Genomic DNA, 115,343 nt, shown 5'->3' on the forward strand with positions numbered 1-115,343 from the left:
GCTCCTCGCGGCGCTGCGCCGGGCCGGCGACATCCAGGGCGACCGGTACCGCACGATCCTCGACGAGGAGGGCCCAGGCCCGATCGAGAAGCTGCGGAACATCACCGCCAGCATCCTGCCGCTCGACGAACGCCGACTGGCGATGACCCGCGTGTTCCTGTTCTTCTACGCGGAGGGTGCGGCCGAGGAAACGGCGCGCGGTGAGATCGCGGCCTTCCTCGCCCGCTGGCGGGGCGTCGTGCGCGAGTCGGTCGTCGCCGCACAGCGGGAGGGCACCGTCTCCACCGACCTCGACGCGGACGCCGTCACCGTCGCGCTGGTGGCACTGACCGACGGTCTTGCATTGCAGGCCATCCTGGATCCCGTTGTCATGGACGCGATCAGCGCGGAGGACGCCGCCGCCCGCTGCGTGGACGCCGCCGTACGACGGACCACCGAAGAAGCGGGAGCAGTAGGCAGATGACCGACCGCGTCGTCGTCCTCGACGACTTCATTCCGGCCGAAGAATTGTCCGATTCGCTTGCCGCCGCAGGTATTTCCGCGGACGTCGTGCACCAGTCCGAGTTCCCGTCCGGCCCTGGCGTCATCGCCCTGCTCGTGGGTCCGGAGAACACCGGACTCGAGCCCCGTCACCTGTCGGATCTCCCGGACCTGCGACTGCTGTCGGCCACGTCCGCCGGGTACGACCACCTGCCGGTGTCGGCGGCCCACGAACGCGGCCTCTGGGTCACGCGCGCGGTGGACTACTGCACCGAGGAGGTCGCAGACCACGCGCTCGCGCTCACCCTCGGACTGCTCCGATCCACCCACGCCCTCGACCGCTCCGTGCGTGCGGGCGGGTGGGACGTCACCGCCGCGCCGCCGCGGCGAATCGCGGGAACCGTGCTGGGCCTCTACGGTTTCGGCCGGATCGCCGCCGCTTTCGCACTGCGCGCCCGAGCCCTCGGGATGACCGTCCTCGTCAGCGGCCGCGGGCTGGGCGACCGCGCCGGGGAACTGGCGGCCGAGGGCATCGAGGTGGTCGGGTTCGAGGAACTGCTGCGCCGCTCCGACGTGCTGAGCCTGCACGTCCCCCTGACTTCCGAGACGCGGGGTCTGATCGACGAGCGGGCGCTGGCCGCGATGAAGCGCGGTGGGTATCTGGTGAACGTCTCCCGCGGCGGACTCGTCGACCACGACGCACTTGGCGCAGCACTACGCAGTGGACGCCTCGCGGGTGCGGCCGTCGATGTCCTTCCGAACGAACCTCCCGCACAGGACGATCCGATCCTGCAGATCCCGAACCTCGTGATCACCCCGCACGCCGCGTGGTACTCACCGCAGGTCGCTCGCACCCTGGCGCAGCAGTCGGCCCGCAATGTCGCGGCGGTCCTGACTGGCACATCCCCGGTGGGCGTCGTCGCCGCACCGGGGATGTGACCGCCCTGCCAGTCTCGGCAGGCCGCTGTCAGTCCTTGTAATCGGGGGCGGTCCGGTCCAGCATCCGCAGCAGCGCCGCCCACGCCATCTCGTAGGCCTGATCGTCGGTGTAGTCGTCCGTGGCCTCGCCGGCGAACTGGCGGGCGGTGTGCTCGGCGATCTCGGGCGACGGAACGCGCAGTTCACCCGACGCCTGGGCGGCGATCTGGATGTCACACGCCTTCTCCAGATAGAACATTCGCAGAAACGCCTCGGCGGCGGATTCGCCCACGGTGAGCAGTCCGTGATTGCGCAGGATCATCGCGGGATGGTCGCGGAGGTCCTCGACCAACCGCACGCGTTCGGCCGTGTTGAGGGCGATGCCCTCGTAGTCGTGGTAGCCGACCCGGTTGTAAAACTCCATCGAGATCTGGTTCAGCGGCAGCAGTCCATGCTCCTGCGCGGCCACCGCACACCCGGCCTTCGTGTGGGTGTGCAGCACGCACTGCGCGTCCGGCCGGGCCTCGTGAATCGCGCCGTGGATCACGAATCCCGCAGGGTTGACCTGATATTCGGACGGTTCGACGAGTTCGCCGTCGAGTCCGATCTTCACCAGGTTGGAGGCGGTGATTTCCTCGAAGAGCAGGCCGTACGGGTTGATGAGGAAATGATGTTCGGGCCCGGGAATCCGGACCGAGACGTGCGTGAAGATGAGGTCGGTCATCTTGAAATGCGCGAGCAGGCGGTACACCGCCGCGAGTTCACGACGCAGTTCCGCCTCGGTCTTCGCCGGGCTCGTTCGGCCCTGCGACGTAACGGTGGGTGCACTCATGCGGGATCTCCTTGATCACCGAAGGGATTTCGGCTTAAATATATCAACTGATTTATTTAAGTGCCAGCCCTCGGCTCAGTCGAGCCGCCCGCCCAGCATGCCCCGCAGGGAGCGCAGGCAGAGTTCACGTAGCTCGCCCTCGGCGATCGACGGGTGGTCGAGCCAGTCCATGCAGACGGCACGGACGAAGGCGATCCATCCGCGCACCGCGACGCCGACGAGTTCCCGCTCACTGTCGGGGGGATCGAGCGCGTCGACGATGCGGCGCTGCTGGGCATCGAGTTCCCGCTCGACGATGGCCCGGATGTCGGCGTCGGCCGACAGCGCGCCGTGGTTGATGGCCCGGACTCCGTGCCGGTGGCTCGCAACGTGCTCGAAGTACGCGTCGAGGCCGGCCGCGACCTGTTCCTCGACGGGGAGGGTGGAGTCGGGGGCCGTCACGTCGAGCAGTCGTTCGGATTCGCGTTCGACGATCGCGGCGAAGAAATCCCGTTTCGTCGGGAAGTAGTGGTACATCAATCCGCGCGACACCTCGGCGAGTTCGGCTACCTCCTCGATCCACACATCCTCGTAGGGGCGGTCCGCGAACAGCCGCGCGCCGATGTCGAGCAACTGCGCGCGCCGCTGCTCCGGGGCGAGTCGTCGGCGGGCGCTGGTCATGCCAGTCACCGTACTGCTTGACACCGGTTCAGTAAGGCGTACCTTGCGTACTAGACATCAATTCAGTAACGCAGGCCACATCGACACGGGGGTCGACATGAGCGTCGAATCACTGCACACCACGGCGGAGGCGACCATCCCGCATCCTCGATGGCGGCTTCCCGTCGTCGGCGACGTCTTCGGGATCAGCATCCGCACTCCGGTGCAGAATTCGATGGAGATCGGCAGAAAACTCGGGCCCATCTTCGAGCGCAACGTCCTCGGCAATCGGTTCGTGTTCGCCTCCGGTGCCGACATGGTCGCGGAACTCTCCGACGAATCCCGGTTCGCGAAACACCTGGCACCCGGCGTCGCGTCGCTGCGCGAGGTCGGCGGCGACGGGTTGTTCACCGCCTACAACCATGAGCCGAACTGGAGCAAAGCGCACAACCTCCTCGCCCCGGCGTTCACGAAATCCGCGATGCGGTCGTATCACCGCACGATGCTGGATGTCGCAGGCGAACTGACGGAGCACTGGGACGAGCGGGTGAACGGCTCCCCCGTCGACGTGTCCTCCGACATGACGAAGCTGACGCTCGAGACCATCGGCCGCACCGGTTTCAGCTATTCCTTCGACTCCTTCAGACGGGACCGGCCGCACCCGTTCGTGCAGGCGATGGTCGGTGCGCTGAGCCATTCGCAGCGCACCACGTTCGTGAAGTCCAGCGCGCTCGGACGCCTGCTGACGCGACGGTCGGATCGACGCAACGTCGCCAACCTGGAACACATGGCCGAGGTCGTCGACGAGGTGATTCGTGCCCGCCGCGACAGCACCGAGGACGGCCCCGAGGATCTGCTCGAACTCATGCTGCGGGCCGCCCGGGAGAACGACCCCCATCGGATCGACGAGTTGAACATCCGGCACCAGGTGGTGACGTTCCTGGTCGCGGGACACGAGACCACCTCCGGGGCACTGTCGTTCGCCCTGTACTACCTGTCGCGTCATCCCGACGTCCTCGCAAAGGCGCAGGCGGAGGTCGATGCGGTCTGGGGCGACGAAGAGCCCGCGTTCGAGCAGATCGCGAAGCTCCGCTACGTGCGCCGGGTGCTCGACGAATCGTTGCGGCTGTGGCCGACGGCCCCCGCGTACGGCAGGGAGGCGACCGTCGACACGACCCTCGTCGGCAAGTACCCGATGAAGGTCGGCGACTGGGTGCTCGTCCTCATCCCCGCCCTGCACCGCGACCCCGTGTGGGGTGACGATCCCGAGGCGTTCGACCCCGACCATTTCCTCCCCGAGCGCATCCGGTCCCGGCCCGCGCACGTGTACAAGCCGTTCGGGACCGGCGAGCGCGCCTGCATCGGACGACAGTTCGCCCTCCACGAGGCGGTCCTGGTTCTCGGCACGATCCTGCGGCGCTACGACATCGTGGGCGACTCGGACTATCGACTGAAGGTCGCCGAGCGCCTCACCCTCATGCCCGAGGGCTTCACGCTCCAGCTCCGCAGGCGCTAGACCCGGCGGGCCAGAACTTCCGTCACGACGTGTTCGGCGATGGCGAGGGACGACGTCGCACCCGGTGAGGGCGCGTTCCGGACGTGAACGACGCGTTCCGACCCGGTGATGACGAAGTCGTCCTCGAGGCTGCCGTCGGCGTTCATCGCCTGAGCGCGGATGCCCCGGGGTCCGCGGGTGACGTCGGAGCGGCACACGTCGGGCACGTACTTCTGCGCCTCCTTCACGAACTGGCCCGTGCTGAGGACGGTGCGGGCCTCGCGGACCGCCGCCGCGGTGTTGTGCACGGCGAACCGCCAGAACCCGGGAAACCCGACCGCCGACACCACGTCCGCCGCCGACCACCCCCGACGGTCGTACGCCTCCCGCCCGAAGGAGAGAAAGGCGTTCGGTCCGAGCATGATTCGCCCGTCGATTCGCTTGGTGAGGTGGACCCCGAGGAACGGGTACCGCGGATCCGGAACCGGGTAGATCAGCCCCTTCACGAGCGAGGACCGTTCGGGCTCGAGCAGGAAGTAGTCGCCGAAGAAGGGCACCACGCGAGGCGATCGCGGTTCACCCGACATCAGTGCCACCCGGTCGGACTGCAGTCCCGCGCACGTCACCACCAGGTCGAAGACCTCGCTGCCGTTCCGGGTGGTGACCACCGTTTCCGCGGTCCGGCTGTCCAGGCCCACGACCTCCCGGCCGAGGAGCACGCGTCCGCCCGCGGCGGCGATGTCCGCGGCGAGAGCCTCCGCGACCGCCACGTAGTCGATGATCGCGGTGTGCGGCGAGTGCACGGCGGCGACTCCGCGTGCGTGCGGTTCGATCTCGGGGATCTCCTCCCCCGCAACCTTGCGGATGCCGGGGACCCCGTTGGCGACCGCTCTGTCGAAGATGGCGTCCATCCGCGCAACTTCGGACGAGTCGTGGGCGACCACCACTTTGCCGCATTCCTCGTAGGCCACACCCTTGTCCTCCGCGTACTGCTGCAGGAGGGTGACACCACGGCGGCACAGGCGCGCTTTGAGGCTGCCCGGCGGGTAGTACAGGCCGGCGTGGACGACGCCGCTGTTGTGTCCGGTCTGGTGGGCCGCGACCCGGGTCTCCTTTTCGAACAGCGTCACCTCGACGGCGTCCATGCGGTGCAGAAGTTCCCGGGCGACCGCCAGACCGATGATGCCRCCGCCGATGACGGCGGCACGAACCTTCGCCATGAGCACCCCTCCGTATATACCGTTTTCGAGATACCATCGATGGTATGTCGACCACCCCTCGACGCACGTCTTTTCCCGGACTGGAGCACCTGTCCGATCGGCGTCGAGCGCTGCTGGACGAGCTCGTCACCACTCGCCGCGAGCGCGGCCTGACGCAGACGGAGATCGCCGCCCACATGGGCACGTCGCAATCGGCCGTGGCACGGCTCGAACGCGGCGACGTCGACCCCCGCCTGTCGACGCTCGAACGGTATGCGGAGGCCGTGGGCCGGACGGTCGACTGGACGATCTCAGCGCACCGGGAGTCATCACCATGATCTGGCCACCACCCACCCCACCACCGGTCCCGCCGTTTCACACCCCCTGGCAGCCGGACCCCCGGCAGCCGCCCGCCCCGATGCCCGTCACGTCCGTGCCCGCTCCCGCTCCCGGTCCCGACTGGCTGGCCGAGCGCCTGTTCGACAAACGGATCGTGTCGCTGACCGGCAGGCTCGACGCCGAGGCCACCAACCGCGCGGCGGCGTCGCTGGCACTGCTCGACGCCTCGGACGACGGGGAGGTCCAGCTGTGGCTGCACGGCGTCGACGCCGACATCGACGCGGCCGCGGTCCTCCTCGACACCCTCGATCTGATGGGCGTCCCGCTGCACATCCACTGCCGCGGCGACGTCCGGGGAATGGCGATCGCCCTCCTCGCGCCCGCCGACCGCCGGACGTCGGCGTCGCACGCCACGTTCCATCTCCGGGAACCGCAGACGTCCTGCACCGGTCCGGCGTCGGACGTCGCCGTCGCCGCCGAACACCACGAGCAGCAGCTGAGGAGGCTGCAGCAGCGGATCGCCGACTCCTGCGGGCGTCCCGTCGACACGGTGATCGGCGACATGCGGGACCACCGGATCCTCACCGCCGACGAGGCGCGCGACTACGGGCTGATCGACGCCGTCACCGGCGCACGCTCCGTCGACGGCGAGTAATCCGGCAGCCGCACTCCTTTTCGGCTCCCGCGCACGAATTCAGGCGCAATTTCGAGTGCGTGAACCGAGAAAGGGTGCGTCTGTGCGGCTGCCCGCCGCGAGGCGGGCTCTTGCGCCCCGCACCTCGACGGGGGAATCATCCGAGGATGACGGTCGAACGATCGCGCATCACGGTCCACGGGGTCGTGCAGGGGGTCGGCTTCCGCCCGTTCGTCGCGCGACTGGCCGACGACCTGGGACTGCACGGCCACTGCGGCAACGACGACGTCAGCGTGTTCATCGAGATAGAGGGCAAGTCGGCGTCGGTGTCCGAGTTCGTGCGCCGGCTCCGCACGGACGCGCCGCCGATGGCCGTGATCGTCGACGCGACCACTCAGCCCGTTCCGGTGCGCGGCGACGAGTCGTTCCGGATCATCGACAGCCGGCACGTCCCCGGCGCGCGGACGCTGGTGTCGCCGGACGTGGCGACGTGCGCGGATTGTCTTCGCGAACTGGCCGATCCGCACGATCGGCGGTTTCGCCATCCGTTCGTCAACTGCACCAACTGCGGCCCCCGGTTCACGGTGATCACCGACCTGCCCTACGACCGGCCCAACACCACGATGGCCGAGTTTCCGCTGTGCGCCGCGTGCCTCGCCGAGTACCGCGACCCCGCGGATCGACGGTTCCACGCCCAGCCGGTGTGCTGCCCCGACTGCGGTCCGCACCTGTTCGCCGAGGTCGACGGGCACCGGATCGACGGGGACGACGCCGTCCTCACCGCGGTGCAGGGGGCGTTGCGGGACGGCCGGATCGTGGCGGTCAAGGGCCTCGGCGGATTTCACCTCGTCTGCGATGCCGCCGACCCCACCGCCGTCGAGACTCTGCGGGCGCGCAAGCACCGCCCGGACAAGCCGTTCGCGGTGATGACCGCGGACCTGTCCGCCGCCGCCGAGTTGTGCGAGATCTCCGAGCCCGAGAGCGCCCTGCTGCGACACGCGGCACGGCCGATCCTGTTGCTGCACAAGAAGAACACTGCGCCGGTTGCCGACGGCATCGCGCCCGGGATCGACGACCTCGGCGTGATGCTCCCCTACACTCCGCTGCACCATCTCCTGTTCACCCGAACCCCCGGCAGCGACGTCGACCCTCCGCGGGTGCTGGTCATGACGTCCGGCAACCTGAGCGGAGAGCCCCTCTGTTTCGACAACGACGACGCCCGCACTCGACTGGCGGACATCGCCRACGTGTTCCTGATGCACGACCGCCGCATCGCGGTGCCCTGCGAGGATTCCGTGCTCGCGGTCGAGGCCGGGGCGGTGCTGCCGATCCGCCGCTCGCGCGGATTCGCACCGCTGCCCGTCGTGCTCCCCGCGCACGGCCCGGAGATCCTCGCGGTGGGCGCGGAGATCAAGAACACCTTCTGCCTGACCCGGCAGGACTACGCGTTCTGCTCGGCGCACCTCGGCGACATGGGCAGCCTGGAGAGTCAGCGCGCCTTCGAGACGTCGGTGCGGCAGTTGACGCATCTGCACGGCATCACCCCGGAGGCGGTGGTCGCCGACCGGCACCCCGGCTACTCGACGCACCACTGGGCCCGGCGCTACAGCGACAGGACCGGCGTCCCCCTGCTCACCGTGCAGCACCACCACGCGCACGTCGCGTCGCTGATGGCCGAACACGGACTGGTCGGGACGACGGTGCTCGGTGTCGCGTTCGACGGGACCGGGTACGGCTGCGACACCACCGTGTGGGGCGGCGAACTCCTCCTCGTCGGCCCGAACATCCTCGACACGAGGCGGGTGGGGCACATCCAGCCCTTCTCGTTGCCGGGCGGTGACGCCGCCGTCCGGAATCCGGTGCGGGTGGCGCTGGCTCTGCTGCACGAGTGCGGGATCACCGACGTCGACGGGTTGCCGTGCGTGGAGGCGATCCCCACCGCGGAACGCGCGGCCGTGGAGTCGCAACTGCAGTCGGGTCTCGGTTGTGTCAGGACGACGAGCGCGGGCCGCCTGTTCGACGGCGTCGCGTCGCTGCTCGGGGTCCGGCACCGGGTCACCTACGAGGCGCAGGCCGCCATCGAACTCGAGGCCCTCGCCCGGACCGCCCTCCACCCGGCTCCCCTGGCCATGGACGTGGAGAACGACCAGCTCAGGCTGCCTCCTCTGGTGTCCGGACTGGTCGCCGGACTCCGCGACGGGACCCCGCCCGCTGCGCTCGCACTGGGCTTCCACCATGCCCTCGCCGCCGCCACCGCCCGCCTCGTCGACCGGGCCGCCACCGCGACCGGCGCGTCGACGATCGGACTCACCGGAGGAGTCTTTCAAAACCGTTTATTCCTCGCACTGGTGAGAGCACACTGGGAGAGCAGCGGTTATCGAGTCCTCACCCACCACCGGGTGCCTCCCAACGACGGAGGACTCTCCCTCGGCCAGGCGGTGATCGGTGCCGCGGCAACCATGCGCGGACCGTGACGTCGGCAGCCCCCGACCGGCCGGTCCGGGACGGGAGCTAGTGAATGACCACCACCGCAGAGGCGGGCGGGCACCTTGTCGACACGGACCTGTCTGCGGATCTCGCCGCCGCAGCATTGTCACTCGCCCGCAGATTCCATGACGGCGCGACGCTCTGGGTGATCTCACCCCAGTGGGAACCGCACGCCCATCACGTCGCCGTCGAATTCGTGCATCCCGTGATCATGGGCAAACGGGCGCTGCCGTCGGTGGCACTCGTCGAACCCGATCCGGTGGCGCAGGCCCGGGTGGCGAGCAGGCCCGGCGACATCCTGCTGGCCGTGGCGTCGGCGAACGAACCCGCCGTCGTCGACGCGATGCGCCGCGCACCGGCGTGGGGCGCGATGACGCTGTGGATCGGGGCAGGCCCCCGACCTCCGGCCGGTGCGGCGAACCACATCCTCTGGGTCGACTCGGAGGATCCGATGGTCCCGGCCACCGGGCGGTTCGTCCTCATGTACCACCTGCTGTGGGAACTCACCCACGTCTGCTTCGAGCACTCGGGACTGCTGAAGCCCGACGCCGAGGAGTGCGACGAGACGGTCTGCGTCACGTGCAGCGACGAGGGGCGTCTCGGTGAGGTGGTGATCGAGCCGGCCGAACCGCTCGGACCCGCCCTGGTCCGCACCGCCGCGGGTGAGGAGTGGGTGGACGTCAGCGTCCTCGGCGACGTCCAGCCCAACGACCTCGTCCTGGTGCACGCGGGTGCCGCGATCACGCGACTCGACGACGCCGGTCAGGAGGCGAACCGATGACGACACACGACTCGGAGAGCACCAGCTTCCTCTACCCGTTCATCGACTCGGAGGAAACCGACGCCCAGAGCCTCCTCGACGACCTCGCCGCCTCCGCGCGGGGGAAGGCCGCCGAGAGCGCTCGCCTGCAGAAGGAGTCCCTCGACGAGTACGGCGACGGCCTGATGGCTGCCGGCATCGACATGGCCGACAGGTTCCGTCGCGGCGGCCGGCTCTACACGTTCGGCAACGGTGGCAGCTCTACCGACGCCGCCACGCTGGCATCGCTGTTCAGCCGTCCCGCCCGCGGACGCCCGGTGGCGGCGTGGTCGCTCGCCGCCGATCAGGCGGTGGTGACGGCGCTCGGCAACGACGTCGGCTTCGATCTGATCTTCAAGCGGCAGATCATCGCGCACGCCCGGGACCGCGACGTCGCGATCGCACTGTCGACGTCGGGCAACTCCGACGACCTGATGACCGCGCTCACCGAGGCGAAACAGCGGGGGCTGCTGACCATCGGGTTCGCCGGGCACGAGGGCGGCCGGATGGCGGCGATGGCGTCCGCCGGCGAACTCGACTTCTGCTACACCGTCCACTCGCAGAGCATCCACCGGATCCAGGAGAGCCACGCGATGCTCGGGTACCGGCTGTGGTCGGTGGCCCAGGAACACATGACGCGGCCCGCTCCCAACTCCGTGGAGGCTTCATGAGCACCACCGAACCGGCCACCTCGGCGGAACGCGAAGACCGGGTCCTCGAGCGGATCGACAAGTTCCGGCAACGCCGGCCGCGGCTGCTGGACGAGGTGGTGACCCTCGCTCACGGTGCGGGCGGGAAGTCGTCGGCGGCCCTCGTCGACGCGGTGTTCGTCGAGGCGTTCCGCAACGAGGAACTCGAGCAACTCGGTGACGCGGCCGCGCTCACCATGCCCTCGGGTGAGCGGCTCGCGTTCTCCACCGACTCGTACGTGGTTCAGCCACTGCGTTTTCCCGGCGGTTCCATCGGGCATCTCGCGGTGCACGGGACCGTGAACGATCTCGCCGTGTCCGGTGCGCGCCCGCAGTGGTTGTCCGCGGCGTTCGTCATCGAGGAGGGTTTCCCGATCGCCGAACTACGGGAGATCGTCGCCGACATGAGCGAGGCGGCCGTCCTGTCCGGCGTGCAGATCGTCACCGGCGACACCAAGGTCGTCGGCAAGGGCGCCGCCGACGGCGTCTACATCTCCACCGCCGGTGTCGGTGTCATCCCGGAGGGCAGGCGGCTGTCGGCCGATCTCGTGCGCGCCGGCGACAAGGTTCTGTTGTCGGGAACCATCGGCGCCCACGGCATGGCGGTCATGCTCGCCCGCGGTGACCTCGCCATCGAGGCCGACATCGCCTCCGACACCGCCCCGGTGAACGCGCTGGTGGAGACGCTTCTGAAGGCGGCCCCGTCGACGCGGTGGATGCGGGACGCCACCCGCGGCGGCGTCGGCACCGTGTGCAACGAACTCGCTCACGCCTGCCAGCTCGCCGTGATCGTGGACGAGCAGTCCCTGCCCATCGAGCCGCAGGTGCTGGGCGCCTGCGACATGCTCGGCATCGACCCGCTGTACGTCGCGAACGAGGGGAAGTTCGTCGCCGTCGTCGCGGCGGACGAGGCGGATGCGGCCGTCGCGGCGATGCGAGCCCACCCGAGGGGAGCCGATGCCACCGTGGTCGGCGAGATCCTGGCCGAACCGCCCGGCATCGTCGCACTGCGAACCTCGTTCGGCGGCAGCCGGATCGTCGACATGCTCGTCGGTGACCCGCTCCCCCGAATCTGCTGAAGAACAGCCCGAGAAGGAGAACCACGATGTGTCTGGGGATACCCGGTCAGGTGGTCGACATCGTCGACGCCGAACAGCATCTGGCCAAAGTGGACGTGAACGGCGTCCAGAGAACGATCAGTGTGCGACTGCTCGCCGAAGAAGGTCTCGTCGTCGGTGACTGGGTGCTCGTGCACGTCGGTTTCGCGATGGCGAAGATCGACGAGATCGAGGCGCAGCTGACGCTGGATCAGGTGCAGAAGATGGGCGCCGACTACGTGAACGAGATCGACGCGTTCAACTCGTCCGAAATCGCGTGACTACAGCAAGAACGAGGTAACAGGGATGAAGTTCGTCGACGAATTCCGGGACCCGGCGGCAGCTCGCGCCCTGGTCAAATCCATCACCGAACTGGCCCGTGGCGACGAGTTCAAGTTCATGGAGGTGTGCGGCGGGCACACCCACACCATCTACCGTCACGGCATCGAGCATCTCCTGCCGGAATCGGTCGAACTGGTGCACGGACCGGGATGTCCGGTCTGCGTCATCCCCATGGGCCGTGTCGACGACGCCATGTGGCTGGCCGAACAGCCCGGCGTCATCTTCACCACGTTCGGCGACATGATGCGGGTGCCCGGATCCAAGGGCAATCTCATCGAGGCCAAGGCCCGCGGCGCGGACGTCCGCTTCGTGTACTCGCCGCTGGACGCGCTGAAGGTGGCGCTCGACAATCCCGACCACCAGGTGGTGTTCTTCGCCGTCGGGTTCGAGACGACGGCGCCGTCCACCGCGGTGACGTTGGTGCGCGCGCGGGCGCTGGGCGTGAAGAACTTCAGTGTGTTCTGCAATCACGTCACGATCGTGCCGCCGATCAAGGCGATCCTCGAGTCCCCCGACCTGCGGTTGTCGGGCTTCCTCGGCCCGGGCCACGTGTCCACCGTGGTGGGACTGCGGCCGTACCGGTTCGTGTCCGAGGCGTACGGCAAACCGATGGTGGTCGCGGGCTTCGAGCCACTCGACATCCTCGCGTCGGTGCACATGCTGCTCCAGCAGATCCGGGAGGGCCGCTGCGAGATCGAGAACCAGTACAAGAGGGTGGTGCGCGCGGAGGGCAACGTGCAGGCACTGAAACTGATGGCCGAGACGTTCGAACTGCGGCCGCACTTCGAATGGCGTGGGCTCGGTTTCATTTCGCAGAGCGCGCTCAAGGTCCACCGCAACTACGCCGAGTTCGACGCCGAGGAGAAGTTCTCGATGCCGGGTGTGCGGGTGGCGGATCCGAAGGCGTGCCAGTGCGGTGAGGTCCTCAAGGGCGTCATCAAACCGTGGGAATGCAAGGTGTTCGGGACGGCGTGCACACCGGAGACGCCGATCGGCACGTGCATGGTGTCCCCCGAGGGCGCGTGCGCCGCGTACTACAACTTCGGCCGGCTCCACCGCGAGACGGCGCAATTGCTGGGTCAGCGAGGCTGACCGGTGATGCCGCGCGAACACACGATGCCGTCCGGGCACCGTGTGTTCGCGCACTACGCGCACGCCCCGAATGCCCTGGGCTACTGCGGCCCTCCCGGCTCTGAGCGACTACAGGCGGTCGCGTGCGGTGGGGCGCCGGACACCGACGTGGTGGCGCTGGCGAAGCAGTTCAGCGGTGCCTGGCCGTACCAGGAGGTGATCGCCAAGCTCGCCGGAATCCCGGACCCCTTGGACGAGAGGGTTGTTCGAGCCTACTGGACCTCGGACGAACTCTCGGGCCGCATCGATCGCGCGGAGTTCGGCGCGGCACTGCTCGCCCGCCTCGCGTCGCAGGCCGGCCACTACTGGAAGCACCTCACCGAGGACCTGCTCGGGGAGGCGGCCCCCACCCACAACTTTCACGTGTTCGGCGTGTACCCGTGGTCGCGACTACTGGACACCGGGATGCCGCAGCCGCTGCAGGTTCTCGACTCGTGCCGCATCCGCTGGGGTGAGGTGGTCGGTCTCGATCACGATCGTGCCGTCGTCCGGTCGCGCCGCCTGTCGTGGGACGGCACCCGGCTGTCGCTCGGGGCCGAGCAGGACGACCCGGCCGACTACCGCGTGCCCGAGGGGGCTTTCGTGAACGACCTCACCGTGGGCGACCAGGTGGCGGTGCACTGGGATTTCGTGTGCGACCGTCTCGCCCCCGATCGGGTGGACCGGTTGCGCGAGCAGACGGAATGGCAACTTGCACAGACCAATCAGCGTCTGCTTCGGCAGGCGACCCCGTCCTCGCGGAAACGGACCGACACGAACGTTTCCCAGCTACCATGACTGGAACCCACGGCCTGTGGCCGGATCGGAGCCGACATGAAGAAGATTCTGAACTCGCTGTCCGAAGAAGAGTTCGTCCTGATCCGCGAGACCAAGAAGGCTCAGATGGCCGACTTGGACGAGGACAAGCTGATCAAATTGCACACCCGCGTCCGCCGTGCCCGCAACAAGCACGTGAAGCTGTACCGCCAGGAAGGCGCGGCGACGGTCGCGGACAAGGGCGCGCGCGGAGCCGGTAAGGCGGCCAACAAGCGCAATGCCGACAAGGTGGAAGTCTTCGAGGCAGCGCTGAGCAGGGTGAGCGGCCAGTTGGCGACGGCTGCCCGTGCAAGCGCACGCGACCTGAAGGACGCGCGACTCGCCCGCGCCCGGAGCGACGCCCCGTCCTTCAGCGGGCTCGGCGACAGCGACGGCAAGGTCGGCTCGTCCGGCAAGGCGCGCGTCGACGCCACCCGGAAATCCTCCGGCCGCAAGAAGTTCGAAGCATCCACCATCGCCGCAGGCGCACGGCGGCAAGCGAAGAAGGACAAGCGATAAGTCCCGTCGTCCTGCGTCAGACGCGCACCACCCGCATCCCCGCGGCTTCGAAAGACGCCGTCTCCCCGGTGTCGGCCGAGTCGTCGGTGACGATCGTGGTTCCCGGAGGGATCGGCGCCCACGCGTGGAACGGGCGTTGCCCGAGCTTCGCGGCGTGCGCGAGCACGTACACCTGGTCGGCGCGGGCAATCATGATCTCCTTGAGGCGCGTCTGCTCCAGCTCTGCCTCACAGATCCCCAGATCCGCGGTGACGGCGTCCGCGCCGAGAAACGCGCGATCGAACGTGACGCGTTGGAGCGTGGCCTCGGCCAACGGTCCGACGAACCCCTGACTGAGGTGGCGGAGTGTGCCGCCGATGCACTCGACCCGCACGGAGTCCGCGTCGGCCAGCGATTCGAGGGCGGTCAGACCGGCCGCGATGACGGTGATGCCGTCGATCTCACGGAGAAATTCCCCCATCGCACCCACGGTGGTGCCGGCGTCGAGCAGGATGGTCTCGCCCGGCCGGACCTGGCTCGCGGCCCATTCCGCGATCGCGCGCTTCGCGTCGAAACCCTCGAGAGCGCGCTGACGGAGTGACGATTCCTGATGGGGGTCGAGCGCGATCGCGCCACCGTAGGTCCGGGCGATCAGACCCTGGGACGTCAGTTGGCTCAGGTCCCGCCGGATAGTGGAGGCGGTGACACCGAACTGCGCCGACAGGTCGTCGACACTGGCCAACCCGCTCGACCGGGCCAGTCGCACGATCTCGGATCGGCGTGCTTCCGACTCGCGAACCGCCATGTCTCGTCCCCCTACTTCACAACCGCTGTGCTGGTTGCCAATTCGGCAGCCTGACGAAGAGCTTCGACCATACTACCGGCCTCCGCAATACCCTTGCCCGCGATGTCGAAGGCGGTGCCGTGGTCGACGGAGGTCCGGATGACGGGCAGTCCCACCGTGATGTTGACCCCTGCCTCGATGCCGAGGACCTTCACCGGCCCGTGCCCCTGGTCGTGATACATCGCCACGATGAGGTCGTAGTCGCCGCGTCCCGCGAGGAAGAATGCGGTATCCGCAGGCAAGGGTCCGTGCACGTCGATGCCGTCCGCCTTCAGCACCTCGACCGCCGGAATGATCTTCTGCTCTTCTTCTCCGTAGCCGAACAACCCGTGTTCGCCGGCGTGCGGGTTGATGCCACACACCCCGATCTTGGGCTCCGGGATTCCGGAGCGCACCAGCGCCTCGTGCCCACGCCGGATCGTCCGCTCGACGAGCCCGGGTTCGATCTTCGCGACAGCGTCGAGCAGGCCGATGTGGGTGGTCACGTGGATCACCTTCAGCTTGGGCGTCGACAGCATCATCGACACCTCCTCGGTGCCGGTGAGGTGCGCGAGAAGTTCCGTGTGCCCCGGGAAGATGTGCCCGGCGGCGTGCAGCGCCTCCTTGTTGAGCGGGGCCGTGCAGATGGCCTGCACCTCCCCCCGCACCGCGAGCTCGCTGGCGACCCGGATGTACTCGTATGCCGCGTGACCGGCGACCGGAGACAGTTCGCCCCACGCCAGATCGTCGGGGAGGAGGTCGAGATCGATGACGTTGACGCGCCCGGGTATCGACTGCGCGTCCGCGACCGACTCGACAGTCACGATGTCGACGTCGATGCCGAGCACATTCGCCGCCAGACGCAGCCGCTTCGCGTCGCCGATGACGATCGGCGTGCACCAGGACAGGGTGGCCTCGTCCAGCAAGGCGGGGACGATCACCTCAGGGCCGATTCCGGCGCCGTCGCCCATGGTGACGGCAACGACGGGAAGGTTCGCGGTATCAGTTGACGCTGTCATGTGAGGTCCTCGCTGTGTGGGGGAATGGGTGGGCGGCTGATCGCCGCGCAGGTAGGCCGCGATCGCGGAGAGACTGGTCTCGTCGCCGAAGCTTCCGGGCCTCGTGACGACGCGCCGTCCATCGGATGCCAGGGAGACGACCGCGCCGTGGTGCACTTCATGGACCGGCCGGAGTGACGTGATCTCCAATGCGTCGACGACGGCACGCGCCGTCTCACCGCCTGTGAGCACGAGGTCGGGTCTGCGGTCACGCTGCACGGCTCCGGCCAACCGGCCGAGTGCTGCCGACAACGTGCGGGCGTTCGACGGGTCCACGTCTCCGGTGACAGTGACGACAGCGTGGCCGTCGTCGAGAGCGAGCCGGAGTCGGGTCGTGTCCACCTCGCCGCGGAGAAGTTCTGTCGCCTCGACCGGAACGTGCCGGACTCCATCGGCAACCAGCGACGCAACCTGTTGTACGGCAACGGGTTCTGCAGTCCCGACGACTATCAGGACGGATTCCGCCTGCCCGGCCCCAGTCGTCGGGACGTGCCCGAGTGGCAGCGTCCGCGCCACCGCCGCCGCGAGAGCGGAAGTCCCGACCAGTCGCACTCCGCTGATTGCCCGGCAGGCGCGGACGATCGAGTCGAGATCCTCGTCGGTCTCGACGTCGCAGACCGCGATGGCACCGACTGACGCCGCGCGGGTGAGCGCCTCTTCGACACCGGGACCGCGGTTCACGCACTGCGTGAGGCTGTCCGGAAACAGTTCGGCGATCGACTCCGGCGGCGGCGTGAATTCCGCCGACCACACCCCGGCCCGATGGAGCGGCGTCGCTCCGACGTGGACCACGCCGTGGCGGACGCTCCGGTGAAGCGCCGGCAGGCCTGCGGCCACAACCACCGGGCCGGTTTCAGCGAGGATTCCCACCTCGGGCCCGATGTTTCCGCGGAGAAGTGAATCGATCTTCTTCACCACCAGTGCGTCGGACGGAACTCGAGCGATCGCGTGTCGCACCGTGCGGGCCGCGTCGTCCGGGCTCATCGATCGGGTGTCGAGATCCGCGATGACGACTGCACCCGGTTCGTACGTTTCGGCGGCACCGAGAAGCAGCGACACGGGTGCACTCCGCCCGAGGAACGCACTCGCCACCTCGGCCGCGCCGGACAGGTCGTCGGCGAAGACCGCGACGGTCGGATGGGATCCGATCGATTTCGGTCTCATGATGCCGCCTCCGCCCGAGTTAATGCGCGTTTCGTGCATTTGATGGTAACAGTAATGCGCATTTCGCGCAGACTGTTCACAGCGAGGCTCCCGCGCATTGCACGATCGCCTGACCCGTGATGCTCCCGCCGTGCGGGCCCAGCAGGAATCCGATCAGCCCGGCCACCTCGTCCGGGGTGATGAATCGCCCCAGCGGTGGAACTCGCGGAGGCGTAGACGTGCGTGCCGGATCGTTCAGCATCGGGGTGTCCGTCGGGCCCGGGGCGACCACGTTGACCGTGATCGCCCGGTCCACCAACTCCGCGGCCCAGGACCGCGACATCCCCACGAGCGCCGACTTGGTGGCGACGTACTGACTCTTGCCCGCCGCTCCCGACATCGTGCGACTGCCGACCAGGACCACCCGGCCGCCATCGCGCATCGACGGAGCAAGTGCGTTGACGAGAACCTCGGCGGCTGCGACATGAATCCGCCACATCTTCAGGCCGTCGTTGACCTGCAGCTTCCCGAGAGGCGCGGAGGATTGCAGGCCGGCGGCGTGCACGACGGCATCCACCGAGCCGACGGCGGCCGCCTGCTCCGACAGTGCGTCGAGGTCGCCCAGGTCGACGGCCGTCCAGGAGAATCGGTCGTCGTCGATGCCGGGGTCGCGTCGGCTGAATCCCGTGACCGACCACCCGTCGCGCAGAAGGTGCCGGGCGGTGGCAGCGCCGATGCCGGAGCTGGCCCCGGTCACGACGGCCCTCTTCGAGTCGCCGTCCGTCACGACCGGCTCCCGTCGGCCAGCCAGCCCTGATCGAGCTCGACGTACTCGATCGCCTGCCGGAATCGGGTGAACGCCACGTGCAGGACGCCGTCGTGTCCGGCGGCGATGCTGGGGTACGAGTATTCGCGGTTCAGTCCGTCGCGAGAATTGTTGGACAGGCAGTACCCGTCGCCGATCTCGATGTCGCGGCGGGTCGGCCAGGTTCGGCCACCGTCCTCGGACATCGCCAGCGTCATCGGGGCGCGAGGTGCACCCCAGAACGCGCTGCGGCTGTCGCCGTCGTCGAGCGGCTCCGGCTCCGCGGCTGCCTGTTCGGGCACTCCGTCGGCGAGGCCGTCGTCGTCGATCTCGTCGTACAGGGACGTCCGCCGCGCGGTGGCGTTCGCTGCACTGGATTCGTTGAATACCAGGGCGAGACGGTCGTCCGGGAGCACGACGAACTGTATGGACGAGTTGTTGTTGGGGAGCTCGGTGGCTTCCGGCTCGGTCCAGGTATCGCCGTCGTCCGTCGAGACGCTGCGGTAGATCGAGTCAGCCCAGCGGCTGCGGTAGAGGGCCACGAGGGTGCCGTCGGCGAGGCGGCCGATGTTCATGTGCACGCAGCCGACGCTGCCCGGCACGACCACCTCGCGCCAGGACTCGCCGTGGTCGTCGGAGATCATCACGCTGCTGTAGTCGCGATCGCCGACCCACTTGCGGCCCTCGATACGGACGCAGTGGAACACGGGAAGCAGAAGCCGCCCGGTCGGGAGTGCGACCACGGGCTGTCGTACGAACACACCACCGGCGTCGGTCTCCGGCAGCAGTGTATGCGCCTCGCCCCACGTTCGGCCGCCGTCCGCGGACACGCGTCGCATGACGCGCGCCGTGTCCTGATTGCCGGCGTGCTGGGACGTCCACAGCAACCACACGGTTCCCGTATTCGTCACGTAGAGAACGGGATTCTGTTCCGACCTCGTCGGATCGTCGGACAGCTGCACCGGCTCGGACCATGCGTCCGCATCCGGGGCGAGCCGGGAGAACCAGACACTGATGTCCGGAACGCCCTCCTGGGTGCCCGCGAACCACACGCACCCGAGCGATCCGTCCGGCAGAACGGTGAGATTCGCCGCGTGGTTCTGCACCTGCGGTGCGGGAAGCAGGGCGTCGCGCCGACCCGCCTCGGCGATGTCACGTACGGCGCCGTCGGGGAGTCGGGTATCGGTTGCGGAACTCGGTGTGGTCATCTGCGTCTCCAGTGCGTGAACGGGGGCGGGCGAGTTGTCGGTGGCGGTCACGTCACGTCTAGGCACGCAGCGCCGCAACACCGAGGTCGTAGGAGTTCGTGGGGCGCAACGCGACACCGTCGATGCGTGAGCGGCGCGCGAGAACCGCCTTCGGAACGAACGCCCACAGGCACGGGCACGTGTCCCAGATCCGGCGTTGCGCGTCCGCGAGGAGTTCGGCACGCCGGACGGCGTCTGCCTCCTCCGAGGCCTGGGTGATGGTCCGGGTGATCTCGGGAAAGATGTACCCGTGATAGGTGTCCCGGGTCGCTTCCTTCTCCGCCGTGCCGGCGTACATGCCCTGCATGATGGTCAGGGCCAGACCGGTCGGGCTCGGGAAGCCGTTGCCCAGCACGTCCCAGTCGCCGACCTTGCCCTGCCGCCACTGCGAGATGTCGCCACCGGGTTCGAACTGCTGGAGGGTGGTTCGCACGCCGACCGCGGACAGCATCTGCAGCACCGACTCCATGATGTCGGTGTCGGCCGCGAACTCGCCTGTCTCCCAGATGATCTTCAGCTCGAGATCGCGGACACCGAGGGCGTCGAGTTCGCCACGGGCACGGGCCGGGTCGTAGCTGTACTCGCCGGTCTCGACCGCACCGTCGAGGGTGAGGGGAATAACCCCGCGTGACTGGGTGGCGGAGCCCTGCAGGACCTGGTCGACGAGGGCCCGCCCGTCGATCGCATATGTCAGAGCCCTGCGCACCCGAGCGTCGGCCAGCGGGTGCCCCTGCGGCTTTCGGAAGTTGAAGAAGAGCTGATTCAGTCGGACGCCGTCGATCCGATCGATCGAGACACCCGACAGCCCGGCGAGCTGGTCGGCCGCGTCCGGGGTGATGGAGTCGATCACGTCGACCTCCCCACTCCGCAACGTCACGACGCGGTTCGACTCGTCCGGAACGAAGCGGACGCGCACCGATTCGATCAGCGCGGGTGTCCCCCAGTAATTCTCGCTGCGCACCAGGGTGTAATTTCCGGTGCCGCGGTCGCTCTCCGTCACGACGTATGGTCCGGTCCCCACACCGGACTGCAGTTCCTCCGGCACGTTCGCGGCCGCCGGGGTGATGAGGATGTTCGACATGAGGTAATCGAGGACCGGGACGGGTCGCTGGGTGTTCAGGGTGAAGCTGGTGTCGTCGATCTGCTCGACCGTGGGCCACTCGGGGAAGAATCCGCCGACGAACGAGCCGTCGACCTGGCTGTACATCTGCAGGGCTGTCGCGACGTCCTGCACCTGCACCGGGGTGCCGTCCGAATAGCGGACGCCGGGACGCAGGTGCACGAACCACTGGGTGGGTGCGACGAGTTCGAATCGGTCGGCCAGCACCAGCTGGGGTCGCAGGTCCCGGTCGATCTCGGTAAGGGCCTGCCGCACTCCCCGCTGCACCGTCAGCGCGGCATCGAACTGGTTCAGCTTGTTGTCGAGGCTCACGAGCGAGCGGTTGAGGGCCAGACTCACGGTCTTCGGTCCGGGCGTTCCGGTCGGCGTCGCGCATCCCGCTGCGGATCCGAGTGTGAGGCCGGCTCCGAGCAGGAGACCCGACCTGAGCAGCGTTCTCCTCGAAAAGCGCTGTTCGAATAGAGAATTGGTCATCATCGACCTCTCGGGACTATGGGTATGGGGCGCAGCGATCAGGCACGGCGCGAGGTGGTTGCCCACCAGGCGATGTGATCGCCGGCACAACCGAACTCTACTCAGAGTTGCTTGAGATGCGCAAGATGCCGGCAAAGACTTGCGCACAACGCGCATTAGTGCGATTGTGAGCTGAGTTACAAACGAAGCTGCTGTACCCGACACGCCGCGGTGTCGACACCTCCATCGCCGGCGTTATCGAAAGGTCGACGATGACCCCTCACGCAGACACCGAACGGCCGGTGACCTCATGACGCAGCACGCCGCCGACACGGCATTTGCAGCCCAGCCCACCGGCTCGGCATCACCGGCTCCCCGCCGGACCCCGACCTCCCGTGTCCCGAAAGTGCTGACCGCGGCCATGCCCCGCTACGTCGCAAAACGCCTCGCACAGAGCGCGCTGGCCGTCTTCCTGACACTGACCACCGTGTTCGTCCTCATCCGGATGGCGCCCGGCGACCCCGCCTACTCGATGGCCGGCCCGCTGGCCAGCACCGAGGATCTGGCCAGGATCAGGGCGGACATGGGCCTCGACCAGTCCGTGTTCACCCAGTACCTGCTGTATCTCCGCGGCCTGATCCACCTCGATCTCGGCACCTCGTACTCGTTCCAGGCGCCCGCCTTCGACGTCGTCCTCGCCCGGCTGCCGTACACGATCACCCTGTCCGTCGCGGCGATCGTGCTCACGACGCTGGTGGCCATCCCGCTGGGCGTGTGGATGGCCCGCCGCGCCGACACGAGGCGCGAACTCGGGGCCAACGTCGTCACGATCGCCGGTCAGTCCATGCCCGACTTCTGGACCGGACTGATGCTCATCACCCTGTTCGCGGTCCTGATCCCCATTTTTCCCGCAGCCGGATTCACGACCTGGTCCAGCCTGGTGCTGCCCACCGTGACCGTGGCCGTCCTGCAGATCGCCCTGATCTCCCGCATGGTCCGCCGCGAGATGGTCGGCGCGTTCACCTCGCCGTACATGACCGTGGCCCGCTCGCGGGGAGTCCCGGAGCGGGAACTCATCTGGCGGTACGCCCTGCGGAATTCCGCGATCCCGGTGCTGACCGCTCTCGGCACCCGGTTCGCGTCCATGCTCAACGGCGTCGTCGTGGTCGAGGTCGTCTTCGCGTGGCCCGGCGTGGGATCGCTGGTCGTGCGTGCACTCGAGACGAGGGACTACCCCCTCATCCAGGCCACCGTACTGGTGACCGCGGTGCTCGCCGTCCTCGTCCAGCTTCTCGTCGATCTCTGCTATCCGCTTCTCGACCCGCGCGTCCGACTCGGAAAGGGAACGAGTAAATGACCACCGTCATCGATCCCCCGGCGCAGGAGCGGCCCAGCGCCGTCACCACCCGGGACATCGCACGGGCCGGTGCCACCCGCCGCGCCCGCGACAGCCGCGTGAAGATCTGGGTGGGCACCATCTGCGCGCTCGCCGTCATCGCGCCCGTCGCACTGGCGCAAGTGCTTCCCCTGCCCTCTCCGGACGCGACCGACCTCGCCCAGCGACGCCTGCCACCGCTCACGGACGGGCACCTCTTCGGGACCGACCAGCTCGGCCGCGACCTCCTCTCCCGCGTCCTCTACGGCGGACAGGTGTCGCTGACGATCGGAGTTCTCGCGGTCGTCGTATCCGGCCTGATCGGCCTGTGTCTCGGCGCACTGGCCGGATACCTCGGCGGCTGGACGGACACCGTCGTGAGCAGGCTGATCGAGGCCCAGCTGTCGCTGCCGCTCCTCATGATGCTGCTGCTCGTCGTCGCCCTGTTCGGCCCGTCGATCCCGGTCATCACGTTCGTCATCGCGATCGCCCAGTGGCCGGAGATCGCCCGGTTGACCCGCTCACTCGTGCTCGTCGAACGCGAGAAGCCGTATGTGGCGGCCTCCCGGGTACTCGGACTCGGACGCACCGCCATCCTGTTGCGCCACGTGATCCCCAACATCATCAAGCAGGCGTCCCTCGTCGTCCTGCTGCTGCTCGCGCAGGCCGTGCTCCTCGAGAGCGCACTGAGTTACCTCGGCGCGGGACCGCAACGCCCCTTCGCCACCTGGGGCCGGATCATCTCCGACGGCCAGGACTACATCACCACCTCGTGGTGGCTCGTGACCCTCCCCGGCCTCGTCATCGTGCTGCTCGTGATCGGCGTGAACCTGCTCGGCGACGGGCTTCGCGACCGCCCGGCGAGGTCGCCGGAGAAGCGCCGCGGGCTCCTGCACCGGATCTCGCTGCGGAAGGAAGAGGCCTGACATGGGGAACCTCCTCAGAGTCGACGAACTGCAGATCGAACTCATCACCGCCCGGGGCGTCATCCGCGCAGTCGACGGCGTGTCCTTCTGCATCGACGCCGGCGAAACCGTGACCATCATCGGTGAGTCGGGGTCGGGTAAATCGACCACCGCGATGGGCATCCTCGGTCTGCTGCCCGACGACCTCGCCGTCCTCTCGGGTGCGGTGCGGTTCAAGGACTGCGACATCCTCGGACAGAAGAAGGCGCTCGCGAAGGTCCGGGGACGGCACATCGCCCTGATCCCGCAGGATCCGATGACAGCGCTGAGCCCGGTGCACACCATCGGGTCCCAGCTTCGGGAGGCGGTGCGCCACAGCGGCATCACCGGAAAGTCGAAGGAAACCGCGCGGGCCGTGGAACTCCTCGAGCAGGTGCGGATCCAGAATCCGGCGGGACAACTCGGGAAGTACCCGCACCAGCTGTCCGGCGGAATGCTGCAGCGCGTACTGATTGCCTGCTCGCTCGCGTCGGGTCCCGAACTGATCGTCGCCGACGAACCCACCAGCGCCCTCGACGTGACCGTGCAGGCGAGCATCCTCGACCTGCTGCTCGAACTGCAAGAGCGCACCGGCGTCGGAATGCTCGTCATCACACACGATCTCGGCGTCGCCCGCTTGATGTCCGACCGCATCAACGTCATGAAGGACGGCCGGTTCGTCGAGAACGGCGGAGCCGAAGACCTCGTTCTCCATCCTCGCAGCGCCTACACCAAGAAGCTGCTCGACGCCGTGCCGCGGCTCGGCGACTACACCACGACCGTAGGAGCATCGACATGAGTGCACCGCTACTGTCCGTCGAAGATCTCGTCGTCGAATACCCGGTCCCCGACGGTGTGTTCCGCGCGGTCGACACCGTCAGCTTCTCCGTGGACAAGGGTGCGACGCTCGCCGTCGTCGGTGAGTCGGGGTGCGGAAAGTCGACCATCGCGAAGGCGATCGTCCGGCTACTCACCCCCACGTCCGGCCGCATCCTCGTGGACGATGTCGATATCGCACAACTGTCGGAGAAGGCGCTGCGCCCCTTCCGGTCTCGCGTGCAGATGGTCTTCCAGGACCCGTACGGATCGCTCGACCCGCACCTGACCGCCATCGACATCGTCGGCGAACCGCTCCGCCTCCAGGGCGTCCGGAGCAGGTCCGAGCGGGCCCGCAGGGCCGCGGCGCTGATCGATCAGGTCGGCCTGCCCACCACGGCGCTCCACCGTCGGCCCGCCGAGTTCTCCGGCGGTCAGCGGCAACGCATCGGTATCGCCCGGGCTCTGGCGAGCGGACCGGAACTCCTCGTGTGCGACGAGGCCACCAGCGCGCTCGACGTGTCGGTGCAGGCTCAGGTGCTCGACCTCCTCCGCGAGATCCAGCACGACACCGGTCTGACCTACGTCTTCATCTCCCACAACCTCGGCGTCGTCCGCGAGATCAGCGACACCGTGATCGTCATGTCCCGCGGACAGGTGGTCGAAAGCGGTTCCACCACCGACGTTCTCGAACGACCCGCCGAGCCGTACACCCAGGCCCTCCGCGCCGCCGCACTGGATCCGACCACCATGGTCGGGATCAAACCCCGTCACATCGTCTCGCGCCCACCCGGCGCAACCGAGGTTCCCCGAACCGTATCCCGAGGAGTAGCTTGATGCCCGAACTCGACCTGACCTCACTCGTTCTCGGCACGATGACCTTCGGCGACACCGTCGACTTCGACGGTGCCGCCGCAATGGTCGACGCCGCGCTCGACGCCGGCATCACCCATGTCGACACCGCCAACGGCTACGCCGGCGGAGAGTCCGAACGCATCCTCGCCCGACTGCTGGGCACGCGTCGCGACCGGATAACCCTCGCCACCAAAGCGGGAATGCCGCACCCCGACGCGGGCGACAACTCTCCGCTGTCTCCCGCGGGCCTCCGGGCGAGCGTCGAGGCGAGCCTGAAGAGACTGGACACCGACTACGTCGACCTGTTCTATCTCCATCAGCCCGACCGGGCCACACCCCTCGCCGACACTCTCTCCACCGTCGCCGATCTCGTGTCGGAGGGCAAGATCCGCGCCCTCGGTGTCTCCAACTTCGCGGCCTGGCAGATCGCCGAACTGAACCACACCGCCGACGCCGTCGGCGCACCCCGCCCGATCGTGGCCCAGCAGTTGTACAACCTGCTGGCCCGCCGGATCGAGGAGGAGTACGTCGAATTCGCCGCGGTCACCGGACTGGTCACAATGGTCTACAACCCACTCGGCGGCGGTCTCCTCACCGGGCGTCACTCATTCGACGCCCAGCCTGCCGATGGACGCTTCGGTGATTCACGATTGGCGCAGATGTACAAGGAGCGGTACTGGAACACCGCGATCTTCGATGCGATCACGCAGTTGTCCGTGATCGCCGACAAGGCCGGGATCCCGCTCACCGAACTGGCTCTGCGCTGGCTCGTGTCCAAGCCGGCGGCGGGGCCGATCCTTCTCGGCGGATCCAAGGTCGCGCACCTGCAGTCGAATATCGCCGCTGTCGCGAAGGGCACACTCGACGACGAACTGATCGACGCGTGCGACGAAGTGGGCAGCGCCCTGCGCGGACCCATGCCCAACTACAACCGCTAGGAGATATCGCCCTCATGAGCGCCCAGGAATTCGCCGCCCGCCTCCGCGGCCGGGAACGGATCGTCGGCTATTGGTCCGTGATCGACAGCCCGGTGTCGACGGAATGGCTCGCCCACGTCGGCTGGGACTACATCGCCCTCGACCTCCAGCACGGCCTGATCGGATACTCCGGCATGGTCGCGGGACTCACCGCCATCGATGCCTCAGGCTCAACGGTCGGCATGATCCGGGTCGAGTCGAACGATCCGACGCCGATCGGCCGGGCACTCGACGCCGGCGCGGCAGGAGTGATCGTTCCACTGGTGAATACGGCAGAGGAAGCTGCCCGAGCCGTTGCTGCCGCCACGTACCCCCCTGCCGGCGTTCGCTCGTACGGGCCGATGCGCTCACAACTGCGGATCGGCCCGACCCCGGCGGATGCCAACCGCGACACGGTCGTCGTCGTGATGATCGAGACGCCGCAGGGTCTGGCGAATGTGGAAGAGATCTGCGCCGTCCTCGGACTCGACGGGGTCTACGTCGGGCCGTCCGACCTTCGCCTCGCCGTGGGTGGTGCGCACCCGAACGATCCGACCGTCGACGACGAGTTCGAGGCGGCCGTGGCCCGCGTCCGTGAGGCTGCCGCGGCAGCAGGCATCGCGGCGGGCATCCACACCCCCGACGGTGCGGTAGCGGCTCGGCGACTCGCGGAGGGATACACGTTCGCGACGGTCGCTTCCGACCTCACCCATCTCAAAGCCGCCTCTGCCGCGCACCTCAAAGCCGCGACCGGGGAATGACAGGCGCTCCGCGCCCGTGCGCCTTTTTGGTTGTTCGCGCTACCAAAAAGGCGCACGGGCGGCGAAGCCGCCTGATTCTGGATTCCTTGCCCGAGGAAGAGATGCAACGAAGGATCGAATCATGCCTGACATCATCGAGTTGATTTTCGACGACCACGAGTGGTTCCGACGACAGTTCGCCGCACTGGACGAACTGAAGGCTCGACGCCGGGTGGACATCACTGCCGTCGAGGCGGTGTGGACCCCGTTGGCGAAACGCTTGGATCTGCACGCTGCAGCCGAAGAGGAAATCTTCTATCCCCAGCTTCTCCGCATCGGCGAGGAGGACGCCGAGGAAGAAACCCTCGACGCGATCGGGGACCACAACGACATCCGCGACGGTGTCCGAGCCGCGGCGGGATACCCCATCCTCTCCGAGGAGTGGTGGGCGGAAGTCGGCCGAACGCGCCGGGCCAACGACGAGCACATGGCCGAGGAGGAACGCGAGGGGCTGGCAGATTTCCGGACCGCCCCGGCAGAACTTCGCGAGTCGCTCGGGCGACGCTTCGCCGAATACTTCCTCGTTCACCGTTCCACGAAAGATGTGGACACCTCGGACAAAGATCCGCAGGAGTACGTCCGGGAGGTCGAGGAGGAACTCGACGAGGACAGCAGCGCGGGGTCGCTTCGGATCGGAAGCTTGAAGGGCCGGTAACGACGCACTCCCCACATCACAGACCGCGCGGTCTGTGTTCTATAGTTCGGCGGGTCCGCGGCATCGGGCCGACCGGTTCTGTGGGGAGATGGGGTTGTGGCGCGAGTTTCCCGTCCGGTGCCCGATGCGCTTCCCCCGATGTCGTTCGAGCGGACCGTGCCGCGCAGGTACGTCCATCGCCAGTCCGTGGCCGAGGTCTTCCTCACCGACTGTGTGTCGCTACCGGGACCGGATCGGTTCGTGCTCGCCGCGCAGTGGCCCCGCCTGCACGGCTTCTACCGCGCCCGGGGTGGGCGCTACGACACCATGCTGCTGGCGGAAACGCTCCGGCAGACCGCGATCTACCTGGGACATACCCGCTTCTCCGTTCCGCTGCCGAACCGGTTCGTCATGCAGCACCTCCGGGTGCAGGCGGTGCCCGGCGCGCTCGAGGTGGGCGCCGCGGCAGCCGACGTGATCGTCGAGGTCGCTGTGTCCGAGCACGTGTACCGCGGTGGGGCGCTGTCCGCCTTCCGGGTGGACCTGCGGTTCCGGCTCGGCGGACAGGACGTGGGCACCGCGACGGGTCATGCAGCAGTGTTTCCGCCGGCCGCGTACTCGCGGGCCCGGTGGGGTGAGCACGGACCGCGGTCGATCGGGGCGCCGTGGTGTCCCGTACCCGCCCCGGCGGGGCTGGTCGGTCACGTCGACGACGCGCACGTCGTCCTGGGTCCCCGGTGTTCCGAGAACGAGTGGGAGTTGCGGATCGACGACGCGCACCCCGTGCTGTTCGACCATCCGTGTGATCACATTCCCGGGATGCTGATGCTCGAGGTATTCCGGCAGGCCGCCTGCGCCCGGCTCGACGTGCCGGAAGCGCACCTCGTTTCGCTGGGCGCCACGTTCCACCGTTTCGCCGAACTCGACGAGCGGGCCACGATCCGGCTGGACGTGGTGGACGACGGCGCGCTGTCGATCCGCGGATCGTTGGTACAGGGCGGAGTGGCGGTCGTGCGAGGCACCGCGGCGCTGGCCCCTACCGCGGTGAGCGCATGCGCGCGCTAGTCGGCGTCGTCGGGTGTCCAGCGGGCCCGGCGGATCCGGGCGATGTCCTGATGCCGGGTCGCGGGCATGATCCCGGGGAGCAGGAAACCCCACATGTCGTCGACACGTTGTTCGAGGTCCGTGCGCTGCGTCAACACCTGGGAGACGGTCTGGACGCCGGTGAAGGCGCCGATGACGAACCGGGCCAACCTCGGCGGGTCGATGTCCGCGAGGAGATCTCCCTGCTCGACGGCCCGCGTGGCGAGCATCTCGCAACTGTTGATCCAGTCGAGATAGGGGTCGGCGGGGCCCTGGTCGTCGGCGCTGAGTTCGAGGGTGATCCGGATACCGGCCCGCACGATCGGGTCGTTCACGATCTGCCGGGCCATCTCGTGGCAGAGCATCACGATCTGCTCGATCGCCGACACCTGCTCGCGGCCGATCGCCTCGACCGACGCGATGGAGATCCGGTGCTGCTCACCGATGATGAATCGTGCCAGGTCCTCTTTCGAGCGGARATGGAAGTACAAGGCCCCCTTCGTGATTCCGGCGTTCTCGACGATGTTGCCGAGTCTGGCTCCTTCGAACCCCGACTTCTCGAACATCTCCGCCGCCCCGCGGACGATCTGCTGTCGGGTCGCCGCAGCACGCGCCTGCTGAACCACGTTCACACCTTTCCCTGCCGCACGAGAGAAGAACGATGACGATGAAAGCGCGGACTACGCGCCCATTGCCCGGAGAGACGGTACCAGCGTCGACCGCGACCGCCCGCGGTCGAACACGTTCCACGCCGGTCCGTGTCGCGGTGGTGGGGGCCACGGGCTTCGTCGGATCGGCCACCGTGACGGCACTGGCGTCGGCCGGAATCCAGTGCACCGCGGTGGCGCGCACACCTCCACACACCGACATTCCGGGCGTCGTGTCGGCCCGGGCGGATCTGACCGATCCGGCGAGCCTCGAAACAGCGCTCACCGGCGCCGATGTCGTGATCCATGCCGCCTCCTATACCGGGAACGACCCGGCGCACTGCGTCGCCGTCAACGTCGCGGGCACCGAGAATCTGCTTGCCGCCGCGGCCCGGAACGGCATCAGCCGGGTGATCTACGTCAGCACCATCGGCGTGTACGGGTCCGGACCGCACAGCGGAATCGGCGAGTACGAGGCCACGCCCGCACCCGTCTCGGCGCTGAGCGCGAGCAGGCTGGCCGCCGAACACCGCGTCCTCGAACGGGGTGGTTGCGTCGTCCGGCCCGGCTTCGTCCACGGCCCCGGCGACCGCTGGTTCGTCCCCGGCTTCATCCGGATCGTCGAGACGTTGGGGGCCTGGGTCGACGAGGGACGATCCCGGATCTCGATCATCGCGGTGAACGACCTCGCCCGACTCCTCGCCGCCCTCGCCGCGCAGTACCCCGCACGCAACGGCGAGGTGTTCCACGCCTGCCACCCCGACCCGGTGACCGTCCGCAAACTCGGGCAGGCACTCGCGGACTCGGGCCGCCTCCGTTTGCCCGCCACGAGTCTCACCTTCGACGACGCGGTGACCGCCGGCGCCCGGCACGGTCTCACCGAACGACATCTCGACCTGATCGGCCGCGACCACTGGTACGACCCCACCCGCCTGTGGACCGCCACGGCTGCGACCGTCGGTCACGGTCCTTTGGACCACTTCCCGGCGTGACGTCCGTCGACGAGTCCAGGGACGAACACCCAGTCTTCGTCCGCCGTCCGCGAGCGGGGTGTATACCCGGATAGAGGATGATTTCCCCCACCTGACGGAGTGTCGAGATGGCCCTTCTCGCCGAGATCGTCGTGGACACCGAAGGCGACAGCCGGGTAGTGGTCCTGTTTCCCATGATGTGGTTGTTCTTCGCGGTCCTGGTCACGTTCGTCGTCACCCGGACCATCACCCGCCGTATCCGGTCGCGGTCGGGAGCGGCGCCCACGGACGACGGCGCGGAGTCGGGGGGCGGGCTGATCAACGACATCACCGTCGGCGGAGTGCACCTGCACCACCAGGTCTTCGGGATCCTGTTCATGACGCTGGCCGGGCTGGCACTGATCGCCACCACCCCGGAGGGCACTGCGCTCAACGTGTTCGCCGCCCTCTTCGGAGTGGGCCTCGCACTCACCTTCGACGAGTTCGCGCTGTGGGTGCACCTCGACGACGTGTACTGGAGCACGTCCGGCCGGAAGTCGGTGGACGCGATCTTCTGCGCGCTCATGATCACCGGTCTTATGATCGGCGGCGCCGAACTCGTGACCGGCCGGATCGGCACCCCGGAGTGGTGGTCGTCGATCGGCTATCTGGCCATCTCTCTCGCCATCTCGGTGATCTGCATGCTCAAGGGCAAGTTCGTCACCGGGATCGTGGGGATCGTGTTCCAGCCGGTGGCGATCATCGGCGCCATCCGCCTCGCCAAACCCGACTCCTGGTGGGCGATGCGCCGCTACCCGAACAAACCGCGCCGGATGGCCCGTGCCCGGTCACGATTCGGCGAGCGCTACCACGCCCGCTGGAACCGGGCACGCGACTTCGTCGCCGGACCACCGGACGTCCGTGAGGCCGGGATGCGGTGATCTGCGCCGTCAGTCGTCGTCGGCCGTCCGCGACCGCCCCATCATCTCCAGCCCGGCCATCGCCTTCTCGGCGCCCGCCTCGTCCACCTTCTCCATGGCGAAACCCATGTGGATGACGATCCAGTCGCCCGGTTCCAGGCGGACGTCCTCGGGCAGCATGCCGACGTTCACCTTGCGCTGTTCGCCGACGACGTCGACGAGCGCGAGTTGATTGCCGTAGCCCTCCAACATGCGCACCACCTGACCGGGAATACCGAGACACATGATTCAGCCCTCCGTCCCGTCCGGTTGCAGCGTTGCCGCGGAGTCGGACTCCAGCAGTTGATCCACGATCTCGAACACCATGCCGACGGCCGGTCCTACGGCGGCCTCGACCCGCGGTGAGAGCCCGATTCCCTCGCCGGTGTTCGCCACCTGGCAGCCGAGGACCACGGTCCGCGGCAGGGTTCCGCCGAGCGCGCGTAGGCTCCCGAACACCGCCCCCGGATCCATGCTGTGCGCGTCCAGCGGCGCAACCGGGACGGAATCGGGTCCCACCTCGAACGCCCTCAGCGCACCGGGCTCTCCGCGGCCGGGCACCGCATCCACCAGCAGCAGGGCGCCCCACCCGTCGAGCAACTCGTAGGCCAGATGCGTTCCACGAATGCCGAAGTCGACGGCGCGGACGCCCGGCGGCAGCGACCTCGTCGCGACCCCGCGCAGCACCTCGGGTCCGAAACCGTCGTCGCCGAAGAAGATGTTGCCCACACCGGCAACCAGAACCCGCCTGCCCACCGTCACGTGCGTCTCACATTTTCCGGATACGCAGATATCGCCTGATGTCGGGTATCGCGATGACGGCGATCGCGACACCCGCGACCGCAACCAACGCCAGAGCCGCGGTGGTCATCTCTCCGAGAATCTTCATGGCTGTCCATCCTTTCCGGTGTCTGCCGAGACCGGCTCCACCTCGTCCGGGGCGAAGTACAGGTACCGTCCGTACCACTCGTGCAACTCCGACGCAGGGTCGTCCTCCAGCACGACGCCGACGTGGGTGCCACCGTCGACGTCGGCGTGCACGGTCACCACGCGAGCCAGCTGTCCCGCGAAGAACAGGTCCTGGGCGTCGGCGCGCCGCGACGGGTGGATCCGCACGACAGTGCCCTTCGCCACCCGGACGCCGTTCACGATCACGCCGTCGACGTCGGGGCGAACGGCTGTGTCGGCGTCCGGATCCCACCACGGCGTGTCGTCGGTCAGTTCCGGGACGAGACCCATGTCGGGGAGGCCCGGGTCCGGGAGGTGCGGATCTCGGAGGATGCCGTGCATCTGGGCGAGCGTCGCCGGCGACATCTGGTCGCACCGGTCGATGATCTGGGCGGCGAGCGGGTCGGTGGCGCGGGCCTGTCGCTTCTCCTCCTCGGTGAGGGTCATGACGCGCAGTGTGAGGATCTCGTCGATCTCGGTGGCGTCGAACAGTGCCCCGTCGCTCTGCTCGGCCACCTCGGGGTGGTCGTACAGGATGATCGGCGACACCAGGACGAGGTCCGTCTCCCCCGGCAGCCCGGCCAGCACCGGGTAGCACCGTTCGTGCGCGCACGTGCCCGCGAGTTGCTCCGCCTCCGCGGGAGGTTCGAGGAGTGAGACGAACTCGGTGTTCTCGGCCGCCAGGATCAGATGGGCGCCGATCAGCGACTGCCGGATCGCCGAATCCTTGCCCCAGACTCCCGCGTCCCGCGGTTCGGTGTCCCAGCCGGCGGCGTCTTGCGCGGTGGTCACGTTCTCGACCGACACCCGCACCCGGTTCAGCCCGTCGACGCCGTCGCTGCCCACCGTCACGACGGCGTGTGCGGGCCACCGGGTGCGCACCACCCGGCCGGCGAGGGATCCGTCCTCGCCCCGCAGTTCCTCCACCTCCGTGCCGCCGTCGATGTGGACGTCGAGGTTGCGTTCGCCCGGCCACTCCGCGGGGCGCAGGATGCCGAGATCGAATTCGCGCTCCACCGCCTCGTCCCAGCTGAGCCAGCTCGCGCCCGCGACGGTCAGTTCGTCGACGGGAACGAACTCCGCCGAGTCCGCCACCGCGCGTTCGATGCTGCGCACCTGAAGCTGCAGGAATCGGAGGGTGACGTTCACCCCCGCTCCGGTGCCTGCCCGCATCAGGGTCTGACAGGACATGCGCGGTTCCTCGCCGACCCCCGACTTCGCCGCACCCGACGGTCCGAGGACGCCGAACTGCCACCGCGACTGATTCTTCGACGAACTCGCACGATACGGATACAGCAGGTAGCCCTCGTACAGGACCGCGTCGGCCACGGCACGTACTCGCTGCAGGGACGCCGGGGAGATCATGCGATCACCTCCCCGGCTCCCTGCAGCAGGTCCGAAATGGCGACGTCCAGTCCGATCAGACCGTGCGCCGCCTTGTAGCGCGCCAGCGCGGCGAGCGTGTCGTGGTCGAGGCGCACCCACCCCGTGTTCGGGTAGTGCGCCCGAACCAGTTCGCGCCACACGCCGACCGGCAGGTCGTAGGTCGACTCGCGGTCCCACGGGATCCGTTCCACCCCGAAACCGGCGACGCCGCGGGTGAAGACCGTCCCGCTGAACAGGAACACCAGCGGCACCGTCGACCCGGCCTCGTCCAGGGCGTGCAGATACTTCGAGGCCGTGACCTCGAAGTCGTACGTGCACGGCAGCGGCAACTCCACCACACTCGACCCGGTGAACCCCTGGGCCACGGTGCTGGTCTGCATCCATTGGAAGGGTTTGAGCGTGGCCGTCCACCGCTCGCGGGGCCCGAACAGATCGAGGAGGCCCTCCGCCTCACCGTCCGTGTAGCGGCGGCGTTGCGGGTCGATACGGACCTGGCACCGGACGGCCATCGCGTGCACGGCGGCACCGCTGGACTCCGTCACCTCAACTCGCGCAGTGAGATTCGGCGCAACCGCGAACGGTTCCGGGAACACGTCCTCCACGTGGAACGACAATTCGGTCACGTCGGCTCCTTCGCGACGCGACTGCGCGCACGCACCGTCTCGAAGAACGTGTCGATGACCCGGCGGGCGTCCTGGCCGCCGTCGAATCCCCGCCACACCTGCCGCAATTCGCCCACCAGCTGGTAGCAGGCGTCGATTGGGACGAGGTAGCACTCGGGGTCGCCGCCACCGTGTTCGGGGACCCGCAGCAGCAACGCCTCCGTGTCGGCGGACAGCCCGCCGAGCACCGGGTTGGCCGCGAGGACGCCGTCCCAGGCGTCGAGGGGCAGCTCCGACTCGGTGGCGCCTGCCGGACCGGGATAGAAGGCGACGGTCTTGGCCAGCAAGGAGTTCCGGAACACGAAGGCGAGCCCGACGGGGATCTCCAGTTCATCCCAGCGACCCGGTGCGAGTTCGAAGTCGGGGAACGACAGGTAGCGTTCCGGGACGGCCCGGAAGCGCAGTTCGGCGCTCTCGTCGGTGAACAGCAGGTAGCACCCACGGCACACGCACATCAGTTGCCGGTCCTGAACGTTCACGACGTGCTGATGCGCGTCGGCGATCGGCACGGCGCACATGTCGCACCGTTCCCCGACCACCGGTGCGGGCCGCTCGGACGCGATGCGCTGCAGGATGCGCAGCCCGTTCCCTGACGGGCTCATCACGCCACCTCCGCGGCGGGCACCGCGACGGACACGACCCCGTCACGCACGAGGACCGGCAGCGGCGAAAGCGGTTCGGCATCGGCGTCGCCGTCCAGGCGGAGGCCCGCCCGGCGCGGGTCGAAGTGTGCCCGGCACGACGGACAGCGCAGCACCGCGTCCCCCACCTGCCCGCCCGCCTTCCGTTGCAGCGTGGCCCCGGCCAGCGAGTTGGTGCAGGCGGCGCAGCGGTCGCGGTAGGCGAACAACTGCTCCCCGATCCGGCACACCAGAATCGGGAGCCCGGCCACGGAGAATCCGGCCACCTCACCGGGCGCGAGGTCCTCGAGTTCGGGCACCGACACCCATGTCCCGGTGCCACTCGATCCGTCGGACCCGTCCGGATGAACATGGGAGAACAGTGATTCCGCGGCAATCAGCCCGGACCCGGCCGCGGGGGTGGCACCCACCACCTCGATATCCACGGTCTCCGGTGCGGCGGCCAGCACGGCGTCCTTGACGGCGAGTTCCAACGTCACCGCCGAGGACGGACAGCTCTGACAACTGCCGGTCAGCCGAAGCCGCACCACACCCTCCACCACGCCGAGCAGTTCGACGTCGCCGCCGTGGGAGCCCAGATAGGGGCGCACACTGTCGAGTGCTGTCGCGACCCTCGTCTCGACGTCGTGCGGATGGAGTCCGTTCACCAGCAGCAGACTGGCCACGAGTTCGTCGGCGGCGAGTCGTTCGACGAGGTCGTCGTCGCGTTCACCGATGATCTCGAGGACACGCTGCAGCCCGGCGCCGTAGAGTTCGACCACCTCGCGGACCAGTTGCTCGGCGCGCTCACGTGCCACCGAGCCGCCTGTCGAACTCGCGTCCAACAGGCTGTCGATCCTCTCGCCGGCTGTCCGCCACCGATCGGGGTCGTCTCCTACTTCGTCACTCCCCCACGTCTCCGATCCGCCACTCTCCATGCGTACCTCGTCACTCGCCGGTCACGGACTGGGTGGGCGAATGCAGCTTCTCCAGCGTCTTTCCCTCGCCGAGATACATGTGCACGCCACAGGGCAGGCAGGGATCGAAACTGCGGACGGTCCGCATGATGTCGATGCCCTTGAAGTGCTCCCGATCGTTCTCCTCGAAGATCGGCTGACCCTGCACCGCGTCCTCGTACGGCCCCGGCGTACCGAAGCTGTCGCGGGGATTGGCGTTCCATGGGGTCGGCGGATACGGGTGGTAGTTCGCGATCTTGCCATCGCGAATGACCATGTGGTGCGACAGGACTCCGCGCACCGCCTCCGTGAAGCCGCAGCCGATGCCCTCGTCGGGGACCTCGAACTTCTCCCACGTCTTCGTGTGCCCGGCCCGGATCTCGGCGAGCGCCTTCTCCGCGAAGTGCAGCGCACACGCCGCCGCGTACGCCTGGAAGTAGGTCCGCGCCCGGTCACGCTCGATCGTGTTGCTGCCGTACTGCGGGATCTTCCATTCGAACTCGACCGGGCCCTTCAGCGCGGTCTTCGGCAGGTTGATCTTCACGCTGTGACCGGTCGACTGCACGTACCCGATGTCGACGAGGCCCGCGAGGGCGGTACTCCAGAGTCGGGCCAACGGCCCGCCGCCGGTGTCCAGCGCGAGATGGTCGGTGCCGTCGAACCACCGCGGCGACATCACCCAGCTGTACTTGTCTTCCATGTCGCGTTTCTGCGGGTGCGGGTTGGTGTGCTGGTTCCACGGATGCCTGCGGTCGACCGGGTTCCCGAGCGGATCGTTCTTCACGAACATCTCCTGGTCGGTCCAGTCGTCGTAATACGAACTGCCCAGCAGGATTCGGATACCCAGATTGATGTCGACGAGGGACGTCGTGATCAGTTTGCCGTCCACCACGATGCCGGGCGTGACGAACATGGCCCGTCCCCACTTCTCCATGTCCTTGTAGGAGAAGTTGCACACCGCGGGATCCTGGAAGGACCCCCAGCAGCCGAGGAGCGTCCGGCGCAGGCCGACCTTCTCGTAGCCGGGCATCGCCTCGTAGAAGAAGTCGAACAGGTCGTCGTGCATGGGGACGACCTTCTTCATGAACTCCACGTAGCGCATCAGACGCGTCGTGTAATCGGTCATCAACTGGATCGTCGCGACCGTGCCCACGCCACCCGGATACAGGGTGGACGGATGGACGTGCCGACCTTCCATGAGGCAGAACATCTCTCGCGTCCACCGGCTGACCTGCAACGCCTCCCGATAGAACTCGCCGGTGAACGGGTTGAGCGAACGCATGATGTCGGCGATGGTCTTGTAGCCGTGCTCGCCGGCGTGCGGCGCCTCCGTCTTCTCGGCCTGCGCGAGCACCCCCGGATTGGTCTCGGAGACCATCTTCTCGCAGAAGTCCACACCGACGAGGTTCTCCTGGAAGATGTTGTGGTCGAACATGTATTCCGCGGCCTCGCCGAGGTTGACGATCCACTCGCCGATGTGCGGGGGCTGCACGCCGTAGGCCATGTTCTGGGTGTAACACGAACACGTCGCATGGTTGTCACCACAGATGCCGCAGATGCGGCTGGTGATGAAGTGGGCGTCGCGCGGGTCCTTACCCTTCATGAAGATCGAATAGCCGCGGAAGATCGACGAGGTGCTGTGGCACTCCACGACTTCCTTCTGCTTGAAATCGATTTTCGTGTAGATGCCCAGGCTGCCCACGATGCGCGTGATCGGATCCCACGCCATCTCGACCAGGCCGTCGGATTCCGACTTGTGCGAAGGTTCCGGAATGATCGTTGTCATCGACGTACCTCTCAGTGTTCGAGGCCGGCGGACTACCGCCCGAGACCCCGAGCGGGACTACCAGGTGCGTGTGGCGCCCGTGGTCAGTTTCGTACCGCGACTGCGCCAGTGCGGCTCTTTGTCCAAGGTGGTCTTGGTGATCTTGCGGAGACTCCGAATGGCGGATCCGTACAGTCCGGACGCCGCAGTGGAGATCTTGCCGCCCGGCGGTTCGTCCATGAACGGCATGAACTTGTCCGGGAATCCCGGCATCGTGCACCCGATGCAGATACCGCCCACATTCGGGCACCCACCGACACCGTTGATCCAGCCCCGCTTCGGGACGTTGCACTTGACGACCGGACCCCAGCACCCCAGCTTCACGATGCACTTGGGCGAGCCGTACTCGGTGGCGAAATCACCCTGCTCGTAGTAGCCGGCGCGGTCGCAGCCCTCGTGCACCGTCGCCCCGAACAGCCACTGCGGACGCAGAGCGTCGTCGAGCGGAATCATGGGCGCCTGCTCGGTGGCCATGTAGAGGAGATACGTCAGCGTCTCCGACAGATTGTCCGGTTGGATCGGGCAGCCGGGAACACAGACGATCGGGATGCCCGCCTTCGACTTCCAATCCCAGCCGAGATAGTCGGGAACGCCCATCGCACCGGTCGGGTTACCCGCCATCGCGTGGATACCGCCGTATGTGGCGCACGTCCCGGCCGCAACGATCGCCGTCGCCTTCGGAGCGAGACGATCGAGCCATTCACTCGTCGTCACCGGCTGACCGGTCTCGGGATTGTTGCCGAAACCGCACCAGTAGCCCTCGTCGTGAAGTTGCTCGTTCGGGATGGAACCCTCCACCACCAGGACGAACGGTTCGAGCTCGCCGCGATCCGCCTTCCAGAACCACTCCAGGAAGTCGTCGGCGCCGCCCTCGGGGCCGTTCTCGAAGTCGATCAGCGGCCAGTGAACGGCCACTTTGGGCAGGCCCGGCAGGGCTCCCAGAGCAATCTCCTCGACACTGGGCTGCGTCGCAGCCGTCAAGGCCACCGAATCGCCGTCGCAACTGAGTCCCGCATTGATCCACAGCACGTGAATCAGGGTGTCCTCGGCGTTGATTGCTTCCTGTGTCGGCATATCAGGTCGCTTTCCGGAGTGAACACAACTCCTGTCGCCACCGGAGTCGACCGTCGGCCCACCTGTGTGGCGCTGATATTTATTTAGCTCCGCCGTCGAGCGGATGTCAACGGTCCTCGGCGCGTCGCACCGGGCAGTTCGACCCCGTCGTGTAGGGGCGTCATTGCTTCGCAATCCAGTCGTACCACTGCGCAATGCCCTGACCCGTCGTCGCCGACAACGTGATCACCTGCAGGTCGGGGTTCACCGACCGGGCGTATTTCGTGCAGAGATCGACGTCGAAGTCCACGTACGGCAACAGGTCCGCCTTGTTCACGATCACCAGGTTCGCCGCCGCGAACATGTGCGGATACTTGAGCGGCTTGTCCGTCCCCTCGGTCACCGAGATCACCACCACCCGGCTCTTCTCACCGAGATCGAACAGTGCCGGACAGACGAGGTTCCCCACGTTCTCGACGAACAGCAGCGAGTTCGGCTCGGGGTCGAGGGCGGTCAGAGCGTCCCGCATCATCTCCGCGTCAAGGTGACATCCCGCGCCCGTGTTCACCTGCACCACAGCACATCCCGTCGCCTTGATGCGGTTGGCGTCGAGCATCGTCTCCTGGTCGCCCTCCACCACCGAGACGCGTCGCTGCCCACCGATGTCGGCGATGGTGCGTTCGAGCAGCGTCGTCTTCCCCGATCCCGGCGAGCTCATCACGTTCAGCGCGAGCACCCCACGTCCGGCCAGCCAGCCCCGGTTGCGCTCCGCAGTGAGGTCGTTCTTCGCCAGCACCTTCTGCTCGAGGGTCACCGTCTCGGTCGCCTGCTCGTGGGGGTGTTCGTGAGTATGCGGGTGCTCGTGGTCATGCGGGTGGTCGTGCGGGTGGTCGTGGTCGTGCGGGTGGTCGTGCTCGTGGTCGTGCGGGTGCTCGTGGGGCACCGTGATCCTGGTTCCGGTCTCGTCTCCGCATCCACAGGTGGCACACATTTGCGTCAGCTCACTTCCATAGAGAGGATTCGTAGTTCCCGACCCGACGTGACCTCCACGTCCGCACTTCCGCACGGGCACAGCAACACCAGGTCCGTGAGCGCGAAATCCTCGCCGCACTCACGGCAGTGCGCACCGCCCGGGGTGTGGTCGATGTCGAGACGGGCACCGTGCGCGACGGTCCCTTCGGTGACCAGTTCGAAACAGAACTGCATCGAATCGGCGACCACGGCCGTCAACGCCCCCACCTGTACGCGCACACTGTGGACCGTCCGTCCCGCGGCGGTCTCGCAGACGGCGTCGACGACGCTCTGGGTGATTGCCAACTCGTGCATCACGGCCCCGTTCAGGACTCGTCACCTGTGGATTCGAGCGTAGCGCTTCGCGGCCCGTGAGTACTTATTAACCGCGGGCGGTTAATAAGTACTCCCGGCAGACGTAGTCTGAGGATCCGCCATCCACTTCAGGGAGGGCGCATGGACGCCTGGACCATCCGAGACTTCGAACCGGAGGATCTCGAGGCTGTCGTGCGCATGGACAGCAGTTCCACCACCACGGACCAACTGCCCCTGTTCGCACTCTCGGACGTGGTGGGGAGTCTGTTGAACCGTCACCCCGCGGTCGTCGCGACGAGGGACGGGCACATCATCGGGACGGCGGTCGCTCGCGTCGACGAGGACCGCGCCTGGGTCATGCGGATCTCCCTCGATCCCGAATGGCGTGGGCAAGGGCTCGGCAGCGCCCTGTTGTCGCAGCTCGAGCACCGGCTCCTCGCCAGAGGAGTGCGACGGGTGGCCGCCCTCCTCCCCGAAGGGGAGACCGGTGCCACCGCGCTGAGCAATTCCGGATTCACCGCCCGCAGCGGAGTCACGTACTACGAGAAACTCGGGACGGTGTCGCCCCGCACGGCCGGGGTCCTGGCGACGCTCGGCGGCGCGGTACCGCCCGCCGGACTGTGGAAACAGGTCGCCGGCATGACGCGGGAGAAATCGCTGATCGAACGCAAGATCGTGCTCCCGCTGTCGCGGCCCGCGCTGGCCGCCGACCACGGCGTGGCACCGCCGCGCGCCGTGGTCCTGTTCGGACCACCGGGAACCGGGAAGACGACGTTCGCGCGTGCCATCGCCAGCCGGCTCGGCTGGCCGTTCGTCGAGCTGTTCCCGTCGCGGCTCGCGGCCGGCGAGAACGGTCTCGCCGCCGGTCTCGGGGAGGCGTTCACGTCGATGGGCGAACTCGAGCACGTCGTCGTCTTCATCGACGAGGTGGAGGAGGTGGCGGCGCGGCGCCGGCCCGGATCGCAGTCCGTAGGGGTGGTGAACGAACTGCTGAAGTCGATCGTCCACTTCCGTGAACGCGGCGGACGGTTGCTGGTGTGCGCCACCAATTCCGTTCGTGCACTGGATGATGCGTTCCTACGTCACGGACGTTTCGACTACGTGCTGCCGATCGGCGCGCCCGACGCGGAGGCCCGGCACGCCCTGTGGGAGCGCTACCTCGGCAACGAGCAGGTCGACGTGTCCGCCCTCGTCGCCGCGACCGAGGGCTACACGCCCGCCGACGTCGCGCACGCGGCACGGACCGTTGCGCAGGCGACGTTCGAGTGCAGCGTCGACTCGGGTGGACGCTGCCATGCCGGCACCCAGGACTACCTGGACGTGATCGGCACGGTGCGTCCCACCCTCACCGCCGAGATGATGCAGGCGTTCACGGAGGACATCGCCGGTCACGCCCGCACCTGACCTGTGAGTTCTTGTTAACCGCCCGCGGTTAACAAGTACTCACAGGCGTTCGATGATGGTGGCGTTGGCAGTGCCGCCGCCTTCGCAGATGGTCTGCAGACCGTAGCGGCCTCCGGTGCGCTCGAGTTCGTTGAGGAGGGTGGCCATCAGCTTAGTGCCGGTCGCGCCGAGTGGGTGGCCGAGGGCGATCGCGCCGCCGTTGACGTTGACCTTCGCCGGGTCGGCGCCGATCTCCTTGATCCATGCGAGGACGACCGGCGCGAAGGCCTCGTTGATCTCGATCAGGTCGATGTCGTCGATGCTCAGGCCCGTCTTTTCCAGCGCGTAACGCGTGGCCGGGATCGGGGCGCTGAGCATGAAGATCGGGTCGGCGCCCCGGGCGCTGAGATGGTGGATGCGGGCACGGGGAGTCAGGCCGTACCTCTCGACCGCTTCCGGTGAGGCCAGCAGCACCGCACTCGCACCGTCGGAGATCTGGCTCGCGACTGCGGCCGTGAGACGTCCCCCGTCGGTGAGGGTCTTCAGCGCCGCCATCTTCTCGAGGCTGGTCTCGCGGGGACCCTCGTCCGTCGTCACGTCACCGAACGGGACGATCTCGCGGTCGAAGCGACCTTCGGCGATGGCCGTCCGCGCCCGCTCGTGGCTCTGCAACGCCCAGCGCTCGAGTTCCTCGCGGCTGATGTCCCACTTGTCCGCGATCAGTTCGGCGCCGTTGAACTGCGACACTTCCTGGTCGCCGTAGCGTTCCGTCCAGCCCGTCGATCCGCCGAACGGGGTGTCGAATCCGTACTGCTGACCGACCATCATCGCCGAGGCGATCGGGATCTGGCTCATGTTCTGCACACCGCCTGCGACGATCAGGTCGGCGGTGCCGCTCAGGATCGCCTGCGCACCGAAGTGCACGGCCTGCTGACTCGACCCGCACTGCCGGTCCACCGTGACGCCCGGGACCTCTTCCGGGTAGCCGGCAGCCAGCCACGCGGTGCGGGCGATGTTGCCCGCCTGCCCGCCGATCGCGTCGACGCAACCGAAGACGACGTCATCGACACCGGCCGGGTCGATGCCCGTGCGCTCGACGAGGGCCTTGATGACGTGCGCGCCCAGGTCGGCGGGATGCACGCCGGACAGGCCGCCGTTCTTCTTGCCGATCGGTGTGCGGACGGCGTCGACGATGTAGGCCTCGGTCATGTGAAACTCCTAGTCAGTGGTGGGGACTCGCAAGTCCGTCGAGGACGATCGAAAGGTATTGCTTGGCCACGGTGTCGACCGTGACGGAGCCACCGGGCCGGTACCAGCGGACGGCGACCCAGGCGGTGTCGCGGAGGAATCGAAAGGCGAGCTCGACGTCGATGTCGGACCGGAAGCTGCCGTCCTTCACACCCGCCTCGAGCACACCCATCCACAGCTCGCGGAATTCGGTGTTCAGTTCGGACAGGTACCCGAAACGCTCGTTGGCGACGAGGTGCTTCACCTCGTCCTGGTAGATCGCGACCGCGGAATGCGACGCGTCGATCGCCTCGTACGACGTGGTGACCAGTGCTTCGAGGGTCGCGCGACTGTCGAGTCCGGACGCGACGATCTCGCGGTACTTGCCGAACAGGTCGTCGAGGAAGCCCCGTAGAATCTCGTCGACCATCGACTCCTTCGAGTCGAAGTGGTGGTACAGGCTGCCCGACAGGATGCCCGCGGCGTCGGCGATGTCGCGCACGGTGGTGGCCCGCAGGCCGCGTTCGGCGAACAGGGTGGCCGCGATGTCGAGGAGTTCGGTCCGGCGTCCGGACTTGCCGGACGTGTCGTCGGCGGGGGGTGGCGTCATCGTCACATCCTATCAACCAAGCGCTTGTTAGGGCCTTCGGCCCCGTGCGCCTTTCTGGTTGCTGGAGCTACCAAAAAGGCGCACAGGGCGGCTACGCCCTCTGCGACGAGATCGACACGACCTCGCCGGTGAGGTAGGTCGTGTAGTCGCTGGCGAGCATGGCGATGGTGGCGGCGATTTCCCACACCTCGGCGGCGCGGCCGAACGCCTCGTCGGACGCCAGCTTGTCGAGGAGTTCTTCGCTGGTCACCTTCGCGAGGAAGGCGTGCCGCGCGATGGACGGCGCGACGGCGTTGATCCGGACGCCGTACTCGGCGGCCTCGATCGCGCTGCACCGGGTCAGCGCCATGACGCCGGCCTTCGCGGCCGCGTAGTGCGCCTGCGAGTGCTGCGCCCGCCACCCGAGGACGGACGCGTTGTTGACCAGTACGCCGTTGTGCGGGGCCTCCTTGAAGTAGCGCAGTGCGGCGCGGGTGGCCCGGAACGTTCCGTTCAGCGTGATGTCGAGGACGCGGTCCCACTCCTCGTCCGTCATGTCGACGAGCGGGGTCTCGCCGCCGAGTCCGGCGTTGTTGACGAGCACGTCGATCCTGCCGAGTCGTTCGGCGGCGCCGGCGATCAAGGCGTCCACCTGTTCCGTACTGGACACGTCACACGTCAGCGCCTCGACCGCCTGCCCGGGGAACTCGGCGGCCAGTTTCTCCTTGGTCTCGAGGAGGCGACGCTCGTGCCAGTCGGACACCAGCACGTCGGCGCCCTCGAGCAGGGCGCGTCGCGCGGACGCGAATCCGATGCCGGTGCCCGCCGCGGCGGTGACGACGACCTTCTTGCCTTTCAGCAGGTCGTGGCCCGGAGTCTCGACGGGCGCGGTGGCGAGCGGAGCAGTAGTCATGAACGGGCCTCTCGGGGAAGTCCGAGCACGCGCTCGGAGATGATGTTGCGCTGGATCTCGTTGGATCCGCCGTAGATCGTGTCGGCGCGGGTGAAGAGGAAGAGCCTCTGCCAGTCGCCCAGTTCCAGATGTTCGGGGTCCGTGACGACGGACGACGGATCGGCCGGGGCGAGCAGCGACGCCGCGCCCTGCACTTCCATGGCCAGCTGTCCGAGGTCGCGGTGCCAGTTGGCCCAGAGCAGCTTCGCGACGGACGCCTCCGCGCCGGAGGTCCCGGCGTCGACCGCTTCCAGGGTGCGCAGGGCGTGTGCCCGCATCACCCGCAGCCCGACCCACGCGCGGGCGATCTTCTCGCGGATGCTGGGGTCGGTCGCCGCACCGTTGGCCTTCGCGAGGTCGACGACGCCCTGCAGTTCGCGGGCGAAACCGATCTGCTGCCCGAGCGTGGACACGCCGCGCTCGAAGGTGAGCAGACCCATCGCGACCCGCCAGCCGTCGCCGGGCTCCCCGACCACCAGATCCGCGTCGGTGACGGCGTCGTCGAAGAACACCTCGTTGAACTCGGACGTGCCGGTCAACTGCTGGATGGGCCGGACCGTGACGCCGGGCTGGTCGAGCGGGACGAGCAGGAAGCTCAGGCCCTGGTGCCGCTTGGATCCCGGTTCGGTACGGCAGACGACGAACGCCCACTGGGCGACGTGCGCGAGGGACGTCCACACCTTCTGCCCGTTGATCACCCACTTGTCGCCGTCGAGGCGCGCGGTGGTGGACACGTTCGCGAGGTCGGAACCGGCGCCCGGCTCGGAATAGCCCTGCGCCCACAGTTCGGTCACGGTGTTGATGCCGGGAAGGAAGCGACGCTTCTGTTCCTCGGTGCCGAACGCGATGAGCGTCGGGCCGAGCAGTTCCTCGCCGACGTGGCTGACCCGCGCCGGCGCCCCCGACGTCGCGTACTCCTGATGGAACACCACCTGCTGCGCCAGGGTGGCTCCGCGCCCGCCGTGCTCCTTCGGCCAGCCGAGGCAGGTCCATCCCGCCGCGGCGAGATGACGGTCCCACGCGAGCCGTTCCTCGAAGAACTCGTGCTCGCTGCCGGGGCCACCCTTGCCTTTCAGCCGGGCGAAGTCGCCGGTGAGGTTCTCGTTCAGCCACGTCCTGACGGTCTGCGCAAAGTCGTCGTCGGTGATCAGCCCGTCCGGGCTCTCGCTCTGGTCCACGTCTGTAAGATAACCTACCAAGCACTTGCTAGGTAGGTAGGGAGCCCAGTGACCGAACAACCGACAACCACCCCGTCCGCCCTGAATCGGGCCGCACGCGAATTCGGCGAGCTCACAGCCGTGGCGGACGGCGACGTCCGTCTGACCTTCACACAACTGCACGACCGTGTCCGCGATTTCGCCGCCGCACTCAGCTCACAGGACGTGCGGCCCGGCGATCACGTCGCGGTGTGGTCGCCCAACACGTATCACTGGGTGGTCGCGGCGCTCGGCATCCACTACGCCGGTGCGACTCTCGTCCCGATCAACACCCGGTACACGGCCACCGAGGCCCTCGACATTCTCGAGCGCACCAAGACCACCGCACTGGTGGTCGCGGGCAAATTCCTCGGCACCGACCGGTACGCGTTGCTGCGCGACGAGTCGAGCACCCTCGACCTGCCGACCGTCGTCCGGGTTCCGGTCGACGGCGGCGACGCCGAGGTTCCCGGCGTCTTCGACTTCGACGACTTCCTCGCCCTCGCCGACGAGGACACGCGCGCCGAGGCCGACGCCCGAGCGGCCGCCGTCTCCCCCGACGACGTCTCCGACGTCATGTTCACGTCGGGCACGACGGGCCGCAGCAAGGGCGTGATGAGTGCGCACCGGCAGTCGGTGGGCATCGCGCAGGCGTGGGGCGAGTGCGCCGAGGTGACCTCCGACGACAACTACCTGATCATCAATCCGTTCTTCCACACCTTCGGGTACAAGGCGGGGTTCCTGGTGTGCCTGCTGAACGGGGCGACGGTAGTGCCGATGGCGGTGTTCGACGTGCCGAAGGTGATGGCGACCGTGCACGACGAGCAGATCACCGTGCTCCCCGGCGCCCCCACGATCTTCCAGTCGATCCTCGACCACCCCGACCGCCCGAAGTACGACCTGTCCAGCCTGCGGGTCGCGATCACGGGCGCGGCCGCGGTTCCGGTCGCACTGGTCGAACGGATGCAGTCGGAGCTGAGCTTCGACGCCGTCCTCACCGCCTACGGCCAGACGGAGGCGGTGGTGGTCACGATGTGCCGGACCGACGACGACCCGGTGACCGTGTCGACGACGTCGGGTCGCGCCATCCCCGGGATGGAGGTCCGGATCGGCGACCAGGGCGAGATCCTGGTGCGCGGCGAGAACGTGATGCTCGGTTACCTCGACGACCCCGAATCGACCGCCAAGACCATCGATGCGGACGGCTGGCTGCACACCGGCGACGTCGGCACCCTGGACGACCGCGGTTACGTCGACATCACCGACCGCCTCAAGGACATGTACATCTCCGGCGGTTTCAACGTGTATCCCGCTGAGGTGGAGAACGCTCTTGCCCGACTCGACGCCGTCGCGGAGTCTGCCGTCATCGGTGTACCCGACCAGCGGATGGGCGAGGTCGGGCGGGCCTACGTGGTCGCCAAGCCAGGCTCGACGCTCGCCGAGGACGACGTGGTCGCGTTCTGCAAGGAGCGACTCGCCAACTTCAAGGTGCCCCTGTCGGTGCGCTTCGTCGACTCCCTCCCCCGGAATCCCTCCGGGAAGGTCATGAAAAACGTTCTGCGTGAGGAGAAGAAATGACGGTTCCGGACGAGGGTGACGTCGTCACCTACGAGGTGCGTGACGGTGTCGCAGTCGTGACGCTCAACCGCCCCGACTACCGCAACGCCCAGAACTCGGTGATGACGTACGCCCTCGACGCCGCGTTCGAGCGCGCGGTCGAGGACGACGACGTGAAGGTAATCGTCCTCGCAGGCAACGGGAAGCACTTCAGCGCCGGGCACGACATCGGGACCCCGGGCCGGGACCATCACGTGCACTACGACAACAAGGCCGTCATGTGGTGGGACCACGTCGACAAGCCGGGTGGGGACCAGCGGTTCGCCCGCGAGATGGAGGTCTACCTCGGGATGTGCCGTCGCTGGCGCGAGATCCCGAAGCCGACCATCGCGATGATCCAGGGCGCGTGCATCGCCGGCGGCCTGATGCTGGCGTGGGTGTGCGACCTCATCGTGGCTTCGGACGACGCGTTCTTCTCCGATCCGGTCGTACGTATGGGCATTCCGGGGGTCGAGTACTTCGCGCACCCGTGGATGCTCGGACCGCGGTTCGCGAAGGAAATCCTCTTCACCGGCGACCGGTTCACCGCGCAGCGCGCGTACGAGGTGGGCATGGTCAACCGCGTCGTGCCCCGCGAGGACCTGGAGCAGGAGACCCTCGCCATCGCCGGACGCATCGCCGCCATGCCCCGGTTCGGGCTCGCGCTCACCAAGAAGGCCGTCAACCAGTGCGAGGACCAGATGGGCATGCGGAACGGCATGGACTCCGTCTTCGGCCTCCACCACTTCGCGCACGCGCACAACGCCGAGATCGACACCGATCCGCTCGGCGGCATGGATGCCAAGTCGATGGCGGCCAGTGCGCGCAACTCGAACGAAGGGGCGAAGTAAGTGGATCTCGAGTTCGACGACGCCACCGTCGCCTTCCGCGAGGAGGTGCGAACCTTCCTGCGCGACAACGTTCCCGCCGAACCGCTGCCGTCGATGGACACCGCGGAGGGTTTCGAAGCGCACCGCGAGTGGGAACGCACTCTCGCCGACGCCCGGCTGTCGGTGGTGTCGTGGCCGGAGGAACTGGGCGGACGGGACGCGTCGCTGCTGGAATGGGTGGTGTTCGAGGAGGAGTACTACCGATCGGGTGCGCCCGGACGCGTCAGCCAGAACGGCATCTTCCTGCTCGCCCCGACACTGTTCGAGCACGCGAACGCCGAGCAGTTGGCCCGCATCATGCCGCGGATGGCCCGCGCCGACGACATCTGGGCGCAGGCCTGGTCGGAGCCGGAGTCGGGTAGCGACCTCGCGTCGCTCCGTTCCACCGCCCGGCGCGTCGACGGCGGCTGGGTGCTGAACGGGCAGAAGACGTGGAGTTCGCGGGCGAGCTTCGCGGACTGGGGCTTCGGACTGTTCCGGTCCGACCCGGACGCCCAGCGACACAAGGGCATCACCTACTTCATGTTCGACCTGCGCTCGAAGGGTGTCACCGTGCGCCCGATCGATCAGCTGGACGGTGAACCCGGTTTCGCGGAAATCTTCCTCGAGGACGTCTTCGTCCCGGACGACCCCGCGAACCCCGGCGAGTCCGGAGTGATCGGCGGCGTGAACGAGGGCTGGCGCGTGGCGATGAGCACCGCGTCCAACGAACGCGGACTGTCGCTGCGCAGCCCGGGCCGTTTCCTCGCGACCGTCGACCGGCTGGTCGAACTGTTCCGGGACAGCGGCCGCACCGACGACACGGCCCTGCGGAACAAGGTCGCCGACGCCTGGATCGGTGCCCGCGCCTACCAGCTGAACACGTTCGGCACCGTCACCCGGCTCGCCGATGGCGGGCAGCTGGGCGCCGAATCGTCGATCAACAAGGTGTTCTGGTCGGAATGGGACATCGCCACCCACGAGACCGCACTCGAACTGCAGGGCGCCTCGGCGGAGCTCGCGGACAACTGGATGGACGGTTACCTGTTCTCCCTGTCCGGCCCGATCTATGCCGGCACCAACGAGATTCAGAAGAACGTGATCGCCGAGCGGCTGCTCGGCCTACCGAAGGCGGATCGATGAGATTCACACTCGACTCCTCCCATCAGGACTTCGCGTCCAGCATCGACGCGCTGCTGTCGAAGGCGGACATGCCGGCGGTGATCCGGTCGTGGAACACCGGCGACACGGGTCCGGGCATGAAGGTGTGGCAGCGCCTCGCCGAGACCGGCGTCAACGGACTGCTCATCGCGGATGAGCACGACGGCCTGGGTGCCGACGCCGTCGACCTCGTCGTGGCCGTCGAACAACTCGGACGCCATGCCGTTCCCGGTCCGGTGGCCGAAACCGTCGCGGTCGCACCCGCCCTACTCGCGCAGGTGGCCCCGGACCGGTTGGCCGCGTTGGCTTCCGGTTCGCTCGCCACGGTCGCGGCCGCACCGCACGTCCCGTTCGCCGTCGATGCCGACTCGGCCGACCTCGTCCTGCTCGTCGACGGCGCCACGGTGAGCCTCGGAAACGCCGGGGCGGTGCAGACCTCGGTGGATCAGTCGCGACGGCTGTTCCCACTGACCGCCGGCGACGCCCTCGGCGACGCCGACTTCGCGCCCGCGTTCGATCTCGGCGCCCTGGCCACCGCCGCCCAACTGCAGGGACTCGGACAGACCCTGCTGGACGTGACCACCGACTACGCCAAGCAGCGCAAGCAGTTCGGCAAGGTGATCGGACAGTTCCAGGCCATCAAACATCACCTGGCCGAGGTCGCGGTCGGGCTGGAGATGTCGCGGCCGCTGCTGCACGGTGCGGCCATGTCGGTGCGGGACGGGTCCGTCGACAGTTCCCGGGACGTCTCGGCGGCGAAGGTCGCGTGCGGGGATGCCGCGTACCGGGCGGCGCGGGTGGCGCTGCAGGTGCACGGCGCCATCGGCTACACCCAGGAACACGACCTGTCGCTGTGGCTCACCAAGGTCCGGGCACTGGTCACCGCCTGGGGCACGCCGGCGTTCCACCGCGGCCGCGTCGTCGACTCGCTCGTGGAGGCGTCATGAGTTTCGACAACGAGGAGCGGACGGCGCTCCGGTCGTCGGTCCGGGATCTGCTGGGCAAGCATTCCGACTCGGCCGCCGTCCGCCGGGCGATCACCACCGACCACGGCTACGACGACGCCCTGTGGTCGAAGCTGTGCGAGCAGATCGGCGTCGCCGCGTTGGCCGTTCCGGAGAAATACGACGGAGTGGGGGCCTCGCTGCTGGAAGTGCATGTGGTGCAAGAAGAACTGGGCCGCACGCTGACGCCGTCACCGATGCTGGGCAGCGCCGTGCTGGCCGCGCAGGCGCTGGTGCTGTCGGGGGACGACGACGCGTGCGCCCGACTGCTGCCCGGCATCGCGGCGGGTTCGGTGGCCGCGCTGTGCTGGGCAGGTGCGGGCGGCTGGTCCGGATTCGGGGTCACCGCGTCGGGCGAGACGCTGTCGGGGACGGCGTCGTACGTGCTCGGCGGTGACGTCGCGGACGTGCTGCTGGTTCTCACGTCCGAAGGCCTGTTCGAGGTGGACCCGTCGGCGGACGGCGTGACGCGTCGTCGCGTCCCGGCGATGGACCCGACGCGTCCGCTGTCGGAGGTCGTGTTCGACGGGGTCGCGGCGCGGAGGCTCGTCTCCCCCACCGACCTCGTCGGCCAGGTGCGCACGGTCGCACTGGTCGCGTTGTCGGCGGAACAGGTGGGTGCGGCGTCCGCGGCGCTGGAGCAGACGGTCGAGTACGCGAAGTCGCGAAAGCAGTTCGGCCGGGCAATCGGGTCGTTCCAGGCGCTCAAACACCGCATGGCCGACATGTACGCCCTCGTCGAGACGGCCCGCTCCATGTCGTACGCCGCGGCGCTGTCGGGGACGCACGAGGACGCCGTCATCGCGAAGGTGTACTGCTCGGAGGCACTGCAGCACGTCGCGGCGGAGGCCATCCAGTTGCACGGCGGCATCGCGATCACGTGGGAACACGACGCGCAGCTGTACTTCAAAYGTGCACACGGGAGTGCACAGCTGTTCGGGCAGCCGCGGGAGTACCTGCCCGAGCTCGCCTCGGCGGCCGGACTGTAGGCGGCTTCGCCGCCCGTGCGCCTTTCTGGTAGCTGGAACAACCAAAAAGGCTCACGGGCGCAGCCCCTCCAGGTAGCTGGCGACCCCGTCTTCGTCGTTGCTGGGCAGGACGTGGTCGGCGAGGGCGAGGACTTCCGGCAGCGCGTTGGACGGGCAGAGAGCCGTGCCTGCCCACGTCAGCATCGGGACGTCGTTGATGGCGTCCCCGGCCACGGCGACCTCCTCCGTCGAGATCCCGTCGACCGCGCACAGCTCGGCGAGCGCGCTCGCCTTGGACACGCCGGACGCCGCCATCTCGACGTACGGCGCGCCGGAGTGCGTCAGTTCGACGCCGTCGACGCCGGCCGCCACCGCCGCCCGGTACAGCTCCGCGCTGGGAACCTCGGGGTGCCGGGCGACGATCTTCACCATCGGCTCGTCGATGTCCGGCAGCAGTTCCGACAGCATCATCTCGTGCGGGTGCCGGTGGTGGTCGGCGAACTCGCACAAGGCCGCGTACGCCGGTTCGGCGACGAAGCGCGTCGGGCCGATGTTCGCGAACACGACACCGGGCATCAACGTCCGCACTCGGTCCATCGCCGCCGCAGCCGACGCCATCGCGATGGTCGTCGTCGCCGTGATCACCGGGGTTCCGTCGGCCAGGTCGAGGACCACCGCCCCGTTCGCGCAGATCGCCTTGCCCCGGAATCCGCACGACTGCGCCAGCTCGTGCACCGAGTGCCGGGCGCGGGCCGTTGCCCACACCACCTCGACCCCCGACAGTCGCGCATCTTCCATGGCCTGCGCGGTGCGAGGGGAGATCGTGCGGTCCGACCGCAGCAGGGTGCCGTCGAGGTCCGTCGCCAACAGCCGAATTTGCGTCACCTCCGCATGATGCCAGGCAGCGCATGTACCCTCACGACCCCACCACAGTCGATAGCCTGGACAGCATGAGTCCTCGAGTACCCAGCATCGTGCTGAATTCCGGAACCATCCTCCCGCAGCTCGGCCTGGGAGTCTGGCAGGCGGACAACGACGAGACCGAACACGCCGTCGGGTTCGCCCTGGACGAGGCGGGCTACCGGCACATCGACACCGCCGCCGCATACGGCAATGAGGAAGGGGTGGGCCGTGGCATCGCGAACTCGGGTGTCGCCCGCGAAGACATTTTTCTCACCACCAAGTTGTGGAACGCCGATCAGGGTTACGAGCCGGCGTTGAAGGCGTTCGACGCCAGCCTCGGACGTCTCGGCGTCGACTATGTCGACCTGTACCTGATCCATTGGCCGCTGCAGGACGACGACCGCATCCTCCGCACGTGGGATGCGCTGGAGAAGATCGCCGAGTCGGGTCGCGCGAAGGCGATCGGTGTGTGCAATTTCGAACCGCGTCACCTGCAGTTGCTGATCGACCGGGGCGGCGTCGTTCCGGCGGTCGATCAGGTGGAGTTGCATCCGCATCTGGCGCAGCAGGAGATCCGGACGTTCGCCGTCGACCACGGCATCGCCGTCGAATCGTGGAGCCCGCTCGGCGGCACCAGCAATTCGGGGTGGGGCGACAACTCGAAGCCGAACACGCTGCTCACCGACCCGATCATCACCCGCATCGGCGACCGGCACAGCAAGAGCCCGGCCCAGGTGCTGATCCGCTGGCATCTGCAGAGCGGGCTGATCGTCATCCCCAAGTCGGTCCACGAGTCGCGGATCCGCGAGAACATCGACGTGTTCGATTTCGAGCTCAGCGAGCAGGACCTCAGCGAGATCGAAACGATGGACGACGGCGTCCGCGTCGGAGCCCACCCGGACGAGTTGAACATCGGCGCACCGGAGTAGGCGGCTCCGCCACCCGTGCGCCTTTTTGGTTGCTGGAACAGCCAAAAAGGCGCACGGGCGCGGAGCGCCTAGAGCTTCACCGGCATCTCCTCGAGCCCGGACACGAAGTTGGCGGGACGACGCCGCAGTGGGCCGTCGTCGACGAGCACCATGTCCGGCAGCCGCGACAGCAGTTGCTCGAACATGATCTTCGCTTCGAGCCGGGCGAGTTGGTTACCGAGGCAGAAGTGGGTGCCGAAACCGAATGCGACGTGCGGGTTCGGCGACCGTTCGATGTCGAACACCTCGGGATGCTCGAACACCGCCTCGTCGAAGTTGGCGGATTCGAACAGCAGCATCATCTTCTCGCCCTCGCACAGGTCGGTTCCGAAGAATTCGACGTCGCGGGTAACGGTGCGGCACATGTTCTTGATCGGCGACGACCAGCGCAGCATCTCCTCGACCGCCGCCGGGATGCCGTCCGGGTCGTTCACGAGCCGCTGTTGCTGGTCGGGGTGCCGCAGCAGTTGTTCCATGCCGCCGCTGAGAACGTGCCGGGTGGTCTCGTCGCCGCCGATCAGGATCAGCAGGGTTTCGCCGACGATGTCCGGGTCGCTGAGCCGGTGACCGTCGATCTCGCTGTGCACGAGGATGCTGGTGAGGTCGTCCGTCGGATTCTGCCGCCGCTCCGCGATGGTGCGTAGCGTGAATTCGTTGAATGCCAGGTACGCGTTGGCCTGGGCCTGGAGTTCCTCCGGGGTGGCGTTGCTGCCGAGGGCGTTCATCAGGTCGTCGGACCAGTGCAGGAACGTGTCGCGTTCCTCGGGCCGCACGCCGAGCATGTCACCGACGACGGCCATGGGGAGCGGCGCCGCCAGATCGCGCACGAAGTCCACTTCGTCCTTGTCACACGCGGCGTCGATGAGGTGATCGCAGATCTCCCGGATCCGGTCGGTCTTCGCTTCCACCTGTTTACGGGTGAAGCCGGCGTTGACGAGGCGACGGTGTTGCAGGTGCTGCGGGTCATCCATGTCGATCATCTGCGGCAGCGGGCCCACCCCGGGGCGGATTCCGCCCGCGTTCGAGAACAACTCCGGGTCGCGTTCGGCCGCCAGGACGGCCTCGTACGACGCGGCGCCGAGAATTCCGTCCGCGCGATACACCGGTTCGTGGGCGCGCATCCATGCGTAGGCCTCCCGCGGGTCGCCGAGTTCGCCCGAGTAGAACCGTCCGTCGATCAGATCGAAATCCGGCCTGTTCGTCATCGAGGTACTCCTCCGCATTGAATCCCGCCGATCGTGCCCCGATAATAGAACGTGTTCCTACTATGACGCAGTGGTATAGCGGCAAGTTTCACAGATCCTCGGCTCGATAATTGACACGAGTTCTATTACCTGGAGGTGTACGTGGTTACCAACGACGGCAGCAGCGGGCTCGCGAAGACGTCCGTACTCGTCACCGGCGGCGGCAGTGGCATCGGACTGGGCGTCGCCACCGCCCTCGCGGCCGACGGCGTCCACGTCACGATCTGCGGTCGCAACGAGGAGAAACTGGTACGCGCAGCGGAGCAGATCACCGCCRGTGATCCCGCGGGGACCGTCGACACGGTCACCGCCGACGTCACGAACGAGGACGACATCATCCGCGCGGTCGCCACAGCGGCCGGGCGCACCGGGCAGCTCGACGGCGTCGTCACGTGCGCAGGCGGGAACGAAACGGTGGGACCCGTGACCCAACTCGACGTGGACGCGTGGCGGCGGACCGTGGACCTGAACGTCACCGGCACCATGCTGACGATCAAGCATTCCGCGCGGGCGCTCGTCGCCGGGGGCGGCGGTTCCATCGTCACAATCTCCTCGATCGCGAGCAGCAACACGCACCGCTGGTTCGGCGCATACGGTCCGTCCAAGGCAGGTGTCGACAACCTGACGCAACTCGCCGCCGACGAACTCGGGGCGAGCAACGTCCGCGTCAACTGCATCCGCCCCGGACTGACCCGCACCGACCTCGTCGCGCTCATCACCGACGGCGGACCCGTCCTGGACGACTACCTGGCCAACACCCCGATCGCACGGGTCGGCGAGGTCACCGACATCGCCGCGCTCGCCAAGTTCCTCCTCGGCCCCGACTCCACCTGGATCACGGGGCAGATCATCAACGTCGACGGCGGCCAGATGTTGCGTCGCGGACCCGACTTCACGTCGATGTTCGAGCCCATGTTCGGCGCCGACGGTCTGCGCGGGGTGGTCGCGCCGTGACGTCGCATCAGATTCTCGGTAAGCAGGTCGACATGCCCGTGGAGATCCGGGCCGCGTCGGCGTTCATGGCGATGTATTCGGTGCCGACCGCCGCCGCCCAGTCGCTGATCGACTACACCGGCCTCGAGATCCTGCAGTTCCGGCCGGGACGTGGCATCTGCGTCCTCGTGTTCGTCGACTACGTGGACGGCGATCTCGGCCCGTACAACGAATTCGGGGTGGCGTTCCTCGTCCGCGACCACCGGGCCGACAGCACCTCGGTCCCCCAGGACCTGAAGGCGCTGGCCCGGGGCCGGGCGGGTGCGCTGATTCATCAGCTGCCCGTCGACGGCGACTTCACTCTGGCCGCCGGCCGCGGCATCTGGGGCTTCCCGAAGTTCCTGGCCGATTTCGATGTCGACCACACCGGTTCCGTCAGGCGCGGTTCGGTGAGCGAGGGCGGGCGGCTGATCGCCCAGTTGAGCGTCAAACCGGGTATTGCGGTGCCGGGTTCGGGCGCAGGCACGTCGCTCGCCGCCTATTCGCACCTCGACGGGCTCACCCGGTTCACCACTTGGGACATGAACCCGACCGGGATCCGCTCCCGGCCCGGAGGCGCGGAGCTGAAACTGGGCAGCCACCCGATCGCGGACGAACTGCGGTCGCTGGGACTTCCGAAACGGGCGCTCGTCACGTCCTCGATCCCCGAATTGAAGATGACGTTCGGGGACGCGCAGCCGATCTGACCGCACGTGAGTGGCGAAGTGTGCGCGGGCACACTTCGCCACTCACGTGGGGGTTGCGCCGATTACCGAACTGGGGTCCAATACCGGCGACGCTTCTGGACGCTTGACCAATTCGTGGCGCCCCAGAGGGACGACCGCCGAAAGGACGATCGATAGTGCAGATCAGACGACGCAGCGTGCTCGCGGGGGCGGCCCTGACTCCGGCGCTCGCCGCGCTCGGCTCCGGGACGGCGGCCGCCAATCCCGACCAGAACTCCGAATTCCTCGTCGGCGTCGGCATTTCCGACGCCACCGGGCCGGTCGCCGACGTCGGGATGATGGGGTACTCCAGCTTCGAGCAGCGCGCCGAGGGACTGCATCAGCGGACCCGTGCGCGGGCGTTCGTGTTCGCCGAGTCCGGCCGGCAGCGCGTGGTCTACGTGTGCGTCGACGTGTGCATGATCTTCCAGTCCGTGCACGACGCCGTGCTGGCTCGGCTCGCGGAACTCCACGGCGACCTGTACACCGAGCGGAACGTCATGCTCACGGCGGTGCACTCCCACGCGGCGTGCGGCGGCGCGTCCCACGACTACGCCTACAACCTCGCCGTGCTCGGCCACAACCGTCAGGTGTTCGACGCCGAGGTCGGTGGCATCGCCGAGGCGATCACCGCCGCGCACGATTCCCTCGCCCCCGGTTCGGTGTCGTACGGCCGCAGCGAACTCACCGATGCCAGCGTCAACCGTTCGCGGATCGCCTTCGACCGCAACCCCGCCGAGGACCGGGACTACTACCCCCTGGGCATCGACACCTCGATGCGGGTCCTGCGAATCACGCAGGGCGGCAGAGACGTCGGGGCGATCAACTGGTTCCCGACCCACGGCGCTTCGCTCACCAACACGAACCATCTGATCTCCGGTGACAACAAGGGCGCGGCCGCCTACTTCTGGGAGCACGACCACGAGGGTGTCCGTTACCTCGACGACCAGAAGCCTCATTTCGTCGCCGCGTTCCCGCAGACGAACACCGGCGACATGTCCCCCAACCTCGACCTCCGGCCCGGCCACGGACCCACCGACGACGAGTTCGAGAACACCCGCATCATCGGGCAGCGGCAGGTCGCGGCCGCACGCACGGCGTGGGAGTCGGCGTCGGAGACCCTCACCGGCGGTGTGGACAGCCGAATCATGTACCTCGACATGGCGAATCAGGAGGTCGGCGGCGAATTCACCCCCGACGGCCGCACCTACCGGACGTCCCCCGCGTGTGTCGGGGCCGCCATGAGCGCGGGCAGCACCGAGGACGGTCCGGCCATCCCGATCTTCCCGGAAGGCACCACCAACCCGCTCGTCGACGCACTCGGCGGGATGGACGCGCCGATCCCGCAGTGGCTGCAGGACGCGCAAGCACCGAAACTCGTGCTCGTGGCCGTCGGTCTGCTGCCACCCGACGGGTGGGTTCCGCACGTGCTGAAGATTCAGATCATCCGCATCGGCGACGTGTATGTCGTGGGCGGCCCGGCGGAATTCACGATCGTGTCCGGGCTGCGGATCCGCCGCACCGTCGCCGACAGACTCGGTGTGCCGCTGGAGAACGTGATCTTCCAGGGTTACGCGAACTCGTACGCGAGTTACTGCACCACCCCGCAGGAGTACGACGCGCAGCAGTACGAGGGCGGCTCGACCCTCTTCGGCCGCTACACGCTGCCCGCGTACCAGCAGGGATTCGCGGCGCTCGCCGACGCTGTGCGCACCGGCAACGACATTCCCCGCGGCCCGGCGCCCCGTGACCTGTCGCAGTTCCAGCCGTACGTCGGTCCGGGCGTCGACCGCGACGAACCACCGGCAGGCCGCGTCTTCGGCGACGTACTGACCCAACCTGCCGCGAAAGTGTCTGCGGGCGAACAGATCGCGGTCGAGTTCGTCACCGGCCACCCCCGGAACGACCCGCGCCGGCGTGGCACGTTCCTCGAGATCCAGCGCCGCGGCGGCGGCGACTGGGTGCGTCACGCCGACGACGGCGACTGGTCGACCAAGTTCCGCTGGACGCGCACCGGGGCGAACCGGTCTGTCGCGCAGATCACGTGGGACGTCCCGGCCGGAACTCCCGCCGGGCGCTACCGTGTGCAGCACTTCGGCAACAGCCGCGACGCGGCAGGCACGATCACCGCGTTCACCGGGACGTCGAACGAATTCGAGGTCGGATAGCTCTCGACGTGCCCCCGATCACACGCGGCGACGCGGTGTCTCGCCCACCACATCGGCGTTGCACCCCAACGTATTTCACGACCATCCGTCACACCACCGACCGTGCGATGAAACTGCCCGGCAATACGTCGGGACGACAGTGGGTGCATGAACGATGCCGAGAGAGAACCCGGAGTTCATGTCAACGCGTGCGAGGCGTGCGGTCGGCTTCCGCACCCCCGCCGTCTCCGTCTGGCGCTTGCGAAACTGTGCGCCGTCTTTCCCGTCGAACTAGGGCTTCATGCCTTGGTCATTCATTTCCACGTCTCCTATCTGATGACCGTCACGGTCCTGACCGTCAGCACCACGGTGCTGGTGATCTGGGTGGTGGAGCCGTCGGCGATGAGACTGCTCGGCGGCTGGCTGCACGGTCCGCCCGACGGCAGGCACGGCCATCTCTCGACCGGACAGTCACTCTGGCGTATCCGTGTCCGGGTGAACGACCAACCGGGACAGCTCGAGTCGCTGGCCCGCAACCTCGCGAAGCTGGATGCCAACATCCTGACCGTGCACGTCCATCACCTGGACGGCGGTTCGCTCGACGAGTTGATCGTCGGGGCGGGCCGGGAGACGTCACCGGAGGCGCTGTCGCATGCCGTCCGGGCCGGAGGCGGCCGCAGTGTGGGCATCTGGCCGGCTTCGGCGCTCGCGCTCATCGACGGCCAGACGAAGGCGCTGACGTTGGCGTCGCGGGTGGCGGCCGATCCGTCCGAACTGCCCCTGTCGATCGCGGAGCTGCTCGGCGCCCAGTATGTCGATTCGCTCGTGAGCGACCATCCGACCACGGCGGCGTCGGTCGCGATCCCGTCGGGCGAGGGTGAGCCGCTCGTCTTCGTGCGGCCGGTGGACGAGCCGTTCACGCCGGCCGAGATCGCCCGCGCTCGCCGCCTCAGCGAGCTGGCGCAGCGAACCCGCGAGACCGCGAACTCGGGGGGACTCGCCGACCCTGCCACGTGATCTTGCGGACATCCCCGACTACAGCCTGGGTGCGGGAGACACTACGACGGTGATGTTCGCCCGCACTTCGACTGTCCTGACGATCGGCGTCGCCACGCTCGGCCTCCTGGCCACCACCGCCGGTGCGGCGCCGACGTACGCCGTCATCGCCACCGTTCCCGTCGGGTTGACGCCGATGCAGGTGGCGGTCGCACCCAGCGGCGCCGTCACATACGCCACGAACTCCGGGGCCAACAGCGTGTCCGTCATCGACACCGCAACGAACGCCGTCACCGCCACCGTCCCGGTGGGCGGCGGACCCACCGGGATCGCCGTCACCCCGAACGGTGCGCGGGTGTTCGTCGTGAACACCGCCGACCGGACGGTGTCCGTGATCGACACCGCCACCAATACGGTGGCGGCCACGATCCCGGTCGGCGAATTCGCCTTGGCGGTCGCGGTTTCCGCCGACGGTGCCCACGCCTACGTCACCAACGGCGTCGAGAGCACCGTCTCCGTGATCGACACCGCCACGAACACGGTGACCGCCACGGTTCCGGTCGGCGCCTTCCCCATCCAGCTCGCGGCCAACGGCACGCACGTGTACGTCACCAACTCCTCCGACAACACGGTGACGGTGATCGACACGGCCACGACGAGTGTCGTCGACACGATTCCCGTCGCCTCCCACCCCAGTGCCGTGACGGCCACGAACGACCGGGCCTACGTGCGGAGCGGCGCGGAAATGTCGGTGATCGACGCGACCACCAACACGGTGACCGCCACGTTCGGCGTCGACGGGACGATGGGCGGTGCCGCGGTGACCGGGGACGGACACACGCTGTACGTCGTCGACTCCGAGGGCGGCGCCGTCACGGTGTTCGATCCGGGCACCAACGCCGAGGTGACGTCGCTCGCCGTCGGCGACAGTGCCGGTGGCGTCGCGGTCTCCGCCGACGGCGCGAAGGCCTACGCCACCAGCCAGAACGACAACACGATCGCCACCCTCACGCGCGCACCGGGCGACGCGACGCCGCCGCGCTGACACTAGACCGACACCACCGCCGGATCCTCCTCCACCGACTGATCTTTCGACCGCCGGTCGACTGCGGTGGCGAGGACGAGAACGGCGAGCGCACCGACGGTCAGCGCGGCACCCATCCAGATCGGGGACGTGAAGCCGAGTCCCGCGGCGATGGTGATGCCGCCGAGCCAGGCCCCGAGTGCATTGCCCACGTTGAAGGCGGCGATGTTCGCGCCGGACGCCATCGTCGGCGCCTGTGCCGCGTAGTTCATGATCCGCATCTGCAGCCCGGGGACGGTCGCGAAACCGAAGGCGCCCATGAAGAACAGGGCCACGATCGTCATCGGCTTGCTCCCCGCGGTGAGCGCGAACACGACGAGCACGACGGTGAGCACGGCGAGGATCGTGATCAGCGTGCGGGTGAGCGCCTTGTCGGCGGCACGTCCACCGAGAACGTTGCCGACGAACAGACCGCCGCCGAAGAGCACGAGGAGCCAGGGGACGCTGGTCGACGCGAATCCGCCGACCTCGGTGAGGGTGAACGCGATGTACGTGAACGCACCGAACATGCCGCCGAATCCGAGGATGGTGACGGCGATCGAGAACCACACCTGCGGAGACCGGAACGCCCGCAGTTCGGTACGCAGACCGCCGGATTCCGGTGCGTCCGCCGGACGGGACACGGACGGCACCAGCGTTGCGATGCCGATCAACGCCACGACGCCGATGACGGTGATGGCCCAGAACGTGGAACGCCAGCCGAACTGCTGGCCGAGGAACGTGCCGAACGGGACGCCGAGAACGTTGGCGATGGTCAGTCCAGCGAACATCGTCGCGATCGCGCCTGCCCGCTTGCTCGCGGGCACGAGGTCGGCGGCGAGGACCGAGCCGATGCCGAAGAACGCGCCGTGGCACAGGGCTGCGAGGACGCGTCCGCCCATCATGACCTCGTACGTCGGGGCCAGCGCCGACAGCAGATTGCCGCCGATGAACAGCACCATCAGCGCCTGGAGCACACGTTTGCGGTCGAAGCGGGTGACGGCTGCGGTGATGACGATCGCCCCGATGGCGACGGAGAGGGCGTAGCCGGAGATGAGGTAGCCGGCCACCGACTCGCTTACCTGGAAATCGGCCGACACCTCCGGCAGCAACCCCATGATGACGAATTCGGTGAGACCGATCCCGAAGCCGCCCATTGCGAGGGCGAGCAGACCCAGTGGCATCGCAGCCACTCCTTTCGTACAGACTGGGAGATAAGAGCGCTAGCTCGAATACCGCGTCTGCATTAGTTGCAGGCGCGCCATAAATAGTTGCACACGCCTGATATGTGCGCAAGCTGGTATTCTGGCCTGGCAGTCGTATCCACAGGAGGTGGGCAATGGCAGTCGCCGACGACGCCGTCGAGATCCGGTCGAAGGGATGGCGCACGCTCGCGGCCCTGCACGGGCTGCTCGAGGCGGAGCTCGAGCGTGCCCTGCAGCGCGGGCACGATCTCTCGGTGGTCGAGTACACGGTGCTCGACGCCCTCGGCCGTCAGGACGGCTGGCACATGCGCATGGCGCAACTCGCCCGCGCGGCGGCGCTGAGCAGCAGCGCCACCACCAGGCTGGTGAACCGTCTGGAGAACCGCGGACTGCTCACCCGCATTCTGTGCGACGACGACCGCCGCGGCATCTACACCGAGCTCACACCGGCCGGGCGGGCGGCGCTGGACGAGGCCCGTCCCACCCACGACGCCACACTGGAAGCGGCGCTCGACCGGGCCGCCGACATTCCCGAGCTCGCCCACCTCGCCCGAGCCCTGCACGAGGTCCCCGCATAGGTGAGTGGCAAGGCGTGCCGGAGCACTCCTTGCCACTCACGTCAGGACAGCGGAGTGAAGTCGCGTGACGCGATGTACTCCGGCCGCGGACGCGCCGCGGCGAACGGCTCGACGAGGGTGTTCTCGACGCTGTTGAACACGAGGAACAGGTTCGACCGCGGGTAGGGCGTGATGTTGTTCCCCGACCCGTGCATGAGGTTCGAGTCGAACCACAGCGCGGTTCCTGCGGCACCGGTGAACTGGTCGATCCCGAACTCCGCCGCCATCCGCGTCACGTCCTCCCGACGCGGAACCCCGACCTCTTGCGAGACGAGGGACGACGTGTAGTTGTCGTCGGGGGTGGCGCCGACGCACTGGACGAATCGCTTGTGCGAACCGGGCATCACCATCAACGACCCGTTGAACGGGTAGTTCTCGGTGAGCGTGATCGAGCAGCTGACGGCCCGCGGGACGGGAAGACCGTCCTCGGCGTGCCAGGTCTCGAAGTCCGAGTGCCAGTAGAAACCGGTGCCCTTGAAACCGGGCATCGAGTTGATCCGGCTCTGATGGATGTAGACGTCGGAGCCGAGGAGTTGTCGCGCGCGGTCGAGGATCCTGCCGTCGCGGATCAGCTCGGCAACCACGTCACCGCGCCGGTGCACGTCGAAGACGGAACGAACCTCGTCGGTGCCGCGTTCGCAGATGACGCGCCCACTGTCACGCATCGCGGGGTCCCGGGACAGCCGGTCGAGTTCCTCCCGGCACGACATCACTTCGCTCGCGTTCAGGAAATTGTCGATGATGGTGAAGCCGCGTGACTCGTGTCCGGCGAGGGCCGACGAATCGAACGGCCCGTCGGCGGGTCTGCCCCACACGGCGGGTTCGCTTCGTTGGAGCATCGACGGCTCGGCGGCGATCCGAGTCGGGTAGCGATCGTGGCGGTTGGTGTCTCCCTGAACCTCAGCTACCTGAGTCATTGTCCCTCCTCGGCACTTACCTCTGCTTCTCCGTCGCTACGACGACAGAGTCTTCTGATCGGCGCGGAGCCGCTGGACGGCGTCGTCCAGGTGTTCGGCGAGCAGTTTCTGCACCTCTCCAGCTGTACCCGACCGGATCGCCTCGCGCAGGGTGGCATGTTCCTGCGCCTGCTCGCGGATGTCGTCGTAGGTGGTCTGCAACGCACCCAGGCACATCCGGGTCTCGATCAGCAGCGTCCTCGCCGCCCGAATGAGCCGCGGGCTCTCCGAACTCTCCACCAGGATCTGATGGAACTGCTGGTCGGCGTCCGAGACGGCGGCGGCGTCGCCGCGTTCGGCCGCGGCCTGCATCACGAGCACGGTGGGTTCGAGCGCCAGGTAGGTGGCTTCCCGGCGGCCGTCGTCGAGAATCATCTCGAGCGCCCCGCGCTCGATGACCGAGCGGCTGCGGTACACGTCGACGACGTCGTCGAGGGTCAGTTCCGTCACGAAGATCCCGCGGTGACGGATGCTGTGCAGTATGCCCTCGGACACGAGTCTCTGCATGGCTTCGCGCAGCGGCCCGCGCGAGACCTGGAAGTGCGCGGCCAGTTCCGCCTCGCCCAGCTGTGCACCCGGTTCGAGCGCACCCTTCATGATGGCGACCCGCAGGCGGTCCGCGATGAATTCGGCAGTCGATTGACGACTGACGGGTTCCAGGTCAGTCAGAGCCATGACTGTGGCCTTTCTCGAACAAGGTTCCTAACGACGGGTGCACCGCCGTGTGGCCCGCAAGACGCAGGCCTTCCCAGATGGTCACCTGGTTTGCCGTGAGGACCGCCTTGCCGAGGCGCTGCTCGAGAGTACTCAGCGCACCCAGCGTCCTCATGGCCGTGTCGGGGATGAGCAGGGCTTCGGCGTCCGGGTGGTCGTTCTCCACCGCGAGTTCCACCACGGATTCCGGGCTGAGCAGACCGACCTCGGCCGCGGTGTCGATTCCCGCACTCGACATCGACAGCACCTCGATACCGGCGGCGGCGAGGAACTCGACGAACAGCTTCGCGACGTCCTCCGGGTAGCTCGCGGCCACCGCGACGCGGGTGATCCCCAGCGCGTGCAGGGCGTGGACGAACGCGAAACTGGTGCTGGACGTGGGCACACCGGTGGCCGCGGCGAGCGTCTCGGCCTGCTGCTTCGCCCCGTCGGGACCGTAGACGAAGCTGCCCGAGGTGCACGCCCACACGACGGCGTCCGGCTTCTCCTCGGCGAGGAGTGCGGCCCCGCCTGCGAGCTTCTCGGGGCTCCCGAGGTCGAGCAGTTCGGGCACGGCGTGCAGGTCGGTGCCGTAGATGTGCACGACCGGCAGATCCACTCCGAGCATCTCCGCGGCGAAGGGGTAGTCGTCCTCGGCGGCGTGATCGGGGTAGATGAATCCCACAGTGGGGGTCGGCGTGCTCGTCATACGTTCTCCTCTTTTCCGTGTCGTGAGGGTGATGTCAGAAGACGTTGCGGAGCCACTTGCCGGGGCCTGTCATGGGGAGTTTCATCCGGCCGAGACAGGCCCAGATCGTGAGCTGGTTGGCGGTGAGGACCGGTTTGCCGAGCTCCTGCTCGAGCGGGGCGATGACGTCGTAGGTCGGCAGATTCGTACAGCTGACGAAGATCGCCTCCGACCTGGGGTCGTCCGCGGCGATGATCCGCTCGGCGATCGTGCGGTAGTTGACCTTCCAGATGCCACCGCCGAGCCCGAGATGATCGGAGCGCACCACCTCGGTGCCCGCCTCGTGGAGGAACGCGTGCAGCCGTTCGGTCAGCGGGGCGTCGTACGGCGTGATCACCGACAGCCTGCTCAGCTCGAGGTGTTCGATCGCCTCGACCAGCGCACCGGACGTGGTGATCGCGTGCTGGGCGCCGGCCTCGCAGATCGCGTCGCACAGGGTTCGCTCGTATTCGAGGCCCTTGATGAAACTTCCCGACGTGCACAGATAGGCCACGACCTCGGGCTCGACGTGCAGGACGTCGCGCGTCGCCGCCATGAGGTGTCTTCGCTCGGACACGAGTTCGGCCATCTCCAGGCTGACGGGCACGGGTTCGTACGGCGTGCGCGCCAGATGGAGGCTCACCTCGAGGGGAGCCCATCGCCACAGTTCTCGTTCGAGCGCCAGGTCGAACGGGGCGATGATGCCGATTCCCCGTTGCGCGATAGGCCCCTCGAATTCGGGAATGTTCAGTTCCAACACCAGGCCTCACCTTCGTTTCGGCCGCGCCCGAGCATTATCAGATTGTTGACAATCATACGAGTTACTCATACGGTGTCAACGTGAGTCGGAACCCGATCGTCGCGGTGCTACATGCCCACGTCCTGCCGAGCGACGAACTCATGGCACCCGTCGCGACCCGTGCCGAAGTTCGCTACACCGGCAAGGCGGGGCTGAGCGACGCCCTCGACGGCGCGGACGTGCTGTTCCTCTACGACTTCCTCACCGACGCGGTGCCGGGAGCCTGGCACGCCGCCGGTTCCCTGCAGTGGCTGCACATCGCCGCGGCGGGCGTCGACCCCGTGATGTTCCCCGAGGCCCGCGACAGCGACGTCACGATCACCAACTCACGGGGCGTGTTCGACGGGGCGATCGCCGAGTACGTGCTCGCCCAGATCCTCTCGTTCGCGAAGGATCTGCCGGGCTCGCTGCGCCTGCAGCAGTCCCACACGTGGCAGCACCGCGAATCCGAGCGGATCGCGGGCCGCACCGCCCTGATCGTCGGCACCGGTCCCATCGGCCGCGCGATCGCACGACTTCTCCGCGCAGCGGGCATGAAGGTCAGCGGGTCGGGCCGCACCGCACGCAACGCCGACCCCGACTTCGGAACGGTTTCCGCAACGGAGGATCTCCCGGAGCAGCTCGCCGTCGCCGATTACGTGATCGCGGTGGCACCGCTCACCGAGCAGACCCGCCACCTGTTCCGCGACTCGACGTTCGCCGCGATGAAGCCGGGAGCCCGGTTCGTGAACGTCGGACGCGGTGAGCTCGTCCGCACCGACGACCTCGTCGCCGCGCTCCGGGCGGGGACGATCGCGGGCGCCGCGCTCGACGTGTTCGACACGGAACCGCTCCCCGCAGGCCATCCACTCTGGGACATGCCGAACGTCTCGATCACGCCCCACAATTCGGGCGACTTCGCCGGCTGGCGAGATGACCTCGTAACCGTGTTCACCGACAATTTCGAACGCTGGGTTGCGGGGTCCCCGCTCGAGAACGTAGTTGACAAGCACCTCGGGTACGTACCGAGCCGATGAAGACAGGGCCCGAACGTCCAGGCTGAAGGAGTTCTCATGAATCCCACCGACATGACCGCCGTCGAACTGGTCACGGCCTACTCGTCCGGAGAACTTTCGCCGGTGGAAGCGACGCAGGCGATGCTCGACGCCATCACCGAGCGTGACCGCACCATCAATTCCTACTGCCTCGTCGACGAGGAGCGAGCCCTCGCGCAGGCCCGGAAATCCGAGGAGCGCTGGACCACCGGTTACTCCAAGGGGCTGCTCGACGGCGTGCCGATCTCGATCAAGGACATCTTCCTCACCGACGGCTGGCCGACACTCCGGGGTTCACAGGCCGTCGACGAGGACCAGCCGTGGAACGTCGACAGTCCCGTGGCCGCCCGGCTTCGCGAGGACGGGATGGTGTTCCTCGGCAAGACCACGACCCCCGAGATCGCGTGGAAGGCCGTGACCGACAGTGCCCTGTGCGGGATCACCCGCAACCCGGCGGACCCGACCAAGACGGCCGGCGGATCTTCGGGCGGCAGCGCCGCCGCGGTCGCGGCGGGTCTCGGTCCCTGCTCCGTCGGCACGGACGGCGGCGGCAGTGTGCGCATCCCCGCCTCGTTCTGCGGCGTCGTCGGGTTCAAACCCACCCACGGTCGCATCCCGCTGTTCCCGGCGAGCCCGTTCGGACCGCTGGCGCATGCCGGCCCCCTCACCCGCACGGTCGAGGATGCGGCACTGCTGATGGACATCCTGTCGCTGCCCGACCCGCGCGACCCGACATCGCTCGCCCCGTTCCCGACCACCTTCCGCGGCGAGATCGGCCGCGATGTGGTCGGACTCGGCGTCGCGTACTCCCCCACGCTCGGCTATGTGACCGTCGATCCGGAGGTCCGGGCGATCGTCGACCGAGCCGTGCAGGCCCTCGACGCCGCGGGTCTACCGGTCACCGCCGCCGACCCCGGCTTCAGCGATCCGATCGAGGCCTTCGAACTGCTGTGGGCAGCCGGCGCCGCGGCCATGCTGAAGAACTTCCCGGAGGGTGCGCGCGACAAGGTCGACCCGGGGCTCGGCAAGGTCTGGGAACGGGGCGAGAAGTTCAGCGCCGTCGACTATCTCGATGCTCGCGCGGTCGCCGCGGACATCGGCATCAGGATGGGCAGATTCCACCTGACGCACAACGTCCTGCTCACACCCACCGTCCCGATTCCGGCTTTCGAGGCCGGTTACGACGTGCCGCCGGGCAGCGATCTCTCGAGCTGGCCGCAGTGGACCCCGTTCACCTACCCGTTCAACCTGACGCAGCAGCCGGCGATCAGCATCCCCGTCGGCCGCACCGCAGCGGGTCTGCCGGTGGGTCTGCAGATCATCGGCCCCCGCCACTCGGACGACCTGGTACTCGCGGTCGCGCGATACGCGGAGCACGTCCTCGGCTAGGTCGGCCGAAAAGCACACGGTTCGCTCGTCATCCGAGGATGATCAGCAGTAGGCCCGGTGCTGTGCGAACGTCTGCGCTGCTGCCCGGGTGACAGTTGCCTGACAGGGATTTTCGGGGTCGGGGAGAGCCCGGGAGAGTAGATGACAGCGACGCCGGTGTTCGGGGGCCTGCCGCATTCGCCGCAGGGCCGGGATCCGCTCGCCCCGGGCATGCTCGTCGCCACCCGATACCGGCTCCTGGGACGGTTCGCCGGACCCGACTGGGTGCAGTGGTGGCACGCACACGACACCGAACTGTGCCGGGACGTCTCGCTCAGCCTCGTCGACTCGGCGCACGTCCGCGCCACCGACACGCGTCCGGATCCGGTGGCGCGCTTCTGCCGGAACACCACCGGAACCAGCTTCAGCCACGAGGGCCGGATCGCGCAGGTCTACGACATCGCGGCAGTCGGCGACCGGATCGCCGTGGTCGCGGAATGGACGCCGGGGTGGCGTGTCGCGGATGTCGCGCACACGGTCCCACGGCCGTTGGATGCCGCTCGCACCGTGCGGCACCTGGCCGCCGCGACCGCAGACGCACACCATTTCGGTGCCCGCATCTCACTTGATCATCCCAACCGGGTGCGGATCTCCCACGACGGACTCGCGGTCCTCGCCTTCCCCGCCACCCTTGCCGACGGCAGCGCGGCCGACGACGTCGCAGGACTCGGTGCGCTGCTGTACGCCCTGTTGCTCGGCACGTGGCCGTTGTCCTCGTCCGGCGCGACCCGGGCAGCCGGGCTGCCCCCGGTCGGCAGGCGCGGTGACGGTTCCGTCGTCCCGCCACATCGTGTGCGGCCCGCGATTCCACGACGCCTGTCCGACGTGGCCATGAACGCCCTTGCTCGGCGACCCGGGATGTCCACCGCGCAGGCGGTCGTCGACGCCCTCGACCGCATCCTGGCGGACGCGCGGGCCCGCTCGGCATCCGCATTCGCTCCGACCACGAAGAGGGCCCGCCCGGCACCCGCCAACCGGGTACCCCGGCCGAACGCGCCGCTTCCCGCGTTGAGCGGCGCACTCGCCCTTATCGTCGCGCTCGGCGCCGCCGGGTGGGCGGCGGGCGCCACATTCAGCTCGTCGGACGCTCCCCCGGCCGCCGTCGCAGACAACATGCTCAGCCAGATCGCGCCGGTTCCGGACCCCCGTCAGGCGCCGCTCACCCCGTCGTCCGCGGCCGCCTACTCCCCGCTGCGCTTCCCCGACAACGGTGCCACTGCCTCCCTCGCCGTCGACGCGAACCCCGCGACGTCCTGGGCGACCGACCGTTACCCGCAGCAACTGTCGGCGACGAAGCAGGGAATGGGTCTGATCGTGTCGTTTCCCGGGCCCGTCGATCTGCGGACCGTCTGGATCGACTCCCCGACACCGGGCACCACGGTCGAGATCCGGACCGCGCCCGTCGCGTGGGCGAGCATCGATCGCACCCAGCTGATCGGCAGCGCCACGCTCGGCGACGGGGTCACCCAGATCGTGGCCCGGACGCCCGCACCCACCGACCGGGTCCTCGTCTGGATATCGGGACTGTCCGGCGGCGAGTCCGGGTTCCAGTCGCGCCTGTCGGAGATCGGCTTCCTGGGTCGCGGCGCATGAGCCGCAACATCTTCGGCCCCACGCAGCCGAACGAGGGAAGCACCGCGCGCGACCATCTCGCCAACGAGCGGACCTACCTCGCCTGGCATCGCACCGGCATCAGCGTCGCCGCGCTCGGTGTGGCGGTCGCGAAGTTCGCGCCGCACCGCGGCGGCCACGCCGTGGCTGCCGGATTGATCCTGATCGGCGCGGGACTACTGGTCTCCGCGTACGGCACCCTCCGCTATCGGGTCATCAGCCGGCAGATCGAATCCGGGGAATTCGCGCCGGCGACGTTCACCGCCGTGGTCACCTCCAGCATCGTCACACTGCTCGCGCTCCTCGCCGTGGTGGTCCTACTCTGACCCGGGCAGGGCCGTGACGCAGCGGAATCCGATGTGGCTCATCCCGGTGTCGACCATCTGCGGCCGCCGTGCCGCGGGCCGATACCGCCGGCAGTAACTGTCCGCGCACAGGAACGACCCACCCTTGATCACCCGCCGGGGCACCCGGAACTGGGGCTGCCGGGCGTCGAAGCTCTCCGACATGCCAGGCCCACGCGGATTGCGTGGCGCGCAGCACGACTCCGCCGTGTCGGCGTGCCGATCCGAGTACCAGTCGGCGGTCCATTCCCACACGTTGCCTGCCATGTCGAACAGACCGTAGTCGTTGGGCGGATAGCTACCGACGGCGGTCGTGGTGCCGTACCCGGTGGCCGCGCGCCACGGAAACTCCCCGTGCCAGTAATTCGCCAGCGGAGGGGATTCACTCTCGGCGGTGTCACCCCAGGTGAATTCGGCGTGGTCGAGTCCGCCGCGCGCCGCGGCCTCCCATTGCGCCTCGGTGGGGAGGGACCGCCCTGCCCACTCCGCGTACGCTGCCGCATCCTCGTGGGCGACGTGAACGACGGGATGCCGTTCGCGGCCGGTGATCGTCGATGCCGGCCCCGTGGGGTGCCGCCAGGACGCGCCGACGGTCCAGGTCCACCACTGACTGAGGTGACGGAGATCGACCGGGCCCCGAGTGGGGGTGAACACCATCGATCCCGGTTGCAGATTCTCGGCGGGAGCACCGGGGAAGTCGGCGGGGTCCAGCGGCCGCTCGGCGACGGTCACATAACCGGTGTCCCGGACGAACGCGGCGTACTGCGCGGTGGTGACCTGGTGGGCCTCGATGGCGAAGGCGTCGACGGCGACCCGATGCGCCGGACCTTCTTCCGGGTAGTGCCGATCCGAACCCATCGTGAAGGTCTGAGCGGGGATGTGCCGGACTTCGGAGACGGTCTGGGTATCCACACGCCTTCCCTTCTGCCTGATCAGGTGACGGCCGGCGAGAAGACGCTCGTCCAATCGTTCCTCATGCTTACCACGGTCCAGTTCTTTTCTCGTGCGTGTTCGAGAGCCTGCTCCGCTCCCGCGACGTAGTCGAATTCGCGATCGGCGTCGTCGTGCAGGATCAGCACCCGAAGCGACGGGCGGTCGGGTAGCCCGGAGAACGCGAGCATCGGCAGGTCGCCGTTGGAGTTGCCGACCGACAGGATCGGCCGTCGCCCGATCCGACTCCAGATTCGGACCGGTTTCTCCGGCCCGTCGTCGAAAAAGTCCATCGCGGCCTTGTAGAGCAGGTCGCTCGTGTCCGCCCCTTCACGGTACGAGAGTCCGAGGGCACTGCCGATGACGCGTTCCGGCGGAATCCCGTAGAGCCGTCCGGCGACCGGGCGCATGAAGTCCCGGTCACCGCCGGACGCGATGTAGATCGTGAATTCGTTCGCCTCGAGATAGCGCAGCAACTCGACCATCGGCGCGTATCCGCAGCCGGCGTACGGGCGGCCGAGCGTCGGGTGATCCGCGTCGTCGAAGAAGGCCCGCACCCTTGCGTCGTAATTCTCGACGGTGATCGAATCGAATGCCTCGGTGACTGCGCCCATCAACAGTTTCAGGTCGCCGTCGTCGCCCTGGTAGTGCTTGACCATCGCCGCACCGAGCCACTGAAGGTCGTGCTCGTGGGCCGCCTTCCACGGTTGCGTCTGCTGGAGGCCGGGATCCTTCGCGGCCATCTCGGCGAAGCGCCGGATGGTGAAGTCGAGCTGGATGGGCATCGGCTTCTCACACCAAAGTGTGCCGTCGTTGTCGAATACGGCCACCCGGTCGGCGGGCTCGACGAAGTCCGGTCCCCGTGTCGTCACCCGCCCGACGAAGTCCTCGATCGCGGACCGCGTCGATCCGTCCGCCCAGGAACCACCCAGCCCGGCCCCCACGTCGGTCAGTCCTTCGCCAGGAAGGCGTGCAACTTCGCCACCGCGTGGTCGATCGTGAAGCTCGCCGGCTCCTGCCTCGGGGGGAACTCCTTGAACGTCTCGAGGAATTGGGTCGTGATGAATGTTCCGTAGATGGCGATGTAGTCGTGGTCGAGGAACCAATCCCAATAGGTGTTCGACGTGATGTCTGCCCGCTCGAACGGATCGGTGCGCAGGTTGAACAGTTTCGGCAACCGCAGTTGGGTGAACGGCTCCGCCCACAGGCCGAGGGTGCCCTGCGCCCGCTGCTCCATGAACACGATCTTCCAATTGTCGAAACGGATGCCCAGCACGTCGCAGTCGTCGGAGAAGTAGACCATTCCCCGGCGCGGCGACGTCTCTACCTCACCGGTGAGGTACGGGAGCAGGTTGTAGCCGTCGATGTGCACCTTGAACGTCTTCTCGCCGATCGTGTGCCCGGTCTTCAGTTGCTCCACCACGTCCGGTGCACCCGCGGCGGCGAGGAAGGTGGGCAGCCAGTCGTGGTGCTGCACGATCTCGTTGGACACGCTGCCCGCGGGGATCTTGCCCGGCCAGCGGATCACCTCGGGGACGCGGAATGCACCCTCCCAGTTGGTGTCCTTCTCACTGCGGAACGGGGTGGTGGCGCCGTCCGGCCAGGTGTTCGCGTGGGGACCGTTGTCGGTGCTGTAGATGACGATGGTGTTCTCGGCGAGACCCAGTTCGTCGACCGCGTCGAGCAGTTGGCCGACGTGCTTGTCGTGATCGATCATCGTGTCGTGGTACGGCGACTGCCAGTGCCCGGCCTGACCGACGCTTTCCGGCTTCGTGTGGGTCCGCAGGTGCATGTGCGTCGTGTTCATCCACACGAAGAACGGTGTCTCCGCTTCCTTCTGCCGCGTGATGAAGTCGATTGCCGCGGACACCGTCTCGTCGTCGATGGTCTCCATCCGCTTCTTGCTCAGCGGACCGGTGTCCTCGATGCGCTGCTTCCCGAGCGGCCCGTACCGCTCGTCGACCTCGCCGGCGTCCTCCTCGGTGGCCCAGCAATGAAGAACACCGCGCGGCATCATCACCTCGTGCAGTTTGGGATAGTCCTGTGCGCTCGGGTAGTCGGGGAGCTCGGGTTCTTCCTCGGCGTTGAGGTGATAGAGGTTGCCGAAGAACTCGTCGAATCCGTGAGCGGTCGGCAGATACTTGTTCAGATCGCCGAGATGGTTCTTCCCGAACTGCCCGGTGGCGTATCCGAGGGGCTTGAGGAGTTCGGCGATGGTGGGGTCTTCGGGCGACAATCCGACGTCGACTCCCGGGATTCCGACCTTGCTCATGCCGGTGCGATACACGCTCTGCCCCGTGATGAACGACGCGCGACCGGCAGTGCAACTCTGCTCACCGTAGGAGTCGGTGAACTTCATGCCCTCCTCGGCCAGACGGTCGATGTTCGGTGTGCGGTACCCCATCAGTCCGTCGCTGTAGCAGCTGAGATTGGTGATACCGATGTCGTCGCCCCAAATGACCAGGATGTTGGGTTTCGCGTCCGTCATCTGTCTCTCCTCGCATCATCGGGGGAATCGCAGTCCTGACGTTGCTCGCGGTGCGCTCGCGCCACATCACCCGTACCGGGTGAGAACCTCGTGTCCGAGTACCGGCAGTCAGTCCGGGGTGCTCGACGGCGGTCGATCCATGGCGAGGATGTACGCGCTGATCACCGTCACCCACGCCGGGAAGACCAGCGTCACCCACAGACTGAAACTGACGACCACCAGCAGGGCGAGTGCCAGCAGGTAGGTTGTGACAGCCAGCCATCGCGGCATCAGTCCGGTGCGCAGCCAGATGGTTCCCAGCGAGATCATGAACACCCCGGCCATGCGAACCCCGTAGACGTTGTTCACATGCAACATCACCTCGCGCCCGAAGAAGACGAGGTCGGTCTGCGGAACGTTGGTGAGCCGGGACACGGCGAGGAGCCCGCCGGCGATTGCCGTCGACACGAACGTCATGGCGAGAAACAGCAGCCCACTGCCGAGGAAGACGGTCGAGAAGAATCGGTCTTCGAGGTTCCCGAGCCGGTCGCGGATGACACCGATGAACCACAGGAACGCGATGCCCGCGAAGGGTGCGAGTATAAGGGCTGCCGTGATCTGCCGTTGGTGGTGTAACCACGGGGTCGCGGCTGCGCCGGGCAGCGCGCTACGCAGCAGAACGATGCTGGAGGCGAACAGGACACCGAAGACGACACCGGCGACGGCCGCGGCCCGTGGAGTCCGTAGCTGGTGGAACTCGGCGTCGCTCTGTGTGCGGGCCATGAGATCAGTCTTCGCCGAGGTCGAGGTCCGGGGCAACAGGGAGCCCGAATCGTGCCCCTTTTCAGCCCGCGTCGTCGGTCCTGCCCGGTCGCACGACAACCGGAACTCCCTCATAGGGCGCGAGGGAGATCGGGAAGCTGTGGAGTTCGTCGACGGTGCCGATCTGTTCGTCGGTGAACAGGTTGACCGCGGGCGATCCGGCCGGCAGGAACTGGGACTGCACGGTCGCGGCGATCTCCTCGGACGTGAAGTTGAGAACGGTGACTTCGAGACTCGAGTCCGCCAGTTCGTGGACCATGACGAGCAGCCCCTTGTGCGACACGGTGGGCACGTCGAGCTGGACCGCGGTGGCGATGCCGAACCGGTTTCGGATGTCGATGATGCGGGCGAGACCGCGAGCGAAGGACGCCGGATCCTGCAGTTGCACCGGCAGACTTCCGTACAGGCTGGTGCCCCGGGGAATGCCCGACTCCGACCGGGCGGCTTCGGGATTGACCCCCATCAGGTCGTGCGCACCGCGGTTGATCCACCGGGTGTCGCCTTCGGCGAGAAGGTCGGCGACGTCCTCGGACGGCACGGGCAGCAGCCCGCACAGATCCCAGCCCGACAGGGCGAAGACACCGGGCTGGAGCGCGTTGAACATCGCCAGGAGCAGATGCGCCTGCTTGACGGTGTCGATGTCCGCGGCATCCATCCTGTCGAGGTCACGGATGCCGAGCGCCGCGGTGATGACGCTGGCGGTCGTGCAGGCGATCCCGTTCGTCGTGAACGTGCGGTTGTACGGGGCCCAGCGTCCGGTGAGCCGCTCGCACAAGTCCTTACGGATACGGTCACCGAGATCCGACCCCGTGATCGACTCGCCGCCGTACGCGAACTCGTCGTCCTTGTGCAGCGTCGCGAAGTGGACCAGTTCGAATGTCAGCTCGTCGTGGTTCTGCAGGGCATGGACGAGCGACGCGGCGTCGACACCGTGATCGCGGGCGAGGTTCATGGTGAGCCGGAGAAATTCGGTGTTCCCCATGACGAGGGCGTGATGGTAGGCGGGGCGATTGATGAAGTCGTAGGACAGGTCGGCTCCGGTCGTGCCCATCGCCTTGATGTCGTCGATGGTGAGGTTCAGTTCCTGGAACGTGAATCCCCCCATCTTCCGCACGATGCTGGCGATCAGGTGATTCGCCGCCTCCGACAGTGGATGCCCCTCCGACCAGCCGGGCAGTCCCTCGGTCCGGCGTTCGACCCCGAGGAATCCGTTGGCGTCCAGTCGAAGCGYGCCCGCACCGAGGTCCGCGATGGAGTGGCAGGCATCCCCGATGACGAGACGCATACCCGCGAACGACGGATCCAGCCAGTTGATGGAGGGCTGCCCGGCCTTGAAATAGTGCAGGTACACCCACCTCCGCTCGATGCCGTCCACCCCCTTCACCACGGGGGTGACACTCCAGTTGGTTTCCTTGACACCGAGTTCGTAGAAGATGACGCGCTGGAGTTGACCGATGATGTACCCGGCTCGGGCGAGTTGCGCCTCGGTGTCGGCGTCGATGTTGACCGAGTCCCGGCCTTCCGGCACGCGGGGAAGCAAGTGCCAATCCTGCTGTTCGATCTCCACCATGTGGTAGATGCCGGGGTAGTCGGCGTACGCCATCTCGGCGAGCCGGAAGTCGGCGCCCTTGCCGGTGTGACCGGGGACGATGTCGTCGATGACGATGCCGTCGTACGCTGCGGCGACGACGCAGAGCTTGCGGAACTCCTCCTCGGTCCCGAACGCCGAGTCGATCTGCATGCTGATGCGGTCGAAATGGCCGTCCACCGACGGCGTGGCCCGCCACCCGTTGATCCCGCCCGCCTGCTTCACCGGCCCGGTGTGGACGGCCGTCACCCCGATCTCGGAGAACGCCTGCCACAGGGACTCGTCGCCGAGCGAACTCAGGAAACTCGCGCCCGGAGCCGTGATGATCGAAATCGGGTACGCCGTGAACCACACCGATCCGCGTTCCACCGCTGCGCGCGGATTCGGATCGGCATACGGGTTCTGCCACATGCTGCCCTTGCCGGACAACTGCTCCGCGATCAACTTCGCATCGTGCAGGATCGATTGATTGATCAGCCACTCCACATAGTTCGGGTTGTCCGGCACGGGCTCGCCCGACTGCGCATCGACCCTGGTCGCACGGCGGACCGACGGTTTCAACGGCCGAGGGCGCGCCGGGTAGAACTGCTCGTCGTAGCTGATCTCGCTGGGCTCGTGATGGATCTCGGGGTTCATGGTCCTCCGTCGTCATCTCGTCTGCTCCGCCGCACCGGTCGGCTACCCGTCCACCGTCCCACGGAAACGACCGCCCGGCATGGGGAGTTGGACGACTGTCAGCGGACCGCGGAACTTTCGGGTGCGACGAACTCGGCGGAGGCCTCGGACCACAGGCTCACCCGCCTGTCCCGGCTCTCGAAGAACTCGATCTCGCGTCTGATGCCGGAACTCTGATCCCATCCGGGGAGGTCGAGGATGATCAGTTCCTCCATCGCGTCCATGAACACCCGGTCGACGGGTCCCCACATCCTGCCGATCGCCGTGTTGTCCTTTCCGGTGAAGGTCAGGTTGACGGGATGAGACATCGACACCTGGCTGAACACCGCATGGCCGGATTCGACGATGTATCCCGCTACCTCGTTGCTGGCGAGAAACCGCTCGTGCGTCACCGCCGGATCGGCATGGCTGTAGGGGCAGGCCAGAAAGATCTTTCTCATGGTTTCCTCGTGATTCGTGGGGCGCAGGCCGCGGTAAAGGGCCCGCTCATCGAGACCCTGCCGGGAGTGGATGCACGGTCCGGCACCATCGCGAGATCGCCTCGATCATCAGCGACGCGACCTCCCGGTGGGCGACGTCGTTCGGAATGTCGTGGTAGCCGCCCGGGATGACGACGCTCTGTCCGTGCTGCAGTTCTCGCGCGAATTCGGCAGCGCGATCGGGTGTCGCGAAGGCGTCGAATTCGCCGTTGACCAACAGGATCGGCATCGTCATCGCGGGCAGACACGCCCGCACTTTTCCTCCGGCCACGGTGAGCGCCTGCCAGAGGTTCGGTTCGGCGGGAGCCGTGTCGAAGCCGAGCGGATCGTTCTCGAGCGCATCGAGGTACGACCGGTCCTTCGCCATGACGAGGTCCGTCCGGCCCTCCGCCTCACGCGGCAGTCCCCAGAGGGGCGCTCCCGTCATGATCAGTCCGGTGCGCAGGGACGGTGTGCGAACCGAGAGGAGGGCCCCGGTCAGTGCGCCGAGCGAGTGGCCCAGGACGACCACCGGCACGCCGGGCCCGTCGCCGGCCATGATGTCGACCAGAACTCCTGCATTGGAAGCGAGTTCGTCCACCGAGGGGAAGAGCCCTGCCGGTCCGCCGGTGTGACCGTGGCCGAGGTGATCGGGCGCCCACACGTCCAGACCGGCCGAGTTCAGCTGCCCCGCGAGCCGGTGATAGTGACCGGAGTGCTCACCGAATCCGTGCAGGAGCAGGATCCGCGCCCAGGGCTGCGAGGCTTCCCACTGCCGGTAGTAGACCTTGTTCCTGACACCGTCGAAGTAGGGCATGTCAGGCCTCCGGACTTCCCGGATCGGTCGACGGCAGTGCGGTCGGCAAGTCCTCGAACCAGGTCGGGGACGTGAGCCAGTTCAGCGGAATCGGCGGGCTCGGGTAGCCCGCGACGAGAACGACGTTGCCGTGCACCGAGTAGTCGCCGGTCTGGACGAAGACCTTCACCCGGTCGCGGAGGTTGTAGAACTCGGGGAGGTACCGCAGCTCGTGGACGTTCTCCTCCCCCACCAGTGCCGAGACGAACTTCCGGGCTTCGGGGTTGGCGGTCACCATGTCCTCGGTGACGATGGCTGCTTCGAAATCCCCCACCTCGCACAGCACCGACAGCAGATCCCCGACCGACGGCAATCCCGGTGCGATGCCGAGATCGATGGTCTCGACCTGCGGCGACAGTGGAACGAGGCTCGCGGAAGACGTGCCGCTTCCCGCGTCCGCGACGTAGATCATCTCGCCGTGCCGGAGCTGGCTCACGACGGCGGCCAGGCGTTCGTGCAGCAATCGGGTTTTTGGTGCCATGGGATTCGTCCTTCGATCGAGGGCGTGAGGTGTGCGGCGCAGCGCGCCGGGCACAGAATGTGCTCTAGTCGACAATCGACTAGAAATCTAAGACGTTCCCGCCCGGAGGTCAAGCACTGAGCGGATCCGGATCCAACGCTTGACCGATCGTCCGGCGAGGGCGCACACTTTCCTGGTCGATTGTCGACAAGGAGTCAATCGCTTCCGCGTATTCGCGCTTCCACATCCACATGACCCTCGAGGGAGAACACCATGGGCCAGCTGCTGCAGGGTAAGACAGTCATCGTTACGGGTGCAGGCGGAGGAATCGGCCTCGCCACGGCGTTGCATCTCCACGACGAGGGGGCACAGGTGGTCGCCACCGTGCACTCAGAGTCCAGCCTTCCCCAGCTGAAGGTCGACGACGATCGCCTGATCGGCCGCGTCGTCGATGTCACCGAAGAAGAGCAGGTCAAGAACCTCGTCGACTTCACGGTGGCGACGTTCGGCAAGCTCGACGGCATCGTCAACAACGCAGGCATCCTGAAGCCCGGCACCATTCTGGACGCGTCGGTCGAGGACTACCAGAAGACGTTCGACGTCAACGTGAAGGGCGTGTTCCTGGGGTCGAAGTACGCGATTCCCGAGATGCTGAAGGTGGGCGGTGGGTCGATCGTCAACTTCGGTTCCATCAACTCGATCGGCGCCGAGAAACTGCTGACGACATACACGGCAAGCAAGGGCGCCGTGCTCACGCTGACCAAGGCCATCGCCCTGGACTTCGGCGCGCAGGGCATCCGCGCCAACACCCTCTGCCCGGGCTTCGTCGACACCCCGCTGAACGTGCCGCACTACACGGCACTCGGCGGCCGCGAGGAACTCGAGGCCGGGCTCCCCGACTTCCAGCCGATCGGCCGCGCCATCCTCCCCATCGAGATCGCGCACTCCGTCGCCTTCCTGCTGTCGGACCACTCCACCGCCATTACCGGAACGGCATTCGTCGTCGACGGCGGCGTTCTCGCCGGGGCCTGATCGCCCAGTCTTGCGGTGGGAGCCCTGCCGCCTCGGGCTCCCACCGCAATCCCATTTGACAGCCGACGTGACTCCCATCACCATTGATGTAATGTCGACAATTAGACGAAATGAGGTCGACCCCGATGACTTCCACTGACTCCGATGTCACCCAGCACGACGTTGTCGACGTGTTGGTGATCGGCGCGGGTCCGTCCGGCGCGGTGGTCACGCACACCGCTGCCACGGCGGGACTGAGCACCCTCTGCCTCGAGCAGGGCGACTGGGTCAACCCCAGCGACTTCCCCGCCAACCACCCCGAGTGGGAACTGCTCATCCAGCACGACTGGGCGCACGATCCGAATGTCCGTGCCCTGCCGTCCGACTATCCGGTCGACGTGACGGAATCCGACATGTGGCCCGTGATGTTCAACGCCGTCGGGGGAAGTTCCATCTTCTACGGCGCGGAGTGGCCGCGACTGCTGCCCTCGGACTTCCGGGTCAAGACGCTCGACGGTGTCGCGGACGACTGGCCGATCAGCTACGACGACCTCAAGCCGTACCACGACGAGGTCGACGAATTCATCGGCGTCTCCGGAGTCGACGGCGACACCGCCTACCCCGAAGGTCTCGAATACCCGTTGCCGCCACACCCGTTGGGCAAGCCCGGGATGAAAGCGGCCGAAGCCGCGAACAAGCTCGGCTGGCACTGGTGGCCGGGCACCAACGCGATTCCCAGCCAGAAGAACAAGACACTCGAGCAGTGCGGTCGCTGGGGCGTCTGCGAATGGGGTTGTCCGCAGGGCGCGAAGGCCTCGTTCGACTTGATCTACATGCCGCAGGCGCAACAGGCCGGCGCCCGCGTGGAGACCGGTGCGCGTGTCCGCCGGATCGTCACCGGCGACGACGGACGCGCGGCAGGCGCCGAATGGGTGGACCGCACCGGCGCCGTCCATTTCCAACCGGCCCGGGCAGTGATCGTCTGCGCGAACGGCATCGGAACACCGCGACTCCTGCTGCTGTCGGCCGACGAGAAGCATCCGGACGGCCTGGCGAATTCCTCGGGCCAGGTCGGCCGGAACCTCATGCTGCACCCCAACTGCACCGCCATCGGGTACTACGAGGACAACCTGGAGAGCTGGCGTGGGCCTGCCGGGCAGCTCATTCACTCCATGCAGTTCTACGACACGGACACCTCCCGCGGATTCGTCCGGGGAGCCAAGCTGCATGCCCTCCCGACGCCGGGACCGCTGAACACGATCGAGACCCACCGGCAACTCGATTTCGACGACCTGTGGGGACCGGCCATTCACGATGTCGCGCGCGCGGCGTCCAACGGCATTCTCTGGGCGGCCAACGTGGAGGATCTGCCCGAGGAACACAACCGGGTCACCCTCTCCGCCGAGGAGTTCGATGCCGACGGCCTGCCTGCGCCGAAGGTCGAGTACCGCGTCAGCGAGAACACCCGCAAGATCCTGAAGTACACCGTCGAGCGCATGGTCGAACTCCACGAGGCGGCGGGCGCGAAGCAGATCTTCACGCAGGAATTATGGGTCGACCAGCCGGGGCACCTCCTCGGGACGGCCCGGATGGGCGACGACCCGGCGACGTCCGTTGTCGATTCGCACGGCCGGGCCCACGATGTCGAGAACCTCTACATCGCGGACGGCAGCATCTTCGTCACGTCCGGCTCCGCCAACCCGACCTGCACGATCAGCGCGCTCGCCCTGCGGGTGGGCAAGAAGGTCGTCGAAGACGTCAACGCACGGAAGGCATCGGCATGAGCACCACATCCCTCGACCTGCACTCGACGCCGAAACGGCGACTGTCGGTACCGGGCAGGCACACGGCACCGCCGCGGCCGCTCACGGACTCCGAACTGACGACGCTCCTGCGGATCGCGGACTGCCTGATCCCCGCGTCCGGTGAGAATCCCGCCGCCAGCGACGCCGACGAGTACCTCCGCTACCTGAATCTGGCGCTCGCCGCCCGGGCCGACGTCTTCGACGCGGTCCTCTCCGCGGTCGACAAGACGGCCGGTCTGCACGGCGACGGCCTGCGCGCCGAGATCAAGCGGATGTGGGCCGAAGACAAGTTCACGTTCGATCCGCTGTCGTCGATCCTCGCCGGCGCCTACTTCATGACTCCCCAGGTCAAGGCGTTGATCGGGTACCCCGGGCAGCACCGCGACGCCGCCGGATTCGAGGATGCCGCCAACGAACTGGACACCGGGATACTCGATCCGGTGCTCGAACGCGGACACTTCTACGTGTCCGCGAACGGCGAATAGCCTGCTCGGACGCTCCCCCGTCCCGCACTGTTGATCTATTGTCGACAAGAGGCTCCCGGCGTGGTCAACGTCGAAACAACCACCATCAGAAAGGACAACCCGATGACTCTGTCACCGAATCGTCCACCGGGATCGACTGTGGGTCGGCGCGAGGACGGCGACATCTCCCTCGGGCGGATCCATCAGCGCACCACTCCGGGCACGGTCGCGGGCGTCCTGCGCACGGCGATCCTCGACGGCACCCTGGCCCCCGGCAGTCAGCTCCGCGAGGCACACATCGCCGCCGACCTGGGCGTGAGCCGGGCGCCGCTGAGGGAGGCGCTGAGCATCCTCGCCGACGAAGGCCTCGTGGTGAAGATCGCGTACAAGGGTGCGTTCGTCGCCGAGGTCAGCGCGAAGGGGATGGCCGAGATCGCCAGCCTGCGCAAACGGCTCGAGCCCTACGCGATCGAGTTGGCGCTGCCACGCCTGTCGGGCGCAGGCCGGACCAAGATCGTGCGGACCCTCCAGGACATGGCCCGGGGCGCGGACGACGGCGACCTGACCCGGACCATCGACGCGCACATGAGCTTCCACCGGGTGATCTACGAACTGTCCGAGCACGGCCTCCTGCTGGACCTGTGGCGCAGCTGGGAATCCCAGCTCCAGTTGTTCCTCTCGGCGGATCATCAGTCGTTCCCCGATCTCCACGACGTCGTCGCCGAACACGAGCGCCTGCTCACCATCATCGATACCGGCGACCTCGAGGCGATCACCCGCGAGATCGACCGGCATGTCCACGGTTCGACCGACGCTGCCCCGGCCGCAACCACTCCAGCCGACGGTTCTCAACCGTCGAATGCGTGAGTACGTCGACTTCCTCGGCAGTCAGCCGCCCTACGACGCGCTGGACTCCGCCGACCTCGATGCCCTGGCTCGGACGGTGGAGGTCGAGTACTTCACCGCCGGCGCCCGGATCGTCGAGGCAGGCGAGGCCCCACTCGATCACTTCTTCGTAGTCCGCACCGGAGAGGTCGAGGTGATCGACCGCGGCCGGGTCGTCGACCTGCTCGGCCCCGGCGAAACGTTCGGGCAGATCTCGGTGCTGTCCGGTTTGCCTCCGCCTCTCGCGATCCGCGCCTCGGAAGACACACTCTGCTACCGCTTCCCCGACCCGCGGCCGGTGCTGCGGCACCCGCAGCGACTCCAGTTCGGGCATTACGGCACCCTCGTCACGCGGGAACGGTTGGCCCGCTCCGGTTTGGTCGATCAGGCATTGCGCGCGGCCCGGCATCAGATGCGACCCGTCGTCTGGTGCCCCGCCGACGCGACCGTGAGCGAGGCGGCGTCGGTGATCACCGACGCAGGCCAGTCGTACGCGTTGATGGACCGGGGCGGCGCGATCGGCATCGTCACGGACAACGACTTCCGGCGGGCGTTCGCCGACGGGCACGTCGACGCGCACAGCCCGGCATCAGTCATCGCCTCGTTCCCCGCCCGGTCCGTTCCCGCCGAGACTCTCGTGGGCGATGCGTTCCTGACGATGGTCGAGTCGGGGGTACACCACCTGGTCGTGACCGGCACCGGTGAAAGACCGGTGGGGATTCTCCGCGTCGTCGACCTCGCGTCGGCCGAAGTGCGCAATCCCCTCGTCGTCCGCCGTGCCATCGACGACGCGACCACGGTGGAGGGCCTGGCGTCCGCGGCGGCCCTGCTCCCCGGAACCTGGGTCGAGTTGTACGACACCGGCGCGTCCGTCATGCACGTCGCGGGACTGATGTCCGCGGTGATCGACGCGATCATCAGGCGGCTCGTCGAGCTGACCGACGTCGGCGCCGACCACGTTCCCCACCGGACGTCCTGGCTGCTTCTCGGGTCGGTGGCCCGCCGCGAGCCGCTGCCCAAGTCGGACGTCGACACCGGCCTGGTCTGGGAAGACCTGCCCGGCACGGACTCGCCCGCCCGGAAGTTGCAGAACTGGGCCGGGCGCGTCCTGGACAACATGGAACGCTGCGGCCTGCCCCGCTGCGCCGACGGCGCCAACGCGACCAACCCGCTGTTCGCGCGTTCGCGCACCGACGCGGTCGCCGCCGCGACGTCGTGGATCACGAATCCCACCCAGAAGAACGCTCTGCTGCTGTCGTCGATGATCGCCGACAGCAGACCCGTCAGCGGGATGTCGCTCGGACGTTCGGTGTCCGACGCCATGCTCGCGACCACCCGCAGTCGCGAGTATCTGTCGGCCCTCCTGCACTTCACCACCTCCCGGCGACCTCCGGTCGGGTTCGTGCGCAACTTCGTCGTCGAACACTCCGGCGCCAACCGCGGCCACCTCGACCTCAAGGCGGGTGGACTCGTGCCGATCGCCTCCCTCGGACGGTGGATCGCGGTGGTCACCGGCGACGATCGCGGCTCCACCCTCACCCGGTTGCGGCGCGGCGAGGCCGCCGGTCTGCTCACCGCGGACGAAACCGAGACGCTCGTGCGCGCGTTCGAGTACGTGTACGGATTGGTCCTGGGCCGCGAGATCGAGGCCATCAAAGGCAGCACAGTCGCGACGACGTGGGTCGCGCCCAACCAACTGGACACGCTCACCCGCCGGTATCTGCGTGAATCGTTCCGGGCGGTGGCCGAGGTCCAGAACCGGCTGGAAAGTGAATGGGTGGCGCGCCTTCCATGAGGGCACACCGGAGGTTCCGCCGCGCCGACGCTCTGGTGCGCCCGTGGCGCGACGCCGAGTTCGCGGTCGTCGATCTGGAGACGACCGGACTGGACCTCGCGCGGGACACCATCGTGTCCTACGGGGCGGTCGTGGTCCGGCACGGTCGCATCGTCGTGTCGGAGAGCGTCTACGGACTGGTCCACCCCGAGTGCGACATCCGGCCGGAGGCCGTTGCCGTTCACACACTCCGGGAGGCGGACGTCGCCGATGCCCCACCGTCGAGCGAGGCCGTCGGGGTCCTGCAGCGCCTCCTCACCGACCGTGTCCTCGTCGCCCACGCGGCCTGGGTCGAGACGGCCTTCCTCTCTCGCGCCTTCCGCGACAGCGGGCTGAAGTTCCGGCCGACGGTCGTCGACACCGCGGCCCTCGCCCGTGCGGTCGGCGTGGCGCCACGGCAGCACCGGTGCGAGCCGAACCTGGAATGGCTGGCCGACACGCTCGGCCTGCCCGTCGTCGATCCCCACCACGCGCTGGGTGACGCCGTCACCACGGCACAGGTGTTTCTCGCACTGGCGTCCCGGCTGGAGCGCCTCGGTTACGACACCGCGCGCTCACTCGTGGATCTGAGTGCCGGCGACCGTCGCCTCGGGCGCGGTTGACGCAGACGTAATCCAGCCGAAACAACTGGTGATTGAGGTCACACCGATTTGTGGTAGATTGTCGACAGTAGAACAAGCGCGGCGCATCCAGTCGCCTTCTTCCACGACAACCGAACCTCGTCTCGGCACATCCCCCGCCGAGATACCCGCGACAGAGACCAGCGAGGTCACGATGGCCATAACCCCGGAAGAGCCCCCGGTGTCCATTCAACCGCCCACCGAGCCCGAGCGTCCGCTCCTCGACTCCGGAGCGGACACCGATTCCGCCTATCTGGAGAAGCTCGGCTACAAGCAGGAACTGAACCGAACGCTGGGACTGTTCTCCGCCTTCGGAGTCCAGTTCACCTCGATCGCGATCGCCTCCGGAATCTTCACGACCCTGATCGTCGGCTTCGGATTCTTCGGGCCCGCGTCGTTCTGGTCGTTCCTCGTCGGCGGCGGCCTGCAGGTATTCACGGTCGGACTCGCGGTCGCGCAGCTCGTCTCCGCCTACCCACTGGCCGGCGGCGTGTACCAGATCACCGGGCGGATCACCGGGAAGCCGTGGCTGGCCTGGCAAACCGGATGGTGGCTGCTGATCGCGCACACCGTCGCGGTCACCACCGTCGCCGTGAGCATCGCCCCCTTCGTCGCCGGCTGGTTCGGCGTCACGTTCGAGGACAACACGGACGCACTCCCGTGGGCGCTCGGCCTGATCGTGCTCGGCACCGTCATCAATATCGCCGGAGTCAAGGTCGCCGCCGTGCTCAACAACATCGGCGTGGTGGCGGAAGTGCTCTGCGTCGTCGCGCTGGTAGCCGTGCTGCTGATCGTGAAGCACCCGACCCAGCCGCTGTCGTTCCTGAGCGAGTCCGGCGGAACGACCACCGGCGGCAACTGGTTCGTCCCCTTCCTTCTCGCGATGATCCTTCCCGCATATGCGATCTCGTCGTTCGACGCGACCGGAAACGCCTCCGAGGAGACCAAGGACGCCGCCCGCAAGGCGCCGATGGCATCGGTCATGGCCAACGTCTCCTCCTACGTCGTCGGCATCTTCATGGTCGCGCTGATCATGCTCGCCATCCAGGACCTCCCGGCGGTCATGGAGAGCACCACCCCGGTCAAGCTGATCCTCGACACCGCGGTCGGTGCCGCGTTCGCGAACATCTTCGAAGCCGTCGCGATCGTCGCCCTGTTCGCCGCCCTGGTCATGCTGCAGCTCACCGGCATTCGCGTCCTGTGGTCACAGGCGCGCGACGGCCAGATCCCCGCGGCCTCCTGGCTGCGCAAGGTCAGTGCCCAGCGGATCCCGATCAACGCGACCCTCACGATCTTCGCGATCTCCGTGGTGTTCGCGCTGTGGTCCTCGCTGCTGTCCGTACTCGCAGCGATGACGGCACTCGCCTGGGGAATGGCCTACGGTGTCGTGGTCGTCGTCGGCTTCTACGGACTGGTCAAGCGCAAGCTGCCGTCCCACCCGTGGCACTACGGCATCGTCAGCCCGGTCAYCTTCGTTCTGGCGATCGCCTGGTCGGTCGTGCTGTGCGCGCTCCTGATCTACTCCGACCCCACCCATGTCGGCCTCGGCATGCTGCTGGTCATCGCGTCGGGCGCCGTCATCTACATGCTGATCCCCAAGAGCAGGCGCGGGAAGTCCATCGACACCCAGGCCGGACACCTCTGACAACCCACTTTCCCGATCACCGACCCACATTCGAAAGGACTTTCATGTCTTCCACGCTTCGTTCCGTCACCAACGTCATCGACGGCAAGGCCGTGGCAGGATCCTCCGAGCAGGTGCGACAGGTCCGCAACCCGTCCACCGGCGAGGTTGTCGCCGAACTCCAGGAATCGACCGTCGAGGACGGCTACCGCGCCGTCGACGCGGCCCGCGCCGCGTTCCCCGCCTGGGCCGCGAAGACGCCCGGCGAGCGCTCGCAGATTCTGCACGACCTCGCCAACCTCCTCGAGGCGAACCTGGACGAACTCGCCGACCTCGAGACGCTCGATGCCGGCAAGCCGACGACAGCGGCGAAGGGTGACGAGCTTCCCGGGATCGTCGCGGCGTTCCGGCACTTCGCCGGAGCGGGCCGGGCATTGTCCGCGCAGGCCGCCGGGGAATTCACCGCCGGCAACACCAGCTTCGTCCGGCGAGAACCCCTGGGCGTCGTCCTCGGCATCACACCGTGGAATTTCCCTCTCTGGCAGGCGATCTGGAAGCTGGCCCCCGCACTGGTCGCCGGCAACACCGTGGTCATCAAGCCGGCCGAGCTGACCCCGCTGGCCACCACCCGGTTCGCGGAGCTCGCGCAGCAGCTGCTGCCCGCGGGTGTCCTCAATGTCGTGCACGGCAAGGGCAGTGTGGTCGGGGACGCTCTCGTTCGTCACCCCGACGTCAACCTCGTCTCCTTCACCGGCTCGACGTCCGCCGGACAGCGGATCGCCGAGGCTGCGGGTGCCACACCCAAACGGCTGGTGCTCGAGCTGGGCGGGAACGCTCCCGTCGTCGTCTACGACGACGTCGACCTCGAGGCCGCACTCCCGATCCTCACCAACGGCATCCTGTTCAACGCCGGCCAGGAGTGCATGTCGGCAACCCGGCTGCTGGTGAGCGAGACCATCCACGACACGTTCGTCGCGGCGCTGGCCGACAGCCTGCGGGCGGCCCGGATCGGCGACGCCGCCGACACGTCGACGGTTCTCGGACCTCTCATCTCGGAGGGCCAGCGCGCCCGCGTCGCCGAGCTCGTCGACGGCAGGCCGGACCACGCGCGGGTCGTGACCGGCGGCAGGATCGTCGACGGTCCCGGCTACTTCTACGAGGCCACCCTCATCGACGGTCTGCAACAGGACGATCGGCTGGTGCAGGAAGAGATCTTCGGCCCGGTGGCGACGGTCCAGACGTTCACGGACGAGGCGGACGCCCTGGAGAAGGCCAATGCGGTCGAGCAGGGACTCGCCGCGTCGGTCTGGACCCGCGACATCGGCCGAGCACTGCGGAACGTCAACGCGATCGAGTCCGGGGTCGTGTGGGTGAACAACCACATGGCGGTTGGCCCGGAAGGACCACTCGGCGGTTTCAAGGGCTCGGGCTACGGCAAAGAGGGCGGCGCGGCCGGTCTCGAGGAATTCACCCGGGTCAAGCACGTCATCGTGAGCCTGTCGTGACGGCGCCGAGCCGCCACGGCACCGCGTGGGGCACGTGGGTGCCGGCAGAGCCGGAAGACGCGGTCGGACGGGCGATCCGGCGGATCGACCTGCGCAGTGGAACGGCATCGCCCTGGGCGCACGCCACCATGGTCGTGCCATCACGAGGGCGCACGTGCTGGTTGGTGACGCTGTGGGACGGCAACGTCGACGTGTGGCGGGTCGACGACACGACCGCGAGATACGAGTTCGATTTTCGCACTCGGACCGACTAGACCATCTCCACCCCTCCGACCCGAAAGGAAGAGCGCGTGACAGTCCTTGCCATCGACCAGGGCACGTCCGGCACGAAGGCTGTCGTCGTCTCCGAGGACGGCGACGTCCTCGCGATCGCCGAAACACCGGTCCGTCCGGCATATCTCTCCGCAGGCGGCGTGGAGCAGGACCCGATGGAACTGCTGGGTTCGGTCCTCGAGGCGGGACGGAGCGCGATCGCGAAAGCGGGTGTGCACGTCTCCGCCGTGTCCCTCGCCAACCAGGGCGAGACCGTCCTGGTGTGGGACCCGGACACCGGCCGACCCCTCAGTCAGGCCGTGGTGTGGCAGGACCGCCGGTCGGACCAGCTGTGCCGCACCAAGTCCGAGTCCAAGGCATGGGTCGAACAGCGGACGGGCCTCGTGCTCGATCCCTATTTCTCGGCGCCGAAGATGCAGTGGCTGCGGCAGAACGCCACCACGGCGGGGGTGGTCACCACGACGGACACCTGGATCGTGCACTACCTGACCGGGGAGTTCGTCACCGATTCCGCCACCGCCAGCCGTTCGCTGCTCACCGACCTCGACACGGTCGCGTGGGATCCGCAGCTTCTCGAGTTGTTCGAACTCTCCGCCGAGCGGATGCCTGCCATCGTCGCCAACGACGTCGTCGTGGGGACCACGGATGTCTTCGGATCCGACGCTGCCGTCGGCGGTCTCGTCGTCGATCAGCAGGCGGCCCTGCTGGCGGAGCGGTGCTTCGACGCGGGCACCGCCAAGTGCACGTTCGGCACCGGGGCGTTCCTGCTGGCCAACACCGGCACGCTCCCGGTCCGCTCGGCCGCCGGGTTGGCGTCCTGCGTCGCGTGGAATGTGCGCGGGAAGACGTCGTACTGCGTCGACGGCCAGGCCTACACCGCCGCCTCCGCCATCCGGTGGATCCAGGACCTCGGCTTGATCGAGTCGGCGCGCGACCTCGACAGTGTGGCCGCACACGATTCCGGTGGCACGTATTTCGTGCCCGCGCTGGCCGGTCTCGCCGCGCCCTGGTGGCGGCCGGACGCGACGGCGTCGTTCTCCGGGATGACGTTGTCCACCGATCGGTCCCAGTTGGTGGCCGCCGTCCTCGAGGGACTGGCGGCGCAGACGGCAGAGCTGGTGTCTGCCGTCGAAGGTGACCTGGGCGCTCCCCTCACCCGGCTGCGGGTGGACGGCGGACTCACTCGGTCCCGCCGCCTCATGCAGGCCACGGCCGATCTGACCCAGATCCCCCTCGACGTCTATCCGTCGTCCCACGCCACCGCTCTCGGTGCGGCGGCCTGCGCCAGATTGTCACTGAACCCCGACCTGTCCCTGGAGGACGCGGTAGCCGACTGGGAACCGGCGACCACCTACGAGCCGCGGTGGTCGGTCGACCGCGCGGCAGAATTCCGACACCACTGGCGGGCGGCCGCACGAGCGGCGCTGCCACAGGAGAAAAGCGATGACTGACACCCCTCCGCCCCCCGACTACGATTTCGTCGTGCTCGGTGCGGGCATCGTCGGCTCGGCGATCGCGCGGGAGCTGGCCGGATACCACCACACCGTGGCACTCGTCGAGGCGCGGGACGACGTGGGCGACGGAACGAKCAAGGCGAACACGGCGATCCTGCACACCGGATTCGACGCGAAGCCGGGCACACTCGAATCCCGCATGGTGAGCCGCGGCTACACGCTGCTCTCCGAATACGCCCAGCAGACCGGGATTCCCGTCGAACGGTCGGGCGCCATCCTCGTCGCGTGGAACGACGAGGAACTGGCCGCACTGCCGGGCCTGCGCGACAAGGCAGCCGACAACGGCTACCCCCACTGCGACATCATCGACGCCGACGAGGTCTACCGACTCGTGCCCGCGCTCGGTGACGGCGCGCTCGGCGGGCTCACCGTCCCCGACGAGTCGATCATCTGCACCTGGACCACCAACCTCGCGCTGGCCACCGAAGCCGTCGCCCGCGGGGTGACACTACGGACGCGGACCCGTGCCGAGTCCGTGACTGTCCAGCCCGAGCGGACGATCCTGCACACGTCGAGCGGCGACATCAGCGCGCGGTGGGTGATCAACGCCGCCGGGTTGGGAGCCGACTACATCGACAGGGAATTCGGCTACGACCGATTCCACGTCACCCCGCGGCGCGGCGAACTGCTCGTCTACGACAAGCTCGCACGACCGCTGATCGACAAGATCGTGCTCCCCGTCCCGACGTCCCGCGGCAAGGGTGTTCTGGTCAGCCCGACGATCTACGGCAACGTGATGCTCGGGCCCACCGCGGAAGACCTCACCGACCGTTCCGTTACGGCGACGTCGGAAGCCGGCTTCGAGTTCCTGCTGGACAAGGGCGCCAAGCTGATGCCGCGCCTGCTCGAGGAGGAGGTCACCGCCACGTACGCCGGACTCCGTGCCGCCACCGATCACGGCGACTACCTCGTCGAGGTCGACCACGATCGGCGTTACGTCCTGGTCGGTGGAATCCGCTCGACCGGGCTGACGTCCGGAATGGCGGTGGCCGAGTACGTTGGCGAACTGCTCACCAAGGCAGGCGCTCTCGACAGCGCACGCACCGAATTGCCGCCGCCGCCCCGGATGCCGAACATCGGCGAGGCATTCACTCGCCCGTATCAGGACGCCGAACTCATCGCTCGTGACAGTGAATACGGCAGGGTGGTCTGCTTCTGCGAGCGTGTCACGGCGGGTGAGATCCGCGACGCGTACCAGTCGCTGATCCCCCCAGCCGGACTCGAAGGGCTCCGTCGTCGCACCCGGGCGATGAACGGCCGGTGCCAGGGCTTCTTCTGCGGCGCCGAGGTCGGTTCGCTCGTCGCTGCACACCGATGCGCCGCCGGTTCGCCCGAGGCGGCCGAGACCAGGAAGGAAGCCGTCCGATGAGCGCTCCCGACACCTCACGCACCGTGATCACCGCCGAGGTCGCCATCGTCGGCGCAGGTCCCGCCGGGTTGGCTGCGGCCACACAGCTCGGAAAGGTCCACGGGCGCAAGGCTCTCGTCCTGGACCGTGAAAGCCGTGCGGGTGGGATCCCGCGCCATTGCGATCACCCCGGCTACGGCATCCGAGACCTGCACACGTTCATCGGCGGCCCGGCCTACGCCGAACGCCTGGTGCGGGAGGCGAAGTCCGCGGGCGCCGACATCATGCCGAACGCGATGGTGACGGCGGTGCATCCGGACGGCGCGCTCGACGTCACCTCACCCGCGGGTCTTCTCCGCATCGAGTCCAGGGCACTCGTCCTGGCCACCGGTGCCCGCGAGCGTGCCCGCCCGGCCCGCATGATTCCCGGCGACAGACCGTCCGGGGTCTACACCACCGGACAGCTGCAGAACATCGTGCACCTGCATCACGGACGGGTCGGAACGCGCGCGGTGGTCGTCGGTGGCGAACTGGTGAGCTGGTCCGCGGTCATGACGCTGAAGCACGCCGGGTGCAGGACCGTGCTCATGACGACGCAGTACCCGTCGCCGGAGTCCTACGCCGCCTTCACCATTCCCGGTAAGGCGTTGTTCCGGTTCCCGATCGCCACCCGCACCCGCGTCGTGCGGATCATCGGTCACGGGAACCTGGAGGCGGTCGAGATAGAGAATCTCGACACCGGCGCACGCGAGATCGTCGAGTGCGACACCGTCGTCTTCACCGGCGACTGGATCCCGGACCACGAACTCGCGCGCACGGCGGGTATCGCCATCGACCCCGGAACGAAGGGACCGCTGGTCGACACCGCCCTGCGCACCAGCCGGCCGGGCGTCTTCGCCGCGGGCAACGTGCTGCACCCGGTCGACACCGCCGACATCGCAGCCCTCGACGGCACGTTCGTCGCAGACCGGGTGGCCGCGTTCCTCGACGCCGGCGAAGCGATCGATCCAGGTGCGACCGCGGTACGCATCCTCGCGGCCCCGCCGTTCCGCTGGGTTTCCCCTGGACTGCTCCGGGCAGGCGACCCCGCCCCACCACGCCGGCGCCTGCTGCTGTGGACCGATCAGCTGGTCCGGTTCCCGAAGGTGACTGTCTCGCAGCGGGGTCGCGTCGTCGCGACCAAGCTGCTGCCGTGGGCCGCGTCACCGGGGCGGGTCTTCCGCGTGCCGTGGTCGATCATGGATGCCGTCGACCCAGCGCAGGGGCCCGTGACCGTCGGTCTGGCCAACGCGCCTCACGGGGAAACCACGCGCAATGCGGCAGGGGAATTCATCCCGACCCGCTGCAGCTGAGCACACCCCGACACCCATCTTCGTTCAGCACCATCTCGCACACAGATTGTCGACAATAAACCTCCATCGATCGGAAGACTCATGACGGAAGTACAGGGCGGTTTGCACGGCCCCGAGATGCGGCGGGCCATCACGGCCGCCGCGATCGGAAACTTCATCACCTGGTTCGACTTCGCCGCATACGGATTCCTCGCCGTTCTACTCGGCAGGATCTTCTTCCCCTCCGAAAATCCGGCGACGAGCCTGCTGGCAACGTTCGCCGCGTTCGGAGTCGCGTTCCTGATGAATCCGATCGGCGGCTTCGTCTTCGGCCGACTCGGAGACAAGGTCGGCCGCAAGAAGATTCTTGCGACAGTGATCATTCTGATGTCGCTGTCGACGTTCGCGGTCGGTCTGCTGCCGGGATACGCCACCATCGGCCTCGCGGCCCCGGCACTGCTGGTGACACTGCGGATCATTCAGGGTTTCGCCGCCGGCGGCGAACCCGGCGGTGCGGCGACGTTCCTCGTCGAGTCCGCAAAACGTGGCAGGCGGGCGCGCACCGTCAGCTTCTGGCACTGCTCGAGTTATCTCGCCAACGCTGCGGCCTCGGTTCTCATCCTCGGCCTCAACGCCGCACTGAGCGAAACGGCGATGTTCGAATGGGGCTGGCGGATCCCCTTCCTCATCGCGGGACCGCTCGGGTTGGTCGGTCTCTACATTCGCCTGAAGCTCAGCGACACTGCGGAATTCGAACGACTCCAGTCGTCCGGAGAAGTCAGCGAGTCTCCGGTCAAGGATGCCCTCGCGACCAGTCGCCGGCAGATCGTGCAGGTGGTCGGGTGCATTGCGCTGCAGGCCGCGGCCTTCTACTTCATCTTCGTCTACATGGAGACGTATCTGCAGTCGGAAGTGGGATTCTCATTCGGCCTGGCCTCCGCGTCGACGGTCACCTGCCTGTGCTCGGCGGCCGTCGCCATCTTCGTGTTCGCCCGCTTCTCCGACCGCTACGGCCGCAAACCGGTGATCATCCTCGGTGCCGTCTCGAGCACGCTGATCGTGTATCCCGCGTTCATGGTGTTCGCGACGGGGAATGTCCCCGCAATCGTCGTTGCGCACGCCGCGATGGGGATCTGCCTCGCCATGTTCATGTCCGCGTCGGGCGCAGCGATGGTGGAGATCTTCCCGAGTCGTGTTCGGTACGCGGGATTCTCGATCGGATTCAACATTTCGGTGGCAGTCTTCGGCGGCACCGCGCCGTATGTGGCGACGTATCTGATCGCGGCAACCGGCAGTCCGTTGGCGCCCTCGGTCATTCTGATCGTGACGGGCGTGATGGCCATTGTGGCGGCGGCAACGCTGCACGAAACCGCGGGCCGGAAAGTCGATGCGCGGGCAGAGGCGGAGCCCCTCCGCCTCGATCCCATCACCGTCGGCGAATAGCGGCCGAAGAACCCCGGCCGATCCCTTGACACCACCGAGGATCGACCTTAGATTTGACATCGTTCTCTTGTCGACAATCGCCAATTCAACAATTGTCGAAGGCCAGAGCGAGTTCCCGGAAGTTCACCAGTCGAGGACCCCACAACGGGCATCGACCACCACCACCGAACAAGGACACGACATGACCAAGAAGCTGGGTGGCATCCTCGCCGCCGTCTCCACTCCCTTCGCCCAGGACGGCTCCGTCGACGAAGGCGCACTGCGCAACCACGTCGACTTCCTGATCGAGAACGGACTGCACGGCCTGGTCCCCGGCGGCAGCACCGGAGAGTTCGCAGCACTCACGCTCGACGAGCGCAAACTCGTCAACATGGTCGTCATCGACCAGGCCGCCGGTCGCGTGCCCGTCGCACCCCAGACCGGCTCCACCCGCACCGCGGAGGCCATCGAACTGTCCCGGCACGCAGCCGACGCAGGCGCCGATGCCGTCCTGCTGGTGCAGCCCTTCTACGAGGCCCCCACCCGCCACGAGGTCATCGAGTACTTCGCCACCGTCGGCGAAGCGGCGAACATCCCGGTGATCGCGTACAACCTGCCGGGTGTCACGGGAATGAATCTGGATCGCCCGTTCTACCGTGAACTGCTGGAACGCACGGACGCCGTCCGGTACATCAAGGACACGTCCGGGTCGATCGAGCAGGCCTTCGACCTCATCTTCAACCTCGGCGACGCCATCGACACCTTCGTCGGCTGGGACACGATCGTGCTGCCCGCCTTCTCCGCCGGTGCCGCCGGTTCCATCTGGGGTGCGCCCAACTTCGCCCCCAAGGAGTGCGTCGCGATCTACGAACTCGCCAAGGCCGGCAAGTACACCGAGGCCCTCGAAATCTTCAAGCGGCTGTGGAACGTCCTGGACTTCCTCGGCACGGAAGGCTATGCCGTGGCCACCAAGGCCGCCGCTCAGGCCGTCGGCGTGGACCTCGGAGTGCCCCGCGCACCGTACGGTGAACTGCCCGCGGACAAGAAGGAAGAGCTCACCAAGCTCATCGCCGAGACCGGCCTCACCTACGCCCGCTAGTCACCACCAAGAAGACCGCGCGCGTTCATCACGGAGTGACCCTTCCCCGACACGTGCGCAGAGGCCGGCAGCAATCACCCCCGCTGCCGGCCTCGCCTCTCGCCCGCAGGCGCAGAGAAGTTCAGCCCTGGCAGGGTGGAACCAGGCCACCGCAACGCAGACGAACACACGGAGGAAGATCGTGCGCTGGAGTCGAGTAGTCAACGTAGTGAAGTGTCACGTCGGGGGCGAGATCAACAACGTCGTCACCGGCGGAATCGGCGACGTCCCCGGCGCCACGGTCTTCGACAAGATGAAGCACTTCCGCGAGCATCGCGACGACCTCCGGCAGCTGCTGCTCCACGAGCCGCGGGGCTCGGTGACCCAGTGCGTCAACTTCGTCGTCCCGGCGACAGATCCCGAGGCCCAGATGGGTTACGTCGTCGCCGAGTCCACGGAGTACCCGGCCATGTCGGGCAGCAACACCATGTGCGTCGCCACCGCGCTGCTCGAGACCGGCATGATTCCCATGGTCGAACCGGTCACCGACATCGTGCTGGAAGCACCCGCGGGGCTCATCCGCATTCGCTGCACCTGCGAGAACGGCAAGGTGACGAGCGTCGAGTTCGAGAACCAGCCCGCGTTCGCCTACGAGATCGGGGTGCCGCTCGAACTCGACGGCTACGGCACATTGACCGTCGACGTGGCGTGGGGTGGCATGGCCTACGTGCTCGCCGACGCCGACCAGCTCGGATTGAAGTTGCAACCCGACGAGGCCCGCGAGATCTGCGACCTCGGACAGAAGCTCAAGACCGCCGCCGCCGAGCAGATCCCCGCGGTGCACCCGACCAATCCCGAGTTCGCGGGAATCACCCAGACCGAGTTCGTCGGCCCCCTCTCACGCACCGACGGGGTGCTGAGCGCCCGGAATGCCGTGGTGGTCTCCCCCGGCCGACTCGACCGCTCGCCCTGCGGCACCGGCACGTCCGCTCGACTGGCGGTGCTGAAGGCGAAGGGCCTCATCGAGGTCGGGGAGAAGTTCGTGCACGAATCGGTGATCGGCAGTCGCTTCGAGAGCCGGATCGACAGACTGACGAAGGTCGGAACGTACGACGCCGTGGTCCCCCGCGTCAGCGGCCAGGCGTACATCACCGAACTCAGCCAGGTCGGGCTCGACCCCGCCGACCCGTTCCCGACCGGCTATACCCTGTCTGACACCTGGCCGACCGGCAACTGACCCGCACGTGAGTGGGAAAGTGTGCTCGGGCACTCTTTGCCACTCACGTGGGGATGAGGGGTTTGACGGCGCGGCCGAGGAACTCGACGAATCCCAGCAGATCCGGTTCGTCCTCGGTCGGCGCGAAAGCCACCGACGTCGCGCCCAGGCGGGCGAGCCTTCGCACCTCCTCGGCGACGGTGTTCGCGTCACCCGCGACCCCGATTCCGGTGTCGGCCGGCTTCTCCCACCGCGCCAGTTCCTCGTCCACCCGTTGCCGTGCGCCCTCCCCGGTGGCGGCGATCTTCGGGACGACCAGGTGATGCGATGACACCCCGTCGGCTCCGATTTCGTCCAGGATCAGGTCGCGGACCCTGCGGATGTCGTCGTCATCGACCGCGGACGCGAGGAGGTTGCCGTCACCCAGACGCGCCGCCAGGCGGACCGACTTGGGACCTTCGCCGCCGAGCATCAGCGGAACCCGTTCGGTGGGAGGCCAGTCGAGCTTCACCCCGTCGAGCCGGACGTACCGCCCCTGCGTGCTCACCGACTCGCCGTCCAGCAGTGCCCGGAGCGCCACCGTGTACTCCTCGAGGAGAGTCATCGGCGACGCCGCACGCGCACCCACCTGCTCCATCCATCCCTGCACACCGTGCCCGATACCCGCGATCACTCGACCGGGAAACAACCGAGCGAGCGTGGCGATCTCCATCGCGGTGAGCGCGACATTGCGCAGCGGGACGGGCATCAACCCGACGCCGACGTGGATTCGCTCCGTCCACGCGAGTGCCGCGGCCGCCGCAGCCACGCCGCTCTCCTTGAAACAGTCTTCCCACAACCAGATCTCGTCGAGGCCACTGTCCTCGGCCACCCGCGCGAAGTCCTTCAACTTCTCGGGTTCGATCGTCGGGATGAACGTCACGCCCAGTCGCGGCACCGCAGTCGTCATCGATCCATCATGGAGGATGACACCCGGCCGTCGCGGAGCATCGCCATCATTCGCGTGGCGGCGCGGTGCTGGATTCGCGCGGCGGCGCGGTGCTCGCGCGGACGACCAGCGACGTCTTCATCAACGATCGTGTGCGGGTGCCGCCGCCCAGCCGATCGAGCAGGATCGTCGCGGCCGCGCGGCCCTTCTCGACGATCGGTTGATGAATTGTGCTGAGACCGAGAAGCTCTGCGACGGGTGCGTCGTCGAAGCCGATGACGGACATGTCGTCGGGCACCGTCAGGCCGCGCTCGCGTAACACCTGCCACGCCGCCACCGCGTGCACGTCGGACGTCGCCACCAGAGCGGTCGGCCGAGCCGCGTCGAGCAGGATCCGGGTGGCCTCGTCGCCCGCGGCGCGATCGATGTTGCCCGCCACGACGATCGACAGTTCCTCCACCGGGAGGTGGTGGTCGCGGGCCGCGGCGAAGTAGCCGGCGAGCCGCTCCCGCGCGTTGCGTTCGGTCGCCGCGCCGACGTCGTCCGCCGTGACCATCCGGCAGTCGGAATCCTGACCGAGCTTGTCGACGATGATCCCGATGCGTCGATGGCCCAGGCTCAGGATGTGGTCCATCTGCAGGTAGGCGCCGTGGCGGTCGTCGATGGCCACGAACGGCAGTCCCGCGCTTCTGGGCGAATCGACGACGACGGCCGGGATACCGCGCGCGATGATCGCCTCGACCAGGGGATGACCGTCGGGGACGTTGTGGATGACCACGCCGTCCACGAGTCCACGGAGAACCAGCGAGTTCGGTGGTGAATCCGGGGAGCCACCACGTGAGGCCGGAAACAGGGTGAGGGCGATGTCGGCCGAGTTCCCGATCTCCGCGATGCCCTTCATCAGCAGGGTCACGGACGGATCCTCGAGCGCTTGAACCGGGGAATCGGGCACGATCACCCCGACCGCGCCGATCCGTCCCGACCGCAGACTGCTCCCGGCGATGTTCGGCCCGGCGTAGCCGAGTTCCGCGGCGACGGAATAGATGCGTTCCCGTTGTGTCGCAGATACCTTCGACGATTTACTGAAAGCGTAGGAGACGGTGGCGACCGATACTCCGGCCGCTCGGGCGACGTCTTTCATCGTGACCAAGTGGTGCTCCCTCGTCGGCGATCATCGGCCGCAACCGGCCGTTGCGCACCGGAGCGCACAAATGGCAAAGCCCGATCCTAGTCCGCGTCCGGACGCTCCCCACGTTCCCCTCGGCATCAGCCATTGACAGCTCTCCAGCCGGTGATACGATTCACCACTATAAGTTAATCGTTTCACCTTTTCCGGTTTCACCATCCCTGGGAGCACTCATGACCAAGGTCCTCTACCTCTACGGCGGCTGGCCCGGCCACCATCCGTACGACATCGCCGCATGGGCACGCGAACTGTTTTCCGAGCTGAACTACCAGGTCGAGGAGTCGCAGGACATCTTCACCCTCGATCGCGACCTGACCGGATACGACCTGATCGTGCTCGGCTGGAACAACGCGCTCACCACCGAAGACCTGAGCGATTCGCAGGAGAAGAACCTGCTCGACGCCGTCGCGGCCGGAACCGGGGTCGCGGCGTGGCACGGCGCCGCCGCCGCGTTCCGGGCGAGCCTGAAGTACCACTTCCTCCTCGGCGGCGACTTCGTCGAACATCCTGCGGGAGAGGCCTTCCCGCAGCCGTACAAGGTGAGCATCACCGACCGCGAGCACGAGGTGACCGCCGGTGTCGAGGACTTCGCGGTGGCGTCCGAGCAGTACTACATGCACGTCGACCCGAACAACCGGGTGCTCGCGGAGACCGAGTTCAGCGGCGAGCACCTGCCCTGGCTGGAGGGCCTGCGCAGCCCGGTGGCGTGGGTGCGCCAGTGGGGCGCCGGCCGGGTCTTCTACCACTCGATCGGCCACACGCCGGCAGACCTGTCGGAGCCGAACGTGCGCCGACTGACCAAGCAGGGACTGCGCTACGCCGCCCGCGTAGCGAACTGACACAGCAAGGAGAAACGATCATGGCGAAATTGACCGGCGGGCAGGTGGTCGCCCAGGTCCTGAAGCAGTACGGCGTCGAGTACGTCACCGGAATTCCCGGCCACGGGATCTGGTCGCTCACCGATGCGTTCCTGGAGAAGGGGTCCGAGATCCCGTTCATCCAGGTCTACCACGAGCAGAGCGCCACGCACCTCGCGGACGGGTACTACCGGGTGTCCGGGAAGCCGATGGCCGCGGTGGCGTCGATCGGGGCGGGCGCGGCGAACACCGTGCTCGGTCTCGCGACCGCGTACAGCGACTCGACGAGTCTGCTGTGCATCACCGGCGGGCCGCCCACTCACATGCGCGGGCGTGGTCTGCTCCAGGAACTGGAGCGGCACACCGACAACGGCTTTCCGCAGGTCACCGACGCAGTGTCGAAGCGCAGCTGGGTCGCCACCCGCGTGGAGGAACTGCCGTTCATCATGCACCGTGCGTTCAGCACCATGCTGACCGGTCGCCCGGGGCCCGCGCACATCGAGGTGCCGATGGACGTGCAGGCCGAGGCCGCCGACGTCTCCCTTCACGACCTCGCACGGCGGCTGCCGGTCGGGCTCCAGCAGCCCGACCCGTTGGCGATCGACAAGGCCGTCGACGTGCTCCGTGACTCACGCCGGCCGGTGATCGTCGTCGGCGGCGGCGCCATCACGTCCGACTCGGCCGACGAGGTGCTCGCCCTCGCCGAGGCGTGGCAGATCCCCGTGGTCACCACGTGGAACGGCAAGGGCGCGTTCCCCGAGGACCACGCCCTGTTCGCGGGCAGCGTCGGCCAAACAGGAACGATCGTGGGCAACGCCGTCGCCTCTCGCGCCGACGTGGTGATCTCCATCGGATGCCGGTTCACCGACTGGTCTTCCTCCAGCTACGCGCAGGGAGTCACGTTCTCGATTCCGCCTGCCAAGCTCATCCACATCGACATCGATCCGCACGAGATCGGCAAGAACTACCCGGCCGAGGTCGGCATAGTCGCCGACGCCAAGCCGACCGTCGCCGCGATCGTCGCCTCCCTCCCCCGCAGCAGCGCCGACCGGTCCGAATACCTCGCCGAACTCGAGCAGCTGAAGGCCGAGTGGGAGACCAAGCTCGCAGGCCGGCGCGATTCCGACCGGTTCCCGTTCACCTCCCAGCGCCCCCTCGGCGGTCTGCGGTCGGTGATGGAACGGGACGGCATCATCGTCGCCGGCTCCGGCAACACCCAGGGCGCCGTGAAGCAGACGTTCCCGGTGTATCACCCGCGCACCCACCTGACGTCCGGCGGATTCTCGTCAATGGGCTGGGCCGTGCCCGCCGCGATCGGCGCCAAGCTCGCCGCCCCTGACCGGCAGGTGGCGTGCGTGCTCGGTGACGGCGACTTCCTCATGACGTCGCAGGAGATCGGTGTCTGCGTGCAGCACGACATTCCGGTGGTCTTCGTGGTCCAGGACAACGCGGGCTACATGTCCATCCGCGGTGGGCAGCGCAAGCAGACCAGCCGGCACATCGGCACCGAGTTCAATCGCCCCGACGGCACCCCGTACAGCCCCGACTTCAAGGCACTCGGCCAGTCGTTCGGACTCGAATCGTTCCGGGTGGACGACCCGGCCGACCTCGAGAGCACCTACCGGAAGGCCTTCGACTCGAAAGCGCCTGCGCTGATCGAAATCCCGACCGATCGTGATGCGGCGGGACCGTGGGTTCCCGGTTGGTGGGACTTCCCCGTTCCCGCGTACATCGAGGACGAGCGTCAGGACGAGTACTGGGCGACCCGAGCCAAGGAACAGCACCTGTGAGAACGTCCGGACACGATCAGATCGACGCGTATTCACCGCTGCGCGAAGGCGCGGTGGTCGATGTGGGCGACTCCGACACGGTCACCGCCGATGTCGTGGTCGTCGGATCCGGGATGGGTGGTTCGACGCTGGCGTGGGCGCTCCGCGATCGGGACGTCGACGTCCTGGTCGTCGAGCGCGGGCGGTTCCTCCCCCGCGAGGTGGAGAACTCGCAGGCCGCGGAAATGTTCCTCGAGGGCCGGTACAAGACCGCGGAACCGTGGTTCGACGGCAGCAACGGTGAACCGTTCCAGCCCGGCGTGTACTACTGGGTGGGCGGTAACACCAAGTTCTACGGCGGCAGCCTCCCCCGCTTCCGCGTCACGGATTTCGAGGAGACGCAGCACTACGACGGCATCTCACCGAAGTGGCCGTTCGGCTACGCCGATCTCGAACCGTTCTACGCCGCGGCGGAGCGTCTCTACCAGGTGCACGGCATCGACGGCGAGGATCCGACTGAACCGCCGCGGTCGTCTCCGTACCCGTTGCCGCCGTTGCCGCACGAGCCGACGATCGAGCGTTTCGCGTCCTCGCTTCGTCAGCAGGGCCTGCACCCGTTCCACACACCGAACGGCATGAACCTGACCACGCAGGAGCATCGCAGGCAGTCGACGGCGTCGGACGGCACCCCGTCGCAGACCGATCACAAGAGTGAGGCGGAGAACCGCGCGCTGCGGCCCGCTCTCGAGTCGGACCGGGTGCGCCTGCTCACCGAAGCGAAGGTGACGCGTCTGCTCACCGATGCGAAGGGCACGCGAATCGTCGCCGCGGAGGCCGAGTTCCGTGGTCGCACGATCCGGATCACGGCCAACCAGTTCGTGGTCTCGGCAGGGGCGGTCAACACCGCGGCGCTGTTGCTCCGATCGGCCGACGAACGGAATCCGGACGGCCTCGGCAACTCGTCGGGGCTGCTGGGCCGGAACTACATGGTGCACAACAGCACGTTCTTCATGGGCGTCAACCCCTTCCGGACGAACACGACTGCGTGGCAGAAGACGCTGGGAATCAACGACTGGTACGTCGCGGGCCCGAACAACGAGTACCCGCTCGGCAATCTGCAGATGCTCGGCAAACTGCAGGCCGCGCACGTGAAGGGGGCGCGGCCCTGGGCTCCGATGTGGGCGCTGAAGGCGGTGGTGGATCGCAGCCTCGACATCTACCTCACCACCGAGGATCTGCCGACGCGGAACAACCGGGTCCGGATCGACGGCGACCGGATCATCGTCGACTGGACTCCCAACAACACGGCACCGCACAGTGAACTGGTTCGCCGCGTCTCCGCGGCGGTCCGCAAGGCGGGGTATCCGATCATCCTCACCGAGCGGATGGGGATCGCGACGAACTCGCACATGTGCGGAACCGCGGTCGCGGGTACCGATCCGGCGGCGAGTGTCCTCGACCCCCACTGTCGCAGTCACGACGTCGACAATCTGTGGGTCGTGGACGGCTCGTTCTTCCCGTCGTCGGCGGCGCTCAATCCCGCGTTGACCATCGCGGCCAACGCGCTGCGCGTGGCGCCGGAGATCGCTTCTGCCGCAGTGTGATGTGATCCGACCACGGTTCGCCCGGCCTCGTTCTCAGAGGCCGGGCGATCGCGTGCTCACCTCGAGCCGCTCTCACCTCACGCGGGCGAGCGGAGACTCCTCGGTCTCACGGGTTTCCCCGGCCGCGCTCGCCACGAGCCCGGCGAGGACGGCGCCGGCCAGGACGACGTAGAAGGCCTGCAGGAGTCCGAACTGTTCCCCGAGCAGCCCGAGGAGCGGCGGACCGACCAGAAATGCCATGTACCCGAGCGTCGACACCGCGCTGACGCGTCGCGCGGCGTCGGCCCGCGAGTCGGCCGCCGCGGACAGCGCGAGCGGAAATCCGAGAGCGACACCGACACCCCACAACGCACAGCCGAACGCGGGGAGTACCAGGTTCCCCGCCAGGATCACGATCAGGACCCCCGCCACCGCGAGCGCCGCGGACCAGCGGACGGTCGCAGCGCGGCCGTACCGGTCGACGACGCGCCCGCCGAGCAGGCGGGCCGACGTCATCGCGGCCACGAACACGACGTAGAACGCGGCGCCGGTGGCCGATCCGACGCCGTACCCGTCGACGATTCCCAGTGGCAGCCAGTCGTTGGCACTACCTTCGGCGAATGCCATGCCGAGCGCGATCAGGCCGAGGAGAACGATCCGGCTGTCCCGCCAGATGGTCGGACCGCCGGACGTGCCGGATCGACGGCGCGTGCGCCCGACCTCTCGTCCGGTGGCCGGAGGGAGTAGCGCCACGACGCTCACGCTCGACCCGAGGACCACGACGGCCAGCACCCCGAGATGCACCGGCACCGGAACGTCGAACAGTTCGGCGATCGCCCCGAGGCCGGCGCCGGCGAGCGTTCCGAGACTGAACGCACCGTGCAGCGACGGAAGGAAGCTGCGTCCCATGCGCTTCTCGATCGCTGCACCCTCGACGTTGAGGGCCACCTCGCACATGCCGAATCCCGCACCGGTGAACGCGAGTCCCAGACCGACCAGGGCCGCGATCGCGACACCCGAACCGAGCCCCACCGTGAACAGGCCGAGGCTCGCGACCGTGGCCGCGGCCGTGATGACGTGACGGGCGCCGATCCGGGCGACGACGGGACCGGCGAGCAGCAGCCCCGCCATCGATCCGATCGACAGACCGAGAATGATCAGCCCCATGTCGCCCGTGCCGACTCCGAGGGACGAGCGAATGGCCGGGGTGCGGGTCACCCAGGACGCATAGGTGATCCCCGTTCCGACGAAGATGACGAAAGTTGCTGCTTTCCAGCCGCGCTCACCTCGCTTCAACGGCGGACTCTGGGTAGGCACAGCTGTCTCCTGTTCGTCTCGGGGGATGGTTAATCGTATCACCGGGTAACGACACGAAAGGCGGTCCGGCACCTCGGAAGAGGTACCGGACCGCAGGAACCGGAAGTGCCGGACGACCTACCCGGTCGCGACCTCGTGCCTGCTCGTCTCCGATGCCGGCTTGTGGTAGCGCGGCACCAGGCGCATCAGCGCGGGACCGCCGATCGCGATCAGTGCGAGAAGGATGGCCGGCAGCAGCGGCATCCATTCGATACCGAGGTTGTCGACGACGACGGTGATCGCGGCAGGCCCGACCAGCATGCCGACGTAGCCGATCGCGTTGACCAGACCGATGTTCCGTCCCGCGTTCTCGGGATCTCGTCGCCCGGCCGCCGACAGCATGAGCGGTGCCATGCACGCCAGGCCGAGTCCCAGCAGCACGAAACCGGTGAGGGCGAGCGGCGCCGAGCCACCCAGCATCGCGAGCAGCGCACCGGCGGCGCCGATGACACCGCTCGCACCGACGATGAGTCGAGCGCCGAAGTACTCGGCCAGCTTGTCGCCGAACAACCGGCCGACGAACTGCGCTCCCGAGTAGAGCGTGACAGCCGTCGCTGCCAGGCCTGCCGTGGTGCCGACTGCGCGGCGCACGAATTCCTGACCCCAGTCCAGGACCGCGCCCTCGCTCAACATCGATCCGAGCAGGAGCACACCGAATCCGATCATCACGAGAAGTGTCGCCGTGGTGGCCGAACGCTTCCCCGGGTGCGCGGGGTCGGCGGCGCCCGGAATCTCGTCCTGGTCCGGAGGCAGCAACTCGTCAAGGGAGAGAAGCCACTTACCGAAGACGACACCGAGTACCGACAGGACCACGCCGATCGAGATGTAGGCGACGGCCGGGCTGTCGGTGAAGTGCCGGGCCAGAGCGCTGCCGACAAGTCCGAGAACGAAGCCACCCGCCGGGTAGGCGGCGTGGAACGCAGACATGATGGGCCGCCCGTAGTACCGCTCGACCTGCACACCGTGAGTGTTGAACGCCGTGTCGAAGGCACCGCGAAGCAGTCCGATGAGCACGCCGATCACCATCGCTCCGACCAGTCCGTCGAGGAACGCGAGGGGGATGTAACAGAGGGGGTAGACGACCATCGTGGGCATGGCCGTGTTTCTCGGACCGTACCGATCGATGAAGGGGCCGATGGCGAAACAGCCGACAGCGGCGCCGATACCGATCGACAGCGCGAGGAGGCCGAACTGGGAGTCGCCGCCGTCGCCTTCCCACCCGAGGTGACTACGCAACGAGGTGGTGCTCGTCGACCACATCAACATCACGGCGCCCAGCTGGAAGAAGCCGAAGAATGTCGCGATTCGCGCCTTACGCACGCGTGTATGGTCGAGCACGGGAGCGGTGCCTGCTCCATGTGTTGCCATGATTTCGTCCTTGCGGTAGGTCTCGGACCGCCGCGGGCGCCTACGGGGGTAGGCGTCCGTTCAGCGAGTAGCGAGTGCGTGAACTTTCGATCAACGCCGACTGGATGGCCGGAATCTTGGTGAAAACACTACGAAGGTGACGCGCCGCACAACAGGTACAGACCGTGTACCTCCTGCGTGCAGACTGCACAGAATGAGAAGCCGACGACAGCGTCATTGCCGTCCGCCCCGTCGAGCCACGATGGACGACCCCTCGAGCAGATCCAGCCCCTTCACCGCGAGCAGCAGACTTTGGCGGGTGGCGGCGTCGTCCAGGGATTTGCCCAGGATCGCGGCGATGCGGTCGAGCCGGTTGTACAAGGTCCGGCGCTGGATGAAGAGTTTCTCCGCCGCTTCGGTCTTGCGGCCGTCGACGGCGAGGAATGCTCGCAGTGTCGGCAACAACGGGGTCGTGGACTGCGCATCCTTCGTGAGCAATGGGCCGAGCTCGTCCTCGACGAAGCTGGCGAGCTCGGGCCCCTGCGCCAACGTCACGAGCAGACGTTCGACGCCGAGGTCGTCGAAATGCAGCATGGGTGAGGCAGGCAGGGAGCGCGACACCGCGGCGGCACTCTTCGCCTGTGTGACCGCAACCTGCAGCATCGATGCGGGCACTGCGCGGCTCATGCCGCCGCCGTGCTCCATTTTCCCGAGCAGACCCGCGAGCTCGGCGCGGGTCCGGCCGGACTCCGCCGCCACAGCCACGACGTAGTCGCCCATGTCGGCGCTGATCGCACCCGTGTCGATCTGACGGCCGGCGCGCGGACCGGACGACTCGTCGCGGGCATCCTTGTTCGCGATGACGACGACGATCTGTCCCGACCCCAGCTGGTACCCGAGTCTGCCTGCCTGGTCGACGAATTCGGCCCCGGAGAGATCGCCGATCAGCAGTCGCGTGATCAGCGCCGTGCTCCGCTGATCGTCCCTCGCTTCGCGGCTCCGGTCGGTCAGCAACGAGATCGCGACGGCCGCGGCGGCACGTTCGGTCGCGAAGGCCGCGGTGGACCGTTCGGTCGCGGGCCGGTCGGTGAAGACGTGAATCCAGCCCCACGGCTGACCACGCATCAGGACCGGTCTGCGGACGCATCCGCTGTCGTCGCTGTGGAGGCCTCGCGCGTGCCGGTCCCAGTCCTCGATGCCGGCTTCCTCGTCGAATTCGCCGACGTACGCCATCACGCGATGTGCGATGTTCTCGAGTACCACCGTGCCGTCGGTGAGTTCGGCCAGCGTCTGCACGATCGAGAGGTAGTCGGCGCCGTCCAGGAGGAGGTTCGAGAACGTGGACTCGACTTCCCGTTCGTGGGTGAGCGCCTGCAGGCGCTTGTCGGTCAGGATCTCGTGCACCTGCGACGAGACACCGGCGAACGACACCTCGCGGGCAAGGGCGATGATCGGCAGGCCGCAGGCCTGCCCTTCGGCGACCACTGCATCCGGTACGCGGTCGAACATCCGTCCCGACTCCTCGATGACGAGAGCGGCGGCCCCGGCACGAGCGGCTGCGCGGACGAACACCTGTTGAAGGGCGCCCGTGCTGCCCATTCCGAGCCCGGCGGTCAGGAGTAATTCTCCACCCCGCAGGAAGCGGGCGATATCCGAGATCTCCGACGAATGCACCCAGCGGACCTCACGGTCGAGGCTGTCCGATCCGGTCAGGACACGGGCTCCCGCGTCTTTCAGGAGATCGATGTCGAGAGCGTCGGCGACGGTGAAGACCATGCTCAATGGTACACAGAACGTGCATGAACCGACGCAAATAGTTCCCACAATGCAACTGTCGAAAACGTGTGCGGCACCGCGATGCTGAGTGGCAACAGATCCAGCCCCTCGCTCATCCGAAGGAAGCATCCCATGTCATTCGTTCTCAAGGCCGCCGTCGGTGAACCAGCGCAGCGGGCGAGCAACCCCGCCGTGGTCGACACCGTCGCCGCCGTCATCGCCGATGTCCGCGCGAACGGCGACGAGGCCGTCCGGAAGTACTCCGAGAAGTTCGACGGCTGGTCCCCCGAATCGTTCCGGCTGAGCGAGGACCGGGTGGCGGAGATCGTGAAGTCCGTTCCCGAGACCGTCCTCGACGATCTGCGATTCGCGCAGCGCCAGATTCGCGACTTCGCGCAGGCGCAGCGGGACTCCATCCAGGACCTCGAGGTCGAGACCCTGCCGGGAGTGTTCCTCGGGCACCGCAACGTCCCGATCGACGCGGCTGCCGCCTACGTTCCCGGCGGGCGCTACCCGCTGACCGCTTCCGCGCACATGACGGTCCTCACCGCGAAGGTCGCGGGTGTCGAACGCGTCGCCGCGACGACGCCCCCGAATGCCGGCGAGCCGCCGCAGATCAGTGTCGCGGCGATGCACCTTGCCGGCGCCGACGAGATCTTCGTTCTCGGCGGAGTGCAGGCGGTCGCCGCACTCGCACTGGGCACCGAGTCCATCGACCCGGTGTCCATCCTCACCGGCCCCGGCAACGCCTACGTGGCCGAGGCGAAGCGCCAGCTGTTCGGCGAGGTCGGGATCGACCTCTTCGCCGGGCCGACCGAAACGCTCATCGTCGCGGACGATCTGGCCGACCCGTTCACCATCGCCGTCGACCTGCTGAGCCAGGCCGAGCACGGCCCCGATTCGCCGTGCGTGCTGATCACCACGTCGGAGTCCGTGGGACGGGCGGTGATCGACCATATCGACGCCTTGCTCCCCGGATTGGTCACCAACGCCATCGCCGGCCCCGCGTGGCGTGATCACGGCCAGATCCACGTGGTGGACACGCTCGACGAGGCGTACCGGCTCGCCGACGTCTTCGCGTCGGAGCACGTCCAGATCCTCACCGAGGACCCCCGTCAGGCCCTGACCTCCATGCGGAACTACGGCGCCCTGTTCCTCGGCGAAGGCACGTGTGTTCCCTACGGCGACAAGCTGATCGGCACCAACCACGTTCTCCCGACGCTCGGTGCGGCCCGCTACACGGGCGGTCTGTGGGTGGGCAAGTTCCTCAAGACGCTCACCTACCAGGAGGTGCGCGACCTCGGCAGCAGCGCGAAGCTCGGCGAGGTGTGCGGCCGCCTGTCGCGGCTGGAGAAGTTCGAGGGGCACGCCCGCTCCGGCGACCTTCGCGCCGCCAAGTTCGGCAGCGCCCCGCTCCCGTGGGGCGACCTCCCGACCCGGGTGACGTCCGAACGATGACCCGCACCGAACACGACCTCCTCGGCGACCGCGAGGTCCCCGACGACGCCTACTACGGCATCCACACTTTGCGGGCGACGGAGAACTTCCCGATCACCGGCATTCCGCTGGCCAGCCATCCCGACCTCGTGTCGGCGCTGGCGTCCGTCAAGCAGGCTGCGGCGCAGACCAATGCGAGCCTCGGCCTGCTGCCGCGGCGCGAAGCGGACGCCATCGTGGCGGCCTGCGAGGAGATCCGGGCCGGTGCCCTGCGCGACCAGTTCGTCGTGGACGTCATCCAGGGCGGTGCCGGCACGTCGACGAACATGAACGCGAACGAGGTGGTGGCCAACCGGGCTCTGGAATTGCTCGGTCACCGGCGCGGCAGCTACGAGTATCTTCATCCGCTCGAGCACGTGAACATGAGCCAGAGCACGAACGACATCTACCCCACCGCAATCAAGGCCGGCCTGCAAACCGCCCTGACCAGGCTGCGGGCGGCCATGCGGGACTTGGCGGCGGAGTTCGCGGTGAAGTCGACGGAGTTCTCCGACGTCCTCAAGGTCGGCCGCACCCAGTTGCAGGATGCGGTTCCGATGACCCTGGGCCAGGAGATCGCGACGTTCGCTCTCATGATCGACGAGGATTCCCAGCGGCTCGGGGAGGCGGCGACGCTCATCTCCGAGATCAATCTGGGTGGAACGGCTATCGGGACCGGTCTCAACGCGCACCACGAGTACGCATGGCGGGTGCGCGAACATCTTGCCGCGATCACCGGAATCGAGGTGACGACGGCGTCCGACCTGATCGAAGCCACGCAGGACGTCGGGGCATTCGTCCAGCTGTCCGGGGTGCTCAAACGCACCGCGGTGAAGCTGTCCAAGATCTGCAACGACCTTCGGCTCCTGTCGTCGGGGCCGCGTGCCGGTTTCGGTGAGATCACGTTGCCGCCCGTGCAGGCAGGATCGTCGATCATGCCGGGCAAGGTGAACCCGGTGATCCCGGAGGTGGTGAACCAGATCGCCTTCCGGGTGGTCGGCAACGACCTGACGGTGACGATGGCGGCCGAGGGTGGGCAGCTTCAGCTCAATGCCTTCGAGCCGGTGATCGCGCACAGCCTGTTCGAGACGATCGAACTGCTCACGCGCGGATGCACCGTCCTGCGGGAACGCTGCGTGGTCGGCATCGGCGCGAACATCGACCATCTGAAGAACATGGTGGACGCGTCCATCGGCGTGGTCACGGCCCTCAACCCGCACATCGGGTACACCGCGGCCACCGCGATTGCCGCCGACGCACTCGCGACCGGGCGCACCGTCGCCGCGCTCGTGCTCGAGCGGGGTCTGCTCAGTCGCGAGCAACTCGACGACGTGCTGCGGCCGGAGAACCTCACTCGACCGCTCGTGCCCTGACCGCCGCGAGCAGCTCATCCCGCCAGGATGAGCTGCTCGTGCGGGGTTGACATCCCCGGCACTGCCACTAACCTTTAGTTATACGTATAACCATTTCACCGACTGTCGGTTCACGTCGACCCGCCCGGCAGATCCGTGACACCACTCTCTACGACCGAGGAGCAGGACCCATGAGAGACGCATCCGTGGGGGAGCCCACAGGCCCGAGCAAACACAGCTACGACGTCGTCATCGTCGGCAGCGGAATGGGCGGCGGAACGCTCGCCTACGCGCTCGCCGACTCGGGAGTCGATGTGCTTCTGATCGAGCGCGGCGACTTCCTGCCGCAGGAGAAGCAGAACTGGGACCCGCAGGAAGTCTTCGAAGGTCACCGGTACGCGAACGCCGAGCAGTGGTACGACACCGAGGGCAGGCCGTTCAGCCCCGGCACGTACTACTACGTCGGCGGGAACACGAAGCTGTACGGCTCGTCGCTGGTGCGGTTCCGGCGTGAAGACTTCCAGTCGACGCAACACGAGGCCGGCGAATCTCCCGAGTGGCCCTTCTCGTACGACGGCTTTGCCCCGTATTACGCACGGGCAGAACAGGTGTACCGGGTCCACGGCGATCACACCGACGACCCGACGCTCCCCCGCGACGAACCCTTCCCCTACCCGGCGATCGGACACGAGCCACCGGTGCAGGAGGCGGCCGACGCACTGCGGCGCCTCGGGTACACGCCGTCGAACATCCCACTGGGCATCGACCTGCGCGACGGCGGCGGATGTATCCGATGCCGGACCTGCGACGGGTTCCCCTGCCGGGTGCTGGCGAAGTCGGACGCGGATGTGTGCTGCGTCCGGCCCGCCATCGCGTCCGGCTCGGTGGAACTGCTGACCAACGCGTACGCCGAGCGCGTGCTCACCGACGAGACCGGGCACCGGGCCACCGGTGTGCAGATCCGGCACCGCGGCACCGAACTCGTCGTCGATGCACGCACCGTGGTGGTGTCCTGTGGCGCCGTCAACTCCGCGGCGCTGCTGCTCCGGTCGGCGAACGCCGCACACCCGGACGGCCTCGCCAACTCCTCCGGCATGGTCGGACGAAACTACATGGTGCACAACAACTCCATCATGGTCGGCGTCAACCCGCTGAAGAAGAACACGTCCGAGTTCCAGAAGACGTTGTACATCAACGATTTCTACACTCACGGCACCGCCGACCACCCCTACCCGCTGGGACACGTGCAACTCATCGGCAAGTTGCAGGGCGAGATGATCAAGGGCCAACGGCCGCTGATCCCCAAGTGGGCACTGAGCCAGGCCACCGCCCGCAGCATGGACTGGTGGCTGTTCACCGAGGATCTGCCCGATCCGGGCAACCGCGTCACCCTCACCGACGACGGCAACATCCAGATCGCGTGGACCCCCAACAACACTCGCGCCCACGAGGTACTCGTCCGCGAGGTGCGCAAGATCCTCCGGAAGATCGGCTATCCGTTCGTCTTCAGCCAGGGCACCGGCATCGAGGTCAACTCCCACCAGGCCGGCACCGTGCGGGCCGGAACCGACCCCGCGACCTCCGTCCTCGACGCCGACTGCCGCGCCCACGACGTCGGCAACCTGTACGTCGTCGACTCGTCGTTCTTCCCGTCCCTGCCCGTGATGAACCCTGCCCTGTCCATCGCGGCCAACGCCTTCCGCGTCGCCGAGAGCATCGCCGACCGAATCGGCAAGACCCGTTCCCACGACACCCCGGCCCAGTCCGCGTCCCTGTGACGCTTCGCCCCCACCACACCCAGAAAGCCTCTTCGATGACAACACAGAAATTCACCGGCGGACAGATGGTCGTCGACTTCCTCATCCGCGAGGGAGTCGAGAAGGTCTTCGCGATCCCCGGACACGGCAACACCGCCCTCCTCGACGCGTTCGTCGACCGAGCCGACGAGATCGAACTGGTGCCGGCCATGCACGAACAGGGCGCCGCCCACATGGCCGACGGCTACTACCGGGCCTCCGGCAAGATCGCCGCGATCTGTACCTCCATCGGACCGGGTGCGACCAACACCCTCACCGGGCTCGCGACGGCCTTCGCCGACTCGATGCCGATGCTGCTGATCACCGGTGCCGTGCACACCTACATGGAGAACCGCGGGGTGCTTCAGGAGATCGACCGCCCGCACGGCAACAACTTTCCCCGCATGGTGGAGCCGGTGGTCAAGCGCTGGTGGCAGCCCGGCCGCCTCGAACAGCTGCCGGTGGCGCTCGCCCAGGCGTTCAACACCATGCACGAGGGCAGGCGCGGACCCGTGCTCGTCGACATCCCGCAGGACCTGCAGGCCGAGTACGGCGACTACACCCCCGACACCGGTGCCCGCCGTCCCGCCACCCGCGCGACCGGCGACCCGGCCGTGATCGCCGAGGCCGCCCGCCTGCTCGCCGGTGCGAAACGTCCCGTCATCGTGGCCGGTGGCGGCGTCATCCACGCCGAGGCCGCCGCCGAACTGATGGCCGTCGCCGAGCACCTCGGCGCACCCGTGACCCATTCGTTCCAGGGCAAGGGCGCGTTCCCCGCCGACCACGACCTCTACGCGTGGCCGTGCGGCGACATGGGTTCGATCCCCGGCAACGGCGTGACCCGCACCGCCGACGTGATCCTCGCCGTCGGCTGTCGGTTCAGCGACCGCATCACGTCGTCGTACCGCCCCGGCGTCACGTTCGACATCCCGAACACCAAACTCGTGCAGATCGACATCGACGGCTTCGAGATCGGCCGCAACTACCCGGTCGAGGTCGGCGTCGTCGGCGACGCGAAAACGTCCCTCGCCGCGCTGCGCGACGTGCTCGCCGACCTCGGGCCTGCCCTCGACTACCGCAGCACCGACTACTTCGCCGAACTGCAGGATCTCAAGGCGCAGTGGGAAGAGCACCTGCGGCCGATGCGGACCACCGACTACCTCCCGATGACCAACTCGCGGGCGATGGTCGAGATCCGCAAGGCCCTTCCGCGCGAGGGCATTCTGGTCACCGACTCGTCCAACCCCGCGAACCAGGCGTTCAACGAGTTCCCGATCTATGGCCCGAAGACCAACATCGTGGCCGGCGGCTTCTCCGGCATCGGATTCGGTGTGCCCGCCGCGATCGGCGCGCAGATCGGCGCCCCGGACACCCCGGTCCTGGCGATGGTCGGCGACGGCAGTTTCCTCCAGACCGGCACCGAGATCGCGACCGCCGCGATGCTCGGAGTGCCGCTAGTGATCGTCGTGCTCAACAACGGCGGCTGGGAGGCGATCAAGGACCTCCAGATCAGCCTGTTCGGTGAGGAACGCGAAATCATCTCCGGGTGGAAAAACCTCGACGGGACACCGTATTTCGCCGACATCACCCGGTTCGCTCAGTCACTCGGCTGCAGCGCCGAGCGCGTCGAGGACCCGGAGAAGCTGGCCGACGCCATCGAGCGCGCCTTCGCGACACCCGGCCCGGTGATCATCGAGGCGATGAGCGCCCACGAGCTGCCGTGGACCGAGATGCACCCGACCGGCTGGTGGGACATCACCGTTCCCGCCTACCACGGCGAGGTCCGCGACGACTACGTCGCGCAACGCGGATTCTGATCGGAGACCGGCATGGGAGAGATCAAGCTCGGCCTGAACCTGGAGTTCGCCCGATTCGAGAACGGGTCGTTCGACTGGGCCATGGACCAGGCCGCGGAGATCGGCTACAAGTACGTGGAGCCGATGGTCTACTGGGGCCGCGAGTTGCTGAGCACGGCCGGGTACTTCCACACCCGGTCGATGCTCGACGACCCGCTCATCATGCGGGACGCCGCCGAATCACGCGGGCTGAGCATCTCCTCGCTGTCCAGTCATGCGCCGCTGGCCAAGCCGGACGTGAGCGTCGACTATCTGAAGCAGTCGATCCGCTACGCGGCCGAGGTCGGTTCGCCGATGATCATGGTCGACGACGGGCCGCTGCCGACGTGGACCACCGAGGCGGAGAACTACACGCTGATGCGGTACACACTGCAGGAGGCGGCGAAGGTGGCCGAACCGCGCGGCATCAAGATTGCGATCGAGACGCACGGCGAGTACACAGCGACCCCGGAGCGGCTCGAGAAGATCATGACGCTGATCGACAGCCCGGCGCTGACGATCAACCTCGACACCGGCAACAGCTACCTCAGTGAGAACGACCCGCACGAGWGGCTGGAGCAGATCGTCGGCGGCGTCACGCACCTGCACGCCAAGGACATCGGTATCGAGGACGCGAAACGGCTGCGCGGCAAGGTCCGCGGCATGCTCGGCTGCGCCTGCGGCGACGGCGTCATCGACTGGGAACGCATCGTGAAGACCCTGCACGACGCCGACCACGACGTCGTCCTGTCGGTCGAATGCGGTGGCCTCGACGCCGCGAAGAAGAGCTACACCTACCTCACAGATCTGATCACCCGCATCCAGGGCAGCTGACAACGGCGTCGCCGGTCCTGCAGGTGATCTCGCGACACGCCGGATCCTGAACCGACATTCGAGTCTCCGGTGCGTCGTGTCCACTGTGCCGCCCGACACCCCGTGTCGGGCGGCACGCTTCACCCCTACCAGTACTGCGGATGGCGATAGACGCGATCCGGGAAGAGCGTGTCATGAATACTCCTGCCCGCACCGAGGCACGTCATCGCGTGGTGATCATCGGTTCCGGATTCGGCGGCCTGTTCGCCGCGAAGGCGTTACGCCGCGCCGACGTCGACGTGCTCGTCGTCGACCGCACCAGCCACCACCTGTTCCAGCCGCTGCTGTACCAGGTGGCGACCGGAATCCTGTCCGAGGGAGAAATCGCACCGTCGACGCGGATGGTGCTGAGGAAACAGTCGAACGCCTCGGTGATACTGGGAGACGTCACCGACATCGACCTGACCGCGCGCAGGATCACCTCGACCCACCAGGGCGGAACCACCACCACCGAGTACGACAGTCTGATCGTCTCGGCCGGGGCCCGGCAGTCGTACTTCGGTAACGACCACTTCGCCGAACACGCCCCCGGCATGAAGACCATCGACGACGCACTCGAACTCCGCGGCCGGATCCTGGGCGCGTTCGAACGCGCCGAGCTGTCCACCGACCCCGAGGAGCGGGCCCGCCTCCTGACGTTCGTGGTGGTCGGCGCGGGACCCACCGGGGTGGAGATGGCCGGTCAGATAGCAGAACTGGCCCACCGAACCCTCGTCGGCGCGTACCGGAACATCGACACCCGCGACGCCCGGATCGTCCTGCTCGACGCCGCGTCCGCAGTGTTGCCGCCGTTCGGTGACCGGCTCGGGTCCACCGCCGCCGAGCGTCTCGAGAAGATCGGTGTCGAGGTGCGGCTCGGGGCAGCCGTCACCGACGTCGACGCGGACGGCGTGACGATCAAGGACGGGCGAGGCGAGACCGTCCGCATCGAATCCGCGTGCAAGGTGTGGTCGGCGGGTGTCGAAGCCAGCCCGCTGGCCAGGCAGCTGGCCGAGCAGTCGGACGCCGAACTCGACCGCGCCGGGCGGATCGCCGTCCGCGAGGACCTGACGGTGCCGGGACACCCCGAGGTGTTCGTGATCGGAGACATGATGGCGCGCGACCGCCTTCCCGGGGTGGCGCAGGTCGCGATCCAGGGTGGCCGCTACGCGGCGCGGCAAATCTCGGCCGGCGCCCGAGGACGTGACTCGTCACCCGACCGCGTTCCCTTCCGGTACCGGGACAAGGGGTCGATGGCCACGATCTCGAGGTTCAACGCGGTCGTGAAGGTCGGGGGTATCGAACTCGCGGGCCTGTTGGCGTGGATCCTGTGGCTGGCCGTCCACGTCGTCTACGTCGTCGGGTTCCGGAGCCGGCTGTCCACGCTCATGTCGTGGACGTGGACCTTCCTCGGGTCGTGGCGGGGACAGATGACGGTCACCGACCAACAGGTGGTGGCACGCAACGTCATGGGCACACTCGTTCTCCTCGACCGGGGTGAGGACGACGATGACACCGTTGTCGCCAGAGCGAGCTGACACCCGGGGGACGCGCACGGTCCGGCCGATAAGCTGGGCTCGGTAACGTGCGACGGAGAGGATCGGCATTCGTGACCACGATGCACGACGTCGCCCGAGCGGCAGGCGTGTCCCAGGCCGCGGTCTCGTACGCGTACAACCAGCCCCACAAGCTGTCGGCAGCCCGGCGCGCCCACATCTTCCAGGTGGCCGCGGAACTCGGCTACGCCGGCCCCAACCCCGCGGGACGCAATCTCCGCACCGGGCAGGTCGGTGCGCTGGGGCTGATGATCACCGACTCGTTGCGCTACGCCTTCGACGACCCGGCCACC

Annotated in this window: 108 protein-coding genes and 1 pseudogene (1 of these 109 running past the window's edge); 65 read left to right on the top strand and 44 right to left on the bottom strand. The window is 67.6% G+C overall.

Translation table 11 applies throughout. The annotated features are described in order from the left end of the window. Together AC1D1G_RS03820 and AC1D1G_RS03825 are read left to right on the top strand one after the other, a co-directional pair. A partial coding sequence (locus tag AC1D1G_RS03820) for a TetR family transcriptional regulator C-terminal domain-containing protein (protein ID WP_477951267.1) occupies positions 1-463 on the top strand: 463 nt, incomplete at its 5' end. Next, positions 460-1,419: a C-terminal binding protein gene (locus AC1D1G_RS03825; protein ID WP_477951269.1), complete on the top strand. Its 960-nt coding sequence runs from the start codon at positions 460-462 to the stop codon at positions 1,417-1,419. The genes AC1D1G_RS03820 and AC1D1G_RS03825, both read left to right, overlap by 4 nt. Before the next feature lie 28 nt (positions 1,420-1,447). Here the strand turns inward: AC1D1G_RS03825 and AC1D1G_RS03830 are convergent, their stop codons facing one another. Next, the gene (locus tag AC1D1G_RS03830; protein ID WP_283330503.1) at positions 1,448-2,230 is read right to left on the bottom strand and encodes a class II aldolase/adducin family protein; all 783 of its coding nucleotides are present in this window, start codon (positions 2,228-2,230) and stop codon (positions 1,448-1,450) included. 75 nt (positions 2,231-2,305) lie between these two features. Next, entirely contained in the window at positions 2,306-2,890 is a 585-nt protein-coding gene (locus tag AC1D1G_RS03835; RefSeq protein ID WP_128640024.1) for a TetR/AcrR family transcriptional regulator, read from the bottom strand. Between the two features lie 97 nt (positions 2,891-2,987). Here AC1D1G_RS03835 and AC1D1G_RS03840 point away from each other — a divergent pair, with 97 nt between their 5' ends. Next, the gene (locus AC1D1G_RS03840) at positions 2,988-4,385 is read left to right on the top strand and encodes a cytochrome P450 (RefSeq protein ID WP_477951272.1); all 1,398 of its coding nucleotides are present in this window, start codon (positions 2,988-2,990) and stop codon (positions 4,383-4,385) included. Here the strand turns inward: AC1D1G_RS03840 and lhgO are convergent. Beyond that, complete coding sequence (gene lhgO / locus AC1D1G_RS03845; protein ID WP_283352962.1) at positions 4,382-5,584, bottom strand: L-2-hydroxyglutarate oxidase; 1,203 nt, start codon at positions 5,582-5,584, stop codon at positions 4,382-4,384. The genes AC1D1G_RS03840 and lhgO overlap by 4 nt on opposite strands. A gap of 44 nt (positions 5,585-5,628) precedes the next feature. Between lhgO and AC1D1G_RS03850 the strand changes: the two genes are divergently transcribed. The 10 genes from AC1D1G_RS03850 to AC1D1G_RS03895 all read left to right on the top strand — a co-directional run bounded on the left by AC1D1G_RS03850 (position 5,629) and on the right by AC1D1G_RS03895 (position 14,395). After that, entirely contained in the window at positions 5,629-5,901 is a 273-nt protein-coding gene (locus tag AC1D1G_RS03850; protein ID WP_061042299.1) for a helix-turn-helix domain-containing protein, read from the top strand. Positions 5,902-5,981: 80 nt separating this feature from the next. Beyond that, positions 5,982-6,557 carry an ATP-dependent Clp protease proteolytic subunit gene (locus AC1D1G_RS03855; protein ID WP_477951335.1) on the top strand — a complete coding sequence of 192 codons (576 nt, stop codon included), beginning with the start codon at positions 5,982-5,984 and terminating at the stop codon, positions 6,555-6,557. A gap of 146 nt (positions 6,558-6,703) precedes the next feature. Beyond that, the gene (gene hypF / locus AC1D1G_RS03860; protein WP_477951274.1) at positions 6,704-9,010 is read left to right on the top strand and encodes a carbamoyltransferase HypF; all 2,307 of its coding nucleotides are present in this window, start codon (positions 6,704-6,706) and stop codon (positions 9,008-9,010) included. 44 nt (positions 9,011-9,054) lie between these two features. Then, positions 9,055-9,804: a HypC/HybG/HupF family hydrogenase formation chaperone gene (locus AC1D1G_RS03865; RefSeq protein ID WP_016884043.1), complete on the top strand. Its 750-nt coding sequence runs from the start codon at positions 9,055-9,057 to the stop codon at positions 9,802-9,804. Continuing rightward, positions 9,801-10,493 carry a D-sedoheptulose-7-phosphate isomerase gene (locus AC1D1G_RS03870; protein WP_283352960.1) on the top strand — a complete coding sequence of 231 codons (693 nt, stop codon included), beginning with the start codon at positions 9,801-9,803 and terminating at the stop codon, positions 10,491-10,493. Before AC1D1G_RS03865 ends, AC1D1G_RS03870 begins: the two co-directional genes overlap by 4 nt. Further along, positions 10,490-11,590 carry a hydrogenase expression/formation protein HypE gene (hypE, locus tag AC1D1G_RS03875; protein WP_105416728.1) on the top strand — a complete coding sequence of 367 codons (1,101 nt, stop codon included), beginning with the start codon at positions 10,490-10,492 and terminating at the stop codon, positions 11,588-11,590. The genes AC1D1G_RS03870 and hypE overlap by 4 nt, the downstream gene beginning before the upstream one ends. 26 nt (positions 11,591-11,616) lie before the next feature. After that, positions 11,617-11,889 (top strand): HypC/HybG/HupF family hydrogenase formation chaperone, encoded by a 273-nt coding sequence (locus AC1D1G_RS03880; RefSeq protein WP_005244643.1) that lies wholly within the window; start codon positions 11,617-11,619, stop codon positions 11,887-11,889. A gap of 25 nt (positions 11,890-11,914) precedes the next feature. Continuing rightward, on the top strand, positions 11,915-13,042 hold the full coding sequence (gene hypD / locus AC1D1G_RS03885; protein ID WP_283352959.1) for a hydrogenase formation protein HypD: 1,128 nt from the start codon (positions 11,915-11,917) through the stop codon (positions 13,040-13,042). Between the two features lie 24 nt (positions 13,043-13,066). Continuing rightward, positions 13,067-13,858 (top strand): DUF6390 family protein, encoded by a 792-nt coding sequence (locus tag AC1D1G_RS03890; protein ID WP_477951336.1) that lies wholly within the window; start codon positions 13,067-13,069, stop codon positions 13,856-13,858. A 36-nt stretch (positions 13,859-13,894) separates the two neighbouring features. After that, positions 13,895-14,395, top strand: a complete 501-nt coding sequence (locus AC1D1G_RS03895; protein ID WP_283352958.1) for a hypothetical protein — start codon at positions 13,895-13,897, stop codon at positions 14,393-14,395. Between the two features lie 16 nt (positions 14,396-14,411). On the opposite strand, the gene AC1D1G_RS03900 is transcribed toward AC1D1G_RS03895, so the two are convergent. The 5 genes from AC1D1G_RS03900 to AC1D1G_RS03920 form a co-directional block, all read right to left on the bottom strand. Next, a complete protein-coding gene (locus AC1D1G_RS03900; RefSeq protein WP_283330498.1) occupies positions 14,412-15,179 on the bottom strand; it encodes a DeoR/GlpR family DNA-binding transcription regulator in 768 nt (255 codons plus the stop codon). 11 nt (positions 15,180-15,190) lie between these two features. Then, a complete protein-coding gene (gene pdxA, locus AC1D1G_RS03905; protein WP_477951279.1) occupies positions 15,191-17,419 on the bottom strand; it encodes a 4-hydroxythreonine-4-phosphate dehydrogenase PdxA in 2,229 nt (742 codons plus the stop codon). A 76-nt stretch (positions 17,420-17,495) separates the two neighbouring features. Then, positions 17,496-18,185, bottom strand: coding sequence for an SDR family NAD(P)-dependent oxidoreductase (locus tag AC1D1G_RS03910; protein ID WP_283330496.1), 690 nt, complete (start codon positions 18,183-18,185; stop codon positions 17,496-17,498). Further along, the gene (locus tag AC1D1G_RS03915) at positions 18,182-19,411 is read right to left on the bottom strand and encodes a sialidase family protein (protein ID WP_283330495.1); all 1,230 of its coding nucleotides are present in this window, start codon (positions 19,409-19,411) and stop codon (positions 18,182-18,184) included. The genes AC1D1G_RS03910 and AC1D1G_RS03915 overlap by 4 nt, the downstream gene beginning before the upstream one ends. Before the next feature lie 58 nt (positions 19,412-19,469). Further along, positions 19,470-21,044, bottom strand: a complete 1,575-nt coding sequence (locus AC1D1G_RS03920) for an ABC transporter substrate-binding protein (RefSeq protein ID WP_283352956.1) — start codon at positions 21,042-21,044, stop codon at positions 19,470-19,472. Positions 21,045-21,333: 289 nt separating this feature from the next. Between AC1D1G_RS03920 and AC1D1G_RS03925 the strand changes: the two genes are divergently transcribed. The 8 genes from AC1D1G_RS03925 to AC1D1G_RS03960 all read left to right on the top strand — a co-directional run bounded on the left by AC1D1G_RS03925 (position 21,334) and on the right by AC1D1G_RS03960 (position 28,468). Then, positions 21,334-22,380 carry an ABC transporter permease gene (locus AC1D1G_RS03925; RefSeq protein WP_283330493.1) on the top strand — a complete coding sequence of 349 codons (1,047 nt, stop codon included), beginning with the start codon at positions 21,334-21,336 and terminating at the stop codon, positions 22,378-22,380. Next, a complete protein-coding gene (locus AC1D1G_RS03930; protein ID WP_283352955.1) occupies positions 22,377-23,324 on the top strand; it encodes an ABC transporter permease in 948 nt (315 codons plus the stop codon). The genes AC1D1G_RS03925 and AC1D1G_RS03930 overlap by 4 nt, the downstream gene beginning before the upstream one ends. Before the next feature lies 1 nt (position 23,325). Further along, positions 23,326-24,141: an ABC transporter ATP-binding protein gene (locus tag AC1D1G_RS03935; protein ID WP_283352954.1), complete on the top strand. Its 816-nt coding sequence runs from the start codon at positions 23,326-23,328 to the stop codon at positions 24,139-24,141. Beyond that, entirely contained in the window at positions 24,138-24,995 is an 858-nt protein-coding gene (locus tag AC1D1G_RS03940) for an ATP-binding cassette domain-containing protein (RefSeq protein WP_283330490.1), read from the top strand. Before AC1D1G_RS03935 ends, AC1D1G_RS03940 begins: the two co-directional genes overlap by 4 nt. Beyond that, on the top strand, positions 24,995-25,951 hold the full coding sequence (locus tag AC1D1G_RS03945) for an aldo/keto reductase (protein WP_283330489.1): 957 nt from the start codon (positions 24,995-24,997) through the stop codon (positions 25,949-25,951). The genes AC1D1G_RS03940 and AC1D1G_RS03945 overlap by 1 nt, the downstream gene beginning before the upstream one ends. A 14-nt stretch (positions 25,952-25,965) precedes the next feature. Beyond that, the gene (locus tag AC1D1G_RS03950) at positions 25,966-26,730 is read left to right on the top strand and encodes an HpcH/HpaI aldolase family protein (RefSeq protein WP_283352953.1); all 765 of its coding nucleotides are present in this window, start codon (positions 25,966-25,968) and stop codon (positions 26,728-26,730) included. 121 nt (positions 26,731-26,851) lie between these two features. Continuing rightward, positions 26,852-27,424, top strand: coding sequence for a hemerythrin domain-containing protein (locus tag AC1D1G_RS03955; RefSeq protein WP_283352952.1), 573 nt, complete (start codon positions 26,852-26,854; stop codon positions 27,422-27,424). A 96-nt stretch (positions 27,425-27,520) separates the two neighbouring features. Beyond that, positions 27,521-28,468 (top strand): ScbA/BarX family gamma-butyrolactone biosynthesis protein, encoded by a 948-nt coding sequence (locus AC1D1G_RS03960; RefSeq protein ID WP_317570218.1) that lies wholly within the window; start codon positions 27,521-27,523, stop codon positions 28,466-28,468. Here the strand turns inward: AC1D1G_RS03960 and AC1D1G_RS03965 are convergent. Beyond that, positions 28,465-29,112, bottom strand: coding sequence for a ScbR family autoregulator-binding transcription factor (locus AC1D1G_RS03965; RefSeq protein ID WP_477951286.1), 648 nt, complete (start codon positions 29,110-29,112; stop codon positions 28,465-28,467). The genes AC1D1G_RS03960 and AC1D1G_RS03965 overlap by 4 nt on opposite strands. A gap of 35 nt (positions 29,113-29,147) precedes the next feature. Here AC1D1G_RS03965 and AC1D1G_RS03970 point away from each other — a divergent pair, with 35 nt between their 5' ends. Together AC1D1G_RS03970 and AC1D1G_RS03975 are read left to right on the top strand one after the other, a co-directional pair. Then, positions 29,148-30,125, top strand: coding sequence for an NAD-dependent epimerase/dehydratase family protein (locus AC1D1G_RS03970; RefSeq protein WP_317570221.1), 978 nt, complete (start codon positions 29,148-29,150; stop codon positions 30,123-30,125). A 107-nt stretch (positions 30,126-30,232) separates the two neighbouring features. Beyond that, entirely contained in the window at positions 30,233-31,024 is a 792-nt protein-coding gene (locus AC1D1G_RS03975; protein WP_283330483.1) for a hypothetical protein, read from the top strand. 9 nt (positions 31,025-31,033) lie between these two features. Here AC1D1G_RS03975 and AC1D1G_RS03980 read toward each other — a convergent pair whose 3' ends face one another. The 11 genes from AC1D1G_RS03980 to hypA form a co-directional block, all read right to left on the bottom strand. Then, positions 31,034-31,288, bottom strand: a complete 255-nt coding sequence (locus tag AC1D1G_RS03980; RefSeq protein WP_283330482.1) for a HypC/HybG/HupF family hydrogenase formation chaperone — start codon at positions 31,286-31,288, stop codon at positions 31,034-31,036. Between the two features lie 3 nt (positions 31,289-31,291). Then, complete coding sequence (locus AC1D1G_RS03985; RefSeq protein WP_280778935.1) at positions 31,292-31,804, bottom strand: hydrogenase maturation protease; 513 nt, start codon at positions 31,802-31,804, stop codon at positions 31,292-31,294. Between the two features lie 7 nt (positions 31,805-31,811). Continuing rightward, entirely contained in the window at positions 31,812-31,931 is a 120-nt protein-coding gene (locus AC1D1G_RS03990; RefSeq protein ID WP_397517833.1) for a DUF6893 family small protein, read from the bottom strand. Further along, the gene (locus AC1D1G_RS03995) at positions 31,928-33,355 is read right to left on the bottom strand and encodes a hypothetical protein (RefSeq protein ID WP_477951290.1); all 1,428 of its coding nucleotides are present in this window, start codon (positions 33,353-33,355) and stop codon (positions 31,928-31,930) included. Before AC1D1G_RS03995 ends, AC1D1G_RS03990 begins: the two co-directional genes overlap by 4 nt. After that, positions 33,352-33,999, bottom strand: coding sequence for a DUF6084 family protein (locus tag AC1D1G_RS04000; protein ID WP_283352946.1), 648 nt, complete (start codon positions 33,997-33,999; stop codon positions 33,352-33,354). Before AC1D1G_RS04000 ends, AC1D1G_RS03995 begins: the two co-directional genes overlap by 4 nt. Then, positions 33,996-34,640 (bottom strand): DUF5947 family protein, encoded by a 645-nt coding sequence (locus AC1D1G_RS04005; RefSeq protein WP_283352945.1) that lies wholly within the window; start codon positions 34,638-34,640, stop codon positions 33,996-33,998. Before AC1D1G_RS04005 ends, AC1D1G_RS04000 begins: the two co-directional genes overlap by 4 nt. Next, on the bottom strand, positions 34,640-35,596 hold the full coding sequence (locus tag AC1D1G_RS04010; RefSeq protein WP_283330479.1) for a NifU family protein: 957 nt from the start codon (positions 35,594-35,596) through the stop codon (positions 34,640-34,642). Before AC1D1G_RS04010 ends, AC1D1G_RS04005 begins: the two co-directional genes overlap by 1 nt. Before the next feature lie 10 nt (positions 35,597-35,606). After that, positions 35,607-37,400: a nickel-dependent hydrogenase large subunit gene (locus AC1D1G_RS04015; protein ID WP_005258616.1), complete on the bottom strand. Its 1,794-nt coding sequence runs from the start codon at positions 37,398-37,400 to the stop codon at positions 35,607-35,609. Between the two features lie 57 nt (positions 37,401-37,457). Next, complete coding sequence (locus AC1D1G_RS04020) at positions 37,458-38,513, bottom strand: NADH-quinone oxidoreductase subunit B family protein (protein ID WP_005244678.1); 1,056 nt, start codon at positions 38,511-38,513, stop codon at positions 37,458-37,460. Positions 38,514-38,673: 160 nt separating this feature from the next. Beyond that, positions 38,674-39,483: a hydrogenase nickel incorporation protein HypB gene (gene hypB, locus AC1D1G_RS04025; RefSeq protein WP_477951295.1), complete on the bottom strand. Its 810-nt coding sequence runs from the start codon at positions 39,481-39,483 to the stop codon at positions 38,674-38,676. 5 nt (positions 39,484-39,488) lie between these two features. Continuing rightward, complete coding sequence (gene hypA, locus AC1D1G_RS04030) at positions 39,489-39,818, bottom strand: hydrogenase maturation nickel metallochaperone HypA (RefSeq protein ID WP_005244680.1); 330 nt, start codon at positions 39,816-39,818, stop codon at positions 39,489-39,491. Between the two features lie 141 nt (positions 39,819-39,959). Here hypA and AC1D1G_RS04035 point away from each other — a divergent pair, with 141 nt between their 5' ends. Next, the gene (locus AC1D1G_RS04035; RefSeq protein WP_283330477.1) at positions 39,960-41,222 is read left to right on the top strand and encodes an ATP-binding protein; all 1,263 of its coding nucleotides are present in this window, start codon (positions 39,960-39,962) and stop codon (positions 41,220-41,222) included. 39 nt (positions 41,223-41,261) lie between these two features. Here the strand turns inward: AC1D1G_RS04035 and AC1D1G_RS04040 are convergent, their stop codons facing one another. From AC1D1G_RS04040 to AC1D1G_RS04055, 4 genes are all read right to left on the bottom strand, one after another. Beyond that, positions 41,262-42,410, bottom strand: a complete 1,149-nt coding sequence (locus AC1D1G_RS04040; RefSeq protein ID WP_280778942.1) for an acetyl-CoA C-acetyltransferase — start codon at positions 42,408-42,410, stop codon at positions 41,262-41,264. A 13-nt stretch (positions 42,411-42,423) separates the two neighbouring features. Next, positions 42,424-43,038 carry a TetR/AcrR family transcriptional regulator gene (locus AC1D1G_RS04045; RefSeq protein WP_283330476.1) on the bottom strand — a complete coding sequence of 205 codons (615 nt, stop codon included), beginning with the start codon at positions 43,036-43,038 and terminating at the stop codon, positions 42,424-42,426. A gap of 91 nt (positions 43,039-43,129) precedes the next feature. Continuing rightward, on the bottom strand, positions 43,130-43,930 hold the full coding sequence (locus AC1D1G_RS04050) for an SDR family oxidoreductase (RefSeq protein ID WP_283330475.1): 801 nt from the start codon (positions 43,928-43,930) through the stop codon (positions 43,130-43,132). Then, a complete protein-coding gene (locus tag AC1D1G_RS04055; protein ID WP_477951298.1) occupies positions 43,927-45,147 on the bottom strand; it encodes an acyl-CoA dehydrogenase family protein in 1,221 nt (406 codons plus the stop codon). Before AC1D1G_RS04055 ends, AC1D1G_RS04050 begins: the two co-directional genes overlap by 4 nt. 48 nt (positions 45,148-45,195) lie before the next feature. Here AC1D1G_RS04055 and fadD3 point away from each other — a divergent pair, with 48 nt between their 5' ends. Genes fadD3 through AC1D1G_RS04080 form a run of 5 tightly spaced genes read left to right on the top strand, consistent with a single transcriptional unit; the run spans position 45,196 to position 50,784 of the window. Then, on the top strand, positions 45,196-46,743 hold the full coding sequence (gene fadD3, locus AC1D1G_RS04060; RefSeq protein ID WP_477951300.1) for a 3-[(3aS,4S,7aS)-7a-methyl-1,5-dioxo-octahydro-1H-inden-4-yl]propanoyl:CoA ligase: 1,548 nt from the start codon (positions 45,196-45,198) through the stop codon (positions 46,741-46,743). Then, a complete protein-coding gene (locus AC1D1G_RS04065) occupies positions 46,740-47,612 on the top strand; it encodes an enoyl-CoA hydratase (protein ID WP_283330472.1) in 873 nt (290 codons plus the stop codon). The genes fadD3 and AC1D1G_RS04065 overlap by 4 nt, the downstream gene beginning before the upstream one ends. Next, positions 47,613-48,773, top strand: coding sequence for an acyl-CoA dehydrogenase family protein (locus tag AC1D1G_RS04070; protein ID WP_477951302.1), 1,161 nt, complete (start codon positions 47,613-47,615; stop codon positions 48,771-48,773). Continuing rightward, entirely contained in the window at positions 48,770-49,738 is a 969-nt protein-coding gene (locus AC1D1G_RS04075; protein WP_477951303.1) for an acyl-CoA dehydrogenase family protein, read from the top strand. Before AC1D1G_RS04070 ends, AC1D1G_RS04075 begins: the two co-directional genes overlap by 4 nt. Continuing rightward, the gene (locus AC1D1G_RS04080; RefSeq protein WP_477951304.1) at positions 49,735-50,784 is read left to right on the top strand and encodes an acyl-CoA dehydrogenase family protein; all 1,050 of its coding nucleotides are present in this window, start codon (positions 49,735-49,737) and stop codon (positions 50,782-50,784) included. Before AC1D1G_RS04075 ends, AC1D1G_RS04080 begins: the two co-directional genes overlap by 4 nt. Positions 50,785-50,835: 51 nt before the next feature. Here the strand turns inward: AC1D1G_RS04080 and AC1D1G_RS04085 are convergent, their stop codons facing one another. After that, a complete protein-coding gene (locus AC1D1G_RS04085; protein WP_247252249.1) occupies positions 50,836-51,648 on the bottom strand; it encodes an HAD family hydrolase in 813 nt (270 codons plus the stop codon). Positions 51,649-51,713: 65 nt separating this feature from the next. On the opposite strand from AC1D1G_RS04085, the gene AC1D1G_RS04090 reads away from it, so the two are divergent. Then, entirely contained in the window at positions 51,714-52,595 is an 882-nt protein-coding gene (locus tag AC1D1G_RS04090; protein WP_025431798.1) for an aldo/keto reductase, read from the top strand. 68 nt (positions 52,596-52,663) lie between these two features. On the opposite strand, the gene AC1D1G_RS04095 is transcribed toward AC1D1G_RS04090, so the two are convergent. Then, complete coding sequence (locus AC1D1G_RS04095; protein WP_477951305.1) at positions 52,664-53,839, bottom strand: cytochrome P450; 1,176 nt, start codon at positions 53,837-53,839, stop codon at positions 52,664-52,666. Positions 53,840-53,980: 141 nt separating this feature from the next. Between AC1D1G_RS04095 and AC1D1G_RS04100 the strand changes: the two genes are divergently transcribed. The 5 genes from AC1D1G_RS04100 to AC1D1G_RS04120 all read left to right on the top strand — a co-directional run bounded on the left by AC1D1G_RS04100 (position 53,981) and on the right by AC1D1G_RS04120 (position 59,763). Next, positions 53,981-54,832 carry an SDR family oxidoreductase gene (locus AC1D1G_RS04100; RefSeq protein ID WP_477951306.1) on the top strand — a complete coding sequence of 284 codons (852 nt, stop codon included), beginning with the start codon at positions 53,981-53,983 and terminating at the stop codon, positions 54,830-54,832. Beyond that, positions 54,829-55,557: an acetoacetate decarboxylase family protein gene (locus AC1D1G_RS04105; protein WP_283352936.1), complete on the top strand. Its 729-nt coding sequence runs from the start codon at positions 54,829-54,831 to the stop codon at positions 55,555-55,557. Before AC1D1G_RS04100 ends, AC1D1G_RS04105 begins: the two co-directional genes overlap by 4 nt. Positions 55,558-55,712: 155 nt before the next feature. Beyond that, positions 55,713-57,743 (top strand): neutral/alkaline ceramidase, encoded by a 2,031-nt coding sequence (locus tag AC1D1G_RS04110; protein WP_477951307.1) that lies wholly within the window; start codon positions 55,713-55,715, stop codon positions 57,741-57,743. Between the two features lie 147 nt (positions 57,744-57,890). Then, positions 57,891-58,739, top strand: a complete 849-nt coding sequence (locus AC1D1G_RS04115) for an ACT domain-containing protein (protein ID WP_477951308.1) — start codon at positions 57,891-57,893, stop codon at positions 58,737-58,739. A 52-nt stretch (positions 58,740-58,791) separates the two neighbouring features. Then, positions 58,792-59,763 carry a YVTN family beta-propeller repeat protein gene (locus tag AC1D1G_RS04120; protein WP_477951309.1) on the top strand — a complete coding sequence of 324 codons (972 nt, stop codon included), beginning with the start codon at positions 58,792-58,794 and terminating at the stop codon, positions 59,761-59,763. Between the two features lie 2 nt (positions 59,764-59,765). Here AC1D1G_RS04120 and AC1D1G_RS04125 read toward each other — a convergent pair whose 3' ends face one another. Then, positions 59,766-60,965: an MFS transporter gene (locus AC1D1G_RS04125; protein ID WP_477951310.1), complete on the bottom strand. Its 1,200-nt coding sequence runs from the start codon at positions 60,963-60,965 to the stop codon at positions 59,766-59,768. A gap of 155 nt (positions 60,966-61,120) precedes the next feature. On the opposite strand from AC1D1G_RS04125, the gene AC1D1G_RS04130 reads away from it, so the two are divergent. After that, positions 61,121-61,564: a MarR family winged helix-turn-helix transcriptional regulator gene (locus AC1D1G_RS04130; protein ID WP_283334854.1), complete on the top strand. Its 444-nt coding sequence runs from the start codon at positions 61,121-61,123 to the stop codon at positions 61,562-61,564. Positions 61,565-61,605: 41 nt separating this feature from the next. Here AC1D1G_RS04130 and thpD read toward each other — a convergent pair whose 3' ends face one another. From thpD to AC1D1G_RS04150, 4 genes are read right to left on the bottom strand one after another with little or no spacing between them, the layout of a single operon-like run. Then, positions 61,606-62,520 carry an ectoine hydroxylase gene (gene thpD, locus AC1D1G_RS04135; protein ID WP_477951311.1) on the bottom strand — a complete coding sequence of 305 codons (915 nt, stop codon included), beginning with the start codon at positions 62,518-62,520 and terminating at the stop codon, positions 61,606-61,608. A gap of 36 nt (positions 62,521-62,556) precedes the next feature. Continuing rightward, complete coding sequence (locus AC1D1G_RS04140) at positions 62,557-63,234, bottom strand: GntR family transcriptional regulator (RefSeq protein ID WP_037241885.1); 678 nt, start codon at positions 63,232-63,234, stop codon at positions 62,557-62,559. Next, positions 63,221-63,961, bottom strand: coding sequence for a maleate cis-trans isomerase family protein (locus AC1D1G_RS04145; protein ID WP_477951312.1), 741 nt, complete (start codon positions 63,959-63,961; stop codon positions 63,221-63,223). The genes AC1D1G_RS04140 and AC1D1G_RS04145 overlap by 14 nt, the downstream gene beginning before the upstream one ends. A 34-nt stretch (positions 63,962-63,995) precedes the next feature. After that, positions 63,996-64,736: a maleate cis-trans isomerase family protein gene (locus AC1D1G_RS04150; RefSeq protein WP_037197713.1), complete on the bottom strand. Its 741-nt coding sequence runs from the start codon at positions 64,734-64,736 to the stop codon at positions 63,996-63,998. 83 nt (positions 64,737-64,819) lie between these two features. Between AC1D1G_RS04150 and AC1D1G_RS04155 the strand changes: the two genes are divergently transcribed. The 4 genes from AC1D1G_RS04155 (at position 64,820) to AC1D1G_RS04170 (ending at position 69,177) form a co-directional block, all read left to right on the top strand. Continuing rightward, positions 64,820-65,794, top strand: coding sequence for a D-2-hydroxyacid dehydrogenase (locus AC1D1G_RS04155; RefSeq protein WP_477951313.1), 975 nt, complete (start codon positions 64,820-64,822; stop codon positions 65,792-65,794). 36 nt (positions 65,795-65,830) lie between these two features. Further along, positions 65,831-67,201 (top strand): amidase, encoded by a 1,371-nt coding sequence (locus AC1D1G_RS04160; protein ID WP_477951314.1) that lies wholly within the window; start codon positions 65,831-65,833, stop codon positions 67,199-67,201. 141 nt (positions 67,202-67,342) lie between these two features. Then, entirely contained in the window at positions 67,343-68,833 is a 1,491-nt protein-coding gene (locus AC1D1G_RS04165) for a hypothetical protein (protein ID WP_477951315.1), read from the top strand. Continuing rightward, entirely contained in the window at positions 68,830-69,177 is a 348-nt protein-coding gene (locus AC1D1G_RS04170) for a YidH family protein (RefSeq protein ID WP_105416798.1), read from the top strand. Before AC1D1G_RS04165 ends, AC1D1G_RS04170 begins: the two co-directional genes overlap by 4 nt. Here the strand turns inward: AC1D1G_RS04170 and AC1D1G_RS04175 are convergent. From AC1D1G_RS04175 to AC1D1G_RS04210, 8 genes are all read right to left on the bottom strand, one after another. Continuing rightward, the gene (locus AC1D1G_RS04175) at positions 69,169-70,053 is read right to left on the bottom strand and encodes a formylglycine-generating enzyme family protein (protein ID WP_477951337.1); all 885 of its coding nucleotides are present in this window, start codon (positions 70,051-70,053) and stop codon (positions 69,169-69,171) included. The genes AC1D1G_RS04170 and AC1D1G_RS04175 overlap by 9 nt on opposite strands. Positions 70,054-70,127: 74 nt before the next feature. Then, positions 70,128-71,069 (bottom strand): HAD family hydrolase, encoded by a 942-nt coding sequence (locus AC1D1G_RS04180; protein WP_477951316.1) that lies wholly within the window; start codon positions 71,067-71,069, stop codon positions 70,128-70,130. A gap of 5 nt (positions 71,070-71,074) precedes the next feature. Then, the gene (locus tag AC1D1G_RS04185) at positions 71,075-72,613 is read right to left on the bottom strand and encodes an arylsulfatase (protein ID WP_477951317.1); all 1,539 of its coding nucleotides are present in this window, start codon (positions 72,611-72,613) and stop codon (positions 71,075-71,077) included. 108 nt (positions 72,614-72,721) lie between these two features. Further along, positions 72,722-73,375, bottom strand: a complete 654-nt coding sequence (locus tag AC1D1G_RS04190) for a hypothetical protein (protein ID WP_477951318.1) — start codon at positions 73,373-73,375, stop codon at positions 72,722-72,724. A 61-nt stretch (positions 73,376-73,436) separates the two neighbouring features. Continuing rightward, complete coding sequence (treS, locus tag AC1D1G_RS04195) at positions 73,437-75,638, bottom strand: maltose alpha-D-glucosyltransferase (RefSeq protein WP_477951319.1); 2,202 nt, start codon at positions 75,636-75,638, stop codon at positions 73,437-73,439. A gap of 98 nt (positions 75,639-75,736) precedes the next feature. Beyond that, positions 75,737-76,117, bottom strand: coding sequence for a DUF1937 family protein (locus tag AC1D1G_RS04200; RefSeq protein ID WP_105416806.1), 381 nt, complete (start codon positions 76,115-76,117; stop codon positions 75,737-75,739). Between the two features lie 46 nt (positions 76,118-76,163). After that, positions 76,164-76,952, bottom strand: coding sequence for an alpha/beta fold hydrolase (locus AC1D1G_RS04205; RefSeq protein ID WP_283334864.1), 789 nt, complete (start codon positions 76,950-76,952; stop codon positions 76,164-76,166). Between the two features lies 1 nt (position 76,953). Further along, complete coding sequence (locus tag AC1D1G_RS04210; protein ID WP_477951320.1) at positions 76,954-77,472, bottom strand: RbsD/FucU domain-containing protein; 519 nt, start codon at positions 77,470-77,472, stop codon at positions 76,954-76,956. 252 nt (positions 77,473-77,724) lie between these two features. Between AC1D1G_RS04210 and AC1D1G_RS04215 the strand changes: the two genes are divergently transcribed. The 15 genes from AC1D1G_RS04215 to AC1D1G_RS04285 all read left to right on the top strand — a co-directional run bounded on the left by AC1D1G_RS04215 (position 77,725) and on the right by AC1D1G_RS04285 (position 95,402). Beyond that, a complete protein-coding gene (locus AC1D1G_RS04215; RefSeq protein ID WP_280778986.1) occupies positions 77,725-78,483 on the top strand; it encodes an SDR family NAD(P)-dependent oxidoreductase in 759 nt (252 codons plus the stop codon). Positions 78,484-78,608: 125 nt separating this feature from the next. Next, the gene (locus AC1D1G_RS04220) at positions 78,609-80,246 is read left to right on the top strand and encodes a GMC family oxidoreductase (protein WP_477951321.1); all 1,638 of its coding nucleotides are present in this window, start codon (positions 78,609-78,611) and stop codon (positions 80,244-80,246) included. After that, positions 80,243-80,752: a hypothetical protein gene (locus AC1D1G_RS04225; RefSeq protein ID WP_418339803.1), complete on the top strand. Its 510-nt coding sequence runs from the start codon at positions 80,243-80,245 to the stop codon at positions 80,750-80,752. Before AC1D1G_RS04220 ends, AC1D1G_RS04225 begins: the two co-directional genes overlap by 4 nt. Positions 80,753-80,812: 60 nt before the next feature. Beyond that, entirely contained in the window at positions 80,813-81,598 is a 786-nt protein-coding gene (locus tag AC1D1G_RS04230; protein ID WP_280778990.1) for a GntR family transcriptional regulator, read from the top strand. Next, positions 81,591-83,411 (top strand): putative nucleotidyltransferase substrate binding domain-containing protein, encoded by a 1,821-nt coding sequence (locus tag AC1D1G_RS04235; protein WP_477951322.1) that lies wholly within the window; start codon positions 81,591-81,593, stop codon positions 83,409-83,411. The genes AC1D1G_RS04230 and AC1D1G_RS04235 overlap by 8 nt, the downstream gene beginning before the upstream one ends. After that, positions 83,408-84,052 (top strand): 3'-5' exonuclease, encoded by a 645-nt coding sequence (locus AC1D1G_RS04240; RefSeq protein ID WP_477951323.1) that lies wholly within the window; start codon positions 83,408-83,410, stop codon positions 84,050-84,052. Before AC1D1G_RS04235 ends, AC1D1G_RS04240 begins: the two co-directional genes overlap by 4 nt. 199 nt (positions 84,053-84,251) lie before the next feature. Then, entirely contained in the window at positions 84,252-85,715 is a 1,464-nt protein-coding gene (locus AC1D1G_RS04245; RefSeq protein WP_477951324.1) for an APC family permease, read from the top strand. 44 nt (positions 85,716-85,759) lie between these two features. Further along, the gene (locus tag AC1D1G_RS04250) at positions 85,760-87,199 is read left to right on the top strand and encodes an aldehyde dehydrogenase family protein (protein ID WP_317570252.1); all 1,440 of its coding nucleotides are present in this window, start codon (positions 85,760-85,762) and stop codon (positions 87,197-87,199) included. Next, complete coding sequence (locus AC1D1G_RS04255) at positions 87,196-87,453, top strand: hypothetical protein (protein ID WP_283352920.1); 258 nt, start codon at positions 87,196-87,198, stop codon at positions 87,451-87,453. The genes AC1D1G_RS04250 and AC1D1G_RS04255 overlap by 4 nt, the downstream gene beginning before the upstream one ends. A gap of 36 nt (positions 87,454-87,489) precedes the next feature. Further along, on the top strand, positions 87,490-88,923 hold the full coding sequence (locus tag AC1D1G_RS04260) for an FGGY family carbohydrate kinase (RefSeq protein WP_283352919.1): 1,434 nt from the start codon (positions 87,490-87,492) through the stop codon (positions 88,921-88,923). Beyond that, entirely contained in the window at positions 88,916-90,355 is a 1,440-nt protein-coding gene (locus AC1D1G_RS04265) for an FAD-dependent oxidoreductase (protein WP_477951325.1), read from the top strand. The genes AC1D1G_RS04260 and AC1D1G_RS04265 overlap by 8 nt, the downstream gene beginning before the upstream one ends. Beyond that, positions 90,352-91,686, top strand: coding sequence for an NAD(P)/FAD-dependent oxidoreductase (locus tag AC1D1G_RS04270; RefSeq protein WP_317570254.1), 1,335 nt, complete (start codon positions 90,352-90,354; stop codon positions 91,684-91,686). The genes AC1D1G_RS04265 and AC1D1G_RS04270 overlap by 4 nt, the downstream gene beginning before the upstream one ends. 81 nt (positions 91,687-91,767) lie before the next feature. Next, the gene (locus AC1D1G_RS04275; protein WP_477951326.1) at positions 91,768-93,108 is read left to right on the top strand and encodes an MFS transporter; all 1,341 of its coding nucleotides are present in this window, start codon (positions 91,768-91,770) and stop codon (positions 93,106-93,108) included. Positions 93,109-93,289: 181 nt separating this feature from the next. Next, complete coding sequence (locus AC1D1G_RS04280; RefSeq protein ID WP_477951327.1) at positions 93,290-94,186, top strand: dihydrodipicolinate synthase family protein; 897 nt, start codon at positions 93,290-93,292, stop codon at positions 94,184-94,186. A gap of 181 nt (positions 94,187-94,367) precedes the next feature. Beyond that, complete coding sequence (locus tag AC1D1G_RS04285; RefSeq protein WP_477951328.1) at positions 94,368-95,402, top strand: proline racemase family protein; 1,035 nt, start codon at positions 94,368-94,370, stop codon at positions 95,400-95,402. Positions 95,403-95,445: 43 nt separating this feature from the next. On the opposite strand, the gene AC1D1G_RS04290 is transcribed toward AC1D1G_RS04285, so the two are convergent. Beyond that, the gene (locus tag AC1D1G_RS04290; protein WP_283334876.1) at positions 95,446-96,330 is read right to left on the bottom strand and encodes an LLM class flavin-dependent oxidoreductase; all 885 of its coding nucleotides are present in this window, start codon (positions 96,328-96,330) and stop codon (positions 95,446-95,448) included. 46 nt (positions 96,331-96,376) lie between these two features. Continuing rightward, positions 96,377-97,459 (bottom strand): LacI family DNA-binding transcriptional regulator, encoded by a 1,083-nt coding sequence (locus tag AC1D1G_RS04295; RefSeq protein WP_349307430.1) that lies wholly within the window; start codon positions 97,457-97,459, stop codon positions 96,377-96,379. 209 nt (positions 97,460-97,668) lie between these two features. On the opposite strand from AC1D1G_RS04295, the gene AC1D1G_RS04300 reads away from it, so the two are divergent. Genes AC1D1G_RS04300 through AC1D1G_RS04310 form a run of 3 tightly spaced genes read left to right on the top strand, consistent with a single transcriptional unit; the run spans position 97,669 to position 101,725 of the window. Further along, on the top strand, positions 97,669-98,334 hold the full coding sequence (locus AC1D1G_RS04300) for a ThuA domain-containing protein (RefSeq protein ID WP_005244749.1): 666 nt from the start codon (positions 97,669-97,671) through the stop codon (positions 98,332-98,334). Positions 98,335-98,354: 20 nt separating this feature from the next. Beyond that, positions 98,355-100,142: a thiamine pyrophosphate-binding protein gene (locus AC1D1G_RS04305; protein ID WP_169692852.1), complete on the top strand. Its 1,788-nt coding sequence runs from the start codon at positions 98,355-98,357 to the stop codon at positions 100,140-100,142. Next, entirely contained in the window at positions 100,139-101,725 is a 1,587-nt protein-coding gene (locus AC1D1G_RS04310) for a GMC oxidoreductase (protein WP_283352913.1), read from the top strand. The genes AC1D1G_RS04305 and AC1D1G_RS04310 overlap by 4 nt, the downstream gene beginning before the upstream one ends. Positions 101,726-101,797: 72 nt before the next feature. Here the strand turns inward: AC1D1G_RS04310 and AC1D1G_RS04315 are convergent, their stop codons facing one another. The 3 genes and pseudogenes from AC1D1G_RS04315 to AC1D1G_RS04325 form a co-directional block, all read right to left on the bottom strand. Beyond that, on the bottom strand, positions 101,798-103,021 hold the full coding sequence (locus AC1D1G_RS04315) for an MFS transporter (protein WP_477951329.1): 1,224 nt from the start codon (positions 103,019-103,021) through the stop codon (positions 101,798-101,800). Between the two features lie 117 nt (positions 103,022-103,138). Then, positions 103,139-104,455, bottom strand: a pseudogene (locus AC1D1G_RS04320) (MFS transporter); the annotation flags it as partial. Positions 104,456-104,641: 186 nt separating this feature from the next. Further along, on the bottom strand, positions 104,642-106,183 hold the full coding sequence (locus tag AC1D1G_RS04325) for a PucR family transcriptional regulator (RefSeq protein ID WP_283352911.1): 1,542 nt from the start codon (positions 106,181-106,183) through the stop codon (positions 104,642-104,644). A 132-nt stretch (positions 106,184-106,315) separates the two neighbouring features. Here AC1D1G_RS04325 and hisD point away from each other — a divergent pair, with 132 nt between their 5' ends. The 7 genes from hisD to AC1D1G_RS04360 form a co-directional block, all read left to right on the top strand. Continuing rightward, positions 106,316-107,641 (top strand): histidinol dehydrogenase, encoded by a 1,326-nt coding sequence (gene hisD / locus AC1D1G_RS04330; RefSeq protein WP_283352910.1) that lies wholly within the window; start codon positions 106,316-106,318, stop codon positions 107,639-107,641. Continuing rightward, positions 107,638-109,032 carry an aspartate ammonia-lyase gene (locus AC1D1G_RS04335; RefSeq protein ID WP_283352909.1) on the top strand — a complete coding sequence of 465 codons (1,395 nt, stop codon included), beginning with the start codon at positions 107,638-107,640 and terminating at the stop codon, positions 109,030-109,032. The genes hisD and AC1D1G_RS04335 overlap by 4 nt, the downstream gene beginning before the upstream one ends. Positions 109,033-109,202: 170 nt before the next feature. Next, entirely contained in the window at positions 109,203-110,789 is a 1,587-nt protein-coding gene (locus AC1D1G_RS04340; protein WP_477951330.1) for a GMC family oxidoreductase, read from the top strand. A 35-nt stretch (positions 110,790-110,824) separates the two neighbouring features. Next, positions 110,825-112,624: a thiamine pyrophosphate-binding protein gene (locus tag AC1D1G_RS04345; RefSeq protein WP_477951331.1), complete on the top strand. Its 1,800-nt coding sequence runs from the start codon at positions 110,825-110,827 to the stop codon at positions 112,622-112,624. A 12-nt stretch (positions 112,625-112,636) separates the two neighbouring features. Further along, entirely contained in the window at positions 112,637-113,476 is an 840-nt protein-coding gene (locus AC1D1G_RS04350) for a sugar phosphate isomerase/epimerase family protein (RefSeq protein WP_477951332.1), read from the top strand. A gap of 173 nt (positions 113,477-113,649) precedes the next feature. Further along, positions 113,650-115,032, top strand: coding sequence for an NAD(P)/FAD-dependent oxidoreductase (locus AC1D1G_RS04355; RefSeq protein WP_477951333.1), 1,383 nt, complete (start codon positions 113,650-113,652; stop codon positions 115,030-115,032). A 71-nt stretch (positions 115,033-115,103) separates the two neighbouring features. Continuing rightward, positions 115,104-115,343, top strand: partial view of a LacI family DNA-binding transcriptional regulator gene (locus AC1D1G_RS04360; RefSeq protein ID WP_349307431.1) — the beginning only. 825 nt of this gene lie beyond the right edge of the window; 240 of the gene's 1,065 nt are visible here — the first part of the coding sequence; its start codon is at positions 115,104-115,106; its stop codon lies beyond the right edge, outside the window.

The sequence above is a fragment of the Rhodococcus sp. P3_B8 genome (assembly GCF_056402775.1).

Coding starts and splice junctions, on each gene's coding strand:
- AC1D1G_RS03925 (WP_283330493.1), top strand. CDS start 21,334: ATGACGCAGCACGCCGCCGACACGGCATTTGCAGCCCAGCCCACCGGC.
- AC1D1G_RS04340 (WP_477951330.1), top strand. CDS start 109,203: ATGAGAGACGCATCCGTGGGGGAGCCCACAGGCCCGAGCAAACACAGC.
- AC1D1G_RS04200 (WP_105416806.1), bottom strand. CDS start 76,117: ATGAGAAAGATCTTTCTGGCCTGCCCCTACAGCCATGCCGATCCGGCG.
- hisD (WP_283352910.1), top strand. CDS start 106,316: ATGTCATTCGTTCTCAAGGCCGCCGTCGGTGAACCAGCGCAGCGGGCG.
- AC1D1G_RS03900 (WP_283330498.1), bottom strand. CDS start 15,179: ATGGCGGTTCGCGAGTCGGAAGCACGCCGATCCGAGATCGTGCGACTG.
- AC1D1G_RS04115 (WP_477951308.1), top strand. CDS start 57,891: ATGAACGATGCCGAGAGAGAACCCGGAGTTCATGTCAACGCGTGCGAG.
- AC1D1G_RS04235 (WP_477951322.1), top strand. CDS start 81,591: ATGCGTGAGTACGTCGACTTCCTCGGCAGTCAGCCGCCCTACGACGCG.
- AC1D1G_RS03945 (WP_283330489.1), top strand. CDS start 24,995: ATGCCCGAACTCGACCTGACCTCACTCGTTCTCGGCACGATGACCTTC.
- AC1D1G_RS04120 (WP_477951309.1), top strand. CDS start 58,792: ATGTTCGCCCGCACTTCGACTGTCCTGACGATCGGCGTCGCCACGCTC.
- AC1D1G_RS04050 (WP_283330475.1), bottom strand. CDS start 43,930: ATGACTACTGCTCCGCTCGCCACCGCGCCCGTCGAGACTCCGGGCCAC.
- AC1D1G_RS04355 (WP_477951333.1), top strand. CDS start 113,650: ATGAATACTCCTGCCCGCACCGAGGCACGTCATCGCGTGGTGATCATC.
- AC1D1G_RS03830 (WP_283330503.1), bottom strand. CDS start 2,230: ATGAGTGCACCCACCGTTACGTCGCAGGGCCGAACGAGCCCGGCGAAG.
- thpD (WP_477951311.1), bottom strand. CDS start 62,520: ATGACTCAGGTAGCTGAGGTTCAGGGAGACACCAACCGCCACGATCGC.
- AC1D1G_RS03840 (WP_477951272.1), top strand. CDS start 2,988: ATGAGCGTCGAATCACTGCACACCACGGCGGAGGCGACCATCCCGCAT.
- AC1D1G_RS04170 (WP_105416798.1), top strand. CDS start 68,830: ATGAGCCGCAACATCTTCGGCCCCACGCAGCCGAACGAGGGAAGCACC.
- AC1D1G_RS03940 (WP_283330490.1), top strand. CDS start 24,138: ATGAGTGCACCGCTACTGTCCGTCGAAGATCTCGTCGTCGAATACCCG.
- AC1D1G_RS04220 (WP_477951321.1), top strand. CDS start 78,609: ATGACTTCCACTGACTCCGATGTCACCCAGCACGACGTTGTCGACGTG.
- AC1D1G_RS04010 (WP_283330479.1), bottom strand. CDS start 35,596: ATGGAGAGTGGCGGATCGGAGACGTGGGGGAGTGACGAAGTAGGAGAC.
- AC1D1G_RS03865 (WP_016884043.1), top strand. CDS start 9,055: ATGACCACCACCGCAGAGGCGGGCGGGCACCTTGTCGACACGGACCTG.
- AC1D1G_RS03850 (WP_061042299.1), top strand. CDS start 5,629: ATGTCGACCACCCCTCGACGCACGTCTTTTCCCGGACTGGAGCACCTG.
- AC1D1G_RS04005 (WP_283352945.1), bottom strand. CDS start 34,640: ATGAGCCCGTCAGGGAACGGGCTGCGCATCCTGCAGCGCATCGCGTCC.
- AC1D1G_RS04160 (WP_477951314.1), top strand. CDS start 65,831: ATGAATCCCACCGACATGACCGCCGTCGAACTGGTCACGGCCTACTCG.
- AC1D1G_RS04325 (WP_283352911.1), bottom strand. CDS start 106,183: ATGGTCTTCACCGTCGCCGACGCTCTCGACATCGATCTCCTGAAAGAC.
- AC1D1G_RS04335 (WP_283352909.1), top strand. CDS start 107,638: ATGACCCGCACCGAACACGACCTCCTCGGCGACCGCGAGGTCCCCGAC.
- AC1D1G_RS04035 (WP_283330477.1), top strand. CDS start 39,960: ATGGACGCCTGGACCATCCGAGACTTCGAACCGGAGGATCTCGAGGCT.
- AC1D1G_RS04185 (WP_477951317.1), bottom strand. CDS start 72,613: ATGACGGACGCGAAACCCAACATCCTGGTCATTTGGGGCGACGACATC.
- AC1D1G_RS04040 (WP_280778942.1), bottom strand. CDS start 42,410: ATGACCGAGGCCTACATCGTCGACGCCGTCCGCACACCGATCGGCAAG.
- AC1D1G_RS04275 (WP_477951326.1), top strand. CDS start 91,768: ATGACGGAAGTACAGGGCGGTTTGCACGGCCCCGAGATGCGGCGGGCC.
- hypE (WP_105416728.1), top strand. CDS start 10,490: ATGAGCACCACCGAACCGGCCACCTCGGCGGAACGCGAAGACCGGGTC.
- AC1D1G_RS04095 (WP_477951305.1), bottom strand. CDS start 53,839: ATGACGAACAGGCCGGATTTCGATCTGATCGACGGACGGTTCTACTCG.
- hypB (WP_477951295.1), bottom strand. CDS start 39,483: ATGTGTGCCACCTGTGGATGCGGAGACGAGACCGGAACCAGGATCACG.
- AC1D1G_RS03920 (WP_283352956.1), bottom strand. CDS start 21,044: ATGACCAATTCTCTATTCGAACAGCGCTTTTCGAGGAGAACGCTGCTC.
- AC1D1G_RS03835 (WP_128640024.1), bottom strand. CDS start 2,890: ATGACCAGCGCCCGCCGACGACTCGCCCCGGAGCAGCGGCGCGCGCAG.
- AC1D1G_RS04090 (WP_025431798.1), top strand. CDS start 51,714: ATGAGTCCTCGAGTACCCAGCATCGTGCTGAATTCCGGAACCATCCTC.
- hypA (WP_005244680.1), bottom strand. CDS start 39,818: ATGCACGAGTTGGCAATCACCCAGAGCGTCGTCGACGCCGTCTGCGAG.
- AC1D1G_RS03950 (WP_283352953.1), top strand. CDS start 25,966: ATGAGCGCCCAGGAATTCGCCGCCCGCCTCCGCGGCCGGGAACGGATC.
- AC1D1G_RS04130 (WP_283334854.1), top strand. CDS start 61,121: ATGGCAGTCGCCGACGACGCCGTCGAGATCCGGTCGAAGGGATGGCGC.
- AC1D1G_RS03995 (WP_477951290.1), bottom strand. CDS start 33,355: ATGATCTCCCCGGCGTCCCTGCAGCGAGTACGTGCCGTGGCCGACGCG.
- AC1D1G_RS04305 (WP_169692852.1), top strand. CDS start 98,355: ATGGCGAAATTGACCGGCGGGCAGGTGGTCGCCCAGGTCCTGAAGCAG.
- AC1D1G_RS04165 (WP_477951315.1), top strand. CDS start 67,343: ATGACAGCGACGCCGGTGTTCGGGGGCCTGCCGCATTCGCCGCAGGGC.
- AC1D1G_RS04205 (WP_283334864.1), bottom strand. CDS start 76,952: ATGCCCTACTTCGACGGTGTCAGGAACAAGGTCTACTACCGGCAGTGG.
- AC1D1G_RS04145 (WP_477951312.1), bottom strand. CDS start 63,961: ATGACGAGCACGCCGACCCCCACTGTGGGATTCATCTACCCCGATCAC.
- hypD (WP_283352959.1), top strand. CDS start 11,915: ATGAAGTTCGTCGACGAATTCCGGGACCCGGCGGCAGCTCGCGCCCTG.
- pdxA (WP_477951279.1), bottom strand. CDS start 17,419: ATGAGACCGAAATCGATCGGATCCCATCCGACCGTCGCGGTCTTCGCC.
- AC1D1G_RS03930 (WP_283352955.1), top strand. CDS start 22,377: ATGACCACCGTCATCGATCCCCCGGCGCAGGAGCGGCCCAGCGCCGTC.
- AC1D1G_RS03970 (WP_317570221.1), top strand. CDS start 29,148: ATGACGATGAAAGCGCGGACTACGCGCCCATTGCCCGGAGAGACGGTA.
- AC1D1G_RS04190 (WP_477951318.1), bottom strand. CDS start 73,375: ATGGCCCGCACACAGAGCGACGCCGAGTTCCACCAGCTACGGACTCCA.
- AC1D1G_RS03880 (WP_005244643.1), top strand. CDS start 11,617: ATGTGTCTGGGGATACCCGGTCAGGTGGTCGACATCGTCGACGCCGAA.
- AC1D1G_RS04280 (WP_477951327.1), top strand. CDS start 93,290: ATGACCAAGAAGCTGGGTGGCATCCTCGCCGCCGTCTCCACTCCCTTC.
- AC1D1G_RS03870 (WP_283352960.1), top strand. CDS start 9,801: ATGACGACACACGACTCGGAGAGCACCAGCTTCCTCTACCCGTTCATC.
- AC1D1G_RS04250 (WP_317570252.1), top strand. CDS start 85,760: ATGTCTTCCACGCTTCGTTCCGTCACCAACGTCATCGACGGCAAGGCC.
- AC1D1G_RS03855 (WP_477951335.1), top strand. CDS start 5,982: ATGCCCGTCACGTCCGTGCCCGCTCCCGCTCCCGGTCCCGACTGGCTG.
- AC1D1G_RS04065 (WP_283330472.1), top strand. CDS start 46,740: ATGACGGTTCCGGACGAGGGTGACGTCGTCACCTACGAGGTGCGTGAC.
- AC1D1G_RS03980 (WP_283330482.1), bottom strand. CDS start 31,288: ATGTGTCTCGGTATTCCCGGTCAGGTGGTGCGCATGTTGGAGGGCTAC.
- AC1D1G_RS04015 (WP_005258616.1), bottom strand. CDS start 37,400: ATGACAACGATCATTCCGGAACCTTCGCACAAGTCGGAATCCGACGGC.
- AC1D1G_RS04125 (WP_477951310.1), bottom strand. CDS start 60,965: ATGCCACTGGGTCTGCTCGCCCTCGCAATGGGCGGCTTCGGGATCGGT.
- AC1D1G_RS04045 (WP_283330476.1), bottom strand. CDS start 43,038: ATGACGCCACCCCCCGCCGACGACACGTCCGGCAAGTCCGGACGCCGG.
- AC1D1G_RS03955 (WP_283352952.1), top strand. CDS start 26,852: ATGCCTGACATCATCGAGTTGATTTTCGACGACCACGAGTGGTTCCGA.
- AC1D1G_RS03825 (WP_477951269.1), top strand. CDS start 460: ATGACCGACCGCGTCGTCGTCCTCGACGACTTCATTCCGGCCGAAGAA.
- AC1D1G_RS04140 (WP_037241885.1), bottom strand. CDS start 63,234: ATGGCTCTGACTGACCTGGAACCCGTCAGTCGTCAATCGACTGCCGAA.
- AC1D1G_RS04075 (WP_477951303.1), top strand. CDS start 48,770: ATGAGATTCACACTCGACTCCTCCCATCAGGACTTCGCGTCCAGCATC.
- AC1D1G_RS04175 (WP_477951337.1), bottom strand. CDS start 70,053: ATGGGTTCGGATCGGCACTACCCGGAAGAAGGTCCGGCGCATCGGGTC.
- AC1D1G_RS04345 (WP_477951331.1), top strand. CDS start 110,825: ATGACAACACAGAAATTCACCGGCGGACAGATGGTCGTCGACTTCCTC.
- AC1D1G_RS03990 (WP_397517833.1), bottom strand. CDS start 31,931: ATGAAGATTCTCGGAGAGATGACCACCGCGGCTCTGGCGTTGGTTGCG.
- AC1D1G_RS03915 (WP_283330495.1), bottom strand. CDS start 19,411: ATGACCACACCGAGTTCCGCAACCGATACCCGACTCCCCGACGGCGCC.
- AC1D1G_RS03975 (WP_283330483.1), top strand. CDS start 30,233: ATGGCCCTTCTCGCCGAGATCGTCGTGGACACCGAAGGCGACAGCCGG.
- AC1D1G_RS03935 (WP_283352954.1), top strand. CDS start 23,326: ATGGGGAACCTCCTCAGAGTCGACGAACTGCAGATCGAACTCATCACC.
- AC1D1G_RS04210 (WP_477951320.1), bottom strand. CDS start 77,472: ATGGCACCAAAAACCCGATTGCTGCACGAACGCCTGGCCGCCGTCGTG.
- AC1D1G_RS04225 (WP_418339803.1), top strand. CDS start 80,243: ATGAGCACCACATCCCTCGACCTGCACTCGACGCCGAAACGGCGACTG.
- AC1D1G_RS03895 (WP_283352958.1), top strand. CDS start 13,895: ATGAAGAAGATTCTGAACTCGCTGTCCGAAGAAGAGTTCGTCCTGATC.
- AC1D1G_RS03890 (WP_477951336.1), top strand. CDS start 13,067: ATGCCGTCCGGGCACCGTGTGTTCGCGCACTACGCGCACGCCCCGAAT.
- AC1D1G_RS04270 (WP_317570254.1), top strand. CDS start 90,352: ATGAGCGCTCCCGACACCTCACGCACCGTGATCACCGCCGAGGTCGCC.
- AC1D1G_RS04300 (WP_005244749.1), top strand. CDS start 97,669: ATGACCAAGGTCCTCTACCTCTACGGCGGCTGGCCCGGCCACCATCCG.
- AC1D1G_RS04020 (WP_005244678.1), bottom strand. CDS start 38,513: ATGCCGACACAGGAAGCAATCAACGCCGAGGACACCCTGATTCACGTG.
- AC1D1G_RS04240 (WP_477951323.1), top strand. CDS start 83,408: ATGAGGGCACACCGGAGGTTCCGCCGCGCCGACGCTCTGGTGCGCCCG.
- AC1D1G_RS04290 (WP_283334876.1), bottom strand. CDS start 96,330: ATGACGACTGCGGTGCCGCGACTGGGCGTGACGTTCATCCCGACGATC.
- AC1D1G_RS04215 (WP_280778986.1), top strand. CDS start 77,725: ATGGGCCAGCTGCTGCAGGGTAAGACAGTCATCGTTACGGGTGCAGGC.